This window comes from Rickettsia endosymbiont of Pantilius tunicatus (assembly GCF_964291875.1).
Classification (GTDB): domain Bacteria; phylum Pseudomonadota; class Alphaproteobacteria; order Rickettsiales; family Rickettsiaceae; genus Rickettsia.
In genome coordinates this window covers 1381370-1496712 of the sequence record NZ_OZ198175.1, presented here as the reverse complement: position 1 = coordinate 1496712, position 115343 = coordinate 1381370, and the positions used below count along the sequence as shown (strand labels likewise).

The following is a 115343-nucleotide window of genomic DNA, read 5'->3' as shown; positions in this document are numbered from 1 at the left end:
TAGGAATTAAACCATCAATATAATTTGTTTCATTTAAATCTAATTTTTTTATTACCCTACCAAGGGGGTCTATTATTGCAGAAATACCATTATTTGCTACTCTAATCATTGGCAAACCGTTTTCTACAGCTCGACTTTTGCTAATATAAAAATGTTGGTATGGTCCACTAGATTTACCATACCATGCATCATTTGTAACATTAATTATTACATCGGCTGCCTCATTATTTGTTCGAACGAAATCGGGAAAAATAGATTCGTAACAAATCAAAGGTTTTATTTTTAAATTGTATTTGTCAAGATAGACAAGCCCGCCATTTCCTTCAGTATAATCAATGAAGCCATGAGTTAGCTTTTTAAAAGGTAATATCTTTTTAAGTGGCATATACTCACCAAAAGGCACTAGATGAGATTTATGGTATTCAAATAACTTATTGCCGTTTTTTTCAAGAGCATACATAGCAGTATAAAGTTCAAACTCTTCTATTCGTTTTTTATTATCCGATATTCCGCCTGTAATTAAAGTAGCGTCTACTGAATTTAGCAGTCCTAACAATTCTGATTTAACTGCCGGTATGTCATAAGGCACTACTAAGGCTGCCTCCGACCAAATAACTAAGTCAATTGATTTAGGCTCGTCTACATCGTCACTCGTCGCTCTCCTATTATCTATAGGCTTTGTTCCTTGCTCATTGTATCCAAGCCCAACTGAATTGACTATAGATTCTGAATTTTTGGATAAATTAATATGCAGCATTAAATTATGCCAAAATTCTTCTTCATTCCATTTATCGGTTTGAGGGATTGATGGTTGTACTAAACGCACTTTTATATCGGTAAAATTTGTAGGATGATTATGTAGCCTTACACTGCCATAAGTAATTATCACGGCTAGGGTCATGCTTGAAGTCAGTAATAAGACTTTTAACTGATTAAATTGTTTGGTAAAAAATGGGTAAAAGGAAGTAAAAATATATATTACTATAAAACTAAGCCCATATATTCCAATTATATTTAAAGGTTGAATTAAAATATCTGAAAATGAAAAAGCATAACCTATTAAATTCCAAGGAAGACCGGTAAATATCCAGGATCTTACCCACTCAAATAACACCCAATATAAGCAAAATATAAAATGATAATAGTTGTTATTTCTAACAAAAAAACTAAACACGCAACTTGCAGATATGAAAAAAGCTAAAATTATAGGTAAGCCAAATAATGCGAAAGGAATTGCCCACCAGAAATCTGATATATAAACGCTAACGCCGAGGCTGATCCAATATATGCCGCTTAAGAAATGCCCAAAACCGAATATGTATCCTAGTATTGCTGCTTCTTGCCAGCTTTTAGATTTTTGTACTAAATAACACAGATAAGATAAGGTGAGTAAAGCAGGAACAAGGAAAGTTGGAGCAAAAACCAAGCCACTTAATAGACCTAATAATAAACAGCTAATCTTCGGTTTATACATTTTTTCATCAAAATTATTTTATTTACAAAATAATACATCATGCTATCATCCAGGCAAGTTATATTTAGGTATACTCGTTGAACTTGAAAACTCTTTTCCAAGTTGAACTTCGTCTACTTGATGTTTTATATTTATACAGGAGTATTATGACTACAGGATTATTACAGGGGAAAAGGGGTATAATTACCGGTATTGCAAATAATATGTCTATATCATGGGCGATAGCACAGCTTGCTCATAAACATGGTGCTGAACTTTGCTTTACTTATCAATCAGAAATCTTAGAAAAGAGAGTTAAACCTCTTGCTGAAGAAGTTGGTTGCAATTTTGTTAGCGAGCTTGATGTTACAAATCCAAAGTCAATTACTGATTTATTTGCTGAAGTAAAAGAAAAATGGGGAACTTTTGACTTCTTGCTTCACGGCATGGCTTTTTCAGATAGAAACGAACTTAAAGGACGTTATATAGATACTAGCCTTGGCAATTTCAATAATAGTTTGCATATATCATGTTACTCCTTGGTAGAACTTGCAAGAGAAGCTGAAAAGTTAATGAATGATGGCGGAAGTATAGTAACATTAAGTTATTATGGGGCTGAAAAAGTTATACCAAATTATAATGTTATGGGAGTAGCTAAAGCGGCATTAGAGGCGAGTGTTAGATATTTAGCAAATGATATGGGTGAAAATAATATCCGTGTAAATGCTATTTCAGCAGGTCCTATTAAGACTCTTTCAGGTAGCGTTATCGGTGACTTTAATACTATGCTTAAATCTCATGCGGCAACTGCTCCACTAAGACGCAATACTCTTCAGCAAGACGTAGCAGGAGCAGCTGTATATTTATTTAGCGAGCTTGCTTCTGGTGTGACCGGCGAAATTCATTATGTAGATTGCGGCTATAACGTTATGGGCAGTAATAAGATAGTGAGTTAAGTTGCCGCTCCATGGTGGTGGCATTGTTGCGTGGCTCCGATGTCATTCCTGCGAAAGCAGGAATCTAGTATAAAGCGAGATAACCTAAGCTTTTAATTTTAAAAATTTGCTGTATTTATGCTTTTTTTTCCTAGATTCCCGCCTATGCGGAAAAGCATTGCCCGCGTGGATTAGTTTTTCCGTCTGAGCTAAGGAAATTATGAAGTAATTGTACGTACGCAATCCAGTATAAAAATGCTAGCTTATAGCATTTTTATTATTTTTTCTGGATTGCCACGCTCATTTCATTCGCTCGTAATGACGACTTAGTATCCACGCAAGCAAGCCTCATACAGGAATGACATAAGCGATCTATGTAACAATGCTTGCAGCTCATTGCAATGAAGTTTTTTGACTCACATAGGATGACAAAGAAAAAACTACTCCATAGTTTTTTCGATATTGACTATTATTGCAGGGGATTTATTAATTTCTTGTTTAAGAGTTTTTCGTATTGTAGATTTTATTCTTTCTTCTATCTGTTCATTAGATAAAACTTTTTTAGTTTGGCTCTGCTGCGTCTTAATAAGCTCTGCGATGTCATTTTTAATTATATTAATCAATTGCATATCTTCATTTGCGTCAAGTAAACCTGGCATAGATAATATCGGCTTTGCAGCAAGCATATTTTTTTGATCAATTACAATCGAGGCTATTACTATACCAGACTCACGCATACGTCTTCTAGCTTTAAAAATAGGTGATTCTATAGGGAGTAAATAGTTACCATCGACAGCTAAATAACCGCTTTCAACTTTTGCAATCACTTTAGCATTATTAGGCTCAAGTAGCACCACGCTACCATTCTCAACTTCCACTGCTTGTTTTATGCCATTTTTCTTAGCAAGTTTAAAATGCTCATGAATATGTACTGGCTCACCATGTACAGGTATACCAATATTTGGTTTAATTAAAGAATACATTTTTTGCAGCTCGTCGATAGATGGATGCCCTGATACATGTACAAAATGATCTCTTTCAGTGATAACTTCCACGCCGGATTTGACAAATATATTAAACAGCCTGAATATTTTCTTTTCATTACCAGGGATAATTTTTGAAGAAAAAATCATAGTATCTTTAGGAGCAAGCTTTATTGATGGATGTGAGTTAGAGGCTAGTTTTGCAGTAGCAGCTAGCGGCTCACCTTGGCAGCCGGTAGCAATTATTAATAGCTCTTCTCTTCTGAATCTACTAACATCACGTTCACTAATTAAAGGTGCAATATCTTTGAAATAGCCGCTTTCTTCGGCTGCAAGCTTAATTCGGTGCAAGCTTCTACCGGTTAGGGCTACTTTTCTACCTGCAAGCTGAGCTGCGTGAATTATGGTATCAAGGCGTGCTAGATTAGAGGCAAAAGTTGAAACTACCACCATTTGTGGACAGCCAGCTATAATATCTATTAAACTTTTTCTAACATCACCCTCAGAGCCGGAACTTCCTTTATTAAAGACGTTGGTGGAATCGCAAACTAACGCAAGCACTCCCTCGTCCCCATAAGATTTTAAAAGCTCTTCATCGGCTTTTTTGCCTAGCACCGGATCGTTATCAAATTTCCAATCTCCTGTATGTAAAATATTACCAGCTTCCGTTCGGATCATAATTGCTTGCATCTCAGGTGCTGAGTGGGTTAATGGTACCATTTCCAGTGAAAAAGGAGCTAAATCTATTTTACCTCCTAGTTTTACTTCATGAATTTTAATATTTTTAGCAAAATCATATTCATTTAAACGAATTTTTAAGAAATTTGCCGTGAAAGTAGTAGTATAAATAGGACATTTGAGGCTATTCCATAGATATTGTACTCCGCCCAAATGATCTTCATGAGCGTGAGTTATGATCATTCCAACTATATCTTTTTTATGTTTTTCAATGAAGCTGCTATCCGCAATCATCATATCAACGCCTGGTAAATAATCATCAGCAAAACCGCTACCACAATCAATAATTAGCCATTTACCTTTATAGTGATACAGATTAAAATTCATACCTATTTCGTTAGAACCACCAAGAGGTATAAATAGTAAATCATTTTTATGATTTTTGATATTGAATGATGACATATTAATTTCTATAATTATTATACTTATGTATTTATTCTTATAACTTATTATTGCTTAAGCGTCTATCTTAAAAAAAGAAATTCACAATGAATATAAATAAAATAGCATTAGTTTATAACCAAAGTTCTAAATCTTCAGATAATATAGAGAAAATAAAAAAGCTTTATGCTTATTGTGACGTGGAAGATGCGGATGTAATCATGGTAGCCGGCGGGGATGGGGAGTTACTGCATAACATACATCGTTATATGCATTTAAACATACCTTTTTATGGTATTAATTTAGGTAGTCTCGGCTTTCTGATGAATCCTTTAGATATTAAAAATATATTGCAAAATATGCAAGAAAGTACAGCCTCTATTCTTAATCCACTTTTAATGCAAGCTGAAGCTGTGGATAGTCAAATATATGAAGCTCTTGCGATTAATGAAGTATCAATATTCCGCAAAACTAATCAAGCTGCTAAGTTTAGAATTGAAGTAAACGGCGTAGAGCGAATGAGTGAGCTAGTAGCAGATGGAGCTTTAGTTGCAACGCCAGCAGGTAGTAGTGCCTATAATTTATCTGCTGGTGGTCATATTCTACCCTTAGAGTCAAATATGTTATGCCTAACTCCTATATGTTCATTCAGACCACGTAGGTGGCACGGTGCATTATTACCGTCTTCGGCTTCCATTAAATTTGAAATACTTAATACAAATAAAAGACCAGTAAACGCCACTGCCGATTTTCAGGAATTTAGTAATATAAAATCAGTTACTATCAAATCAACTAACGATAAATCTATCAAACTGCTCTTTAATAAAAACCATACTTTAGAAGATCGTATTATTAAAGAGCAATTCGGCGGGTAGACTCGTTTAATTTGAAAAATTGGCTACGTTGTTTTTCATTTTTAATCCTTAAGTATTAAGTATACGCTGCGGTTAAAAATATCAAAACGTCTTGCTCTTTTCCAAATAAAACTTCGTCTATCTTAATCATACGCCTAATAATTCTAACTCATGCTGAGTTGCTTCAGTATAGCTTATAGGCGGTTCTTCATCCGGTAAACCAGTATTATAACGTGTATTAAATACTTGAACAGCTTGAGCAGTGAATTTATCGAATATGCCAGTAGATTGTACTCCGTAACCATATGCTTGTAAATTTTCTTGTAAAGCTTTAACCTCTGCTCCTGTATCGCCAGATGTTAATAATTTTTTGCTTTTTTGTTCATCTGTAGTTTCAAAATATCTACCAAAATCAGATTCAGCCAAATCTTTCCAAGGGAAAAGTTTGCCTGGAGCTATATGATTATTTACCTCTCTGTTTACAGTTATTTCACCCAGACCAACTAAATTTGTTTTTAGATCTATTTCTGGATATCTTTCTTGTATGTCAGTAAGAAGATTTTTTAATTGAGAAATTTGTATGGTAGAAAATTCACTTTTTGCATCGTTAATAAGCATTATACCGATACCAAAATCATTAACACTATCTGTTCCTTTCCAGCTACTTTTACCTGCAAAAAAAGTTTTGTCAGTTAAATCATTATGATATTGATACTGTTTTTCATCTTGATCAATAATATAATGTACGCTTGTGCCGCCCCCCTGTAGTGTGTTGATGGTTTGTTCTAAATTACCATTGCAAACAGAATATGTAATTACTACGGTGGTAGGTTTTACTCCTTCTGGTCGCGGAGCCATAAATTTACTTTTATTTGAATTGCTTATACCATTGTTGCTTAGCATAATATTACTCATATTTTATTTAATAAAAGTCCAAACTTGAACTATATAAATTATTAATATTTTTTAACCTTTCAGTCAAGTTACTTTAGATTTTATTAAAAAATATTAATAAAATCTTTACAAAAAAATAAATTAGTATATACTATACGTTCAAAAAATTTTAATGTCAAAAAATATGAAAGGAAAGATAAATTCTTTTAGACTTGCCCAAGAAAAAGACTTTTTACGCTTATTAATCAAACTAAAAAAACTCAAATATTTAAAAGCGATTTGCTAAATAAATTTATAGAATTATATAAATATATATTAAAAGAAATTGATGTTAGGGATTATTTGAGAATAATCCAAAACTTAAATACTCCAGAATTAGCTTTAGAATTTACTAATTTAGCTATTTCAAGAATAGCTAATCAGAAAAATAATTTTCTAAAATGTTTATTAGAAAATTACCCTTATGAAAAACTTAAAAACCATAAATTGTTTATAGATTATGAAATTAGTGAAGATGGCTCATATTTAGAACATAAATTTTCTAAATCAGTCATATTTTTTGAATGTAAATCTTTTTCTAATTCTTCTTGCTTAAAAGATAAAATTTTCAACAACTTTCTTGCTAAAAAAAGCCTTTTTTATTTGGCTGCTATAGAACAAAATATTTTATTAATGGAAGCAGTAGCTGTAGATATATTCAAGACGGGGCATATAGTTTTAAATTTATTAAATACTATAGATCAAGAGAAATATAAAACAGCGTTTCATTTTATTATAGAAATTGTACATTTTGTAAAGCCTGAATTTCAATTTGATATTATTAAACAATTAGCAGATACAATAACAGAAGATTTTAATGTTTTAGCCACTATTACTAATGTATTGCTTGAGCTTGAAAAAGACGAAGAAATAATAACATTACTTGAACCTAAATTATTAACTATAAAAAATAATGTGATACCGGAAGAGTCTGGCATTATTTTTTGTCGTTTCAATTTATCATTAGCATATTTTAATATAGGAAATTTGTCATTAGCTGAAAAACAACTTTTATATTTTTTAGAAACCGAGCCTGACGATAAAGACGCTCTCTATAACTTATTTAATATTTATTTAACACAACAAAAGTTAGACAAAGCTAAGGATTTAACAAAAAATTCCCCAAAAGATTTAAAAATTTTAATGGAAATAAGTTTAGATTTAGCTGAGATTAGCACTATAAAACTAAATTCAATTAATCAGGATGAATTACCTGCGACAAGCAAAAGTCAATTTCGTTGTTTTGAATATATTGCTAAATTTAACAGCTATAATGATTCTGAAAGAATCTCAAATTATGAAAACTTGAAAGAAGAATTAATTGAAATTAATAATATAATTGATTACGCAGTATTATCGTTTACAACTGCTATTTATACCAAACAATATGAATTAGCGGCACAATTTGCCAAAAAAATACCTAAAAATATAGTAACTCCATATATAGAAAAAATTAGGTTTTTATTAACTCCTGTCGAATATATAAGCGAAGTTCATATAGAAGAACTAAGAAGTAAGTTTGAGTTATCACAAGAAGATGCTATAGATTTAGTGATTCAAGTCAGTAGCTGTTTAGTCGCAGATGAACAATATAAATTAGCCCTAGAAAAAATTGAAGAAATATTACTGCTTGAACCTCAAAACTACAGTGCTATAGAGATTGGTCTTAGTGCTACTGAATTAATTAACAATCAAGAAAAAATCCAAGAATATAGTATATTATTACATGAAAAATATGAAAAAGACTTTATTAATGATATACAAAATACTCATAAGTATTATCAATCAATAAAAGAGATTAATTTACGTCATGCTATTAATAATACAAATAGTAATATTAGCAAATGGGTAATTAAAGAAAGAGAGATTAATAAAAACGATGCTATTTCTTTAGGTAAATATAAAGGACTTGATTGTTATGGAATAATTAGCACAGATATAAAATGCGATAGTACTCAATATAATGAATTTATCAATGCGTTAGAAAAAGGTATAATTTACAAACAGCATGGAAATAATGGAGTTAAATTTCTTAAGGAAAATGCTGTTGAAATCAAAATTAATGGCGATAATCGTCTATATACAAACAAATTATATACTAATCCCCAAGGTGAATTATTAATAAATTTTGATCATTTTGGTAATCATAAAGATGTAATGAAATTTGCTGGAGAGCATAATTTAGAATTTCATGAAGCTTTTTAACCTACTCAAAAGGTTGCCTTAGGTTAATAGCAGCAGACAGAGTTCCCTCGTCTAAATAGTCGAGTTCACCACCGATAGGTATGCCGCTAGCAAGGCGAGAGATTTTTGCAGGATGGTCTTTTAGATATTCCGTAATAAAATAAGCAGTAGTTTGTCCCTCTAAAGTAGAGTTAGTTGCGATAATCACTTCTTTAATATTTTCTTTAAAGCACCTGTCAAGTAGTTCTGGTAACCTCAAAATACTGGGGTTTTGTCTGCTAGCTGCTGATAAATTATGACCAAGCACATGGTATAGCCCTTTGAAATTACCACTACGCTCCATTGCCCATAATTCAGCAACAGTTTCAACGATTGCGATAACTGATTTATCTCGATACTCAGATGTACAAATGCCGCAAATATTTTCAGTATCCATATTACTGCAAACCTGACATTTTACTATTTTCTTATCTATTTCTATAAGATTATTGATAAGGGTTTTTAGTCTTACATCCTTGTCTTGCAATAAATATAATACTATACGTCTTGCTGATCTACTGCCAAGCCCAGGAAGCTTAGAAAATAGGTAAATTAACTGGTCTATCTCATTATTATCGTTCATATTAAGCCTTTATTACGATAGTTCCAGCTATTTTATCATGTAATGCTTGTTTCTGAGAAGAGAAAAGTATAAAGAAAATACCGACTGGAAATGTCATATATCCAAGGAATCGTTTAATTAACTGTTTAAGGGTCGGACGGTTAAAGTCGCTTGCGTCTACTATTCTCATACGCATAAATATTTTACCAATCGTCGCTCCTTTATAATACCAAAAACCTATAAAATATGAACCTATCACTGTTAAATTAATTAGTAAAATTGAAACATTAAATAAAATATATTTATTAAAATTTCCTGCTTTAAGATATTCATAAAATTCTTGGCTCATAACAGATTGAAGCACCTCGCTTTGATTATGTAAGTCAATATTATAGCTCTGGAAATAATCATTGTAGAAAAAAATCATTAGATAAAAGAAACAAAATTGTAGAATTGGGATTGCTATGAAAGCAAATAACGATAAATCAAGTGCCGTAGAAAAAATACGTGCTATAAAATCAGGATAGATAATTTGTTTTTTCATTGCTGATTGCTTTTATTTAGTGTTAAATATATTTATTTAGTTTTATACATTACAGTATTTATGGAACGATTTGAAGCATTTAGTTTATTATTTGTTGATAGTTTTGTCTCAAACTTAATCATCGGTTTTCAACGAGAATTAATTCTTCATTCTATGAAAATGTTTGGTAACTATAGTTACTCTATAATGTTTGTAGTAGCTACTTGTGCTTCTCTTGGTGGTAATATAGTTAATTATATTTTTGGTAAATGTGCTTTAAATATTTTCTACTCTTCTAAAAATGAACAGAATATTTTGAGACATAAAAATTTAACACAACTTTTTTGTAAATATGAGCTATTTATACTTCTTCTAATGGCGTTTCCTTTTTGGGGAAGTTTTATTTCCTTATTTGCTGGTTTTTTTAGAACAAAATTTTCAAAATTTTTGGGGCTTGGTTGTTTAGCAAAAGCCTGCTATTATATTGCAGAACTATATATTATAAAATAGCCATGAAAAAATTAACCTCAGAAAACTCTCATAGACAGCAAAAAGTAGCAAGTATAATAAATGAAGCATTAATTGAGATTTTACATCGTGGTAAAATGCTTGATCCTAGACTTTACGATTGTCCTCTTACAATAACAAAAATTATAGTTACCGCTGATTTAAAAATAGCCAACTGCTATTTTCTACCTTTTAACACTAAACTAACGCCTCAAGAGATTACCGAAAGCCTAAATAATTCCAAAAATGCTATCAGAAATTTCGTAACAAGCAAGATAAATATGAAATATTCACCTGATATAAGATTTCATTACGACCACGGATTTGACAATGCCTTAAAGGTAGAGCAGTTACTAAAGGATACTAATAATATATAATTATTAAAAGAGATATATTTTAGATAGGAACAGGTGCTAGGGGATAAACTCAATCATTGAAAACAATAATTATCCATTGTACTAAGTATTTAAAAATACTTAGTACAACAGTCCCCTAGCATAAAGTTTGCACTAAAGGCTTAATAAGCTGTTTTGCAATAATGGAGTTTAAACATCATTCACGTTTTACATACTATCAACAGTAATTAAAATAATCAAGTGCCTTTAGTTACTTTTTAGTATTTTTTTAAACTATAAGTATACTCATACTATTTCTTAATGTTTTTATATTTCCAGTATAAAAATTAAGCCTTATTTCCATAAATAACTTTCAAAGATTGTTTTTTTATACTAAAATAAAAAGATAATCTTTTAGAGTAAGTAGAATGTCTCCTCAAATAATCGAGTTACTAATTTTTGCTGGTATTGTTTTTTTTATTATTAATAAGCTAATTACAACGCTTGGTGCTACTTCGGATGATGATCCAGCTAAACAAAAATCTTATTTTGGTGAACCGGTTATTAAAGATGTAACTCATAGTTCTACTAAATCATATGATGAAGAAAAAGATCTGCCAACTGCACAAGATATTAAAGCTTTCAAAAATTTGATAGTAGAACAGAATATAACGGCAGTTGTAGATGGTATGGAAACAGTACATAAACGTCTTAATGCATTTCAACCTATTAAATTTATCAACAATGCTAAAATCGCTTTTCAAATGATTATAGAAGCTGCTTATAAAAACCAAACAGAAGAGCTTGCTGAATTAGTTGATAAAAGATTTTTAGAAGAATTTGAAAAAATATCTGACTCTTATGGTAATTTTTTCGACTCAACAGCTTTAAACGCTAAATATTCTGAAATTTATACATTTGGCAACAACATATTTATTAGGTTACTATTCCAAGGTAAAAATGTAGTTGACAAAATAGAGGAATTAAAAGAAGAATGGACATTTACCCGTAACGCTAATACCAAGGAAGTGGATTGGTTTTTGAGTAATATCGAGAAAGTATAGTTTCGCTGTTTTGTAGTGACTTTGTCACTTAGAACCTGTCATCCCGTGGCTTGACCACGGGATCCAGTAATAAAAAATACAAATATAAAAGCTCGATTTCTCTCGCTTTATGTTGGATCCCGTGGTCAAGCCACGGGATGACACCGAACAATAATCAAGCCACGTGACACATATAAATAACAATAATAAACTATTAGTAATGAACAAATTATTCTATATTATAGGCACTATATTAATAATAGGTGTCTTTTTTATGTTTCAAAATAAATCCACCATAACAGGTGATGATAACAAAATAATCCCTCGTAAAGTTTTGTTCGGTAATCCTGACAAAGCAAGAGTGTCATTAACTCATGATGGTAAATATATTTTATATATTGCACCGAAAGATGGAGTGCTCAATATTTGGTTAGCTCCAAGCGATGATATTACTAAGGCAGAGCCGATAACGCACGATAAAGGTCGTGGTATATGGTCTTATGCTAAAGCTTATAATAATAAAAATATTTTATACACTCAAGATTTTAATGGTGATGAAAATGACCGAATTTATAGTTATAATATAGAAACAAAAGAGACAAAGTTACTGACTCCGGAAAAGGGAGTAAAGGCTGGTCTAGTTGGGCTGAGCTACAAAAGACCAAATGAAATATTAATAGATTCCAATGAGCGTAATCCTGAATATTTTGACATTTATAAATTAAATCTAGATACTTTAGAAAAAGAACTGATTTATCAAAATGATAAATTTACTAATTTTGTAACAGATGAAAATTTAAATTTAAGATTTGGTAGTTTACTTGATAAAGATGGTGCCGTTGAATATTATGAATTAAAAGATGGAGAGCTTCAGTTATTTACCAAAATATCAATGGAAGATTCGTTTAATACCGCTATTCTTGGTTTTGATGCTAGTGGTGAAACTTTATATATGCTAGAGGGGCGTGATCGTAATACCTCAGCCCTTAAAGCTATAAATTTAGTTACTGATAGTGCTGAAATATTAGCAGAAGATTCAAAAGCCGATATTGGTTTATTTGCCGTACATCCTACCAAGCAGACCCCGCAAGCAGTATCAATAAATTACGATATGGTATCGTACAAAATATTAGATAAAGATATTGAAGATGATATCAAATATTTACAAAATCTTGATCGTGGTGATTTAATTATTAATAGTAGAACGCTTGATGATAAAACTTGGATTATAGCTTATAATAGCGATAATTCACCAGTGAAATATTATAAATATGATCGCACTAATAAAAAAGCTGAATTCCTATTTACTAATCGCAAAGAATTAGAGCAGTATAAACTTGCTAAAATGATACCGGCAATCATTAAGTCACGGGACGGTCTTGATTTAGTTAGCTATATAACTTTCCCAAATGATGTAAAACTTGATGAAAATAATATACCTGATAAGAAAGTACCGCTAATAATTAATGTTCATGGTGGTCCATGGGCACGTGATAGTTGGGGGTACGATCCGGAGCATCAATGGCTTGCTAACCGTGGTTATGCAGTTTTAAGTATTAATTATCGTGGTTCTACTGGCTTTGGTAAAGATTTCCTTAATGCTGGAAATTTAGAATATGCCGGTAAAATGCATACTGATCTAATTGATGGTGTAAATTGGGCAATTAAGAATAATATAGCAGAAACTGATAAAATAGGGATCATGGGTGGAAGTTATGGGGGATATGCAACGCTAGTTGGTCTTACTATGACACCTGATGTATTTGCTTGCGGTGTTGATGTTGTTGGTATGTCTAATTTACTAACTCATGTACAAACTAAAGCCCCATATTTAACTCCATTATTGAGTATATATAAAACACGTATAGGTCCTTGGGATACTGAAGAAGAAAAAGAGTTTTTAAGACAAAGATCGCCGATTAATTTCGTTGATAATATTAAGAAACCTTTATTTATAGCCCAAGGTGCTCATGATGTAAGAGTCGTGCAAGCAGAATCCGATCAGATTGTAAATGCAATGAAAGCAAAGCATATACCGGTAGTTTATGCACTTTATAAAGATGAAGGGCACGGCTTTGCAAAACCGCCTAATAGAATATCCTACTATGCTCTTGCTGAACAATTTTTAGCTAAAATCTTAAAAGGACGAGCTGAAGAAATTGGCGACGATCTAAAAATTGCTAATTTAATTTTGAATGATCAAGAAAATTTAAACGGAGTAGAAGCAGAGAAGATTATAGATAAGGCAGTTGGGAATTAGAGTCATTGCGAGGAAAAACTGTAAGTTTTGACGAAGCAATCTCAGGAATTTTATACTACTTCACGAGATTGCCGCGTCGCTACGCTCCTCGCAATGACCTTATAATATAAATAGAGTACAATTATGCTACTTACGAATACTAAAAATTCTTACGGGTTGATTGCTAAACTATTCCACTGGATTATAAGTATTATAGTTATAGCTATGCTCATTGCCGGCTTTTTAATGGATGATTACATAGAGCCGCCTTTAAAATGGCAAATATTTGGCTTGCATGAAGCAACCGGAGTGCTAATTTTAACTCTAGTTATATTAAGGCTTCTATGGAAATTCTATAACCCTAATGTCTTGCTACCTGCTGATTTACCAAACTGGCAAAAGAAAGCCGCCACTATTAACATAAATCTCTTATATCTTTTAATGATATTAATGCCGATAAGCGGCTTTTTTATGACTATCTTATCAAACCATCATATAGATTTTTACGGCTTGTTTACTATACAATCTTTTGCCCAAGATTTACAATTCGCCAAAATCTGCAAAAAAATCCACCAAAAAGCAGCTTTATTATTTACTGCTCTGATTATTCTTCATATACTAGCTGCGTTTTATCATCATTTTATTAGAAAAGATAATGTACTTAAGAGGATGTGGAATGAGTAAAAATATTTTAGATTTTTTTTGGGCAAGGCAAATATAATGCTGGAAATGGACCAATTGATGTAGATGAGGCAATTAGTATGGCAGTAATGGAAGAAAATAATTTTGATTTAGACGTCTCTTCTTTACAGTCTGAAGATTAATCACTATACTATGTTTTAATTATTTAAATAAATTATTTATGAATATTCACGAATATCAAGCAAAAGAGATTTTAAGAAAATACGGTGTGCCTACTTCAGTTGGGGTAGTGGTTACGAAAACTGAAAGCATTAATGCAGCGATTGATGAGCTAAATACAAAGGTTTATGTAGTTAAGGCACAAATACATGCTGGTGGTAGAGGTAAAGCCGGCGGTGTTAAGGTTGTTAAGAGTAAAGAGGAAGCAAAAAAAGTTGCTCATGATATGTTCGGTATTAATTTAGTCACACACCAAACAGGACCACAAGGGCAGAAAGTAAATCGTCTTTATATTGAATCAGGTTGTGATATTTTAAAGGAATATTATTTTAGTGTCGTATTTGATAGATCAGCTAGCTGTATCACCTTTATAGCTTCTACGGAGGGCGGTGTTGATATAGAAGAAGTTGCAGAAAAAACTCCTGAAAAAATTATAAAATTCTCAGTTGATCCAGCTACCGGCTTGCAAAACTTTCATGCTCAAGGAATAGCATATGAATTAGGGTTTAAAGACCAGCAAGTGAAACAAATGAAAGAAATAGTAAAAGCAACTTATAAGGCTTTTATTGAAACAGATGCAGCTCAAATTGAAATCAATCCGCTAATTGTAAATCGTGAGGGCAATTTATTAGCATTAGATGCAAAATTTACCTTTGATGATAATGGTCTATTTAAGCATCCTGAAATTATGGCTCTACGTGATCAGGATGAGGAAGATCCGTTAGAAACAAGAGCAGCTGATGCTGGTCTTAGCTATGTAAAAATGGATGGTAGTATTGGCTGTATGGTAAACGGGGCAGGACTCGCTATGGCAACAATGGATATTATTAAGCTTTATGGTGCAACACCAGCAAATTTCCTAGATGTTGGGGGCGGAGCTGATCGTGAGCGTGTGAAAGAGGCTTTAAAAATAATTTTATCTGATAAAGAAGTAAAAGGCATTTTAGTTAATATTTTCGGCGGTATCATGCGTTGTGATATCATAGCAGAAGGAATTATCGCAGCCGCAAAAGATATAGGTATAAAAGTGCCGTTAGTAGTTCGTTTAGCTGGTACAAATGTTGAGAAAGGTAAAGAGATTTTATCCAATTCAGGTTTAGAAATAATACCTGCTCATGATTTAGCTGATGCGGCTAGTAAGATAGTTGAGGCTATAAGGTAATACTACTTATATTTCATGAATTGCTCTTTCATTTTATCAAGGATTCGTGATGCTCACGTACTACGTGTACGCTCCGCTCACTCGCCTATCAAAATAAAATTCAATTCTTGGAGTATAAGTAGTATTAAAACTGAATACAATAAATTTAAAAGTTATTAAAGATGGCAATATTAGTTAACAAAAAAACCAAAGTAATCTGTCAAGGTTTTACAGGTTCACAAGGTACTTTTCACTCTGAGCAAGCAATAGCTTATGGTACTAAAATGGTAGGAGGGGTGACACCAGGTAAAGGTGGTAAGACCCACCTAGACTTACCAATATATAACACTGTGCATGAAGCAAAAGAAAAAACTGGTGCTAATGCTAGTGTTATTTATGTTCCACCTCCCTTTGCAGCTGATTCAATATTAGAGGCAATTGATGCGGGAATTGAAATAGTTGTATGTATCACTGAAGGAATTCCGGTGCTTGATATGGTCAGAGTAAAACGTGCTTTAAGCGGCTCTAGGACAAGATTAATCGGTCCTAATTGCCCAGGAATTATAACTCCTGATGAATGTAAGATTGGTATTATGCCAGGGCATATTCATAGAAAAGGTTCTATAGGTATTGTTTCAAGATCAGGTACTTTAACTTATGAAGCGGTAGCACAAACAACAGCTGTAGGGCTTGGACAATCCACATGCGTTGGTATTGGTGGAGACCCTGTTAATGGTACTAATTTTGTAGATTGCGTTGATATGTTTTTACAAGATGACGAAACAAAAGCAATTATTATGATTGGTGAAATTGGTGGTGATGCTGAAGAAAATGCGGCTGATTTTATCAAGCATTCAAAAATCAAGAAACCTATAGTAAGCTTTATAGCAGGTATTACAGCTCCTCCAGGTAAAAGAATGGGGCATGCTGGTGCTATTATTGCTGGCGGAAAAGGTAGTGCTGAAGATAAGCTCGAAGCTCTACAAAGTGCCGGCGTAACTATCACAAGATCACCTGCGGATATCGGCAAAACTATGATGAATTTATTAAATAAGTAAGCCGTGCTAAATCGTCATTGCAAGCGAACAAAGTGAGCGTGGCAATCTCAGGAGTATTAACTGTTTTATGAGATTGCCACGCCCTTAGTTTTGCCTATCCTCGCAATGACGAAAGAATTCCATCCACACAGCATAAAACATCCAGTATTTCCACCTCAGGCTAAAACGCCCAAAATAAATGAAATTAATAATTGATCATTAATTTCAATATATGTATGTTAATTCTACCAACTGATTAAAAATAGGTTAAGATATGAGTAGGTTAATAATAACTAGTTCTGATAATAAGTCTAACGATGGTTTAGGTCCTATAACCATTAATGATTTTCAATATACGTTTACATTTAAATCTGCTTTTATACCAGGTAATAATATTACAATTATTAACGATAATAGTAAAGGTAGTAGTTTGAGCCGTACTAAAATTTTTTATAATGATGGCAGTAATGATGTTAACATTGAAACTAATAATAAAGGAATTATTTGTAATAACTTTGCAGAAAAGTTTAAAGTTGAAACTAAAGAGGTTACTATACCTGCGGATGGTTTTAAAATTACCTATAATAATAATCAAGATTTAAATTATACTAGGATTTCTTATGATAATGGAATTATTATTCAAATTAAGGCTGGTATAGTTAGTATTTGGAATAAAGGTTGGAAAGATTGGGTTGAGTTTAGAGATTATTGTAGTGTTACTCAAATTACTTTGAAATCAGAAATTACTATAAGTAATCAGGAAAATCTACACGAACTTATTATTCAAAAAGAAACTTGGATTAAAAATAAACCTATAATATTGAATAATTACTGTTCACATTTAGAAGATATTTCTATTAATGCGGATACAATATTTAATAATTTCTGTACACATAGTAAAGCGAATTTTATTAATATTGCACATGGTACAGGCTTTGAGCAAACTGGGAATGACCTAGCTATAAATAAATTAAGGTTAGACTTAGCAGCAAAAATACAATTTACTCATGATGGAAGTAACTATAGATTTTGCAATCCCCCTATAACAAATACTAATTTAGTAATTAGGAATTTACATGGTTTTGTAGAGAAAGCTAAAAGCTTTACGGATGAATATTGTTGTGAAAATTGGTTGGGATACGATTATGATCTTATAAAGTCATTTATATTGCAAAATGAAGAATGTCTAGGTATACCTCCTTTAGGAAGTGTTGAACATATTGAATAGTAGTTTTTTATTATAAAATGACTCTGAATTTTTATCAGCTATTAATTCCCTTCAAGTAAAAGACGTAAAAACATGAACAAGTTTAAAAATATTGCGGTATATGGAGGGGGAGCTTTGGCACGAGCCTTGCAACCATAGCAGCAAGAGTTTGCAAGGATGTTACCTTATTTCTGCGTGATGAAGAAATAGCAAAGGAAATAATATATAAGAAAACCAACACGAAATATTTAGGCAATATCAAACTACCGTCTAATCTACAAGCTACCACTAATCTAGATAAAATTAAGGATTTTGAGCTAATTATTATTGCAGTACCGTCTTATGTTTTTGATGATGCAATAAAATTATTAAAAACTCATATCTCAAACGATAATATTCTTCTAATTACTACAAAAGGTTTTGCACGTAATCCTACGGAATTGTTTTTTGATAGGCTTAAAACTTTATTACCAAATAATCCTATAGCATTCTTATCTGGTCCGAATTTAGCAAAAGAGCTAGCAAAGGGCTTACTTGCTTCTGCAACTATTGCAAGCTTAGATATAGCTTTAGCAAATAAAATATCTTATAATCTATCTTCAGAAGCTTTCATTATTAGTACTACTAATGACGTTATAACATTACAAGTAGCAGGTGCTTTAAAAAATATTTTTGCCATTAAAAGCGGCACTGATATGGCAAAGGAGCAGGGTGAGAATGCAAAAGCAACCCTAATTGTATCTGCCTTAAAAGAAATAGCGATATTGTCTAAAGCTCTAGGTGGCATAAAAAATAATATGAATATTTTGCTAGAAGCTGGTGTGGTTGGTGATTTAGTGCTTACTTGCTACTCGATGGGCTCACGTAATACAAAGTTTGGTTACGAGTTTGGCGTAAGTAAAGACAAACAGAAATTTTTACAAGAATATAAAGAGCTAGTGGAAGGAAGAGAGGAGATAAAGCTTGTTTTGGAGTTGATAGAGAAATACGATTTGGATATGCCGATTGTCTCTTCGCTTACTGATGTCATTGGATAAGTGCATCGTCATTGCAAGGAAAGACCTAGCCTTGACGTGGCAATCTCATGAAATAATAATAAAATCCTGAGATTGCTTTGTCAAAACTTACAGCTTTTCCTCGCAATGACAATCTATAGCTTAATGCGATAAGATAGTGACTTAGAGTATGAGTTAGATTATACTAAATGAAAAACTTATGGCAAAGGCATATTCATACGATTTAAGAATACGAGTAATAAAAAGTTTAACAGATGGTAAAACAATAAAAGAGACTTCTGAGATATACTCTATTAGTAGGAAGACTATAATAGAATGGAAAAAATTAAAGAAACAAACCGGCGATATCAAAGCAAAAAGTGGTTATCATACAGGACATCGTAGAATAATAAGAGACATAGAAGGATTTAAAAAATTTATAGAATTAAATTTTGATAAAACCACCATGGAACTAGCTAACAACTGGAGTCAAAAAGTATCTGCAAGTACGATATCAAGATTGCTTAATAAATTAGGTTATAGTTATAAAAAAAACTTTTCTTCATCCCAAAAGAGATGTTGGTCTAAGGAATGAGTTTATATTGAAACTAAAAACTATAGACAAACAAGATTTAGTATTTATCGATGAATCTGGGATAGAAGATAATAGCTGTAGAGAACACGGGTGGAGCATTATCGGTCAAAGATGTTATGGTGAAAGGGTCTATCAACATAAATCACGGATTAGTATGATTGCTGGGGTGTCTGCCAAAGATATTATTGCCCCAATAATATTTGATGGGACATGTAATAAGGACATTTTTGAAACTTATGTACAAGAGATATTGATCAAAGAGTTAAAGCCTGGTCAGATAGTAGTAATGGATAATATTAATTTTCATAAAAGTACAAAAGTGAAAACGTTAATTGAATCTGTTGGTTGCAGTATTTTATTTTTACCAACTTACTCTCCTGATTTAAATCCTATTGAGCATTACTGGTTTAAAATCAAGAACGAAATAAGAAAAACTGTTTATAATTTTGAGCACTTTTTTGATGCGGTTTACTATGCTCTTGAAAAAGTCATTACCTTATCGCATTAAGCTATAGAAGCCACAAAATTAAATTTATTAATATGTTCAAAATAAAACAAGAAATATTAAACAACACTGTACAAATAGTATTAAAATTACTATTTGCGTTATTATGTTTTTTTATGATATTATTTCCTGAATTTGCTTATAAAATTGGCATTAAAAGCAGAATTTTTCCTGCAATAGAAATCATATTTATTTATTATTTTATGACTTTATATTCCTTAAATATGCTCGGAATATTTTTGATAGGATTACTACTCGATCAAATAAACTCTATGCCTATTGGGACAAATTCTTTAGTTTTTTTATCAGCTTATATAATTTTAAAATTATCTTCAAAATTTTTTGCGGTAAAAAATTATTTAATAAACTTCATCGTATTTTGTGTTTACTGTTTATTTATCTTGAACTTTAAATATTTCCTTGTAACAATGAAAAAGTTAGAAATAGATGGATATTTAACAATTTTGTTTCAATATTTAACAACTATATTTTCTTATAATTTAATTCGTCTTATATTTGACTCTCCTCTAAGTTATTTTAAAAAGCATGCTAAACAAAAAAATATTACATAATGAGCTAATCTCGCGTCGTGCTTTTATAATTGGAGCAAGTAAACTTGGGCTTTTATCTTTACTTGGAATGCGGATGTTTTATTTGCAGCTTATAAAAAGCGAAGAATACAAAACGCTATCAGATAAAAACCGTATTAATTTTGTTGTCCTACCTCCTAGCAGAGGTAGAATTTATGATTTGGAAAACAATATTCTAGCTACTAATAAGCCATGTTATCAGCTATTAATAGATCGAAGTGTTAATAATAATTACAAAAATGAGTTAGAAATAGTTAGTAATGTTTTAAACTTATCCGAAGAAAAATATAATTATATCCAGCAAAAAATTAAGAAATCTAGCCGTCACGTGCCTTTGATGATACTTGATCAACTTGATTGGCAACAAGTATCTTTAATTGAAGAGCAAAAACATAAATTAACTAATATATTTATCGATATAGGATATTTGAGATCCTATCCTTTTTCAAATGTGACTTCTCACCTAATCGGTTATCTCGGGCAGATAAATGAACAGGAAAAACAAGGATTGAACGTATATAATTTAAGTGATTTTAATATAGGTAAATCTGGGATCGAAAAATATTATGATGATAAATTGCGAGGGGAATTCGGTTATAAAAAAGTTGAAGTTAATGCTTATGGTAAACAAGTAAGAGAGATTTCAGGCGTTTCCAGTAAATCAGGCAATGATATTCATTTGAATATCGATGTAAACCTTCAACAAAAAATACAAGAATATCTAAATCCTCAAGGTTCTTCCGCAATAGTTATGGATACTGAAAACGGTAATGTGTTAATTTGTACTTCTTCACCTGCGTTTGAGTCAAATAATTTTAGTAAATTATCCGAGAGTTATTGGCAAAGTCTCACTAACGATCCTTATAAGCCTTTAATAAATAAAGTAGTGCAGAATTCTTATCCACCTGGATCTGTTTTTAAAATAATTACCATACTTGCAGCATTAGAAGCAGGCATTAAGCCAAACAAAACTTTTTTTTGCAGCGGTACTTCTGTACTTGGTACTAATAGTTTTAGATGCTGGAAGAATACTGGTCATGGTACTCTTGATATGTCATCTGCCCTTAAACATTCTTGTAATACTTACATGTATGAGATATCTAGGATAGTAGGACCTGATAAAATCCTTGAAGTTGCTAGAAAATTTGGACTAGGCTCAAAAACCGGTATTGATTTAGCCCCTGAAAGTTCAGGATTTGTACCCTCAAAGGAATGGAAAAAGAAAAAACTAAAGCTTCCTTGGTCAATAGGTGATACTTTTAATTTAGCAATCGGACAAGGTTATTTAGGTGTTACGCCCATCCAGCTTGCAAGGTTTATTACAGCTATTGCAAGCACAGGAAAATTATATACACCAAGAATAGTGAAAAACGATCTGGAATTCCAAAATATTGATATTAACCCTGAAAATATTAAAATAGTGCAGGAAAGCTTATATAACGCAGTTAATGTTGCAGGCGGAACTGCTTATTATAATAGGATACTTGGGGAAGATAGACAACTTGCTGGTAAAACAGGCACTTCTCAAGTGCAAGGCAAAGCAAATGCTAACGATGATCTTAGCCGTGATTCTATCGCTTGGGAGCGACGGAATCATGCTTTATTTGTAGGTTTTGCCCCTTATCATAATCCTCGCTACTCTATTACTGTTTTTGTCGATCATGGAGGCGGCGGAAGTAAAGCTGCTGCTCCCATCGCCCGCAAAATCATGTCTGACGTACTGGATAAGTATACTCGGTAAATTTCAAAAAAATTGTTGGTGTTGCATGGATCAAATAATGCGTGCAGTGTCATTCCCGCATGGCATTGTTGCGTGGGAATGACATATAAGGTCACCTACACCTGAATAAGGCTTTGAGGCTGTCCGGTACTATTAACAGTAACACCCTTAATACCAAAAGTTATATTAATTTCTACTAATAATTTTATATGTATAGGAATTGACTATACCATATATAATATGCTAGTATATCAGAGAAATTAATATTTGTTAGGTAATTTATGGCTTCATTTGATATATCAGATCTAGAATCAAGATTAAGAAAATTACAAGATAGGGATAACGTTCCATCATTAGATGAATTAGAAGCAAGACTTGCTAGGTTACAAGATAAGCCTTATGTGCAATCCAAAAAGCCTAGTAGTGAAGCAGATAAGTTAATAGAGCAAATAAAATCTGAAATTAAATTAGAAAATAAAAGTAAAGAGCTTAATGATAGACCTAATCAAGAATTACGTGATAGGCTGACAAGATTAAAAGAAGATAGACCTAAAAAGCCCGTAGTAAAGAACCCCAAAAATTTAACTTTTCAGCAGACTAAATCAATTATTGCTGATAGTTTAGATAGGCAAGCTAAAATAGCTAGTAGAGCAACTAAACAAGTAAATGAAGAGGAAACAAAAATACCTTTAATGGACTTTACTACTAAACTATATGATATGAGAGATATAATAGCAAATACTCCTGACATACCTAAAGAACAGGAGCCAAAGCTATTAGATATTGTAGCTAATACTTTAAGTAAAATTTATGATGGAATAAAGAAAATAACAACACCTGCTATTAATACTCTTAAAAAAATAGGTAGTATTTTCACTGATTCTATCAAATCTCTTTCTAAAAAATCTTCTGATAAACAAATGGCAGAATCTAAAGCACAATTAAAAGAATTATATAAATCATATGTTGATTTAAAGGGAGTTGATGCAAAGGTAAAAAAAGAATTTCTTAAAAATCATTATAGTCAAATTGATCAGTTACAAACTCCACAACAAATTTTCTTAGAAACTGCTAAAGTTACTAGATCAATAGCAACTGCCGGAGCAAAAAAAGTACAACAGCATAGCCAAGCTATCAATAGACTTGGCAATTTGCACCCGTCTAACACCCCTAATAATAGAACAAAAACATCAAAGAATATACAAAGATAATCAAGCAATTAATTTTATTGCAAAATTCTTGATTAATAATTAGTACCGGACAATTAAAAAAACACGTTATGGGCTATGCGGTTGAAGCGAGCGTGGCAATCCAGAAAAAATAATAAAAATGCTATAAATTAGCATTTTTTAGCTGGACCTAATTCCCAAGTCACGGGGGCATTGCCCGCATGGATCGGAAAATGTCTTAATATGTCATTCTTAGCTAAAAGCAGGAATCCAGTATAAAGCGAGATAAATAGAGCTTTTAATTTAAAAAATTTGCTGTATTTATGCTTTTTTTTCTGGATTCCTGTGATCAACGGAATTACATTGAAGCCACACAACAATACCGCCGCGTGGTAACAGGGGGGATGACGACAGAAAAAACTTAAGCCTTGGCTACTTTAGCTTTAGGTGTTTTAGCAATATGCATGTGTCTTTCTTTGATTCTCGCTGATTTACCACTTCTCTCTCTTAAATAGTAAAGTTTAGCACGACGAACAACGCCATATTTTACTACATCAATAGCATGTACTACTGGTGAATAAGTCATGAAGCGTCTCTCAACACCCTCACCATGGCTAATTTTACGCACTAAAAACGAAGAGGTAATGCCACGATTTCTTTTAGCAATAACCACACCCTCATAAGCTTGGAATCTTTCAGTTAGCTTTTCTTTACCATCTTTCTCAACTGATCTATCAACTATTTTTACGGTAACTTTAACTGTATCACCAGCTTTGAAATCAGGAATTTTTTTATTTTCAATAAGCTTTGAAATATTTTCCTGTTCAAAGCGGTCAATAATATTCATTTGTTAACTCCTTTCCTTGTCTCTTAAATCTTTTAATAATCCCGGACGACGTAATTTTGTAATCATAAGCGATTGTTCTTTTTTCCATTCATTAATCAATTTATGATTACCGGATAATAAAACACTCGGCACTTTTCGGTTACGCCAAACATCAGGTCTTGTATATAAGCCGCATTCAAGTCCTCCCTCAAACTCCCCGTCTTTCTCAAAAGACTCAGAAGAAAGGGTTTTTTGGTTCATTAAAACCCCAGGCAGCAGCCTAATTAAGCAATCAAGAATGGTGAGAGTGGGTATTTCCCCGCCGGATAAAATGTAGTCACCAACACTAATTTCGGTTATATTATACTCTTCAATTACACGTTCGTCAATCCCTTCGTAACGTCCACACAAGAATATAATGTTTACAGCGTCATTCAGCAAACTTGATACAAGCAAATTTTGCGGCATTCGCCTTTGCTCACGTATTATTATGCACTCCGCAGGCTCTTCCTTAAATTCACCTTGTCTAAAGCTTTCTGAATTTAGCTGTATATCTCTCAACATCTCTTTAGCAAAGCTTTGAGTAAAGACTTTACCACGAGGTGAGGGGTAGTAAATTTTAGCTTTTGGATTTAAGGATAAGGCGTAATCTATCGCATTACCAAGCACATCAGGACGCATTATCAGCCCATCACCACCGCCATAAGCTTCATCGTCAACATTTTTATGCTTAGTCAGACCAAAATCACGAATATTAACAACGTCATACGACCAGATATTTTTTTGCAGAGCTTGCCCAGCTAAAGAATGCCCTAAAGTTCCAGGAAACATTTCAGGAAAAACAGTTAAGATAGTAGCGTGTAATATAGACATTGGTAGTTAGTTTAGTCTATAGTGCTAACAAATGCAAATGAATTATATTTTATCTTCCATGATAATCGTCTCTTCTCTGCTTTCTAGCAGCAGCTGTTTTTCCGCTAACAAAATCCTTATGAGCTTGCTGATTTTTTGCATACGCTTGATCGCTTTGATATTTATTAAAATCATCTTTTTTGGTAGCTTTTGTATATCGATCTTTTATTTTATCTAAACGTCTCATCGTATCTTTGTCTAGTTTAACACCAGTTTCTTTTGCTTCTATTTTTAATGCTTGTTCATAACCCTTTTTTGCTTTGTTCTTAAGTGCATTTGGTATTGTAGATTTTTGTTCTGAAGATGTATAGTTTTACTACCTGTTGTTTTATTAAAAAATGGATTTACCTTTTCATTTTTAATATCTTGTATCGCCTTTCCTGCTTTTTTTGCATCGAATTTTTCTACCATAGCTTCCTCCAAAAATATAAGTTGAAATATACCTATAGTTGTATATTCTAGATTTTAAGAAAAGTTAATAGTTATGATATATTACAAAAAAGTTAAAAAATTCATATAATGTGCTATAAAAACCTCATTACCTCTTCTGCGATGATCAGTTCTTCATTTGTAGGTAAGGCGAAAACTTTAACCTTACTGTTTTCAGTACTTATTATATATTCGTTTTTTTGATTTTTTGTATCATCTATTTTAATACCGAGCCATAAAAGTTTTTCACTAATCATCTCACGTATTATAGCAGAATTTTCCCCAACACCGGCAGTAAATATTAAGCAATCAAGCCCTTCTAGTGCTGCCGCTAATTTACCTATTTCAAGCACAATACGATGTACAAATAAATCTACTGCAAACTTAGCATCAGGATTATTACTTGCAAGCAAAGTACGCATGTCGGAGCTTCGCCCGATATACCAAGCAATCCCGATTTCTTATATAACAAATCAGTTATCTCTGAAGTGGTCATTTTTTCGTGATCAATAAGATATAGCACTACTCCTGGGTCAAGGCTACCCGTTCTAGTTCCCATCATAACGCCATCAAGTACGCTAAACCCCATAGAACTAGCTAAACTTATACCATTTTTAATAGCACATAAACTACTACCGCTTCCTAAATGAGCTATGATAGTTTTTTCAGGTAAATCTTTTTTAGTCATTTCTTTTGACTAACGAATATTAGAAATACCCTCAACGAACATTAAAATTACCTATAAAAAAGAAGTAACTATGGACAGTAATATCGAATAAAAATTTCTTTTTAAGATTTATTTATTATTCGAGAATTACTGATGACATGTACAAATAAACAAGTAGGTATTTTAATGCAAAAGATCAAAAAATATAATCAGATAATTTCTGCTGCAAAAGCAGGTATGAGTGTAAAAACAGCACGTAAATATTTAGGTGTTAATAAGTATCCAAGCGAATTACGAACAGTACGTAAATATAGGACACGTAAGGATCCATTTGTTAAGCACTGGGATGAAATAGAATCAATGCTAGGATCAGCACCGGAGTTGCAAGCAACTACCATATTAGCATATTTGACAGAAAAGTATCATGGAAATTATAATGGAAAGCAATTACGCTGTTTGCAGAAAAGGTTGAAACAATGGAGAGCTGAACATGGTAAGGATAAGCCAGTCATCTTTTTACAAAATATTCTTCCTGGCAAACAAAGCCAGTCTGATTGGACCAATATGAATCAATTAGGTATTTGTATTGATGGGAAACCATATTCTCATTTACTATTTCATTTTATATTGCCTTATTCATGTTGGGAAACTTTCAGCATATGCCATAGTGAAAGTTTTGATACATTAGCATCAGGGTTTGAAAAAGCTGTATGGGAGTTAGGTGGAGTTTTACCAGAGCATCGTACAGATAATTTAAGTGCAGCTACCAAGCAATGTGGTAATAGTAGACAATTTACAGAAAAATGGCAAGAATTGCTTGGTTATTACGATGTTGCACCATCGCGAAATAATCCCGGTGTCAGTCATGAAAATGGTTCTGTTGAAAAAAGTCATGATACATTTAAGCAAGCAGTGAATCAACATTTGCTATTACGTGGATCACGTAATTTTGTTGATTTAAAAGCTTATGAATTATTCCTTACACAAATTAAAGAAAAGCGCAATAGCTGTAGAAAAGAAAAATTAGCTGAAGAATTAGTTTATTTAAAAGAGTTACCAATCAGGAAATGGAATGCACCTACAATATTATCAGTACGTGTTAACCCAAGCAGTACAGTTAGTATTTTATCTGTAGCTTATTCTGTGCCTAGTCGCTTAATAGGTTATACTTTAAAAGCTTATATTTATTCTGAAGAAATAGAGCTTTACTATGGTAACAAATGTTTACAAAAAATGTTTAGAATCAGCAATGGCTATGTTATTGATTATAGACATATCATTGATAGTTTAGTACGTAAACCTGGAGCATTTGCCCAATATCAATATTATGAAGCTTTATTTCCACGTGCTATATTTCGTCAGGTATATGACCAGCTGATATCTATATATCCATATAAGGGGCATAAAATATATCTTAAAATATTACAATTAGCAAAAATGTATGGAGAATTGAATGTAGTTGCTGCATTAGAAATGCTAGTAGAAGAGAAGATTGAACCAATAATTGATCATATTACAGATTTACTAAATAGTCAGACTAAAACTGTTTGTTCAGTAAAAATTAATCAACCAGTACTGTCCGAATATGATCAATTACATTGCTTTAAAACAATGGAGGTCGCATGAGTAAAAAGATAATAACTCCGCAACCGCTAAATAATTTACTCAAGAACCTTTGTTTACCTACTTTTGCATCATGCTATAAATCAGTTGCAGAAAGCTTTGAGCAAGAAAAGAAAACATATATAGATTATCTACAAGAGTTAGCCATACGTGAGTTAGAACATAGACATCAGCAACGTATCGCCAGATTGCTAAAGCAAGCAAAACTCTCTCGAGATAAGTTATTAAGCAACTTTGATATTAAGCGTATCCCAGGATTATCGTCAACTAAGATCCAATATCTTGCACAAGGAGAATTTATGGATCGCTATGAAAATATACTTATTTTTGGTAATCCTGGTACTGGCAAAAGTCATCTTAGTATAGGTTTAGCACGTGAGTGGTGTCTTGCCGGTAGGCGTGTATTATATACAACAGCAGCTAATTTGGTTCAACAATTACTAGAAGCAAAGCTTAGTTTAAAACTTAAGCAAATTATTAAAAAATTCGATTATTTTGAAATATTGATAATTGATGATATATCATATGTACCATATAATCGTGAGGAAACTGATGTTTTATTTACCTTATTAGCTGAACGTTATGAGATGCGTAGTGTATTAATTACTAGCAATTTAGTTTTTGCAAAATGGAATTCCATTTTTAAAGACGAAATGACTACATCAGCAGCCATTGACAGATTGGTTCACCATTCTTCAATTCTTGAACTGAATACTGAAAGTTATAGAATCGCTACAGCAAAAGAAAAAAAATTAACTATAAAATTGGAGGATAATAATATAATACACTAGACAATATTTTTTACTCAAAAATAGGTAATTTTAATATTCGTCATAGGGAATTCTAATATTCGTTAGTCATTCTTTAAAATGACTGCTAACATATTTATATGATAAGCCATGGAAGCCATAACGGATAATACCTTTATTATAATATTTTTTTGGCAAACCGAAAGCTTTTGCGATTGGTGGATTAGTAAAGTGAAACGATGTATCAAAACAAGCTATATGATGGACTGTTTTGTATTTTTGTAAGAATAAATCTAATACTTTTAGATTATGGTAAATTAAGTTGAAGTTTGCGTATTAAAGAATTGAATTAAAGCATTATATAATTGATCAAATTGAGTAATTGTAGCTTTAATCCATCGCTTCATATTGGCCCAAAATTTCTCTATTGGATTTAGATCAGGGGAGTAAGGTGGTAAGAATATTATCCTACAACCTACTGATTCTATTAGTTCTTTGGTCCTTTGAGACTTATGGAAAGCAGCGTTATCCATCACTACAACTTGTCCAGGTTTTAGCTCTTTTATTAAAAATTCTCCAACCCAACTTTCAAATAATTGTCTATTACATGTTCCATTAAATATCATCGGTGCTATACACTCTTTATTAACATAACCAGCTATGATATTTGTTCTGTTGTAATATTTACCGCTTTTTTTACCAATAAGTTTTTCGCTTTTTTTGCCCCATCCTCTATCTTTGCAGATATTTATCTCAATACCACTTTCATCAATATATACAAGATGTTCTATTGGTGTATCTTATTATGACCTCTTGGTACTTATCTCGCTTTTCTTGACTTGCTTCCAAGTAGGAAAAGTCTTTTTTTTATAGCTAAAACCTAGTTGCTTTAACCAATAATACGCACCCACAGAACTCATATTAAAATACGTACCCATTTCTAATAATGTGAAATTAGGATTAGAACTCACGTACAACTCAACATCTTGACTTGTTACCCGTCCTTTTTTGCCTCCTATTCTTCTTGCTAAATAATGTCCTTCGGACTTATATCTCTTATACCAATTCCTTACTGTGTTTGCTGCTATTTCAAATCTTATCGCAGTGCTATTGCAGCTATTACCTCTTTCTACATATCCTATAACTCTTTTTCTAAAATCTTGACTATATGATCTTGGCATTTTCCTTTATATATATCATCCCTATACTCAAACCTCAACTTAATTTACTATATAAGGTTGATGTAGTGGACTTAAAGGTATCAATTCTCTAAGGCTTTCACTAACTTTTTTATCAACAAGAACAGGTTTATTAAAATTTTTCCCGCCATGGACAATTCTATGACCAGTAGCAATCAAATGTAAATCTTTTTGATTCTTCCACCACTTCTCAAAAAGCTCAATCATCGCTGAAATAGCATCGCCAGTGATTTCGGTGATAGCTTCTTGCTTCTTATTTATATGAAATACTATTTTAGTATCGTTTTTTTCTAAAAAAATATTATAAATTTTATCTTTTATTTTTTTATCTTGAACTTCAAAAATAGAGATTTTTAAACTAGACGAGCCGGCATTAGCTATTAAAATAACATCTTTCATTATTTGCTACCTTTTTTTTGTACAGCATATTTCAGAAAGGTTTAGATAAGATGAATTTAAAGGCGAGCCTGCGGAGCGTATTTAAATACGTGAACAAAGGCAAGTCCTACAAAATTCACTTGTATCAACCTTTTTGAACATGCTGTACATGTAATTTTGCTTTGGAATGGTTATAAATAAACGAAGCAAGTACGCAAGAAATCACACGCATATCCATAGGATCAGATCTACTTGTTAAGATAATTGGGACTTTAGCTCCAAGTACGATACCTGCCATAACGGCTTGACCTAAATATTTAAGCTGCTTTGCAAGCATATTACCCGACTCAAGGTCTGGAACTACTAATATATCGGCATTCCCTGAAACAGATGAGCTAATGCCTTTTGCCTCTGCTGCAAATAAAGATATAGCATTGTCAAAAGCAAGAGGACCATCCACTATAGCATTGGTGATTTGTCCGCGATCTGCCATCTTAGATAGGCTAGCTGCATCAAGAGTAGTAGGGATTGCAGAAGTAACAGTCTCAACAGCTGATAATACTGCGACTCTAACCTGCTTATCTTCTTTTAAGATATGCATCAAATCTATAGCATTCTGCACTATATCACGCTTGTCTTCCAAAGTAGGGCGGATATTAATAGCAGCATCGGTAATGATAAAAGGTTTAGGGAAAGTAGCCACTGCCATTAAGAAAGCATGACTTATTCGGCGTTCAGTACGTAAGCCGTTTTCTTTATGAACTACCACTGACATAAGTTCGTCAGTATGCAGCGATCCTTTCATAATAGCAGCAACTTCTCTTTTCTTTGCAAGCTCTACAGCTTTTTTTGCCGCATCGTGACTATGCTCAACATTAATAACCTGATAATTAGCAAGATCGACATTATTAACTTTTGCTACTGCTTCGATTTTATGCTGCGGTCCAATCAAGACGGGGGTTATTACACCAAATTGTGCCGCTCTAACTGCACCAAGTAACGACTCTTTGTCAATAGGATGAACTACCGCTGTTTTGACAGGTTTGAAACCATCAGCTCTAACAAGCAGATTAATAAAATGTTTGGCTGCTTCATCAAAATCAGGGTCGTTAATTTCTTTTGGAGGAGTATAGGAAGTACCTAATTTTTTGGCTAAGATTGCGTCTAAGAGCCTGTCTTGAAAAGATATAAGAAATAATTTATATTGTCAAAAAATAATAAAGTAGGAATATGTATCCCAGTGATATAGTGGAAGAAGAAAGGATACATTTAGCTCCATTTGTTGGTCCTTGCAAGATAGGACGGTCACGTAAACATAATATAAGAGATATAATTAATGGCATTCGTTACGTAATGAGGAGTAGTTGTCAGTGGCGATTATTACCTAAAGATTTTCCCCCATGGCAAACAGTATATGACTATTATTTACGTTGGCGTAAGAATGGTAGATGGCAAGAAATACATGATAGATTAGTCCAAAAAGTAAGGGAGAAAGAAAGTAAGAAATCCACTCCTACTGTAGGGATTATAGATAGTCAGTCTGTTAAGACTACCCAAAAAGGGGAGCTAGAGGATATGATGCAGGCAAGAAGATTAAGGGTAGGAAACGCCATATAGTTACAGATACACTTGGTTTAGTATTATCATGTGAAGTACATTCAGCAGGTATACAAGACAGAGATGGTACTAAAAATGTAATAATCAAGGCAAAAGCAAAATATCCTAGTATTATCAAATTTTTTGCAGATAGTGGTTATGCTGGAGCATTACAAATTTGGTGTTTTTTAACTGTAAGAGCATTACTGACAATTTCTCGTAAAATTGTTGATCAAGTGGGGTTTAAAGTGATTCCCAAGCGTTGGATAGTTGAACGTACTTTTGGCTGACTCAATAATTTTCGTCGTATGAGTAAAGACTATGAGCATAACTATAAAACTTCTGAACATATTATTTATATCAATATGATTACACTTATGCTTAAAACATTGACTAAACCTTAATTTCAAGACAGGCTCTAAAAACATCTCGTTTATTATGTGCTGCTTCTTCATACAAAACCCTTAATAATTAGTAACTAATTTAATTAAATAATATATAGGCTAATTAATAAAGAGAAAATTGCAGAAGTTTTTTAATGGGGAGTTTGTAAGTAGTATTAGAGCAACAGTGGATATAGGTGATTGAGACGTGGCGGGGATGGAGCATGTGGCAACTTCCCGTTTGTGAGGATGAGCAAAGGCTACTGTGTCATCCTGTAATGGCATTGTTGCGTGGATCGAAAAACGCCCTAAGGTAGTCATACCGTGGCTTGGGAACTAGATCCAGAAAATAATTAAAAATACTAATTTTATTAGTATTTTTAACTGGATCCCGTGAATAAATCACGGGATGACAGGGGAGAATGATCCACGCAAGCAAGCCTCACGCAGGAATGACAGGGGTGGAAATGATTCATGCAATAATCCCAAAACGTCATTGCGAGGAAATTATGAAATAATTGTACGTACGCAATCTCAGAAATGTTGTATTACTTCCTGAGATTGCCACGCTGCACTCGCAATGACGTCTAAAAAGACACCGAGTATATAAAAAAAAGAGCCTTTAGAAAACTAAAGACTCTTTTCTTGGATTTAGGTAGTTTGAAGATGTAAAAAATTACATATCAAATCTTAGACCAGCCATTAAGTTACTACCTCTATAACGTGTTCCACCAAATCTTGCTGAATCACTACCTTTAGTAATAGTTTTAGTTTTTGTCTTACCGTAATCTCTCCAGCTATAAACTAGTTCAGCTTTTACACCTTGAGCAACTTCAAATGAAGTACCTAAAGATAATTGATAAGCAAAATTTGTTTTATTTTTAACATTTACCTTACCACTCCCAATAGTAGCATCAGCATATGTATATGAAATTTTTTCTTTCACCATTGCAGCACCGATACCAGCACCAGCAAAAACTTTAAACATATTTAAATCAACTACGTCAACATAACCATTTAATAAGAAGCTTACAATATTAGGTCTATGTTTTACTGAACCTCTATTATCAGCTTTATCATTTGCTGATTTTTTTAAATGATTACTTGTTACTAAACCAACTGTAAAATCAGTCCTTAGATTATCCATAATATAGTAACCTGCTCCGATTTCGCCAGTAAAGCCTGTGTTAGACTTCATTTTTATTCCTGTAAACTTATCTTTTTGGCTATCAAAAATCACAGCACCAGCATCTACTTTTAAGTACCATAGATTTTCCATAGCTGATGCTGGCATTGATGAATTCATAGCTGAATCAGTCATAGGAGCATTCATTACAACTCCTTCGCAAGGATCAGTAGCAGCAAATATTGCAGCTGAAGATAAAATAGCTGTACTTGCAGCTGTTATTAAAAGTAATTTTTTCATATTATTAATATTCCTTAAATTATTTACTAGTTATTAAAATTAAGATTTAGATAAGATTATTACCTAATCTAATGAAAAATAGTTTCAAGTAATAGAAAATATATTTTTACCACTTGAAACTATTAAATATTGCTTATTATTTAATTATATATTAAATCTTAAACCTGCGGTTATGTTATGGCTTTGATAACGTGTTCCTTTAGCTTGCACATTTTGACCTGCTAAGTTTTTTACAGTTCCGCCTTTTGTTTTACCATCACTTATCCAGCTATAAGCTAACTCTGCTTTAACTCCATCAGAAATTTGTGAAGAAGCACCTAAAGTTAGTTTGTAAGCAAGGTTAGTTGTGTTTTTGCTTGAATAAGAAGTAGAAACACTATTAATTCCAGAATATGAAACTTTTTCTTTCAGCATTGAAGCACCGATACCGGCACCAGCAAAAACATCAAACATTTCAAAGTTAGATAAATCTACGTAACCATTAATAAGTAAACGTGTGATATTAGGCTTATGGCTTGCTGAAATATTAGCTCCATTAACATTGCCAGACTTCTTTAATTTACCACTAAATGTAGTACCTAAAGTTAAGTCAGCTCTGAAGTTTTCTGCAACATAGTTACCAACACCAATATCACCAGTAAAAGCAGTATTAGATTTTAATTTAAGACCAGTTCGGCTGTCCTTTTCTTTATTGAACATTGCCGCACCAGCATCTACTCTTAAATACCAGCTATCATTCCCACAATCAGCGAATGAAAGGGCTGAAGATAAAACTGTTGCACTTGTAGCAGCTATTAAAAGTAATTTTTTCATTTTTAGTACCTCAATAATTTGAATTAATTAATAAAAAGCTATCTTTAGGGCTAGTATAACATACTATTATTAATAGTGCTAGATTAATATATAAAATTAATAGATTAAAACAATAAGTTTAGATAAGTTTGTGACAAAATAGACACAAATAGATAATTAGCTCTTTTATACAGCAATATATTTATTAAATTTATCTTTTTCATCTTTGAATTTATCGGCATCAGGCAAGGCGGGTTTTTTCTTAGTAATAACTGGCCATTTTTCATGTTCTATAAAATGTTTTGCTCGCTCTACCCACTCAATTAATTCTGGTGTTTCAGGCTTTATTGCATCTATTGGGCAGTCAGGCACGCATACCCCGCAATCTATACATTCATCTGGATTGATAACTAGCATGAACTCACCCTCATAAAAACAATCTACCGGACATACTTCAACACAATCAGTATATTTACATTTCACGCATTCATCAGTTACAACGTAGGTCATTTTTTTATTTACTTTTAATTTTGTTGATTAATATAGAGGTTCTTAAAAATAATATTAACAAAAAATATAATATAAAACTTACAAACATTATCATTAAAGGTTTTAGCATTGATGAGTGGATGGTTGGTGATCCTAATCTTAAAACGCTGGCTGGTTGGTGCAGGCTATACCAAAGATTTACCGAAAATTTTATTATTGGTATGTTAATAAGTCCAATAAGGGCAATAATAGAAGCAGGATTTTGAGCTTTTCTTATATCTTCTGCACTGTTAACTATTATAATGTAGCTTAAATATAGTAGAAATAATATTAACATTGAAGTAAGCCGAGCATCCCATACCCACCATACTCCCCATATAGGTTTGCCCCATATGCTGCCCGTTACTAAGCTAATTAAGGTGAAAGTAGCACCAATATAGCTAGCAGCTACCGCAAGCAAATATGACATAGTAGTTTTCCATACCAAATAGCTAAAGCTACACGCTGCCATAAAAACATAAATAGCGAGTGCCATCCAAGAAGCAGGTACATGAACATACATAATACGTACGAATTCGCCTTGTTGATAATCAGGTGGGGAGGTTAGTAGCCCTAAATAAAGCCCAATAGCCGACATTAGAAAAGTCAATATTGTCAATATAGGAATTGTTATTTTTGACAATTTATCAAAATAATGAGGATTTAATAATTTAAACATAATACATTTCTGCTAAAAAGTAATTATACAGAATATAGCAGAGATTAAAAAAAGGAGGAGTAAAATTCTTAAATTGAAATCAGCGTTTTAATTCATTATTATATTATCATTTATCTTTAATTCTCATACAAAATGACCAAGAAAAATACTTTACTGCTTATAGACGGATACGGATTTGTTTTTAGAGCTTATCATGCACAACAGCCTTTAACGTCTCCAAAAGGTGAGCCTGTAGGGGCTCTTTACGGCTTTACCTCAATGCTGCTAAAGCTGCTTAACGATTTTAAGCCGAAACATGCAGCAGTAGTATTTGACAGTGGTGGTAAAAATTTCCGTCATGAAATTTATCCTGAATATAAAGCTAATCGCCCACCACCGCCTGAGGATTTGATTGCACAATTACCATTAGTGCGTGATGTTGCAAGAAATTTAAACTTCCCAATTTTAGAAAAAAATGGCTTTGAAGCTGATGATATCATAGCAACTTTTGCAGCTAAAACAGCTTCACTTGGAGAAGAAGTAGTAGTTATATCTTCTGATAAAGACTTGTTGCAGCTAATGAATGACAGCGTAAAAATATATGACCCTTTAAAAGCTAAATATATTACTGAAGATAATGTTGTTGAAAAATTTGGTGTCACTTCTGATAAATTACGTGAGGTGATGGCTTTAATTGGTGATAAGTCCGATAACATTCCAGGTGTGCCGTCAATAGGACCGAAAACAGCGAGTAATCTTATCACGCAATTTGGTACAGTTGATAATATTTTTAATTCCCTAGAGCAAGTTTCAAGCATAAAACAACGTGACACACTACAAAACTCAAAGGAGGCTGCTCTGATTTCATGGCAACTAATCGGGCTTGATTATAATGTTGATCTAGATTTTAACTTAAATGCTCTAGAATGGTCGCCACCTGATCATCATAAATTAACAGAGTTTTTACACGAATATGGCTTTAAATCCTTATATAAAAGAGCAGAGAATTTATTTAATATTAAAATTAGTGAACATAAAGAAGTAATAGAAGAAAAAGATGTAGAGATAAAAGAGATTGGTAATAAAGCTGAGCTGGAAGCTTTCGCTGAAAAGGCTGAAAAAGCAGGAATATTCGGAATATATTTGTTGCAAAATAAAGGAGCTAATATTGCATTTATTTTATCCTTAAAAAATCAAGCTTATATTATTAAAGTCTCAAATGAAAGTAATGATCTTTTTTCTTATAATTCTAAGGCTGATAATGAATGGTTTATAGATATTATTTTTAGTTTGCTGACTGACCAGTCAATAAAAAAAATCACCTACTCACTAAAACCTCTGCTGAAATTTTATGCTAGTAGGGCACAGCAAATTACAGCAATCGAGGATTTAGAGCTAATGAATTATGCACTATCCGCAGGTCTTCCACAGAAAAATCTATTTGAAGCTGTAGAAAAAGAAGCCTCGATAGAAGAATCAGCAAAAATAGTAACGGATTTTGCTAATCTTTACGAGCAGAGTATCGTAGAACTTAAGAATAACAAGGCTTTTAGAATTTATAAAGAAATCGATTTACCTGTGTGCTTTGTAATAGATAAAATGGAAAAAGCCGGCATAAAAGTAGATGCAAATTATTTAAATCAGTTATCTAGCGAATTTGGAGCTGAAATCTTAAAGCTTGAAGAAGAAATTTTTGCTTTAAGTGGTACGAAGTTCAATATTGGTTCACCAAAACAACTAGGAGAAATTTTATTTGAGAAAATGCAATTACCATTCGGTAAAACTTCTGCTAAAGCAAATTCCTATTCAACCGGTGCTGAGATACTTGAAAAGCTTAGCGAGCAAGGTTATCCCATTGCTGATTTATTGCTAAGATGGCGTCAACTTACTAAGCTAAAAAATACTTATACCGATAGTTTGCCAAAGCAAATAGATAATATAACCCGCAGAATTCATACGACTTTTTTGCAAACTTCCACTACCACAGGCAGGCTTAGCTCACAAGAGCCTAATGTGCAAAACGTGCCTATTAGATCAGGGGAAGGGAATAAAATTAGACAAGCTTTTGTTGCAGAGCAAGGCTATAAATTAATATCAGCGGATTACTCGCAAATAGAGCTTAGAATATTAAGCCATATCGCAGATATAAAGGCTTTAAAACAAGCATTTATTAATAAAGACGATATACATACCCAAACTGCTTGTCAAATCTTCAATTTACAAAAGGACGAATTAGCTAGCGAACATAGACGTAAAGCAAAAGCTATAAATTTTGGTATTATTTACGGAATAAGTGCTTTTGGGCTTGCAAAGCAGCTAAATGTTAGTAATACCGAAGCTGCCGAATATATCAAAAAATATTTTGCTGAATATAAGGGCGTGCAGGAATATATGGAAGCGACTAAAAGCTTTGCTCAAGCAAATGGATATGTTACTGATTTTTTTGGACGTAAATGTTTTGTGCCACTAATTAATGATAAAAGACTTAAGCAATTTGCCGAGCGTGCCGCTATTAATGCCCCGATTCAAGGAACTAATGCCGATATAATCAAAATAGCGATGACCCTACTTGATAGAGAAATAGAGAGGCATAAACTTAAAACTAGATTGGTTCTGCAAATTCATGATGAGCTATTATTTGAAGCACCAATAGATGAAGTAGAAACAATAATGCCGATCATCAAGCAAATTATGGAAAATTCTACCAATATGGATGTACCAATTATTACCGAGATTAGAGCTGGTAATAATTGGATGGAAATACATTAGGTATAATTTTTTTCTTTGAAAAATTGTATAAATACGCCCTGTCTAAGTAATTGTGTAAATTTATTTGGAGTATTTTATGCTCTGTGTATAATTTTAAAATTATTCCTTTAAAATTGTAAGAGGAACGTTATGAAAAATTTAATATTTACTTCTGAATCAGTTTCTGAAGGACATCCTGATAAAATTGCCGATCAAATTTCAGATACCGTACTTGATGAAATTTTAAAGCAGGATCCAAACGGGCATGTAGCGTGTGAAACCTTTGTTGCAACCGGTTTAGTACTTATCGGCGGTGAAATTACAACTAGTGCTTGGGTAGATATTCCGCAAATAGTTCGAAATAAGATCAAAGAAATAGGCTATAACGACCCTTGCTACGGTTTTGACGGCAATACTTGTGCTGTAATTTCATCTATCACTACCCAGTCTCCTGATATCGCAATGGGGGTTGATAATAAAAATGATGATGAAATAGGAGCGGGTGATCAAGGCATGGTTTTTGGTTATGCCTGTGATGAAACAGAACCTTTAATGCCTGCACCTATTTACTACTCTCATCTTCTCATGGAAAGACAAGCATATTTGCGTAAACATAATATATTGTCTTGGCTTAGACCTGATGCGAAATCGCAAGTTACATTGAAATATGAAAACAATAAGCCTATATCGATTGATGCAATAGTGTTATCAACCCAGCATCATCCTGATATAGCACAAAATGATTTGATAGAAGCTATAATGGAAGAGATCATTAAACCAGTATTACCGCATAATTGGCTTAATAAAGATACAAAATATTTGATTAATCCTACTGGTAGATTTGTGATAGGTGGTCCTGCGGCAGATTGCGGCTTAACAGGTAGAAAAATTATCGTTGATACTTATGGTGGCTTGGCAAGGCATGGAGTGGGTTGTTTTTCTGGTAAAGATCCAACTAAAATAGACAGATCAGCAGCATATATGGCTCGTTATATTGCTAAAATATAGTAGGGGCAGGTTTGGCTAAACGCTGTGAAATACAAATATCTTATGCAATAGGTGTTGCAGCACCCGTTTCAGTTTACGTTGAAACTTTCGGTACTAGTAAATTAAGCAATGAGGATGTTACTAAATTAGTAATAAAACATTTTGATATGCGTCCTGGTAAAATTATTAAACATCTTAAATTACGCACTCCATGTTATCAAAAAACAGCTGCTTATGGTCATTTCGGTCGTAAAGATAAAGATTTTACTTGGGAAGAGTTAAATAAAGTAGAAATATTGCGTGATTGAAGAATGACCTAAGGATATTTATCCCGTGGATTTATCCGGTGTTGTCGCATTGCTCATAGGTCATTCCTGCGAAAGCATGGGTATCTTTGAAAAGTAGTATTACATATTCCTTTCCAAAGAAATTTTAAAATTAAGTTTTTAACACTAAAAGCTCGCTTTATGCTGGATCTATAGCCAAGTCAAGGCATGACACCGAACGCTTTTTTTGAGCTGTTCAATAATGCCAAAGGACACTACCCATGTTTAATTTTAGCTTGTGCGGCGGCGATTCGTGCGATTGGAATACGATAAGGGGAGCAGGAAACATAATCCAAATTCATTCTATGGAAAAATTCTATAGAGGTAGGATGTCCCGCATGCTCGCCGCAAGCACCTAACTTTAAGCTAGGGTTGCTGCTTTTTCCTCGCTTTATGGCAATCTCAATTAATTCTCCTACTCCCTCTTCGTCTAGTGTGGTAAACGGATCAGACTCAAAGATTCTTTCCTCTAAATAATAAGGTAAGAAAGAGGCTATATCATCCCTTGAAATTCCATATGTAGTTTGGGTTAAATCATTAGTACCGAAACTAAAATAATCAACTTCCTCAGCTATTTTTTTACTGTTAAGTGCCGCTCTTGGTAACTCAATCATGGTACCTAAACTAAAAGAGAATTTATGCTCATAACGCTCTTCTAATTCATGAATCATTTCATAAATATCACCTTTAAGCTTCTTGATTTCATTAACGTTACTAATTAAAGGAATCATTAATTCTAATTTACACTCAATATGTTCTTCTTTATGTAGCTCATAAATAGCTGTAAAGATTGCTTCAACTTGCATCTGATAAATTTCTGGTGAGCAAATACCAAGTCTACAACCGCGATGACCAAGCATAGGGTTTACTTCGTGCATAGCGTGCAAACGTTGATTAATCATCGATAGTGGCAGGTTTAAATTACTTGCTAGATTTTTCTTATCTTCCTCAGTTGTCGGCAAAAACTCATGCAATGGCGGATCAAGTAATCTAATATTTACCGGTTTATCGCCCATTACTCTAAATAAAGCCTTAAAATCTTGTGTTTGAAGAGGTAGTAATTTCTGCACTGCAAGCTTTCTTCTATCTATATCAGGGGCAATAATCATTTCCCGTACTTGAGGAATTTTGTTTTTATCAAAGAACATATGTTCACTACGACATAAACCTATGCCTGTAGCACCAAATTTTACTGATACTAAAGCATCACTTACGGTTTCGGCATTGGTACGAATTTTTAGTTTACTTGCCTCATCTGCCCATTCAAAAATTAATTTTGATTCTTCGCTAAAAGTAGGTTGAATTAATGGCATTGTTCCTAAGAAAACTTTCCCTGTACCGCCATCAATTGTGATAATGTCGCCTTGTTTAAGTACCAGTTCCCCAGCTGTTAATGTTTGTTTTTTCTCATCTATTACTAAATTATTAGTTCCACAAACGCAGGGCTTGCCCATACCTCTTGCTACGACCGCAGCATGTGAAGTCATACCACCTCGTATTGTTAAAATACCTGAGGAAACATGCATGCCGTTAATATCTTCAGGGCTAGTATCGTGCCTTACTAAAATCACCTTATGGTGATGTGATAATTTTTCAGCATCGTAAGGTGAAAATACGATAATACCAGTTGCCGCTCCTGGAGAGGCAGGTAATCCATCCGCAATAGATGTAAGACCTTTGCTATAATCTATACGAGTGTGCAATAATTGGTTTAACGACTCAGGATCGATTCGCATTAAAGCCTGTTCTTTAGAGATCAGCTTTTCTTCCACCATTTGTACAGCAATTTTTATAGCAGCAATAGCAGTTCTTTTAGCTGTACGAGTTTGTAAGATATAAAGTTTGCTATTTTCTATAGTAAACTCTATATCTTGCATATCTAGGTAATGCTTCTCTAACGTTTCAGAAATTTTTGACAATTCATCAAAGACTTTCGGCATTGTTGCTTTCATAGAATTTGAGTCATCAGAAATAATAGGCAAAGGTGTTCTAGTGCCTGATACTATATCTTCCCCTTGAGCATTTATCAAAAATTCACCAAAAAGCTTTTTTTCACCTGTAGAGGGTGATCTAGTAAAAAAAACTCCTGTTGCTGAAGTTTTGCTTAAATTACCAAAAACCATAGATTGTATATTGATAGCAGTGCCAAAGCTATCAGAAATATTATTGATTTTTCTATATATAACTGCTCTGTTACTCATCCAAGAATTAAGTACCGCTTTAATTGCCGATTCTAACTGTTCGTAAGGATCGGTTATTAACTTTTCTGCATATTTTACATGTAATTTCTTAAAGTCTTCAATAATCTTTTCTAATAATTCCAGTGTAATATCACTATCTCTATAAATATCAGCTTGAATTTTATGTCTTTCATAAATTTGTTCAAATAAATCACTTGGTATGGATAAAACAGTTGCTCCATACATTTCTAAAAATCTTTTATAGCTATCAAGAGCAAATCTTTTGTTCTTACAAACTTCACCAAGAGCCGTACAAACTTCATCATTCATCCCAAGATTAAGTATAGTATCCATCATACCAGGCATTGAAACAATAGAACCCGATCTTACTGATAATAATAAAGGATTTTTGGTGTTTCCAAAAATTTTGCCAGTGGTGACTTCAAGTTTTTCTACAGCTGTTCTTAACTCATTTCTAAAATTTTTAGGAAAGCTATTATCATGAGTATAAAAATAGTTACAAAGTTCAGTAGTGATAGTAAAGCCGTCAGGTATAGGTAATTTTAAGTTAGACATTTCAGCAAGCCCAGCCCCTTTATTACCAAGGATATCTTTCATACTAGCGTTTCCATCGCTACCGTTACTACCAAAATAGTAAATTAATTTTTTCATGTGTATATAAAATTTGCTAATAATTATTGATGGTATTTGGCACTTAAACCCTATTTATACATTATGCTAATAATAGTGGCAACGTTAAATTATTGTTAATAGTAAATTAAATTATTGTTAATAGTAAATATTGACTAATTTGTAAAAATTTAGCATAATCTAAATAGGTTGTGTAGTTGCGTGATTTTTAAAAAATTACGAGGAAAGTCCGGACTCTATAGAGGTATGGTGCCGGGTAACGCCCGGCGGAGTAATATTACTTTAGGGAAGGTGCCGCAGAAAATAAACCGCCGTAATATATTCTATATTGCGGTAAGGGTGAAAAGGTGTGGTAAGAGCACACCGGTAAATTGGTAACAAGTTACGCATGGTAAACCCCACCAAGAGCAAAATCAAATAGGCGTTACAGAGCTTTTATAAGCTCCCGGGTATCTCTAACCGGTTTGTAATGCGGGTAGATTGCTTGAGGTAAACGATAACGTTTATCCTAGATAAATAACTACAACGAGCTATTTATAGTTCGTACAGAATCCGGCTTATAGACCTTTATTATAATTTTCTTTCAAAAGTAGTATGAAGTACTGCTTTTGAAAGAAAAGAAGTATATGTGTTAAACTTTTAATGAAGAAATTATATCATTATCCTATTTGTCCTATCTCAAGGCAAGCTCGTGTCTTTTTAAAAGAATTAGATATACAATTTACCACAATTAAAGAAGATTATTGGCAGTTTAATAAAGAATTCCTAAAAATAAACCCTGCCGGAACATTACCTGTTTTAGAAGAGCAATATGGCTTATCTGTAGTTGGTATTTATCCTATTGTAGAATATCTTCATAGCAAATATCCAAATTTTAGTTTTTTAGATGAGGATGTAGATGTTTGTTGTGAAATTAGAAGATTATTCTTTTGGTTTAATGATAAATTTTATCGTGAAGTTACTAAAATTATTATCGATGAAAAAGTTATAAGATCAATCGCTAAAATGAGCAGTCCAAGAACTGAATTTTTACGTGCTGCAAAAAATAACCTAAATTATCACCTAGAATATATGACTAGTTTACTTGAGAAAAGAAGTTATATAGTTTCAGACTCCCTAACTATTGCCGATATTGCAGCAGCTTGTCATTTATCCGTACTTGATTATTTCAGTGAAATTTATTGGGATAAATGGACTGTTATTAAGCATTGGTACTCACTGATTAAATCAAGACCCGCTTTTAGATTATTATTGCAAGATAGAATCCCAGGCTTTACTCCACCAAGCTATTATACAGATTTAGATTTTTAAAAGCTCATACCAGCTATAAAAATACAGTAAAGATATCAAAAAACTAATTAAAGTTATTAGAACTTTATAAATATTATAATCTAATTTATCTTTGACGAATACCAGGATCTGTTTCTCTTTTAATTTTTAAACTCTCAACAAAAGAAGTAGGTTTTTTATCTACAGTATTCTCGTTATTTTGCGTATTTTTTACTTTTTCTCCTGTATTTTGTGCTTGTTGAGTTACTTCATTACTATGTGATTTAGGAAATTTTTGTGCATAAGTTGCAGGGTTCTCCAGTGCTTCGGTCCAAGCTCCTGATTCTTTCCATTTAGGATTTGGATGTTCAATAGAGGAAATTAAAGCTAATTTTTCTTTTCTGACATCTAAATACTTACTAAAATCACCTAATTCTTGATCTTCAAAATTTAAATTTGTAAATTTAGGATCAACATTTTGAATTTCTAAATTACTAATTGCTTCATTAATAGCTTGTTTTTGAACTGGTATAGTATCAAATATTTCTTTAGTTGCTTTTTGTGCCCTTGTTAAATCAAAAGGTAAATATTGGGCATAATCATATTTTTTATAAAACTTATTAAATGTAACTTCTATATTTTGTTCTTGCTCTGTTATCCCTGCTGCTCCATGATCAATTTTAGCAACAATATTTTTTGTTATACCATTTTCTTGCTTAGTTATTATTCCTAAATTACCTGGATTTAAATCACTATCCCCACAATATAAAGAAGTGACAACAGCCTTTTCTAGCCCTTCTATAATTATTTCACCATTATCTAATTTTTGTTGGTTGTCTTTGCAAAATACGTCAATTGGAACAAAATTATCTAAAAACTTTGAAGTCATAAATACTTCATCTTTTTCCTTATCTATTGCTAAACCTATTATAGGAGCTTGGTCTTTTAGTACTGCTTGAACACACCGCCAAAAGTATATTCAATTAAAGCACTACTGCGTTCTATTTTTTCATCATATTCGTCTTGGCGATATTTAGGTCCTTGTTCCTCGATAATTTCTTCGGATTTTATCATAGGTTTAAACATATAAGTACCTTTGCTTGGTCCATCATTTATATGTTTTATAAAACCAGAGTTTACTCCAGAAATTTTTGTATCCTTGCTTTTATTAAATTCTTCTATATCAATAATAGTATTATTTTTTTCTTTCATATTAACCCCTTAATTTATTATAAGCTATTGAATACTTCTCCTGGAACTTCCATATTTTCTTTTGAATTACCAATTATATGATATAAAAAGGCATCGCTTTCTTGATAAAAACTAACTTCGTAATTACCTTTAAATTCTTTACTTATAGGGTCAACTTCTTTTATTATTATCTTTGCTTCTTTACTATCAGGGCTAATAGATTTGTAAGTTATACTAAAACCTCCTTTTTGTTCTAGTAGGTTGCTTTTTAATAAATCATTATAAAATGTAACTAAGCTTTTGTTTATTTTACCATTTTGAATAAATTGTTTTTGTTTCATAAAAATCTCAATAAATATTTATTTCTTAATTTAAATTAACATGTGTTATTAATTTAATAAATATAATTATTACTTTTACTTTTCTTATTTAATACTATTTTTACTAGTATATATAAAAATGACACTATTATGAATTATTGAATAAAAAATTAGTTAAAAAATATATTAAATTAAAATTAATTATTTTCGTTTGTTGACAAGGAACTTAGATCGTTCTATTTAGTTATTTACTTAAAAATAAAATATGAGGTAGCTTATGCAGCTTAGTTCAATCTCTTTCCCAGTAATTAAAAGGCAAGTAATAGAAGTAGCTTTAGGAGTAGCGTTGCTTGCAATTTGTTCACAAATAATAATACCTATGAAACCTATATTTATTTCATTGCAAACCGTTGCGGTTATGTTTATCGGACTTACTTATAATAAAACTACAGCTCCTTTAACTATATTATCTTATATAACTCTTGGCGTAGTAGGAGTGCCGGTATTCGGAGAATTTTTCAGCGGAGCTTATATATTATTTGGTCCTACAGCCGGATATTTAGCAGGCTTTTTAATTGCTGTATATGTTATGGCAAGCTTAAAAGATAAAATTTTTACTTCTAATAAATTGTTAAATCAAATATCATTATGTTTAATCGGTAATATTATTATTATGAGCTTAGGTTGGATGTGGCTTACTAAATTAATAGGAGCAAGTGGTGCATTTTACGGCGGTGTGTTACCTTTTATAATACCAGGTATTATAAAATCAATATTACTAATTGGGCTTATTAATGTGGTAAAGCCAAAAATTAAATCTACTTAGTTAGAACTTGAAGAATTGGCTATATTTCAAAAAGCTCAATATAGAAATGTTAACAACATGTAATTCAAATACAGTGTAATTGATAATATAATATGTTATAATTATATTATCAATTATGTTGTGTAGGTATAAAATGACAAAAAATACTTTAACTAATCTGCAATTAGAGCCGCAATTAAGCAAAGAGCTTACATTAATAGCTAATTTATCACATCGTGATATACAAGAGTTGGTTAATGAAGCTATACGTTTATTTGTTGAATCAGAAAGTAAAAAATTAGCTAATGAAGCCAAACGACAATCTTTATTAGCTAGTAAACAAAAAAATCTAGAAGAAGAATGGGAAGCAAATCAAGATCACAAAGATTGGATTTAATTAATGGACAAAACAGAAATTAAGAAAGGTGATATTGTAGTCTGTGTGTTAAGTGGAAATTATGGCAAGCCTCGTCCTGCTGTTATTGTTCAATCTAATTCACTAAATAAAACTCTTTCAAGTATATTAGTTTGCCCTATAACAAGCTATCTAATAAATACCTCAAATTATCGTTTGCCATTAAATCCTACAAAGTTAAATGGTCTTAAGTCACAATCTTGTATTATGGTTGATAAAATTAATATGAAAATTGGTAAATTATCCTCTAAAGAAATAATAGAATTGAATAAAGCCCTAAAATATTGTCAAGATTTAGATTAGTTATTGATAAATATTTCTTTAAACCTATCTTAAGCCTTTTTAGTATTATATAACTCTATTGTTCCTAAAAAAACCAATAAAAATGTTTATGCCGCACTTTCCAGTACCAAAACCAAACTGGAAAAATCAAATTAAATACGATCTTGAAAATATAAATAGTCTTTTAAAAGCTTTAGGTGATCCTCACTTAAGGCTTCCTCCTGTAATACATATAGCAGGTACGAATGGCAAAGGCTCAAGCAGTGCTATGCTAAAAAGCATTTTTGCGACTGCCGGCTATAAAGTACATTGCTACACTTCCCCACATTTATTAGAATTTAACGAGCGAATTATAGTAGCAGGCGAGAAAATCTCAGATAATGAATTATGGCAAGTTTGTGAGCAGGTGAGGGTAGTATGCGAGAAGTTCAATATTGAACCTAGCTTTTTTGAAGGAACTACGGCGGCAGCTTTTCTAGCATTTGCAAGTAATAAAGCTGATATATTAATTTTAGAAACAGGGCTGGGTGGTAGGTTAGATGCAACAAATGTAATAGATCAGCCATTAATTACGTTAATTACTCCCATCTCATATGATCATATGCATATGCTAGGGTCAACATTGCCGTTGATAGCTTTTGAAAAAGCTGGCATCATGAAGCAGGGCGTGCCTTGTGTTATAAGCGTGCAAGTTCCCGAAGTTCATGAAATATTATTTGCAAAGGCAGAAAATTTAGCAGCTCCCACCTTTTGTTATGAGTATGATTTCGGCATACAGAAAACGGATAATGGATTTATTTACTCATCACGAAATTTTACACATGAATTTCCTGGTCCCTCTTTAGCCGGTGATCATCAATTAATCAATGCAGCAAGCGTTATTGCACTAATAAGTCTTATTAATAAGCAATTTAATATTAATAATGAGGCTATTTCTAAAGGTCTACAAAATACTATTTGGTCTGCTAGAATTGAGAAAATTAATCCGCAAAAATATTCTAGATTAATAGGTGATAACGTACAAATTTGGGTGGATGGAGCTCATAATAATAGTGGAGCACAAGCCTTAACAGCGTGGATTCATGATAATTTAAAATCACCGATATATTTAATACTCGGCATGACTAAAAACCGCAATATAGAAGAGTTTTGTGCTTACTTTAAAGATTTGGCAATTAAAGGTTATAGTGTTAAAGTTTTATCTGAAGTATTAAGCTATAATGCAGAAACAATAGCTTTAGAGGCAAATAAAACCGGTATCGATTTTACTGCTAGTGAAAGCCTTGAAGAAGCAATTATGGACATAAAAAAAATAAACGGCGATAATAAAGCAAATATCGTAATAACCGGATCGCTTTTCTTGGCTGCTGATTTTTACAAGCTACTGCAATCACTCATCTAATCCAACATATACTCATTTTATTTAAAAAATTGGCCATGTCGCCACATGGGTAATACTGCCACGGGATGACACTAAGGACGTTTTTCGACCTACGCAACTATCAATACATTAAACAAAACTTATAAAATCAGATTGACTTATTTAAAGTTTTGCTTAGAATCTTTTTGGGGCAGCTAAAGGCTGTTCTGGAGTGTAGAAACCTCTTAAGAACCGATTTATCATTTTATCGTAAAAATGTAATCCTCGATTTTTTTGATCGGGGGGATAGTAGGGTATGTTCAGGGCTTATAGCATTTGCTTTAAGCCTAAAGCCTATTATAGCTGTTGTTCTTACGGTGTTTCTAACTCCCCGGTCACCAAATAAGTTTTGCTTTTTGGTGATCAAAATTAAATTAATTTAAAGGAGATTAAACCGTTATGAACAATATTGTAGAAAAAAGAATAACCCTTATTGAACCATATTTAGATTTTATTATTAAAAACGAAGAATTATTACGGGAAATTTATCCCAATGGTTTAGATAGGGATTTAATGATAGAGTTTATTTTAGCTAAGAAACCCTATAAATCTTATGCTTATTATACTTTAATTCGTAGTTTATTTAAATCGCCATGCAATAAACTATACTTATAATTGATAAACAATTGCCAAAATCTTATTTTGGTTTATTTCGTTCTATTATTTTTGGTACTTTATCATATCTCAAATTAATTAAAATTTTTATCTATGATGAGAATGATTTTGCTCTAGATATAAAAGTCTTAAAAAGTAATGAAAATTATTTCTGGTCTTAATAAAATCAATTACTTTTAAAAGCTAATTAATGGGGAGTGATTAAGAAGTGGTGGTCATGGTCGGAATCGAACCAACGACACAAGGATTTTCAGTCCTTTGCTCTACCAACTGAGCTACATGACCGTACACTTGATGAACTTCGAAAATTGGCTACGTCGTCTTATAAGATCTGCGGTACTCACGTTACTTGCATGTACGCTGCACTCCGAGGGCTTTAGACTACTTGCTCTTTTTGAAGTTGATCGTCGTATACTTTTTTATTTATTTGCGATGTATATCTTCATTAATGATTATATACAACAATGTATATAAAGAAAAGTAATCTAATCCTTATAATAGATTAATTGGCTTTTGTCTATTCCTAAATTACTAGTATTAGACAAAAATAAGAAATTATAGTATAATATACCGCAAATACTTCAAAAGTTGGTAGGTCAAATAAGCGGTGACTCTGCGGAACGTAGATAAACTACGTGAGCACAGACGAATCCCGAAATTTGGCTTGCCAAATCTTGAAGTATTAAAGGTATACATAATTATTTATACAGCATTTTTTATGATTAAGATTGGTAATATTGAACTCACTTCAAACGTAATCCTTGCTCCGATGTCCGGTGTGACGGACTTGGAATTTAGAAGATTAGTGAAAAGATTTGGTGCGGGGCTTGTGGTGTCAGAAATGATTGCAAGTAGAGCGATGATTGTAGAATCTAGGCAGTCACTGCAAAAATGTTCTATTATGCAAGATGATGCAACAAGTGCCTGCGTACAGCTTGCCGGTTGTGAGCCAAACGTTATAGCTGAAGCTGCTAAGATGAACGAGGATATGGGAGCAAAAATTATTGATCTGAATTTTGGTTGTCCAGCGAAAAAGGTAGTAAATGGCTATTCAGGTTCGGCTTTGATGAGAGATGAAGGGCTTGCGGCTAAGATTTTTGAAGCAGCTGTTAAAGCAGTAAAAATTCCTGTAACTGTTAAAATGCGTATGGGCTGGGATGATCAGACAAAAAACGCTCCAACGCTAGCTAAGATTGCAGAAGATTCAGGGATTCAAATGGTGACAGTTCACGGCAGAACTAGATGTCAATTTTATTCAGGTAATGCCGACTGGGAGTTCATCAGAAACGTTAAAGAAGCAGTAAAAATTCCAGTTATTGCTAATGGCGATATCACTAATTTTACCAAAGCTAAAGAAGCATTAGAGAAATCCGGTGCAGATGGGGTTATGGTCGGTAGAGGGGCATATGGCAAACCTTGGCTTATTTCGCAAATTGACCACTATCTTAAAACAGGTGAGGAAAAACCGGCACCCTCTATAGAGAGTCAATTAGATGTAGTACTTGAGCATTATCAGGCTATCGTCGATTATTATGGCGAATCTGCGGGTGTGCCTATCGCTCGTAAACATATGGATTGGTATAGTAGTGGGCTGCCTAACTCGGCAGAATTTAGGGGAGCTGTTAATTTAATGAATGATCCAATAGCGGTAAAAGATAAGATCGTAGAGTTTTATACAAGCGTTATAAATAGGGAGCAATGAGAAAAATTTTAAGTTTTATTTCTATAATATTGTTTTTTAATTTGAGTTATGCAGCTGAAGAAATAGTTGACTATAAAACGATTTTTTTGCCAGTAGTTACTAGCGATAAGGAAGCAAAGATTGCTATACGTTCATACTTAAGTAATTCTAAAAAATATTAAGTATTGTAGAATGACGCGAGGTAGTAGAATCAAATTCCGCAAGCAATGTGCCTTTAAAGTATTACTATCTCTATATTATTTTCCTTATTATTTTTTTATTTATTAGTTTTAGTAAATACAGTATGCTTATATATGATATAAGTTTTTTGATTATTCGTACAAAAAACTATTCTCTATATATTTTTTCTAGAGACTAATAATAAACAGGAGAAAAATAACATGACATATTGTGATAAATCTAATCAAACTTCCTATCCCTTTGTGCTACCTAATTTACCTTATGACAAAGAAAGTTTTAAACCACATTTTACTGCTGAAACTTTTGAATATCATCATGGCAAACATCATAATTCTTACGTGCAGAATTTAAATAATTTGCTAAAAGATAAAGAAGAATTACAAAAAAAGAATTTAGAAGAAATTATAGAATGGTCATCACAAAATCAGAATATTACAATTTTTAATAATGCTGCACAAGTTTGGAATCATACATTTTTTTGGCATTCAATAAAACCAAATGGTGGAGGAAAGCCAAGTGGTAAGATATTAAACCAAATCAATGAGGATTTTGGTAGTTTTGAAGAGTTTTGTGAGCAGTTTAAAGCGGAAGCAATGGGGCAGTTCGGTAGTGGCTGGGCTTGGCTTGTATGTCATAACAATAGGTTACAAATTGTAAAAACTGCAAATGCTGGTACGCCTATATCTAATGGTATGCAACCGCTTCTTGCATGTGATGTTTGGGAGCATGCTTATTATATTGATTATCGTAATAAACGTCCTGATTACGTCGACATTTTCATTAAACATATGATCAATTGGGAATTCGTAGAAAATAATTTAACTAAATAAATATAAATTATGACAGAAATAGAAAACTTTAGAAAAAATCGAAATTTCATTAAACCTATTATTGATTTAAAGGAAGTTCAAGGAAATCAAGTCAAATATATAGACGATCTAAAAGAAGTTCAAGAAATTCCAGTTAAAAATATAGAAAATTCTAAAGAAGCTCTTATAGAATATGTAGCTTTTAGTGGCGGTGGAGCTAAAGGGGCTATATATTCAGGTGTTTATGCTGCACTAAAAAAAGCTGATCTTTTAGATAATGTAAAAGCTGTTGCAGGTTCATCAGCTGGTGCTATAACTGCAGCAATTGTAGCGTTCGGGACTAAGCCTGAACGATTTGAAGAAATATCTAAAACCACTAATTTACAAGATTTATTAGGGCAAAAAGGATTTTCTGCTGGCGTTTTGCAATTAAATAAAGATGGTAAACCTTTATATGATTTGCTTGATAAAACTATAAAAGATAATGTAGGTGATTTTTTACAAAGACCAGATATTAAAATTGTCAAAGATGATGAAGCTTTAGATAAGTTAAGAGAAAGGCATAAAAGAGGCGGTAAAATATATTTTAGAGACTTAGCATTACTTCGAAAATATGATCCTGCTAGCTATAAAGATTTAGTGGTTACAGCTGTTGAGAAAGATGCAGGCGTGCTAACTATTTTTAGCAGTCTTAATACGCCTGATGTTGAAGTTGCTTTAGCATGCCGTGCTTCTGCTTCTATCCCACTTGTTTTTGAACCTGTAGAAATTAATGGTAAAAAATATGTTGATGGTGGTTATTTAGATAATGTCCCGACAAAATATTTTAAAGATAATGAACCAGAATTTGATGTAAAAGAAATAACGAATGATACAGATGAAATTATATTAGCTAAAAAGCAAGGAAGAACTCTTTCTATGGCTTTTGGTGTTGGTATGGAAGCGGATGCAAATATTGCGATATATAGTGCTAAAGAATTTAAAAGTCCAGGTGAAATTGTAAAATTTTTAGCTGACGTATTATTTAAAATGCTTGTAAAAATAGGCGGAAAATTTAAATATACCGGTACTCTAAAAGAAACAAATGAACAGCTACGTGAAAATGCTTTAAATACTGTTGTTTTAGATACTCAAGGAATTGATACTCTTGATTTCAAAAATGCCCAAAAATATGCTAATTATCTACATATTAAAGGATATTGCCAAACTATGGAATATGCCAATAATCATGGGCTTGCTAAAGAAAAAGATAAAACGCTTGAATGCCAAAAATTCCTATTAAATGTTTATGAAGTTTATGACAACAAGAATTTAAATAAAACCTTTGGTGCTAAGTTGTTAGAGATGTTTATTCCATCAAAGGAAAATAATGATTCTAAATGGCAGCAAGGAATTGTTGAAAATCATAATGATAAAGCAAAAATACTATTATCATTTTGTAATGTTAATGCACTAACTGAAGAAAATTTACAACCGCTTCTTACAGAATATGTAATAGCGGCTGCAACTAGTCACAATGGTACATTAAAAGACAATACAAACTCAGTAAAAGCTTTATTACATGTATTGAATGATTTAAGCACTTCTAATAAAGTAAAAGAAAGTTTTATAGAGGTATTTGCTATAGATAAAAACAAAGATACAAGGTTTAATAAAACTAAAACTTATGATGAAAATATTGCTAAGTTCAAATTTACTAAAGAAGATTTAGAATCGTTTATAAATAAAAATAAAAGTGCTGCAATAAAAGTTCAAGATAAATATGCTCCACGTAAGCATAGAACGCATGGTTAAAAGTATTGCTATTTATCTTTCTCTAAGATATTAATAGGGTCATCAAACTCTTTTAAATTTAAAGCTTTACTATCAAAGCTTATAGTAAAATCACACCCAGATATTTTATTAATTTTACTCAATAAAATATCTGAAAAGTCAGCATTATATTTTTCATAATCATTGAGAGAGAGCCATAATATTTCGGCTTGCTCAAATGTAAATTCCGTAGTAGATAATATAACTCTTACTACTGAAATAATTTCTTTTTTAGAGTATTTATAGACTCTTTCTAAAACCCAAATAAGTTCACAGATTACTATATTATTAATAAATATTGATCCTGTTTGATGCTCATATTGGGCTATGTTAATTTACTATATTTGCCTGCTTTTCATCATCTTGCGTTAAATATCTGACTAAAATATTAGTATCCACTCCTATCATATCGACCTCTAATAATTTCATTCATTTCATCACAATTTATAGCTTTTTTAGGCTTAGGCAAAATACCTTTTAACTTGCTTACTGAATTATTAATCGGGACAAGAGTTATGTAATTATCTTGGATAATAAACTCAAGTTTAATACCTGAGGTTAAATTTAGCTGTTCTTTTATAAAACTTGGTATAGTTAACTGCCCCTTACTAGTAAGTGTAGAATAATAATTTTTCATAATTACCTTACTTCAAATATAAATTCTTACTTAATATAATAAAGTAAGGAAAAGTATTATTCAATTAAATTATTTCTATTCCATAGAATAATCACTACCAATTAATCAATTTTTTAAAGTAGTTGATTTTATAAGACCAGAAGTAATTTTCATTACTTTTTAAGGCTTTTATATCTAGAGCAAAATCATTCTCATCATAGATAAAAATTTTAATTAATTTGAGATATGATAAAGTACCAAAAATAATAGAACGAAATAAACCAAAATAAGATTTTGGCAATTGTTTATCAATTATAAGTATAGTTTATTGCATGGCGATTTAAATAAACTACGAATTAAAGTATAATAAGCATAAGATTTATAGGGTTTCTTAGCTAAAATAAACTCTATCATTAAATCCCTATCTAAACCATTGGGATAAATTTCCCGTAATAATTCTTCGTTTTTAATAATAAAATTTAAATATGGTTCAATGAGGGTTATTCTTTTTTCTACAATATTGTTCATAACGGTTTAATCTCCTTTAAATTAATTTAATTTTGATCACCAAAAAGCAAAACTTGGTTGGTGATCAGGGGATTGACAAACCGCTAACAAGAACAGCCATGATAACCTTTAAGCTTAAAATAATATTTTAATTCTAAGCTCTGAACATGCATTATCATCCCCCCGATCCTATGATTGAGGGTTACATCAATTAATGGTAGATGAAGCCACTTGTTAGTTAAGGGATGTCAAACCCCGAAACAGCCTTAGCTGCTCCAAAATGATTCTAAGCAAAACTTTAAATAAGTCAATCTGATTTTATAAGTCTTGTTTAATGGATTGATAGTTGCGTAGGTCGAAAAACATCTTCGGTGTTATCTAGTTGCTTGTCCACGGGATCCAGTAATAAAAAATACATATAGCTTAATGCGATAAGATAGTGACTTAGAGTATGAGTTAGATTATACTAAATGAAAAACTTATGGCAAAGGCATATTCATACGATTTAAGAATACGAGTAATAAAAAGTTTAACAGATGGTAAAACAATAAAAGAGACTTCTGAGATATACTCTATTAGTAGGAAGACTATAATAGAATGGAAAAAATTAAAGAAACAAACCGGCGATATCAAAGCAAAAAGTGGTTATCATACAGGACATCGTAGAATAATAAGAGACATAGAGGGATTTAAAAAATTTATAGAATTAAATTTTGATAAACCACCATGGAACTAGCTAACAACTGGAGTCAAAAAGTATCTGCAAGTACGATATCAAGATTGCTTAATAAATTAGGTTATAGTTATAAAAAAAACTTTTCTTCATCCCAAAAGAGATGTTGGTCTAAGGAATGAGTTTATATTGAAACTAAAAACTATAGACAAACAAGATTTAGTATTTATCGATGAATCTGGGATAGAAGATAATAGCTGTAGAGAACACGGGTGGAGCATTATCGGTCAAAGATGTTATGGTGAAAGGGTCTATCAATATAAATCACGGATTAGTATGATTGCTGGGGTGTCTGCCAAAGATATTATTGCCCCAATAATATTTGATGGGACATGTAATAAGGACATTTTTGAAACTTATGTACAAGAGATATTGATCAAAGAGTTAAAGCCTGGTCAGATAGTAGTAATGGATAATATTAATTTTCATAAAAGTACAAAAGTGAAAACGTTAATTGAATCTGTTGGTTGCAGTATTTTATTTTTACCAACTTACTCTCCTGATTTAAATCCTATTGAGCATTACTGGTTTAAAATCAAGAACGAAATAAGAAAAACTGTTTCTAATTTTGAGCACTTTTTTGATGCGGTTTACTATGCTCTTAAAAAAGTCACTACCTTATCGCATTAAGCTATATAATAAAGCTCGATTCATCTCGCTTTTTTCTAAATCCCGTGGTCAAGCCACGGGAGGCATTGCCCGCGTGGTTCTGATGTCATTCTTAGCTAAAAGCAGGAATCCAGGAAAAAAAAAGCATAAATACAGCAAATTTTTAAAATTAAAAGCTTAGGTTATCTCGCTTTATACTAGATTCCTGCTTTCGCAGGAATGACATTAAGGGTATTTTTCGATCCACACAAATAAGCTTTAAGCAGGAATGACACGTAACTCATGAATAACATAGGTACAAGCAACTAGATGACATCAAGCGTGTTTTTTAATCTACGCAGACAAAGCTTTATCTAATAAGTTATCCCTTAAATAATTATTCTTCTTGCAAATGTTGTTGCATAATAAAGCTATCACTTATATACTTTACGGGACAAATTAAATCCGCTAAAATTCTGCATGGTAAATAGTAATTTTTATAGGAATCTGGGACCAAGAAAGCTAACGGCAATTGCAGATTTCCTACAAGATTTTATAGAAGCTCCTAAAATTCATGAAGATGTAGCTATTCATGATATTAAAATTTTACAAGAAGCTTCTTCTAATGATATTAGCTTTTTGAGCAATATTAAATATTCTCGGTTTTTAAAAAATACTAAAGCTGTAGCTTGTATCGTGCCAAAAGACTTTACTGGAGAAGCAAATCCCAATACTGTCTTACTGCGTGCTAAGAATTCATATTTTGCTTACGGCAAGCTAATAGATTTTTTCTATGCTCCAGTAAAATCGTATTCTACTAAAATAATGAAATCAGCTTATGTTGCAGATTCAGCAACTATAGGTAAAAATTGTTATATAGGTCATAATGCAGTTATTGAGGATAATGTTGTTATAGGCGATAATAGCATAATAGAAGCAGGCAGTTTTATAGGCATTGGGGTGATTATCGGCAGAAATGCTAGAATTGAATCTAATGTATCAATAAATTATTCTGTTATAGGAGATGACGCTGTAATCCTTTCAGGAGCAAGAATCGGACAAGACGGATTCGGCTTTTCTACTGAAAAAGGTATGCATCATAAAATATTTCATACTGGAATTGTTAAAATCGGTAATAATGTTGAAATCGGTGCTAACACTACTATCGATAGGGGATCGCTGCAAGACACTATTATAGAAGATTTATGCCGTATAGATAATTTAGTGCAGATCGGGCATAGCGTTAAAATAGGTAAAGGCTCTATTATTGTAGCACAAGCGGGAATAGCTGGAAGTAGTGTAATTGGTAAATATTGTGCTCTTGGGGGACAAGTGGGAGTCGCCGGACATCTAAATATAGGTGATGGAGCTCAGGTAGCAGCACAAGGTGGTGTAGCACAAAATATAGAAGCGGGTAAGATTGTTGGCGGTAGTCCAGCTGTACCTGTTATGGATTGGCATAGGCAATCTATTATTATGAAACAATTAATAAATAAGAGATCTAAATAAATGACTATCGATATTACCGAAATTATGGATTTGATACCTCATCGTTATCCCTTTTTATTAGTGGATAAAGTAGTTGAAATTGACCCTAATAAATCAATAACTGGTATTAAAAATGTTACTGTTAATGAGCCGCAATTTACAGGGCATTTTCCGGCAAGACCTGTTATGCCTGGGGTTTTAATGGTTGAGGCTATGGCACAGCTTGCAGCTATATTAGTTGCTAAATCTCTCGGCTCTACTAAAAATAAAGAAGTATTTTTAATGGCTATCGAAAACTCAAAATTTCGTAAAGTTGTCCAGCCAGGGGATACAATGCACATTCATGCTACTATTGATCAGCAGAGGGCTAATGTTTGGAAGTTTTCAAGCACAGTTAAAGTTGATGGTGAAATGGCAGCGGAAAGTAAATTTACCGCAATGATCAAAGATAAATCTTAAGGGTATTAGTAGTGTCAAATTCTAATATACACCCAACTAGCATAATTGCCGAAAGTGCAAAGCTTGGTAAGAACGTAAAAGTTGGTCCATATTGTATTGTTGGTCCAGAAGTAGTACTGCATGATAATGTAGAGCTAAAGTCTCACGTAGTTATTGAGGGGATTACTGAAATTGGCGAAAGCACAGTAATTTATCCGTTTGCGTCTATTGGTCAACCTCCGCAAATCTTAAAATATAATAATGAGCGGTCAAATACGATAATCGGTTCTAACAATACTATTAGAGAATATGTTACAGTGCAGGCAGGAAGCCAAGGTGGCGGAATGATTACAAGCATAGGAAATAATAATTTATTTATGGTTGGTGTTCATATCGGTCATGATTGTAAAATCGGTAATAATGTAGTATTTGCTAATTATGTAAGCTTAGCGGGACATATAGAAGTAGAAGACTATGTTATAATTGGTGGCTTATCTGCGGTGCATCAATATGCAAGAATTGGAAAGCATTCAATGATTGGCGGTTTATCACCGGTTGGAGCGGATGTAATACCTTTTGGTCTTGCAAGCGGCAAACGTGCAGTACTTGAGGGGCTAAACTTAGTTGGAATGAATAGGAAAGGGTTTGATAAAGCAGAGTCTTTAAATGCTTTAAAAGTAGTTCAGGAAATCTTTTTAGGTGAGGGTAATTTCACTGATAGAATTAAGCAAGCTCAAGAAAAATATAAAAATAATTCTATAGTAATGCAAATTATTGATTTCCTTGAGCAGGGTAGTAATAGATCGTTTTGTTCTTTTGAGAAGTAATTTTACTATAGTGGTTATTTCTCACAAATGAAAAGATGACGTAAGCCAATTTTCAAATAAAACGAGTATACTTATATTCCTAAAGTATCTCTATATAGCTCAAGCATAGCATCCTGCTCAGCTAGCTTATCTTTATCAAGTTTTTTCAGCTTTAAAACAGTTTTCATTGCCTTAACATCAAATCCGTGCGAAGAAGCATCTTGAAAAATATCCTTAATTTCTTCAGATAGGTCAGCTTTTTCTTGCTCTAATCTTTCTATTTTGCTTAAATATTGCTCTAATTGTTCTTTTACTACTACTTCAGACATAAAAAATTATTTAACCTTTTTGAATTTACTATATAATACAAATACACTTTACATTCAATAAAATAATAATAATAATGCAAATTTATCCTTTGAGGCTTTTGCCTAATAAAATCGATTTTGATTTTATGAATTTTAAAAAAGTCAGTTACACTTTCTCAATTATTTTATCACTCATTAGCTTTATTTGGATTGGTATGTACAAATTTAATTTCGGTATTGATTTTGCCGGAGGTATAGTTATAGAAGTAAGGCTTGACCAAACGCCAGATTTACCAAAAATGCGTCAAGTTTTAGGCGAGCTTGGAATTGGTGAGGTAGTGCTACAAAATTTCGGTAGTGAGCGTGATTTATCGATCAGATTCGGTAGTAGTAGCGAAGATAATTTAATGAAAAATATTGAACTAATTAAATCAACTCTTAAAAATAATTTTCCTTATAATTTTGAATATCGAAAAGTGGATTTCGTTGGTCCGCAGGTCGGTAGGCAATTAATTGAGGCAGGGACTATGGCAATGCTATTTTCGTTTGCGGCAATTATGGTTTATATTTGGGTGCGTTTTGAATGGTATTTCGGGCTTGGTATACTTATAGCTTTAGTGCATGATGTTATATTAGCACTCGGATTTATGAGTATAACAAAGCTAGATTTTAACTTAAGTACTATTGCGGCAGTGTTAACTATCATAGGATATTCTGTTAATGATTCGGTAGTAATATATGATAGGATTAGGGAAAACTTACGTAAATATCATAAAAAAGGCATAACAGAAATTATAAATCTAAGTATCAATGAGACTTTATCGCGAACAATTTTAACAGTAGTAACTACTTTGCTTGCTAATTTGGCACTTGTTCTTTTTGGTGGTGAAGCGATTCGTAGTTTTAGCGTACTTGTATTTTTTGGAATAATAGCGGGTACTTATTCATCAATTTTTATTTCTGCTCCAATACTTACGATATTTGCTAATAGAAAATTTGAGAAGAAAATATAAAAAATATTGTCATTACGAGGATGTACCCCTTATTACTGGATCCCGTGGTCAAGCCACGGGATGACAATGAGGATGTTTTTCGATCCATGCCCACGATATGACATAATAAGGCTTTGCCACTCCTCGCAATGACAAAACAAGAGTAATTTATGCTGAAAAAAGAAGATAGAATTTTTACCAATTTACACGGCGAACAGAGCCATGATTTGAAATCTAGCAAGAAGCGTGGTGATTGGTATAATACTAAAGCTTTGCTTAATAAGGGCAAAGAATGGATTATTGAAGAGGTTAAGAAATCAGGGCTTAGAGGGCGAGGAGGTGCAGGATTTTCTACCGGTACTAAATGGTCTTTTATGCCCAAAGAATCAAAAAAGCCATCTTATTTAGTGGTTAACGCTGATGAATCTGAACCAGGTACTTGCAAAGATCGAGATATATTAAGATATGAACCGCATAAGTTAATAGAGGGGTGTTTGCTCGCCAGTTTTGCCATAGGAGCAAATAGCTGTTATATCTATATTAGAGGGGAGTTTTACAACGAAGCTTCCAATATTCAGCGTGCTTTAGATGAAGCATACAAAGATGGTTTGATAGGAAAAAATGCTTGCGGTTCAGGCTTTAATTATGATATTTATTTGCATCGTGGAGCTGGGGCTTATATTTGCGGCGAAGAAACCGCACTGCTTGAAAGTTTAGAAGGTAAAAAAGGCATGCCACGACTAAAACCGCCTTTTCCGGCAGGCTTCGGGTTATATGGTTGCCCAACCACTATAAATAATGTTGAATCTATCGCAGTAGTACCAACTATTTTAAGGCGTGGAGCTACTTGGTTTGCATCCATCGGTAAACCTAATAATACCGGCACTAAGATTTTTTGTATATCGGGTCATGTTAATAAGCCTTGTAATGTTGAAGAGGCAATGGGGATTCCTTTAAAAGAAATCATTGAAAAACATGCGGGTGGTGTTCGTGGCGGTTGGGATAACCTCAAAGCTATAATACCGGGTGGCTCTTCCGTTCCTTTGCTTCCTAAATCCTTATGCGAAACTGCTGATATGGACTTTGATAGCTTAAAAGCAGCAGGTTCTAGTTTAGGTACTGGCGGGATTATTGTTATGGATAAATCTACTGATATTATTTATGCAATAGCACGTCTTAGTAAGTTCTATATGCATGAGTCTTGCGGGCAGTGTACCCCGTGCCGTGAGGGTACAGGATGGATGTGGCGTGTTATGATGAGGCTCGTTAAAGGTGATGCCAAAAAATCCGAGATAGATCAGCTTCTTGAAGTTACAAAGGAGATAGAGGGGCATACTATTTGTGCACTCGGTGATGCTGCCGCTTGGCCAATTCAGGGGCTAATAAAGCATTTTAGAGATGAGATTGAAAGCAGAATACAATAGCTTCTATATCATTCCCGCTCCCGCCGGAATGACATAGAAGTCGCAGGATGACAACTTATAAATAACTAAAAAAACTTTATGCAAACAAATACTGAATCAAATAATACTAAAACAACTGACCAAGAATGGAAATCTTTTATTTTTGTAGTAGTTATTGCACTAATGATTAGAATATTAATAATAGAATCCTTTGTTGTTCCGACTGGGTCAATGAAAGCTACTATACTTGAAAATGATCGGATTTTTGGTACAAAATATAGTTATGGATATAGTAATTATTCTTTATCTTTTTTTGATTTTATTCATTTATTTAAGGGACGAATATTTGCTCGCACTCCAGAGCGTGGTGATATCATAATTTTTCGTCCTCCTCATGAGATGAGTACTAGATATATAAAGCGTTTGATAGGGCTACCTGGGGATAAAGTGCAATTAATTGACGATGTAATATATATTAACGATGAAAAAATAGAGCGTATAGAGTCAGGAATTTATGTTAGTGAAGAGGGAAGAAAATATTTAAAATTTAAGGAAACACTACCAAATGGCAAAACATATTTTTCTTATAAGCTTGCTCCTGTTTTAGGAATTATGTCTAATGATAAGTATGGTAACACAGACGCTTTTTATGTACCAGAGGGGGAATATTTCTTTTTAGGAGATAATAGAGATCAGTCAAATGATAGTAGGATAGATTTAGGTTTTGTGCCGTTTGAGAATTTTATTGCCAAAGCACAATTTATTTGGTTTTCAACAAAAATAACATGGTGGGATAGTGATATAGGGGTTATTAATCTAATATTAAAGTTAAAGCCCTGGGTAGAGTCTATTAGGTTTAATAGGATATTTAGAAATCTATACAGCATAGAGGATTGATGGAGTCATTTGAGGAGTTAGAAAAATTACTTGATTATAGTTTTAAGAATAAGGCACTTTTAACAGAAGCTTTAAGTCATCCATCTTTAAGACAGCATCATGAATATAAGGCTAATAAAGATTATGAGAGATTAGAATTTCTAGGTGATGCGGTATTAAATTTAGTCATCACAGAAATTTTATTTAATAATTTCAAAGAATATAACGAAGGAAATTTAGCTAAAATCAGATCATATCTAGTTTGTAAGGAAACAATTTGTGTTGTAGGGGCTAAGCTCGGTTTAAAAGATTATATTATTATGACTCATGGTGAAGAAATAGCCGGCGGACGTGATAATCCTAATAATATAGAAAATGTTACGGAAGCTTTAATTGCAGCTATATATCTCGATAGTGATATTACTACAATTCATAATATTATAGGGAAATTATGGGCAGAATTTATAAAAGTCAAAGATTTAACAGATTACGACCCTAAAACCGCCTTGCAAGAATGGGCACAAAGCAAAGATCATCATATCCCGATATATCGACTTATTAAAAGAGAGGGCGTAGCTCACTTATCAACCTTTACAGTATCAGTAAAAATAAACGGCTATGAGCAAACAGGTAAAGGACACTCTATAAAAGAAGCTGAAAAAAACGCCGCAAGAAGTTTATTGCATAGGCTTAAAAATGATTAAACAAAAAACAGTTTCCGTTTGTATTATCGGGCGACCTAATAGCGGCAAGTCTACTTTGCTAAATAGAATAATCGGTGAAAAGCTTTCGATAGTTACTCCCAAAGTTCAAACAACTAGGTCGATTATTACCGGTATCATTACCTTAAAAGATACGCAAATAATTTTGTATGATACTCCCGGGATATTTGAGCCGAAAGGAACTTTAGAAAAGGCAATGGTTAGATGTGCTTGGTCTAGCCTGCATAGTGCCGATATTGTCATGTTAATTATTGATAGTTTAAAGCCGCTAGATAACATAACGCATGATATCTTAAATAAGCTTCGCTCACTTAATGTTGTGCCGGTATTTTTGTTAAACAAAATAGATGTCGAATCGAAATATATAGACGACACTAAAGCTTTTTTAGCTGAAAATTATCCTGATAGTTTGCTTTTCCCTATTTCTGCTATTTCAGGTGAGAATGTTGATAAGCTACTTGAATATATAACAAGTAAAGCAAAAATAGCTCCTTGGCTTTATGAAGAGGATGACATAACCGATTTGCCGATGCGTTTTATTGCTGCGGAAATTACGAGAGAGCAATTATTTTTAGGTTTGCAGCAGGAACTACCTTATAAGCTAACTGTGCAAACCGAAAAATGGGAAGAGCTTAAAGATAAATCCGTAAAAATTAATCAGATTATAGTAGTTTCAAGAGAGAGCTATAAAACTATAATACTCGGTAAAAACGGCTCAAAAATTAAAGAGCTAGGGGCAAAATCTCGTATGCAAATGCAGCAATTTTTTGGCTTCCCCGTGCATTTGTTTCTATTCGTTAAAGTACGTGAGCTATGGGAAGATAATCGTGATTATTATCAGTATATGAAGATATGAGGAGTTTAAACGTCATGAGCTAAGAAAGAGGCAAAGCCTCGACGTGGCAATCTCATGAAATAATACTAAATTCCTGAGATTATTTCGTAATTTCCTCGCAATGACGGGTTTAGAAAAATAACATTATACAAAAAAACAATGATAGTACTTGGGATTGATCCGGCACTTGGGAGTCTTGGCTGGGCAGTAGTAGCAAAGGAATCTACAAAGCTGAAATATTTAGCTAGCGGCGTTATCAAAACAAGTAGTAAAGACGAAATGCATAACAGGCTTGCCTTTATCAATGACGTACTAGAAAAGGTGATATTAGAATATAAGCCGAATATGGCGGCGATTGAAGAAACGTTTGTTAATACTAATAGCGTAACTTCCTTAAAGCTTGGCTATGCAAGAGGTGCTATAATGTCGCTTATAGGTAGGCACAGCTTGGGTATGCGGGAGTTTAAACCCAATACAATAAAAAAAACTGTCACAGGTTATGGTCATGCTGAAAAGGATCAGATTTTGCATATGATTAAGTTATTGCTGCTTGGTACTTCGGCAATTACCAACTCTGATGAGGCTGATGCCGTGGCAATCGCTTATACTTGTCTAGTTACAAAGAATTACTGAAATGAAGCCTATAATAATATTAGTTGCACCGCAAATGGGTGAGAATATAGGTGCTACCGCAAGAGCCATGAAGAATTTTGGCTTAAATGAGCTTAGAATCATAGCCCCGAGAGATGGCTGGCCTAACGAGCAAGCACGTAGTAACGCAGTTGGAGCGGTCAATATAATAGATAATGCAAAAATTTATGATAGCCTTGAGGAGTGTATTAAAGACCTTGAATATCTGTATGCGACTACTTGTATCAAACGGGCGATGAATAAAGATTATGTATTCTCACAAAATCTAACTTCCGATTATCCGAGTCTTGCAAAAATCGGGATAATGTTTGGGCGAGAAAATAACGGGCTTAGCAATGAAGAAATTGCACTTGCCAATAAGATTATCACTATTAATACCACGGAATTTAGTTCACTAAATATTGCTCAGGCAGTTATTATTGTATGCTATGAATTGTTTCGTAATTCCGAGTCAAGAGAAGATATTTATAATGTCCAAAAACTCGCTACTAAAGAGGAAATAGATCATTTCTTGACAAATTTATTCGGTAAATTAGACAAAACCGGATTCTTTAAAATTCCGGAAAGAAAGCCTATTATGCAGCAAAACATCACCAATATATTTATGCGTATAAATAACCTCTCTACCCCCGAAATCCAAACCCTACAAGGTATCATAAAATCTTTGAATAATTTTTAATGATTTTCATGAATTCTATCAATGATGTCTAGAAGCTTTTTGAGCTCAGGAACATAAGTTCTTATTCGATTATAGATTTCATCGGCAAGTTTTTCATTATAAGTGTGTGAGGTCATATTGCGGTCAAGTAGCATATGAACCCATAAAGCTTCATCATTTATAATGCCCACTGCGTAAGCTTCTTTAATTACTTCTTTGGGATAATTGAGAACTATACCCATTTGAGCAAAATACTCTTTTAAAAATTTCCAAGCAAATTCAAAAGTAAATTCAAATCTTTGAATTGTTGCGTCTACATAAGCTTCATCCTCTTTTACTTCCTTTAGATAAATAGCTTCAAGTTTAATGAGAGCCTTACGAAATTTTTCAAGCTTAATGTTTACTTTTAACATATAAAATCTTTTTATACGCACATAAAAACCACGGGGCTTGCCCCGTGGATGTAGTGCTCCCCATATCTTTCTGCTATGGTGATGTATGCAGATTAGAAAACAAGGTCACTGTGCTTACCAATGTGAGTATCATTTGGTGTTAGTGAGTAAATATAGGCGGAAAATATTCAATGCTGGGAGTTTTGGGTATTTTGAAGCAATACTTAAGCAGGTGTGGGGAAATATACCTGAGATAAAACTATTGACGATAAATCATGATATAGATCATATTCACATGCATCTATCTATACCACCAAAGGTGAGAGTTAGTGATGTGGTGAGGACAATAAAATCTATAACTGGTAGATTATTAAAAAAGAAATTTGAATATATAAGGAAGGCTTATTGGGGTATTGATGGAGTCTGGTCAGATGGATATTTCGTGTCAACTGTTGGAATTAATGAGCATATAATAAAACGATATATAGAGCATCAGGGGCAGGAGGATATGGGGCAAGCACAGCTTGTACTCGACCTATAGGTCGACACAGATACCACGGGGCTTGCCCCGTGGAGTGTTCACTTCTTATTATATTTTCATAAAGCCCAAGGCTTATTTTCGTGTTATCGAACCTGACACAATCTATCTTTAAAAGCGTATCAGCATCATTTATAATATCTACAACTTTTAACCATTCTTGATCTGTAATATTAGGGCAAATGATAGCAAGATCAATATCGGAACGCTTGTTGTTATCGCCTCTAGCACGAGAACCAAAAAGCCATATTTCTTCGATAAATGGTAAAGATTTTAGCTTTTTGATAAATATGTAGGATTGTATATCTTTATTCATTTAATTACCAGCTTTTATATTAAAGGTTTAATAATCTCAGCTACTCTTCCTGCTTCATCTAAAGGTGGATAGCTATACTCTTCTAATTTCGTTACAGACTTATCAAACATTCTTGCTATTTTCAGTTCAACCAGTTTTTTTACAAAAATTTTGTGTTTTGAGGAGTTAAAATTTGATGGGCAGAATATATAAAGAGGTTTGCCGCTTGAAGCTGCCTCGCTGCACATTGATATAGAATCGGCTGTAGAGATTATATATTTTGCTTTAGCTAACATAGCTATGTAAGGATTATATCCATTAGACATACTCCCAAACTCTACTTCTAGAGGTAATTTGTGTGTCAATCCGGTACTCGTATCCTCACGTACTAAAGTGTACGCTGCGGTACTGTGTTCCGTGTTTCCTACAAATTTCTCTCTGTAAGCGAATTTGGAAATATGTCTAATATCAACAGTTGGATCATATATAATTGTTGAAGTTGGCATATTATCTTTGATAATTGATTTTACCGGATCAGGTGTGCGTCTGCTAAAACTAATGAAAAAAGGAATTTTTTGATTATCATATATTATTTTTAATAATGAAGAAAAATGAATAGCTTCTTTTTCAGTAAAATTAAATTTCTTATTATTTCCACCGATTATTACGGCAATAAATTCTTTAAGCTTAGGGTAATGTTTTTGTAGTTCTGCCTCTGCTATAGCAAATTTAGCAGTTACGTTATTAATAGCTCCGTTTATTGGGATGATCTTGTCATTGCGAGGAAATGCGTAGCATTGACGAAGCAATCTAGCGAAAAAGTTCTGAGATTGCCACAGCCACTTCATGGCTTCGCAATGACGTTGATCATGATAAGGTAAAATGACTGCCTCAAACACCTCATAAGATAAATTAGGTTGCATTATTTGAATCAGTTTAATTTCTTTTTTTAACTTGTTTTTTAAATAAAATGCCAAAGCTGCTGTTCTTCTTCCAGCAGTAATAATTATATCAGCTAGAGGCTTATCTAAAATATTCCGTAATATCTCTTTCTTTATATGTACAGGATAATATTTAAGTAAAAAGTTTGGCAGCTTAGCTAAGCAATTATATTCAAGTCCAATGATTGTATATTCTCTAGCTAGTTTTTCAGCAAGTGCAATTGTTTGATGGTTATTGCCTGTTCTACTATCTGTAAGCACCCAGATCATAAATATTCCTTTAAAGGTAGTGTTAATAAGTCGGTAAGCAGGAGTGATTTATCGCAAGCATTAGCTATTTTTGGCATAACAGGAATTTGGGCTATTAAAGGTATATTATATTTTTGTGATAAATGACTGCCGCTATTCCCTTCAAAGAAATTGCTCATATTCTCGATTATTCCGAGTATCGGTAAATTTAATTTTTGATATAAATCTATAGAGCGTACGACATCTATCTCTGACATTTTTTGCGGAGTAGTGACGATTACCACGCCGTCTAAATGATAATTCTCAAGCATACTTAAATGAATATCGCCTGTTCCTGGTGGTATATCAATAATTAAATAGTCAAGGTTATCCCATTTCGTCACTGATAATAATTGATAAATAGTTTTACTAGCCATAGGACCACGCCAAATAATTGCTGAATGATCTTTAACAAAGAAGCCTATAGATATTACATCAATATTTTTTGCTCTTACCGGTATTATTCGTCCATCAATTGTTTGCGGAACCTCGTTAATACCAAATATATGCGGAATTGAAGGTCCGTAAATATCAGCATCAACTATGCCAACTCGGTAATTCTCAAGACTTAATTGCTGAGCAATGAGAGCCGATATTGTAGATTTACCAACCCCTCCTTTACCTGAAGCAACTAAAATAATTTTTTTAACATTCTCCACCAAATGTTTTGGTTTTTGAGGTTTTTTCTCTACTGTTTTACTCTCAGTAAAAACGATAGTTATTTTACCTATGTCAACTATTTCGTTAAGCTTCTTAAAGGCTTCATTCTTTATTTCTTCGGCTTCTAATTTGTCGATACCTGATATATCTATTGAAAAACCAATATTATTGTGTTTAATTATAATATTTGATATAACTTGTTTTAAAAAAGTACCGTCTTTAAAAGCAATATTATGCAGTTTATTGATGATTTGGTTTTGGTGTAAATCAGCCATAATTAAAATTCCTTTTTAAGTCTGCTATAAGTTCGCAACTTGACGTTAAATACTATAATATATATAATCATTAAATCTTCAAATTTCAAAATTAATATAAAAAGCAAATGCTTAATAAAAAATATATCCCAATTTTCAAAAAATCTCCGTGGAAAGATTTTGATAACGATAAAGATGATAACATATTCACAAGACCAAGAAAAAATCAATTTAATTTTGATAAATTTCAGTTTCAATTTAATTTCAGTACAAAAACAATAATTTTAGTTGCTCTAGCATCTTTTGTTTTGTGGCTTGCTTCAGGTATTTATGAAGTAAAAGAAGGTGAAGAAGCGGCTGTAACAAGGTTTGGACGTTTTGTTCGTAAAGGTTACGCTGGTCTTAATTATCGTTTGCCTGCCCCATTCGAAAAAGAAATAGTCGAGAAAGTTAAACAATCAAGACGAATTGAGATCGGATATCGTACAAATAATTCTGTGCGTAGTGGTGGTGATACCAAAAATATTGCCGGTGAAAGTATTATGTTAACTGGTGATGAGAATATTGTTGCTTTAAATTGTGACGTAATGTGGCATATTAATAACCTTGAGGATTTTATGTTTAATGTACAAAAGCCTGAAGAAACAGTTAAGTCAACAGTAGAAAGTGCCGTTAGAGAAGTGATAGGGAACACGCCTATTTCTTGGGTATTATCTGATCAGAAACAAGAAATTACTCATAAAATAGAAACATTAGCACAAAAAATTCTAGATAGTTATAACGTTGGAGTAATGATTGAAAAGGTGCAATTATTAAAAGCTGAGCCACCTGCTGAGGTTATAGATGCTTATAGAGATGTGCAAACTTCAAAAGCAGATAAAGAAAAGGAAATAAATCAAGCTCAAGCCTATAATAATAAAGTATTGCCCGAAGCCAGAGGTGCAGCAGCTAGAATTACAGAAGAAGCAGAAGCCTATAGAGAGGAAATAATATCAAAGGCTGAGGGAGATAGCCAGAGATTTAATGCAATTTACAAGCAATATGCTGTAAACAAGCAAGTAACTAGAGACAGGCTATATTTAGAAGTAGCTGAAGAAGTATTAAGCGGGTCAAGTAAGACTATTATTAATAATGCGTTACTTCCGCATATGGCTATTAAGTAGATGAATTTCAAAAATTGGTTGCGTCGTCTCGTCATTGCGAGGAAATTACGAAGTAATTGACGAAGCAATCTCAGGATACTTGAGAAGATTGCCTCCGCCCTCTGCTATGCATCTCCTCGCAATGACGAAGCTAATCAAACAACAAAAAATGTTAAATTAAATGCAAAAGATTTACTATATAATTTTTACGGTTCTTTTTGGGCTGATATTAATTTCTAGCTCACTATTTTCAGTTGATCAACGTCAATCTGCTGTAGTATTCCAATTTGGTGAAGCAGTAAGAACCATAGAAAAACCTGGGCTACATATTAAAATTCCGTTAATTCAAAATGTTGAATTTTTTGATAAGCGTCTTTTAGATGTTGAAGTTGAAGCAAAAGAGTTAACAGCTGCTGATGGTAAAAGAGTTATCGTTGATGCTTATGCTAAGTTCCAAATTAATAATCCTGTAATGTTTTATAAAACTGTTCATGATTATCAAGGAGTCAAAATTAGGCTGACTCGTAACCTTGAATCCTCAATGCGAAAAGTAATAGGTAAGATTTCACTAAGTAGCTTATTATCCCAAGAGCGTAGTAATGTAATGCTTAATATTTTAAATCAAGTAGACGGTGAAGCTAAAAGCTTTGGTATTGATGTGGTTGATGTTAGAATTTTAAGAGCTGACTTACCAAAAGAAAATAGTGCGGCTATTTATCGTCGTATGCAAACTGCTCGTGAAAAAGAAGCAACACAAATTAGGGCAGAAGGTCAGGAAGAAAGTGTTCGTATTCGCTCAAAAGCAGATAAAGAAAGCAAGATAACACTTGCTAAAGCTTACAAAGATGCTCAAATTATCAAAGGTGATGGTGATGAGAAAGCGGCTAAAATATATAATTCTGCTTATTCTGCCGATCCGGAATTTTACAAATTTTATAAGTCGCTTTTAGTATATAAAAATTCTTTAAAGAAAGAAGATACTAATTTTATCATTTCGCCCGATGCTGAAGTTTTAAAATATCTTAATTTAGCTAAGTAGTATATGAATCTGAAAATATTTTTTGTTATAATAATTTTAATATTTAATAACAATGTTTTAGCGAAAGAAAATAATAAATCTTCAAAAGCAATAGATTCGGAAGAGGAAAGTGAATTTACTGAAATAAATTCCATACCTCTAAAAGTAAATAATGCATCACGTTATAGTTTTGCTGATATAGTTGAGCCTTTAATCCCTGCTGTTGTTAATATTTCTACTATAGAATATGTTAATAGTAAGTCAGAAGCTGCGGAAAAAGATCCTTTACAAGAAAAAAAACCTTTGGATTTCATTAATGATTTTCTAGAACGTCTTAACATACCTCTCAATCTCGAAGAAGTTGACCCTACTCCAAAAGCAATGCCGCTCGGTTCTGGGTTTATTATTGAGCCTAATGGTTTGATAGTTACAAATTATCACGTGATTGCTAATGTTAGTAAAATTAATGTAAAATTAGCCGATAACACTGAATTACCAGCTAAATTAATAGGTAGTGATACTAAAACTGATTTAGCTCTTTTAAAAATAGATGTTGAAGAACCGCTGCCTTTTGTTGAATTTGGTGACTCAAATGACGCAAGAGTAGGGGACTGGGTTATTGCAATCGGTAATCCTTTCGGTAATCTTGGTGGTACTGTTACTGCTGGTATTATTTCTTCAAAAGGACGGGATATTGATATTGACACTAATAATATAGTTGATAATTTTATCCAAACAGATGCGGCAATTAATAACGGCAATTCTGGTGGACCAATGTTTAATTTGGATCAAAAAGTAATTGGTGTAAATACTGCAATTTTCTCGCCACTTGGTACTAATATAGGTATTGGTTTTGCTATCCCTTCAAATACTGCAAAGCCTATAATTGAGCGTCTTAAAAAAGATGGTAAAATAAATAGAGGGCGTCTTGGTGTAACAATACAAGATTTGACCGAAGAAATATCAGAAGGATTAGGGTTAAAAGACACTAATGGTGTGTTAGTTGCTAAAATACAAAAAGATGATCCAGGTGATAAAGCAGGTATCAAAACAGGTGATATAATATTAGAGTTTGCAGGGCAAACAGTTAAAAATACTAAAAGATTACGTGTAATTGTAGCTGATATTCCTGTTGATCAAGAAGTGAAAGTAAAAGTATTACGAGATGGAGAAGCAATAGAACTACCAATAAAAATGACAGCAGATAATGAAGAAGTTAAACAAGAAGCTATAGAAGAAAATATAGAAAAAGTTACTAAGAAAGAAGATAATGGTACGTCTATTGTAAAAAGTAATATCACTTTTAGTAATTTGACTGAGGAATTAAAGCAAAAATTTGCTATATCTGCTGATAAAGTAGGATTAGTTATTACAAATGTTGAAGAAGAAGATAGTAGCTTTAGAGTTGGTGATTTAGTAAGTAATGTTAATCAAGAAAGCATAAGCGATATAAATAAAATAGAAGAATTATACGAAAATGCTAAAAAATCAGAAAAGCAAAATATTTTGCTTTTGATTGAGAGAGGTGATAGTAGTATGTTCGTGCCATTATCGGTTACTAATTAAGTATCATGTCGTGGCGGTGTTATCTGCGTGGATACCAAATACGTCATTGCGAGCGACTGTAAGGAGTGCGGCAATCTTAGGAGATTTTTATGAGATTGCCACGTCGCTTTGCTCCTCGCAATGACAATAAAAACAACCAATACCATAATTTATGAGTGAAAAAATTGCAATTTTAAGTGCATATAGTTTTGTAAATATAGAAGAGCCGGAAAGCTTAATACCGAAACTATTATTTGTCGGTAAAAGAAAATATGTTAAAGGTACTATCTTATTATCGAAAGAGGGTTTTAATGGTTCTTTTTCAGGTTCATGTAAAAGTGTAAATCTTGTACTTGAGGAATTAAAAAAGCTAACTAATGCGAAAGAGGTGAATGTTAAAATAAATTACAGTGCAATACATCCTTTTCAAAAATTAAAAGTCAGACTTAAAAAAGAAATAGTTGCTATGAATGTTGACAATTTAAATGTTAATCTATTTAAAGGCGAGTATATAGAGACAAAAGATTGGGATAAATTTATTACACAAAAAGATGTTATAGTAGTAGATACACGTAACGACTATGAAGTAGAAGTTGGTACATTTAAATCGTCAATTAATCCGTATACTGAAACATTTAAACAATTTCCGGCTTGGGCTGAACAAAATGCCGAATTACTTAAAGGTAAGAAAATTGCAATGTTCTGTACTGGCGGCATACGTTGTGAGAAATCTACTAGCTTACTGAAAAGTATGGGACATGAAGAAGTATATCACTTAAAAGGCGGTATATTGCAATATCTAGAAGATACGCAAAATAAGAATAATTTATGGCAAGGTGAGTGCTTTGTTTTTGATGACAGAAGAGCAGTAGCAGATGATTTAGTGCCTGCTGAGGGGTACTGGCTCAAGAGAAAGTAATGTCATACCGTAGCTGCATGGATCAGTTTTTCCATCATTGCGAGGAGCAAAGCGACGAAGCAATTTCATCAAATAATACTAATACTCCTGAGATTGCCACGCTCATTTCATTCGCGTAGCTCATGATAATCAAGTGACATAGAGTTATGCAGTGCTACACAAATTAATAATGTATTATTTTATGACTAAAACCAAACAAGAAATTTATAATAAGCGTCCGACTTCGCCGCATTTAACTATATATAAGCCGCAAATAAGTTCTACCTTGTCGATTTTGCATCGTATGACAGGCGTAGCTTTATTTTTTACAGTTTCAATTTTGGCATGGTGGTTTATTTTTAGTAAATTTGATAGTAATTATATACAGCTAGCTAATTGTTGTTGCATTATAAAAATATGTTTGATTCTAACTAGTTTTGCTTGGTTTTATCATTTATGTAATGGCATTCGGCATTTATTTTGGGATATCGGTTATGGCTTTTCTATAAAAGCAGTTAATTTATCAGGCTGGAGTGTGGTTATTTGTTCCATCTTATTTACGATATTGCTATGGATATGAAAACCTATTATGAAAACTACCTTACCTGAACGTTCTTTAAAAATTAGGGTTAGGCTTAATTTTATAGAATCGGTGTCATCCCGTGGCTTGTCCACGGGATGACACCGAGGGCGTTTTTTGGATCCCGCTACAAGCACGCGGGATGGCATACTTAATAACAAAAAAAATGTGTTTAGAGAAAATTAATGACATATGATTTTAGAGCAGAGATTGTAAAAGCAAAAAATACTGGTTCTGCTAAAAGCGGTTCGCATCATTGGTTGCTACAAAGAATTACGGCTATTATATTAGCTTTGTGTTCTGTGTGGCTAATATATTTTACGCTAGCCAATAAAAATAGTGATGTAAACATTATTATCTGGGAACTAAAAAGACCTATTAATTTGGTGCCTTTATTAATTGCAGTAATTACTTCTTTATATCATGCAATGCTCGGTATGCAGGTAGTAATTGAGGATTATATAGGCTGTAATAAACTGCGTAATACATTAATTATAGCAGTGAAGCTATTTAGTATTTTAACTATAGTAGCTTTGTTTTATAAGGGATTCCTGCTTTCGCAGGAATGACATAGAGAGTAAATATTTAAAAATAAAAAATTAATTCAATGACCAATTCGTATAATATAATTCATCATAAATTTGACGTAATAGTCGTAGGTGCTGGTGGTGCAGGTTTACGTGCTGCGTTCGGTATGGCTAAAGAGGGTCTTAATACGGCTTGTATATCTAAGCTATTCCCAACTCGTAGCCATACTGTTGCAGCACAAGGCGGTATTAGTGCGGCTCTTGGTAATATGGGGGCGGATGATTGGCGTTGGCATATGTATGATACGGTTAAAGGTTCTGATTGGTTAGGCGATCAGGATGCTATTGAATATATGTGCAAGAATGCTCCGGATGCGATTTTAGAGCTTGAGCATTATGGAGTACCTTTTTCAAGAACCGAAGAGGGAAAAATTTATCAGCGTCCTTTTGGCGGCATGACTACCGAGTACGGCAAAGGCAAGGCAGCACAACGTACATGTGCGGCAGCTGATCGTACTGGGCACGCTATACTTCATACTTTATATCAACAGTCATTAAAGCATAAAGTACAGTTTTTTATCGAATATTTTGCTATTGATTTATTGATGGAAGATGGTGAATGTAGAGGGGTGGTTGCATGGAATTTAGATGATGGTAGCCTGCATTGTTTCAGAGCTCATAACGTAGTGCTTGCAACGGGCGGATATGGGCGTGCTTATTTTTCGGCAACTTCGGCTCACACTTGTACAGGTGATGGGGGTGGTATGGCGATTAGAGCAGGCTTGCCGCTGCAAGATATGGAGTTTGTCCAGTTCCATCCAACCGGAATATATTCAGCTGGTTGTCTTATAACAGAGGGAGCAAGAGGTGAAGGTGGTTATCTTGTTAACGCTAATGGTGAGCGTTTCATGGAGCGTTATGCGCCGGCTGCAAAGGATTTAGCCTCAAGGGATGTAGTTTCAAGAGCAATGACTATTGAAATCCGTGAGGGGCGAGGAGTTGGAGAGCATAAAGATCATGTATTCTTACATTTAAATCATTTATCACCTGAAATTTTACATAGTCGTTTGCCTGGTATTTCTGAAACAGCTAAAATTTTTGCTGGTGTTGATGTAACCAAAGAGCCGATACCAGTGCTTCCTACAGTGCATTATAACATGGGCGGGATCCCTACTAATTATCATGGTCAGGTAATAATTAAAGATGGTAAAAATCATAATAGTATAGTAAAAGGTCTTATGTCAATCGGAGAAGCTGCTTGTGTATCGGTGCATGGTGCTAATCGTTTAGGTTCAAATTCTTTGCTTGATTTGGTGGTATTCGGCAGAAGTGCAGCACTAAAAGCAGCTGAGCTTATTAAGCCAGCAAGCCCGCATAAGCCTGTATCAGAAGAATCACTTGAAAAAATTGTTAGTAGATTTGATATAATTCGTCATAGTAGTGGTAATATTTCGGTTGCAGATTTAAGGCTTAAAATGCAAAGAACTATGCAAAGCCATGCTTCGGTATTTAGAACTCAAGAAGTTTTAAATGAAGGGGCAAAAATGATTAGCGAGATAAGAAGTAGCTATAAGGACATAAAAATTAATGATAGATCTTTAATTTGGAATAGTGATTTGGTTGAAGCCTTAGAGCTGGATAATTTACTCGATCAAGCTTTAGTAACTGTATATTCAGCAGCTGCAAGAAAAGAAAGCAGAGGAGCACACGCAAGAGAAGATTATCCTGATCGTAATGATAAAGAATGGATGCAGCACACTCTTAGCGGGGTTGATGAAGCCGGCAAGGTGGTGCTTGATTACAAACCTGTTACTTTAACTACTTTGAGTGATGAAGTAAAGGCAGTTCCACCGGCGAAAAGAGTATATTAATATATACTCTTTTTATTTAAAAAATTAGCTACGTTATTTTTCGCTTTTAATCCTCACGTACTAATATGTACGCTACGGTTAAAAGCTTCGAAATGCCTTGCTCTTTTTCAAATAAAACTTCGTCTACGGGTTTTTTGTTTATCATTAAGTATATAAAATATGTTTGAATATTTAATAAAATTCTCTCCAAAAATTCTTTTTATTGTAGAAGGAACTTTGATCACTTTAAAATATAGCGTTATTGCTGTTATATTTGGTCTAGTTATAGGAGTATTGCTAGCACTTTGTAAGGTAAATAAAAATCGTGCATTAAGACTTTTCGCAGATTTTTATACTTCCATTTTTAGAGGCACACCTTTATTAATTCAGTTAAGTATTATATATTTTGCATCGCCTTATTTAATAGGTATTAAATTTACTGTATTTATGGCAGGTGCTATTTCTTTTTCTCTTAATTCAGGTGCTTATGTTTCGGAAGTAATAAGAGCAGGAATTAATGCAGTTGATAAAGGGCAGTTTGAAGCAGCTGAAGCTCTTGCTATCCCCAAATTTTTGATTATGAAAGATATAATTTTGCCACAAGCAATTAAAAATATTTTTCCATCGTTAACCAATGAGCTTATCAATTTAATTAAAGAGTCAGCCATTATTTCAATGTTTGGAGAAATGGATCTAATGAAAAGGGCACAAATTGTATCGCTTGAGACATATAATTATTTTTTCCCAATGATTGTTGCCGCTTGTTGTTACTATATTTTAGTGATGCTAATAAGTTTTATAGCAAGAATAATAGAGAAAAAACTAATTGTTAGTTAAAACATACTTGCTTTTATGGAAAAAGTAATTATAATTTAAATTTAGTGTAATTTAATTTAACAGGGCAAATATATTATTTGCATTTGTAAAATCATTTAAAATTCAAAGGGCAAAAGTAGTTTTTGTCCTTTAATCATCGTATATATAAGTTTTTTTTGGAGTGTTTTTTTAATGCCAACATATAATCAATTAGTACGTTTTGGAAGAAAATCAAAAGTTCGTAAAACTAAATCTCCTGCGTTAGAGGCTAATCCTTTTAAAAGTGGAGTTTGTTTAGTAGTAAAAACTGTTACTCCTAAAAAGCCTAACTCAGCTCTTCGTAAAGTAGCAACTGTGCGTTTAAGTAATAAAAGAACTGTGAATGTTTATATTCCTGGTGAGAAGCATAGTGTGAAAGAGCATGATAGAGTGTTAGTAAGAGGCGGTCAGGTTCCTGATCTTCCAGGGGTAAAATATCACGTGGTACTCGGTGCTTATGATATTGCTGGAGTTAAAGGACGTAAACAAGGTCGTTCACGTTATGGTGCTCCTCGTAAACAAGTTGTAGCTACAAAAAAATAATTATTAGTTAGAGAGAAAAAGTCAAATGTCACGTCGTCATGCCGCAGAAAAGCGAGTAATTTTACCTGATATGAAGTATAACAGTGTTTTACTTTCTAGGTTTATCAATAATATTATGAAAGAGGGAAAAAAAGCTCTCGCAGAAAAAATAGTTTATTCTGCTTTCGATAAAATTGAAAAGAAACATAAAGCTGATCCGTATCAGACTTTCAATAATGCTATGAATAATGTAAAGCCATATTTGGAAGTAGCTTCTGTAAGAGTAGGAGGAGCTAATTATCAAGTTCCAACTCCGGTTGATGAAAGAAGAGGCTATGCTCTTGCATCTCGTTGGATTATTACAGCAGCAACAAAACGTTCTGAAAAAATGATGATTGATAAACTCGCTGAAGAATTATTTGAAGCTTCAAATAATAGAGGTGTTGCTATTAAGAAGAAAGAAGACACTCATAAAATGGCTGAAGCTAATAAAGCTTTCTCACACTTTAGCCCTAAAAAAACAAAGCAGGGTAACTAAATATGAGTAAAAAGCTTGAAAACATCCGTAATATCGGTATATGTGCTCATATTGATGCAGGTAAAACTACTACTACAGAACGTATTCTATATTATACAGGTAAATCTCATAAAATAGGTGAAGTTCATGAGGGTGGTGCTACCATGGACTGGATGGAGCAGGAGCAGGAGCGTGGTATAACAATTACCTCGGCTGCTACTACTTGTAGATGGCAAGATAAACAAATTAATATTATTGATACTCCTGGACACGTTGACTTTACTATTGAAGTAGAGCGTTCTTTACGTGTTCTTGATGGTGCTGTTGCAGTATTTGACGGCGTTGCAGGTGTGGAACCACAATCTGAAACGGTATGGAGACAAGCTGATAAATATAATGTTCCTAGAATGTGTTTTGTCAATAAAATGGACAGAATGGGAGCAGATTTTTATAGATGCGTTGAGATGATCAAGGATCGTTTAGGAGCAAAGCCTTTAGTTATTCAGCTTCCAATAGGCATTGAAGAAAATTTCAAAGGAGTTGTTGACCTTGTTAAAATGCAAGCAATAGTTTGGAAAGATGAGTCTTTAGGTGCTGAGTATTTTTATCAAGAAATTCCTGATGATATGAAAGCAAAGGCAGAAGAATATCGTGCTAATTTACTTGATATGGTTGTTGAGCTAGACGATAAAATCATGGAAAAATATTTGTCTGGTGAGGAAGTAACAGAAGAAGAAATTAAGAAATTAATAAGAAAAGGTACTATTTTAGCAGCTTTTTATCCAGTTTTATGTGGTAGTGCATTCAAAAATAAAGGCGTACAGCCCTTACTTGATGCTGTAGTAGATTATTTACCATCACCTATTGATATTGCTGCAGTAAAAGGCGTTGAAGTTAGCACAGGTGAGGAAAAAGATTTTCCTATTTCTGTGTCTGAGCCATTTTCTGCCTTAGCATTTAAAATTATGAATGATCCTTTTGTTGGTTCATTAACTTTTATTAGAGTGTACTCAGGTAAGATTACGTCAGGAACTAGCGTTATTAATACTGTAAAGAATAAAAGAGAGAAAATAGGTAGAATGTTATTAATGCATGCTAATAACCGTGAGGATGTAAAAGAAGCATCAGCCGGTGATATAGTAGCATTAGCAGGGCTTAAAGATACTACTACTGGTGATACATTATCGGATGAAGATAAAAAAGTAATACTTGAAAGAATGGAATTCCCTGAGCCAGTTATTGAACTTGCAGTAGAGCCTAAATCAAAGGTCGATCAAGAAAAAATGGGTCTAGCTCTTTCTCGTTTAGCAGCCGAGGATCCTTCATTTAGAACTTCAACTGATCAAGAAACAGGACAAACTGTTATCAAGGGAATGGGTGAGCTTCACTTGGAAATTATCATCGATCGTATGAGAAGAGAGTTTAAAGTTGAAGCGAATATAGGAGCTCCTCAAGTTGCATATCGTGAAACAATTACTAAATCTTGTGAAATTGATTATACCCATAAAAAGCAATCAGGTGGTGCAGGACAATTTGCACGTGTAAAAATTATTTTTGAACCTTTAAAAGACGTAAAAGATTTAAAAGAAGAAGATAAAAATAAGAGCTTTATTTTTGAAAGTAAAATTGTTGGTGGTGCTGTACCTAAAGAATATATTCCTGGTGTAGAAAAAGGATTAAATAACATTAGAGAAACAGGCGTAATTGCAGGTTATCCTATGATTGATTTTAAAGCTACATTAATTGATGGAGCTTTCCATGATGTGGATTCTAGCGTACTTGCATTTGAAATTGCCGCAAAAGCAGCATTTAGAGAGGGAATGCCTAAAGGTAATCCTAAATTACTTGAACCTATTATGAAAGTTGAAGTGATTACACCAGATGAGTATATGGGTGATGTTATTGGTGATCTAAATAGTCGTAGAGGACAAGTTCAAGGTATGGAGCCAAGAGGTAATGCTCAAGTGATTAAGGCACATGTTCCTTTAGCTGAAATGTTCGGTTATGTTAATACGCTTAGATCTTTATCGCAAGGTAGAGCTCAGTATAGCATGGTATTTGATCATTATGACCAAGTGCCAACTCAAGTTGCGGATACTATTAAAGCTAAAAAATAATATTTATTATTAGCTTAAAAGTAAAGTAAGATTAAAAATATTATATTTAAATAAAAAGGTTTTCAATAAATTTTGTTGATTTTTTATTTAAAATATGATAGGAGTGTAGCTCAATTGGTAGAGCGCCGGTCTCCAAAACCGGAGGTTGCGGGTTCGATACCTGTCGCTCCTGCCATTACAGGTAATAGGGCTTTTTACTAAAAATAACTTAATAAATATGTTTAAAGAGTATAAAATATATAAGTTTTTTGAACAAGTTAAACAAGAAGCTTATAAAGTAGTTTGGCCCACTAAAAAAGAGTTAACTGCTTCGACTTTAGTAGTCATAGTAGCAGTTTTTGTTTTTAGCCTAATTTGTTTAGTGCTCGATTATGGTATACATAATATAATACAAATTTTACTTAACATCGGTAAATAAGTTATCAAGGAATAAATTGTGGCAGAACAAAATATAGATGATATATTGTCAAATTCTGAAAAAGATACAAAAAAGTGGTATGTTATACATACTGCATCAGGAGCAGAAAATCGTATAAAACGAATGATGCTTGAGAGAATTAGCAAGCAGAAAATGTCAGATTTTTTTGATGATATATTAGTACCGGTTTTTGGTGTTTCCGAAGTTAAGCGTGGTAAAAACGTCAAGGTAGAAAAAAAATTAATGCCTAGTTATATTCTAATAAAAATGAATATGACAGATAAATCTTGGCATTTAGTAAAAAATATACCAGGAGTAACAGGCTTTTTAGGTAGTAAAACTACTCCAAAAGCTCTTACGGAAAGTGAAATACAGAATATTAGATTAGAAACCGAAGCTAAAGAAGCAAAAGATGCGAAATTATATGAAGTCGGCGAAATAGTAACTGTTACGGAAGGACCTTTTGAAACCTTTACAGGTACTGTAGAAGAAGTAGACCAAGAAAAAGCTAGATTAAAAGTTTCAGTATCAATATTTGGCAAAGCAACTCCGATAGAGTTAAGCTTTACCCAAGTAAAGAAAACCGACTAATGTAAATAGATTGTAAATAAATAGAATTATTATTTGATTATCTTTAAAGATAAAAAAGTTAAGGCTATAATTAAGAGAGAAAAGAAGGATATTCGTAAATGGCACAAAAAATAGAAAGTTATATTAATTTGATTGTACATGCTGGCGAAGCTACCCCTGCTCCTCCTATAGGACCAGCATTGGGGCAAAGAAAAGTTAATATTATGGAATTTTGTAAAGCTTTTAATGCTGCTACACAAGGTACAGAAAAAGGAACTCCTCTTCCAACTGTCATTACTGTATACGCAGATAAAAGTTTTACTTTTAGAGTTAAAACACCTCCAGCGTCGTATTATATAAAGAAATTTGCTAAAGTTAAAAAAGGTTCTAGTGCTACTAAAAAAGAAGCTGTTGTAGCCAAGATCACCATGGAAGATTGTCGTGAGATCGCAAAGTTAAAAATGCCTGATCTAAATACAAAAGATATTAATGCAGCAACAAAGATTATTTGTGGTAGTGCAGCATCTATGGGAATTGAAGTTGTAGGGAATTAATTATTATGTCAAATAACAAAGATGTTGCTATAAAATCTAGCGGCGGTAAGAAAATAAGAGAAGCACGCGTTAAAGTAAGATCGGATAGTTTATGTAATTTAACAACTGCGGTTGAGAAATTAAAATCCGCTTCTTATGTTAAGTTTGATCCAACTTTAGAAATAGTTATGAAGCTTGGAATTGATCCAAGACACTCTGATCAAATGGTACGTGGTGTAGTGAATTTGCCAGCAGGTACAGGTAAAACTGTAAGAGTTGCCGTTATTTGTAAAGAAGAAAGAGAAGAAGAAGCTAAAGCTGCGGGTGCGGATTTAGTAGGTTCAAGCAATATTATTGATGAAATTAAAGCTGGTAAGATCAATTTTGATGTATGTATAGCTACCCCTGATATGATGGCAGTTATAGGTTCAGTTGCAAGAATTTTAGGACCAAAAGGTTTAATGCCTAATCCTAAACTTGGAACAGTGACACTAGATATTAAGGGTGCTGTTAAGAATGCTAAAAGTGGTCAAGTAGAATATAGAGCGGAAAAAGCAGGTATAATTCACGCAGGTCTTGGAAAATTATCTTTTTCAGATCAAGATTTATTAAAAAATTTGAAAGCGTTTATTGATGCAGTAATTAAAGCAAAACCTACTGGAGTGAAAGGAAGTTATTTAAAAGCAATATATTTATCTTCTACTATGGGTGCATCAGTACAAATAGATTTAGCTAGCATAGCATAAACTAAATTTATTACATTTGAATCTATATTCTTTAGCTACCTAACCTATTAATTTATGTAAAGCTTAGTATATATTAAACTCATTTGTACCAAATTTTATAAATATATCTTAAAGTAAAACTTCAAATATTGATCTAGATTTTTGTAAGTAGACTAATAAAGTATGAAAGAATAGTAATCTTAATAAATAATAAGTTATTAAGAAAAGTATAGAAACATCTCAAGTGTTGTAACAAGGAGAATTAATAAAGTGTTAAGATCAGAAAAACCGGAAGCTGTAGAAGAAATAGTAAGTATTTATAAAGATTCACCATCTGTAATCGTTGCTCATTATCACGGATTAACTGTTAGTGAAGTCAATTCACTTAGAGAGTCTCTTAAGTCTAAAGATGCAGGTTTTAAAGTTGTTAAAAATACTTTAGCAAAAATAGCAGCAAATAAAGCAGGTCTTGATGATATCGTAAGCTTATTTTCAGGTCCTACCGCTATTGTTTATTCTAAAGAGCTGGTTGAAATGGCAAAGTTAGTAGTTAATTTTGCTAAAAGCAATGAAAATCTTAAGATTGTTGGCGGTATAGTCGATAAACAAGTATTAAATGAACATTCAATAAAAGAACTTTCTAAGTTACCTTCATTAAATGAGCTTAGAAGTAAAATTGTTGGGTTATTACAAGCTCCGGCTACTAAGATTGCAGGTGTTTTACAAGCACCGTCTTCAAGCTTAGCCAGGGTGGTACAAGCAAATGCTAGTAAAAATTAATTCAGATAATAATATATAATAAGTAAAAAGGAAAAAATTATGGCAGATTTAGCTAAAATTGAAGAACAATTATCATCTTTAACATTAATGCAAGCAGCTGAGCTTGTAAAAATGTTAGAAGAAAAATGGGGTGTATCTGCAGCAGCACCTGTAGCTGTAGCAGCAGCTGCCGCTCCTGCTGCTGAAGCAGCTGCTGAAAAAACTGATTTTGAAGTAGTTTTAGCTTCTAGTGGTGATAAAAAAGTGGAAGTAATTAAAGTTGTAAAAGAAATTACTGGTCTTGGTTTAATTGAAGCTAAAAAATTAGTTGATGAAGCTCCAAAACCAATTAAAAGCAATGTGAAAAAAGCAGAAGCAGAAGAAATTAAAAGCAAATTAGAAGCTGCTGGAGCAAAAGTAGAATTAAAGTAATTTTATTTTTATAATAAATTTTTTACGTTAATATAAAATTTAAAATTGCTTATTAGAATTTTTAAAAGCCTTATTTTAGTAGTTAAATTTAAATAAGGCTTTTAGCTATTTTGTTAATGGATTACTTTTTCATAAAGCAATTTGTTAGTAATTTCTAGTAGTTAACGCTAAGTTAAACATTACCATTAAAAATTTTTATCAAAATTATCTTCATTTAACAAAAATTTTAGTTAATGTATTTAAGTTATAAAAGTGTAGCACCATATTTACGTAACTTAAACCTTAAGCATTAAAATATATACACTTGCAAGTATTAATGATGCAGATTTTAAGATAAAAATTTAATCTTAAATTCGACTAAAAAGATTAAGGTTTTGGCAAGAATTGTCCTTAATTAAATGAAGATTTACAGTAAATTATATTAAAAAAATTTACAGTATAAAAATTATAGCAAAAGCTACCTTAAGCTATTATTTCCTTGTTTTTATCAGTATTAAGACAGATTTTTAAAATCTTATCTTAATGCTTGCGTTAATAAAGTTTAATAATAAGTCTATTAAGTTTCTTTAACTGTTAACTTCAATGTTGATAGTTAATTTTTTATCAGTCAGGAGATTATATGGTTTCATTAAGGGATAATATTGAAGTACAACCCTTGTCACATAATAAAAGAGTAAGAAAAAATTTTGGTCATATAAATTTAGTAGCAGATATACCGAATTTGATTGAAATTCAAAAAAATTCATATGAAAAAAATTTTCTACAGCTAGATACAAAAGATTCCGAAAGAAAAAATAAAGGCTTACAATCTATATTAAATTCAATTTTTCCTATCTCTGATCCTTCTAATATAGCTAATTTAGAATTCGTTAAATATGAATTTGATACTCCAAAATATGATGTGGAAGAATGCACTCAAAGAAGCTTAAGCTATGATTCTGCTCTTAAGGTAACCTTAAGGTTAAGTATCTGGGATATAGATGAAGATACTGGTAGCCGAGAAATTAAAAGTATAAAAGAGCAGCAAGTATATATGGGTAATATCCCATTAATGACTAAAAATGGTACTTTTATCATTAATGGTACAGAAAGAGTAGTTGTATCGCAAATGCATCGCTCACCTGGGGTGTTCTTCTATCATGATGAGGGCAAAGTTCATTCTTCTAGAAAACTTTTATATTCTGCACGTGTTATTCCATATAGAGGGTCATGGCTTGATTTAGAGTTTGATGCTAAAGATATTATTTATTTTAGAATAGATAGAAAAAGAAAACTTTATGCTACTACTTTGCTTAAAGCAATAGGCATGAGTACAGAAGAAATTATAAAATTTTATTATGATTCAGTAAATTATAAAGCTGTTAAAAATAAGGGGTGGGCAGTTAAATTTATGCCTAGCCATATTACTGCACATAGATTAACAAGTGATTTAATAGATGCTGATACAGGAAATGTTTTGCTTAAAGCAGGACAAAAAATTACTCCTCGCCTAGCTAAAAAATATGCTGGAGAAGGACTTAATAATATTTTAGTATCTCATGAGGCTTTAACTGGTAAATATTTATCTGTGGATTTAAAAGATCCTGAAAGTGATGAAATATTAGCAAAAATCGGTGAAATGGTTACTGTTGAGTTACTTAGTGTAATTAGTGATCTTAAAATTAAAAATATTAGTGTATTAGTAATTAATCCTCAATCCGGTCCATATATCAGAAATACTTTATTTTCTGATAAGAATCAAGATCGTGAATCAGCATTATTTGATATTTTTAGAGTATTAAGACCAGGAGAGCCTGCTAATATTGAAGCTGCTGAAAGTTTATTTTATAATTTATTCTTTGACCCTGAAAGATATGATCTTTCAGAAGTAGGTCGAATAAAAATGAATTCAAGGTTAGAATTGAATATTTCTGATGAAACTACAATTTTAACTACAGATGATATAAAAAATATACTAAGAGTATTAGTAGAGCTTAAAGATGGCAAAGGGATTATAGATGATATTGATCACTTAGGTAACAGAAGGGTTAGATCGGTTGGTGAATTGATAGAAAATCAATTCAGAATAGGTCTTGTCCGGATGGAAAAGTCAGTGGTTGAAAGAATGTCGGCAGGTGATATTGATACAGTAATGCCTCACGATTTAGTGAATTCTAAGATTTTAGTCTCAGTAGTAAAGGAATTTTTTAGTACTTCGCAATTATCCCAATTTATGGATCAAACAAATCCATTATCTGAAATAACTCATAAAAGAAGATTATCAGCATTAGGTCCTGGTGGTCTTAGTCGTGATAGAGCCGGCTTTGAAGTGCGTGACGTGCACCCAACTCACTACGGTCGTATTTGTCCTATTGAAACACCTGAAGGTCAAAATATCGGATTAATTAACTCTATGGCAACTTATGCTAGAATAAATAAGCATGGTTTTATAGAAAGCCCATATAGAAAAGTCAAAGATGGACATGTAACCGATGAAGTAGTATACCTTTCAGCTATTGAAGAAGGGAAGTATAAGATCGGTCAAGCAAATTCTAAGGTTGATAAAGACGGAGTATTGCAGGGCGAGTTTATTAATTGCCGAGTTGAAGGTGGCAATTTTGTAATGGTAGAGCCGCAAGAAGTGGACTTCATTGATGTAACGCCTATGCAGGTTGTATCTGTTGCAGCTTCCCTTATACCGTTCTTAGAAAATGATGATGCTAACCGTGCTTTGATGGGATCAAACATGCAAAGACAAGCGGTTCCTTTAATTAAAACTGATGCACCTTTTGTTGGTACAGGAGTTGAGGGTGTAGTAGCAAAAGATTCTGGAGCATCTGTACTTGCATTAAATGATGGTATAGTTGAGCAGGTAGATTCGAATAGAATTGTAATTAGAGCTATTGGTCAAAAAACCGAAAGTGCACCTTCAGTTGATATTTATAACTTATTAAAATTCCAAAAGTCTAACCATAATACTTGTATCAATCAAAAGCCTCTAGTTAAGGTAGGTCATTATGTTAAGAAGAATGATATTATAGCTGATGGACCTAGTACCGATAATGGTGAAATTGCTTTAGGTAGAAACGTTTTAGTCGCTTTCTTGCCTTGGAATGGATACAATTTTGAAGATTCAATTTTAATATCAGAGCGAATAGTAAAAGAAGACGTATTTACTTCTGTCCATATTGAAGAGTTTGAAGTAATAGCAAGAGATACTCGCCTTGGTCCTGAAGAAATTACGCGTGATATACCTAATGTAAGTGAAGAAGCACTTCGTCATCTTGATGAGGTCGGAATAATTTATGTAGGTGCAGAAGTAAAAGCAGGTGATATTTTAGTAGGGAAAGTAACGCCGAAAAGTGAATCACCTATTACTCCTGAGGAAAAATTACTGAGAGCTATTTTTGGAGAAAAAGCTTTTGATGTGAAAGATTCATCTCTGCATGTTCCTTCTGGAGTTAGTGGGACAGTAGTAGAGGTAAGAGTGTTTTCTCGTCGAGGTGTTGAAAAAGATCAGCGTGCTATTGCTATCGAAAAGCAGCAAATTGAAAAACTAGCAAAAGATCGTGATGATGAGTTAGAAATTATAGAGCATTTTGTATTCGGTTGGCTTGAAAAGCTTTTAGTAGGGCAGGTAAGCATTAATGGTCCTAAGACAGTGAAAGCTGGACAAACTATTATAAGCGAAACCTTAAAAGGTTTATCTAAAGGACAGCTTTGGCAGCTTACTGTTGAAGATGCAAATGTAATGAACGAAATAGAACAGCTCAAAAGTCATTATGATGGTAAGAAAGAAGCTCTTAATAAAAGGTTTGCTACTAAAGTAGAAAAATTACAAAGTGGAGATGATTTACCTCAAGGTGCTTTAAAAGTTGTAAAAGTATTTATTGCAACTAAGCATAAATTACAGCCTGGTGATAAGATGGCAGGAAGACACGGAAATAAAGGTGTTATTTCACGTATTGTGCCAGAAGAGGATATGCCATTCTTAGAAGATGGAACTGTAGTTGATATTGTTCTCAATCCTTTAGGTCTTCCTTCTCGTATGAATATAGGGCAGGTGCTTGAAACTCATCTTGGTTGGGCATCGGTGAATCTAGCAAAAAAAATAGCAGGTTTAGTAGAAGAACATAAAACTAAACATGCAAGTATTGAGAAGATTAAGAAGTTTTTAATCGAGCTATATGGTGAGAATATTAATCATATACTTGAAAAATCTGAAGAGGAAATTATTTCATTCTGTAATGAAGCTGCTAAGGGAGTATATTTTGCAACTCCAGTATTTGATGGTGCAAAGGTTGAAGACGTTAAGGATATGCTAAGGCTTGCAGGTCAAGATCTTTCAGGGCAAGTAAAGTTAATTGATGGTAGAACTGGTGAGTATTTTGATCGCTTAGTAACTGTAGGGCAAAAATATTTATTAAAGCTACATCACTTAGTAGATAATAAAATTCATTCTCGTTCTATAGGTCCTTATAGTTTAGTGACTCAACAACCTCTTGGAGGAAAATCGCATTTTGGTGGTCAGCGTTTTGGGGAAATGGAATGCTGGGCATTACAAGCATATGGAGCTGCTTATACGTTACAAGAAATGTTAACTGTTAAATCAGATGACGTAAATGGTAGAATTAAGATTTATGACTCTATAGTGCGTGGTGAAAATAATTTTGAATCTGGTATTCCTGAGTCATTTAACGTGATGATAAAAGAATTTAGATCTTTATGTCTTAATGTAAAACTTGAAGTGACTTCTTAAGGATTATTGAATAAAAATATTAAAATTTTCTTTTAGGAGGAGCAAGTAGTGCTGCTTTTAAAAGAAAAGAAGTATACTCACACAATGACTCTAATAAAGAAGTAAAATGCAGATACTTCAAAAGTTGGAAGTCAAATAAGCGGTAAAGCAAAGCGTAGAAAACTACGTGAGCAAAACTAAGTACCAAAATCTTGAAGCATCAAGGTATATAAGAGCAATTTTAAGGAAAAAGTATTTATGAGTGTAGTAAATTTTTACGGACAATTAAGTAATACTCAACAATTTGATCAGATAAGAATTAATATAGCAAGTCCAGAACAAGTGCGTTCATGGTCTTTCGGTGAAGTAATAAAACCTGAAACTATTAATTATCGTACTTTTAAACCTGAGAAAGATGGTTTATTTTGTGCAAGAATTTTTGGTCCAGTAAAAGATTATGAATGTCTTTGCGGCAAGTATAAGCGAATGAAAAATCGTGGTATTACTTGTGAAAAGTGCGGTGTTGAGGTTACTGTTTCTAGAGTAAGACGTGAAAGAATGGGGCATATAGAACTTGCGGCCCCCGTTGCTCATATTTGGTTTCTAAAGTCTCTTCCTTCAAGAATTAGTACGCTTCTTGATATGACGATGCGAGATATAGAAAAAATTCTTTATTTTGAAAATTATGTGGTAGTTGATCCTGGATTATCTATTCTACAAAAAGGTGAGCTTTTAACTGAAGAAGAGCTGCAAAAAGCAAAGGATAAATACGGGGAAGATGCATTTACTGCGTCTATTGGTGCAGAAGTAGTACAACAAATGCTAAAAGAGCTTGATTTCTCAACATTAAAGCAAGAGCTGTACGAAGAACTACAAAACACGACTTCAGAAGTAAAAAAGAAAAAGTTAGTAAAGCGTTTAAAATTAGTAGAAGACTTTTTAGAATCTGAAAACAAGCCAGAATGGATGATTATGAACGTATTGCCGGTCATGCCTCCTGAACTTAGACCGCTTGTTATGTTAGATGGTGGAAGATTCGCTACTTCAGATCTTAATGAACTTTATAGAAGAGTAATTAATAGAAATAATCGTCTAAAGAAGCTTATAGAGTCGAAAGCACCTGATATAATTGTTAGAAATGAAAAAAGAATGCTGCAAGAAGCAGTGGACGCGTTATTTGATAACGGACGCCGCGGTAGAGCAGCAAAAAATGCTAATAAGCGTCCATTTAAGTCATTAAGTGATATGCTGAAAGGTAAGCAAGGTCGTTTCCGTCAAAACTTACTTGGTAAAAGGGTGGACTACTCAGGACGTTCAGTTATCGTAGTAGGACCTGAGCTTAAACTTCATCAGTGTGGTTTACCTAAAAAAATGGCTTTAGAATTATTTAAGCCGTTCATTTATTCAAAGCTTGAGTTATATGGTATTGCTACAACTATTAAAGCAGCTAAAAGAATGGTTGAGGCTGAAAAGCCTGAAGTTTGGGATGCACTTGAAGAAGTTATAAGAGAACACCCTGTGTTACTTAACAGAGCTCCGACATTGCACCGCCTTGGCATTCAAGCATTTGAGCCGTTATTAATCGAAGGTAAGGCAATACAGCTTCATCCGCTCGTTTGTGCTGCTTTCAATGCGGACTTTGACGGGGATCAAATGGCTGTACATATTCCTTTATCGATTGAAGCCCAGCTTGAAGCTAGGGTATTTATGATGTCTACTAATAATATCTTAAGCCCTGCTAATGGACGTCCTATTATTGTACCAGATAAAGATATAGTACTCGGCTTATATTATTTAACGCTTGCTTTTGATCATGAGGTAGGCGAGGGTATGATGTTCTCAGACTTAACTGAAATGGAGCATGCTTTATATAACAAATTTATAACTATTCATACTAAGATAAAATATCGTCGTAATCAGTTAAATGCCGAGGGCAAAATAGTTCCTGTAATAGTTGATACTACTTATGGAAGATTAATGGTTGGTGAGTTATTGCCTTCTAATCCTAATATAGAATATAAGTTTATTAATAAGCCTTTAACTAAAAAAGATATCTCTTTAGTAATAGATTTAGTCTATCGTCACTGCGGTCAAAAAGCTACAGTAATTTTTGCTGATCAGCTGATGAAACTTGGCTTTAAATATGCTTGTTCTTCAGGTATTTCTTTTGGTATGGATGATATGGTTGTACCAAAATCTAAAATTGTTCATATTGATGAAACACAGCTTGAGATCAAGGAATTTGAGCAGCAATATTCAAATGGTTTAATTACTTACGGCGAAAAATATAACAAAGTAATTGATGCATGGTCAAGATGTACTGATAGAGTAGCTAATGACATGATGAAAGAAATTGCTAAACCACCTGTTAGTGATGATTCAAATCAACAAAAGATAAACTCCATCTATATGATGGCTATTTCAGGTGCTAGAGGGTCTTTCCAGCAAATCAAACAGCTTGGTGGTATGCGTGGGCTTATGACTAAATCAAATGGTCAAATTATACCAACGCCTATTATCGCTAACTTTAAGGAAGGGCTAACTGTATTTGAGTGCTTTAACTCCGCTAATGGAATGCGTAAAGGACAAATAGATACGGCTTTAAAAACCGCAAGCTCAGGTTACTTAACAAGAAAATTAGTAGATGTTGCACAAGATTGTATTATTACTGAAAAAGATTGTAACACCGATAAGGGTATTGAAGTAAAGAGTATTATAGAAGGTGGTGAAGTAATAGTGCCTTTAGCCGAAATGATTTTAGGTCGTACAGCAGCTATTAATATATATCATCCAGTAACTAATGATTTAATCCTCACCAAAGGTGAATTAATTAATGAATCTAAATTAGAGCAAATCGAATCTGCAGGTTTAGATAGAATTATGATTAAGTCGGTACTAACCTGTGAAAGTTCCACCGGTATATGTGCTATATGTTATGGTAGAGACCTTGCTACCGGTTCGTTAGTTTCCGAAGGGGAAGCTATAGGGGTGATCGCTGCTCAGTCTATTGGTGAGCCAGGTACACAGCTTACAATGAGAACTTTCCACATCGGAGGAGCGGCAACAAAAGGAGCTGAAGTATCTTCTGTAGAAGCCTCGTATGATGCAAAAGTAAAAATTCTTAGCCGTAACGTGGTTATTAATTCCGAAGAACGAAAAATTGTTATGAGCCGTAACTGTGAGTTATTATTACTTGATAATAACGGCAATGAAAAAGCTCGTAGTAAAATCCCATATGGTGCTAGATTACTTGTTGATGAGGGTGATATGGTTACTAAGACGCAGAAGCTTGCAGAATGGGATCCATATACCATACCTATTATTACTGAAAAATCTGGTAAAGTATTATTTAAAGATATGGTTGAGGGAATTTCGGTACGTGACGTAACTGATGAGGCAACTGGTATTCCAAGTAAAGTTATCATTGAATCAAAACAATATTCACGTGGAGCAGAACTAAGACCAAGAATCCAGCTTCTTGGCGCCAAAGGTGAAATTATCATGTTATCAAATGGTTTAGAAGCAAGATATTACTTACCAGTTGGAGCGGTTTTAAGTGTAGAAGAAGGGGTGCAAATATCAGTAGGTGATATAATTGCACGTATTCCGAAAGAGTCAACTACTACTAAGGATATTACCGGTGGTTTACCAAGAGTAGCCGAGCTTTTCGAAGCAAGACGTCCAAAAGATCACGCAGTGATTGCTGAGATAGATGGTCGAGTAGAGTTTGGTAAAGATTATAAATCTAAAAGACGTATTATTATACACCCAGTTGATGGTTCGATGGGTCTTGAGTATATGGTGCCAAAAGGTAAGCATGTTGTGATTAATGAGGGAGGCTTTGTTAAGAAAGGTGATTTATTAATTGATGGTAATCCAGTACTTCAGGATATTTTAAAAGTGATGGGGGTAGAGCTTCTTGCAAGCTATATTGTTAAAGAGGTTCAGGCTGTTTATCGTCTACAAGGTGTAAAAATTGATGATAAGCACATAGAAGTAATTATTCGTCAGATGTTACAGAAAGTAGAAATAACAGACTCAGGCGGCACTACATTATTAGTAGGTGAGAAGATAGATCGACGTGAATTTGACGAAATAAATGAAAAAGCAATTAAGAATGGTTTAAGAGCTGCTGATGCTCAGTTAATATTACAAGGTATTACTAAGTCTTCTCTGCAAACTAGATCATTTATATCTGCTGCATCGTTCCAAGAAACCACTAGGGTTTTAACTGAAGCTGCTATTGCTGGTAAAGTTGATAAGCTAAGAGGACTTAAGGAAAATGTTATAGTTGGGCGTTTAGTACCTGCAGGAACAGGCTTCTTTATGGACAAAATGCGTAAAGTAGCAGCAAAGCTTGATGAAGAAAATGCATAAGATTTGTGCGTAACTTACAGCAATCTCATAAGGAAGTATATCCCTGAGATTGCTTCGTCAAAACTTAGTAATGACGTTTAAAATCTTTAAATATATGCATCTTAGATTAATAGTTTTTATAATTTTTTGTGTATTTATTCTACCTAAGTTGTAGTAATAAAAAGATTTATAAGAATTCAAATTCATTTCAAGGGATAGTAATTAAAGGCAAGCAAGAAGCAAGGAAGCTAGATATTCCAACTGCTAATATTTCTATAGTTCCTTATAGTATTCAAGAGGGTGTATATAGTTGTAGGGTACTTGTTAAAGAAAAACAATATAAAGCTATGTGTTATTATGATCTAGAAAGATCTAACATTTTAGAAGCTTATATATTCAACTTTAATGAAGATTTATATAATCAAACAATAAATATATATTTGAAAAATTTTATACGTAAACCGGTTAAAAACATTTCTTTTGAAGAAATAAAACTATTAATTAAAAAAGATATAGAATCTTGTTACAATGACTAAAGACAGTATTACCCGCACTTTTCATGACGGGTAACACTTTAGTAATTATTTTCCTTTTTCTACACCTGGTTTACAGAGTAGTTTACCTAAGCATAAAAATGAATATATTCCACAAAAACCAATAATTATATAAAGTAACTTAACAACAATTGGAAAAGAACTGAATAAAAGTGTTACTAAGTTAAAATTGAATAATCCAATTAGTCCTCAATTTATAGCACCTATAGAGGCACCGTCAAGTTAAGAGAGATGTAAATTAAGTATTGAGCAAATGCATGGAATAATTTATAGAATAGCAGTAACCATTTATCTCTAAATTTCACCATTATGCGTATTACTCAAGCTCCGAAGAGACATCGTTTTCCAGCAAGCATCATTAGCCATGCAGTATGGTTATATCATCGTTTTAATAGTAGCTACCGAGATGTTCAAGAACAGATGGCATATCGAGGTATTATTTTGAGTCATGAGACAGTAAGATTTTGGTGCAACAAATTTGCAGTTTATTTTCAAGATGTTATCAGAAGGAGAGAGCGGAAGCCAACTGATAAATGGCATTTAGATAAAATGAACATTAAGATTAAAGGTGAAGTATTCATACTATGGAGGGCTGTTGACTCTGAGGGACATGAATTAGAAGTATTGCTACAGAAGCGACGCAACAAGAAATCAGCTATTCGCTTTTTATTAAGATTATTGGGCAATTACCCAGCTCCAAGAGTAATTGTTACTGATAAGCTCAAGAGTTACATTAAACTGATTAAGCTTATGTGTCCTAGGACTAAACATCGAACTAATAAGAGATTAAATAATCGCGTTGAGAATGCACATCAACCAACTAGGCGAAAAGAGAAGATATTGATTAAATTTAAGCATCCTAATGCAGCACAATGTATAGATGCGATAAGATAGTGACTTAGAGTATGAGTTAGATTATACTAAATGAAAAACTTATGGCAAAGGCATATTCATACGATTTAAGAATACGAGTAATAAAAAGTTTAACAGATGGTAAAACAATAAAAGAGACTTCTGAGATATACTCTATTAGTAGGAAGACTATAATAGAATGGAAAAAATTAAAGAAACAAACCGGCGATATCAAAGCAAAAAGTGGTTATCATACAGGACATCGTAGAATAATAAGAGACATAGAGGGATTTAAAAAATTTATAGAATTAAATTTTGATAAAACCACCATGGAACTAGCTAACAACTGGAGTCAAAAAGTATCTGCAAGTACGATATCAAGATTGCTTAATAAATTAGGTTATAGTTATAAAAAAAACTTTTCTTCATCCCAAAAGAGATGTTGGTCTAAGGAATGAGTTTATATTGAAACTAAAAACTATAGACAAACAAGATTTAGTATTTATCGATGAATCTGGGATAGAAGATAATAGCTGTAGAGAACACGGGTGGAGCATTATCGGTCAAAGATGTTATGGTGAAAGGGTCTATCAATATAAATCACGGATTAGTATGATTGCTGGGGTGTCTGCCAAAGATATTATTGCCCCAATAATATTTGATGGGACATGTAATAAGGACATTTTTGAAACTTATGTACAAGAGATATTGATTAAAGAGTTAAAGCCTGGTCAGATAGTAGTAATGGATAATATTAATTTTCATAAAAGTACAAAAGTGAAAACGTTAATTGAATCTGTTGGTTGCAGTATTTTATTTTTACCAACTTGACTAACGAATATTAGAATTCCCTATGACGAATATTAAAATTACCTATTTTTGAGTAAAAAATATTGTCTAGTGTATTATATTATTATCCTCCAATTTTATAGTTAATTTTTTTTCTTTTGCTGTAGCGATTCTATAACTTTCAGTATTCAGTTCAAGAATTGAAGAATGGTGAACCAATCTGTCAATGGCTGCTGATGTAGTCATTTCGTCTTTAAAAATGGAATTCCATTTTGCAAAAACTAAATTGCTAGTAATTAATACACTACGCATCTCATAACGTTCAGCTAATAAGGTAAATAAAACATCAGTTTCCTCACGATTATATGGTACATATGATATATCATCAATTATCAATATTTCAAAATAATCGAATTTTTTAATAATTTGCTTAAGTTTTAAACTAAGCTTTGCTTCTAGTAATTGTTGAACCAAATTAGCTGCTGTTGTATATAATACACGCCTACCGGCAAGACACCACTCACGTGCTAAACCTATACTAAGATGACTTTTGCCAGTACCAGGATTACCAAAAATAAGTATATTTTCATAGCGATCCATAAATTCTCCTTGTGCAAGATATTGGATCTTAGTTGACGATAATCCTGGGATACGCTTAATATCAAAGTTGCTTAATAACTTATCTCGAGAGAGTTTTGCTTGCTTTAGCAATCTGGCGATACGTTGCTGATGTCTATGTTCTAACTCACGTATGGCTAACTCTTGTAGATAATCTATATATGTTTTCTTTTCTTGCTCAAAGCTTTCTGCAACTGATTTATAGCATGATGCAAAAGTAGGTAAACAAAGGTTCTTGAGTAAATTATTTAGCGGTTGCGGAGTTATTATCTTTTTACTCATGCGACCTCCATTGTTTTAAAGCAATGTAATTGATCATATTCGGACAGTACTGGTTGATTAATTTTTACTGAACAAACAGTTTTAGTCTGACTATTTAGTAAATCTGTAATATGATCAATTATTGGTTCAATCTTCTCTTCTACTAGCATTTCTAATGCAGCAACTACATTCAATTCTCCATACATTTTTGCTAATTGTAATATTTTAAGATATATTTTATGCCCCTTATATGGATATATAGATATCAGCTGGTCATATACCTGACGAAATATAGCACGTGGAAATAAAGCTTCATAATATTGATATTGGGCAAATGCTCCAGGTTTACGTACTAAACTATCAATGATATGTCTATAATCAATAACATAGCCATTGCTGATTCTAAACATTTTTTGTAAACATTTGTTACCATAGTAAAGCTCTATTTCTTCAGAATAAATATAAGCTTTTAAAGTATAACCTATTAAGCGACTAGGCACAGAATAAGCTACAGATAAAATACTAACTGTACTGCTTGGGTTAACACGTACTGATAATATTGTAGGTGCATTCCATTTCCTGATTGGTAACTCTTTTAAATAAACTAATTCTTCAGCTAATTTTTCTTTTCTACAGCTATTGCGCTTTTCTTTAATTTGTGTAAGGAATAATTCATAAGCTTTTAAATCAACAAAATTACGTGATCCACGTAATAGCAAATGTTGATTCACTGCTTGCTTAAATGTATCATGACTTTTTTCAACAGAACCATTTTCATGACTGACACCGGGATTATTTCGCGATGGTGCAACATCGTAATAACCAAGCAATTCTTGCCATTTTTCTGTAAATTGTCTACTATTACCACATTGCTTGGTAGCTGCACTTAAATTATCTGTACGATGCTCTGGTAAAACTCCACCTAACTCCCATACAGCTTTTTCAAACCCTGATGCTAATGTATCAAAACTTTCACTATGGCATATGCTGAAAGTTTCCCAACATGAATAAGGCAATATAAAATGAAATAGTAAATGAGAATATGGTTTCCCATCAATACAAATACCTAATTGATTCATATTGGTCCAATCAGACTGGCTTTGTTTGCCAGGAAGAATATTTTGTAAAAAGATGACTGGCTTATCCTTACCATGTTCAGCTCTCCATTGTTTCAACCTTTTCTGCAAACAGCGTAATTGCTTTCCATTATAATTTCCATGATACTTTTCTGTCAAATATGCTAATATGGTAGTTGCTTGCAACTCCGGTGCTGATCCTAGCATTGATTCTATTTCATCCCAGTGCTTAACAAATGGATCCTTACGTGTCCTATATTTACGTACTGTTCGTAATTCGCTTGGATACTTATTAACACCTAAATATTTACGTGCTGTTTTTACACTCATACCTGCTTTTGCAGCAGAAATTATCTGATTATATTTTTTGATCTTTTGCATTAAAATACCTACTTGTTTATTTGTACATGTCATCAGTAATTCTCGAATAATAAATAAATCTTAAAAAGAAATTTTTATTCGATATTACTGTCCATAGTTACTTCTTTTTTATAGGTAATTTTAATGTTCGTTGAGGGTATTTCTAATATTCGTTAGTCACCAACTTACTCTCCTGATTTAAATCCTATTGAGCATTACTGGTTTAAAATCAAGAACGAAATAAGAAAAACTGTTTCTAATTTTGAGCACTTTTTTGATGCGGTTTACTATGCTCTTGAAAAAGTCACTACCTTATCGCATTAAGCTATACATTATCACTGATGGGAAAAGTTAGAAATATATTTGCCGTAAATGTTGGAAGATATACTAAAACAGCACCTTACCAAAGAATTGCATTTGCATCCGCTAAATCCATTTGGGATGAAGCTACTCAAAGACTTCTTGCTGCCTGAAATCTAAAAATATTACTCTTTTTGACACTATGGTAAATTAAGTTGAAGTTTGCGTATTAAAGAATTGAATTAAAGCATTATATAATTGATCAAATTGAGTAATTGTAGCTTTAATCCATCGCTTCATATTGGCCCAAAATTTCTCTATTGGATTTAGATCAGGGGAGTAAGGTGGTAAGAATATTATCCTACAACCTACTGATTCTATTAGTTCTTTGGTCCTTTGAGACTTATGGAAAGCAGCGTTATCCATCACTACAACTTGTCCAGGTTTTAGCTCTTTTATTAAAAATTCTCCAACCCAACTTTCAAATAATTGTCTATTACATGTTCCATTAAATATCATCGGTGCTATACACTCTTTATTAACATAACCAGCTATGATATTTGTTCTGTTGTAATATTTACCGCTTTTTTTACCAATAAGTTTTTCGCTTTTTTTGCCCCATCCTCTATCTTTGCAGATATTTATCTCAATACCACTTTCATCAATATATACAAGATGTTCTATTGGTGTATCTTTTATGACCTCTTGGTACTTATCTCGCTTTTCTTGACTTGCTTCCAAGTAGGAAAAGTCTTTTTTTTATAGCTAAAACCTAGTTGCTTTAACCAATAATACGCACCCACAGAACTCATATTAAAATACGTACCCATTTCTAATAATGTGAAATTAGGATTAGAACTCACGTACAACTCAACATCTTGACTTGTTACCCGTCCTTTTTTGCCTCCTATTCTTCTTGCTAAATAATGTCCTTCGGACTTATATCTCTTATACCAATTCCTTACTGTGTTTGCTGCTATTTCAAATCTTATCGCAGTGCTATTGCAGCTATTACCTCTTTCTACATATCCTATAACTCTTTTTCTAAAATCTTGACTATATGATCTTGGCATTTTCCTTTATATATATCATCCCTATACTCAAACCTCAACTTAATTTACTATATGTTACTTAACTTGACGATGCCCCTATAGAAGATAATAAATGTATAGTAGTAATAAGTGGATTACTAGAAGTGTTTATTAGCATATTTTGCTCTCCATATTTATTGATGTTTAAGTAAATCTAGAATTCAAAACAATTTACTATACAATTATAATTTCCTATTTTTAGATAGATGTCATTTAAATTTTTATATTTATAAAAATATTTTATAAATTATTAACTTTTCTTAAATGTTTGGTATATTACAGGTATAACAAAAATTGTAAATATAGTACCAATACTTAAGCCACCAACTATTACAAGACCAATAGAATTACGAGCAGCAGCACCCGCCCCTGTTGCAAAAATCAATGGCATACTACCGACGACTGCGGCAAGTGTAGTCATTAAGATTGGTCGCAAGCGAAGAGTACAAGCTTCTATTATAGCATTTCTAATATTTGCTCCTTTTTCTTTTAATTGGTTAGCAAATTCTACTATCATAATGGAGTTTTTAGTAATTAACCCAATTAAAGTAATAAGTCCAATATTACTATACATATTAAGGCTGTTACCTGAGATCCAAAGAGCAAGCACACCGCCGGTTATAGAAAAAGGTGCGGCAAGCAATATTAATAACGGATCAACAAAGCTTTCAAATTGTGCTGCAAGTACTAAATAAATGAATATGAGAGCAAAACCGAATGAAAGAAGCATATTACTATCTGCTTCTTTCATTTGCTTAATTTCTCCGATATATTCGAGTATAGTATTACTTGAATCAAGTAACTTAGCTGCTATTTTATTAATTTCATTAATCGCATCTTCGATTTTACTATCAGGGCTAAGGTCGGAAGAGATGGTAACGGATTTTGAGTTGTTATAATGGCTATATGATTTCACGGATATTTTTTCTGTGATATTAGCTATTGATTCAAGTGGTAACATATTATTGTTCTTTGTTGGTATCGAGATTTTACTGAAATCACTAATACTACTACGATCTTTTTGATTAAATTGCAACATTACTTCATATAGATCGTTACCCATTCTAAAATCACCTACTTGTTGACCTGCCAGCAAATACTGCACTGTTTTACCTATATTTGCCATATTCATTCCATATAAATAAGCTTTATCACGATTAATTTCGATAGCAATAGTTGGCATTGCCGATTGTAAATTCCTATTTACATTTAAAAATATTGGATTTGCTTTCATTATATCTATAAATTGCTGTGATATTTTATCTAAATCATCATATTCAAGATTCGTTTGAATAGTAAATTCGATAGGACTACCTCCCCCACTACTGACCATTGAGCGAGGATCCATAGCAAAAACTTTCATACCTGCTATCTCAGAAAACTGCTTATTTAGCATATTCTTAATTGTTTCTTGCGATCTAGAACGCTGCTTCCAATCTTTTAACGGGACAAAAGACAAGACATTATCACTACTGCCTGCTCCTATTACCATTAAGTAACCTGCTATGTCTTTGTAATTAGCAAGGATTTTCTCGGCTTCTATTACTATTTCAGTAGAATGCTCTAGGCTAGATCCTTCCGGTCCTTTAAAAGAAAGTTGCAAAAATCCATCATCTTCTTGAGGTATAAAAGTTTTTCGCACAAATTTAAAACTAATAATTAATACCACAAATGATGCAACAATAATTAGAACAAATTTCTTTTTATTATCAAAAGTTAAGTTTAGATAATAGATATATCTGTCCTGTATTAATTGTAAAAGCTCGTTAAATTTAACTAAAAATTTGAGAGTTGGAGCATTATGTTTAGTAATCATACGACTTGACATCATAGGTGTTAAGGTTAGAGCTACAAACCCTGAAAATAAAACACAGAATGCTAGAGTCCATGCGAATTCTATGAATAATTTTCCGACAAACCCATCTATGAATCCAACAGGTAAAAATACAGCAGCAAGTGTGATAGTCATCGCAATAATTGCGAACCCTATTTCTTTAGAGGCGAGCAATGCCGCTTCCATAGGTTTATGACCCATTTCATTATATCTAAATATATTTTCGAGCATAACTATTGCATCATCTACCACAAGTCCGATTGCAAGGATCATGGCAAGTAGCGTAAAGATATTGATAGAAAATCCCATAGCATACATTACGCTGAAAGTACCTATTAACGATACAGGAATAGTAACAAATGGAATTAAGGTAATTTTAGCAGAGGCAAGAAATAAATATGTTACTAAAATCACTAATATTAAAGCTTCAAAAATGGTTTGAAATACTGCATAAATGGAGGCTCTAACAGGTTTTGCTCCGTCATACGCAATATTTAAGCTTATTCCTTTAGGAAATGAATCTTTTAGTTTTTCAAGTTCTTTTGCAACATCATTTGATAAATCTATAACGTTAGCCTTAGACTCCTTTATAAGTCCAAGAGCAATAGAATTTTTCCCGTTATACTTAAATAGTACTTCATTATCTGGGGCAGTTAAATATACTTTAGCTATATCTTGTAGCTTGATTATACTATTATCTTGGACTTTTATTATAATATTGCCAAATTCTTCCGGTTTAGATAAAGAACCTTCAAGAGTTACTATAAAATTATTTATTCCTGTTTTAATATTGCCGGCAGGATAATCTTTATTTTGCTCTTTTATGGCAACCTCAATATCTAATAAAGAAATTTTATGTTGGTATAATTTTTTAGGATCAGGCTCTATTCGCATTATATATTCATTGCCGCCATAAATTTGTGACTGTCCTACGCTCTCAAGCTTATCTAAAGGAGTTTGCAAGTAATCTTCAACTATTTTTGTTAACTCTAAATCGTTATATTGTTCACTTTCAACGCTTATAAAGAGACTTGGAAAGCTATCAGCATCAAGTTTTGCAACTGAAGGTGCTTTCATATCCTGCGGAAACATATAAGTTATATCTGATATTTTAGAGCGTACATCATTTAATGCCACTTCAATATCTGTAGATAATAAGAAAGATAAAGTAATACTACTTTGTCCAGTGCTACTTTGTGAAGTTATATAATCTAGGTTTTTAACTGTTTTTAAAGCCTTTTCTATTCGAGTTGTTATTTCTTTTTCCATATATAAAGCATCAGCACCAGCATAAAAAGCATTGACGTTTATAATAGGAATTGAAATATCTGGCGTACCTCTAATTTGTAGCTTAGTAAAAAAAATTGTTCCAAGAACTAAAATAACTAAACTTAAAACGGTTGCAAATACCGGATGTTTTATGCAAATTTCAGATAATAACATTTGATTTGATGCTCTCTTTGATATATTTATTGTAAATTTTTACTTGAATTATTTAATTATATCCAGCTTTAAAAGCATAACTGATGTAAAATGGCTACATTTTTTTATCAATTATACAATTATATATATATCTTTAAAACTTTATAAATAACGGATATTTGCAGTAAACTAAGAGTTTGTTATAATTAAATAACCTAGTTAAAAAATAAAAAAATATATTGATGTGCATTATTGCTAGTTGTATATATCGTACTACGACAGTAATGTATTAACCCATTAAAAGAGAGTTGATTTTTTATGAGCACACAACCTAAAAAAATGAATAAGACAGAATTTATTGCTTTTATGACTGAGCATGGTCACCACCATAAACATCAGGGGCATAAATCATTTACAAAAGCTGATGCAGAAAAGGCACTTAATTGGGTGCTTGAATCTATAATTTCTGCTACTAAACATCAACATAGTGTTAATATCACAGGTTTTGGTTCGTTTGGAATACAAAGCAGAAAATCAAGAGAAGGTCGTAATCCAAAAACAGGAGAAAAAATGACCATACCTGCTTATAAGCAACCTGTATTTAAAGCTGGAAGTAAAATTAAAGAAGCTTGTAATAATAAGTAATTTATATTCTTTTCCTATAGTACCGCAGTTAAGCCTGAGGTACAGTCGTGGGACTGTTAGCAGTCCTATAGCTTTAGTAATATAATTATGTTTCAAGGATCATGGCATTACAGGAAGCCTTAACTATTAGTTTATATGATAATTGAGCATCTAGAGTTTAGTTTAAAACATAAAAAGCTACATAATAGCTGGCTTATTGAAGCAGAAAATATAGAACAAGCTTTAAAAGATATAGAGAAATTCGTATGTTTAAAGCTTTTAAAGAATAATATCCCTCTTGAAAATAATCCAGATTATCATCTTATTGTTAGGGAAGTTTCTGCTACGTCTAATGCTAAGAATATCTCTATTGAGCAAATAAGAAAATTACAGGAGTTCTTAAGTAAAACTTCTGCAATTTCAGGTTGTAAGGTTGCTGTAATTTATTCAGCAGATCTTATGAATCTGAATGCTGCAAATTCATGTTTAAAGATTTTAGAAGACACACCTAAAAATAGTTATATATTTTTAATTACTTCAAGAGCTTCAAGTATAATTTCTACAATCAGATCTAGATGTTTTAAAATTAGTACTAAATCATCTGAAAGACATTCTGAAGAAGAATTATATTCTAAATTTATTCAGCCCATAGCAAATAATGAAAACTTAAATTCTAAATTAGAGTTTATTAAGCAATTTAACGCTAAAGATAGAGAGTTATGGTTAGATTTTACTGATAATATACTCCTATTAATGAATAGAATTCTAAAAAAAACTTCAAATATTGATATTGAGTTTTCTGATTTAGAAAATAAAATATTTCATGCATTACCGAATCGTAACCTTTCTTATCTAATTCAAAAATTTGCCGATATAAAAAAGCTGATATATAACACAATCGATTATGATCTTGATTTAAAAACAAGCTGTATATTAGTGATGGAAGAGTTTTCTTAAGGTATAGCTTAATGCGATAAGGTAGTGACTTTTTTAAGAGCATAGTAAACCGCATCAAAAAAGTGCTCAAAATTATAAACAGTTTTTCTTATTTCGTTCTTGATTTTAAACCAGTAATGCTCAATAGGATTTAAATCAGGAGAGTAAGTTGGTAAAAATAAAATACTACAACCAACAGATTTAATTAACGTTTTCACTTTTGTACTTTTATGAAAATTAATATTATCCATTACTACTATCTGACCAGGCTTTAACTCTTTGATCAATATCTCTTGTACATAAGTTTCAAAAATGTCCTTATTACATGTCCCATCAAATATTATTGGGGCAATAATATCTTTGGCAGACACCCCAGCAATCATACTAATCCGTGATTTATGTTGATAGACCCTTTCACCATAACATCTTTGACCGATAATGCTCCACCCGTGTTCTCTACAGCTATTATCTTCTATCCCAGATTCATCGATAAATACTAAATCTTGTTTGTCTATAGTTTTTAGTTTCAATATAAACTCATTCCTTAGACCAACATCTCTTTTGGGATGAAGAAAAGTTTTTTTTATAACTATAACCTAATTTATTAAGCAATCTTGATATCGTACTTGCAGATACTTTTTGACTCCAGTTGTTAGCTAGTTCCATGGTGGTTTTATCAAAATTTAATTCTATAAATTTTTTAAATCCCTCTATGTCTCTTATTATTCTACGATGTCCTGTATGATAACCACTTTTTGCTTTGATATCGCCGGTTTGTTTCTTTAATTTTTTCCATTCTATTATAGTCTTCCTACTAATAGAGTATATCTCAGAAGTCTCTTTTATTGTTTTACCATCTGTTAAACTTTTTATTACTCGTATTCTTAAATCGTATGAATATGCCTTTGCCATAAGTTTTTCATTTAGTATAATCTAACTCATACTCTAAGTCATTATCTTATCGCATTAAGCTATATTACAACAGAACAAATATCATAGCTGGTTATGTTAATAAAGAGTGTATAGCACCGATGATATTTAATGGAACATGTAATAGACAATTATTTGAAAGTTGGGTTGGAGAATTTTTAATAAAAGAGCTAAAACCTGGACAAGTTGTAGTGATGGATAACGCTGCTTTCCATAAGTCTCAAAGGACCAAAGAACTAATAGAATCAGTAGGTTGTAGGATAATATTCTTACCACCTTACTCCCCTGATCTAAATCCAATAGAGAAATTTTGGGCCAATATGAAGCGATGGATTAAAGCTACAATTACTCAATTTGATCAATTATATAATGCTTTAATTCAATTCTTTAATACGCAAACTTCAACTTAATTTACCATAGTCAAAACCCACGATACAGCTTCTTTCCTTTCCACAGCTACTTTACCTTTCGTTGTAGCCTCATTTGTTGAAACTATTTTTTTATTCGATAAATCATCTGTATTTAAAAACTGTAATATCTCAGCTGAATTCATATTTTTAATTTTATTCTCTACATCTATCGCCGTATCTTGCTTATCCTGCTTATCCTGAATCTTACTACTTTTTAAGCTATCGTTGTTAGACCCCTCTCTCGATTTAAAAACTCTAATATCTGTTTTGAATCCATATTCTTTATCTGATCTTCAATATTAACACTATTAACCTTAACATTACCCTGATCACTGACCTCTGATGGTTGTATTTCATCTGTATTAAGAAATGCTAACGCCTCTTTTGAACTCATCTGTTTAATCTTTGCTATAGCATCATAAACCTCTAGATTATTATTTTGATCTAGCTTACTACTACTATCTGCAACTACTTTTTTATTGCTCTTATGCGACACTCTAAATAATTTAGTGATAAAATGTCTGATTTTATTTTCTTTCTTTGCCTTAATATCATTCTGATGTCCTTGATCCTTACCATCCTGTGTTATAATAGGCTCTACTTTGCTAAAAGCTTCCCGGTGATTTGCTAATTGTTCCTTGTAAAAACCATCTAGTGGTTTTGTCTTACTGTCTTTTCTACTCATTGTCTTATATCCCTATATTACTAAATTGTTCTATTATTCGTTAATTGATTTCACTTTTCTTTAAACTGCTTAAATATTCTAAAATATCTAAATAACCGCTGCCTGCTGCAAGTGATAAGGCAGTATCTCCTTGATGATCCCTAAAATATATATCAGCACCATCTAATACATACTCTCTCACTTTTTCTATATCTTCCTCTGCCGCAGCTCTCATTAATTCTTGATTAAGATTCTGTATTTCTGCTTTTTTCATAACCGCCACCTTAAATCAAAATTAGATATTTATTTTTAGCTTCATACTCCCCGCATGCGATATATATCTTCTCGCTTTACTACCATTATAAAATATATCCATTTCTATATTCTTCGATTTCACACTAAATCCCGTACCATAGCTAAAGTTCACTCTAGACCTGCTAATACTGACATCAGGTAATACTTCATATTAGTAGCTTGCTGTATCCAAAATCTAATCACAGGCATTTTTGCAGCTACGTTCTTATGTACAAAACCATAAATAACAGGGGTTATACTGACACTGTTACTCAATGAATAATCATAATTCATCTTGATACCTGCCATTGTCTCTATAATTCTTTCTTTCGTTCTTGCAACAGATAAATTGTACTCTTCCTTTGCTCCCCCTTCTGATACTTCATCATATGCCGCATCTCGTATCTTGCTGTATTTTATGCCTAATTGCGGCACAATCTTTAGTCGCTCAGATAATTTATATTGAGTGCCAACCATGCCCTGAATGATATTGCTATATGCCTTATGACTACTTATAGCACTACTGTCTAAACCTCTTTGTGCACTGCTTTTTATATTACTTATGCCGTATATCCCTATACCACTTATGAATATGTTTTTATTGTATGGCTCTATCTGTCCATATAATGTATAAAAATCACTCGTTACTTTCGATCTATCACCTAACTTGTTATTACTGAATTTCAGATGGTTATCTGCTTTCGTATAACTCATACCAAGCAGCATGTTATCTTGAGCATAAGTATCAAGGTCTATTGTTATTCCCCGACTATGAGAATGATAACCGCTGATGCTCCCAGTTTCTTTTTGAGATGCCCTACCAATAATAAGATTTATGTAGCATCCGCTATCCATGCCTGTCCCTGATGCTTCCGTATCATCATCGCCCGCTGCTACTGCCGCCATCCCCATAACCTCAAATCTCTTCGATATATTAGATGACAAGGCATCTGTATTATGATTAATCGCATGCGAGGCTATTTCTACTCTAGCAGTATCAGTATGAGCGGGATCTGTATGATCTGCTTGCTGAATAATGGCATTATTACCTATAGCATCACTTGCAGCCTCTAGTGCTACATTTGTTACCTCATCTAAATCATAAGAATCTGAAACTATAGACATTGAACCTTGCTCATTTTCATCTGCACTAGTCACAAATAGGTCATTGCCTACCTCTAAATCAGATAGTTGTGCTACTTCCTGCCCGATACTAGGAGCTGTATCTTGAATATCAGCATGCTCTGCCCGATCTTCTAAATCCTGCATAGCTTCAAACTCACGGTAATTTAACTCTAAGTCCTCGTCACTAATACTTTTAACTACACTCTTGGGTATTGCATTGGCTAATACAGAATCTGCCTCCTCGCAAGTATCTGCAATCATCTCTGATAAATGACTAGTAGTTCCTAGCTGTTCAGGATAATATGATAAAGCTTCTACAACGAGATCATCGTCATCATAAGACCAGTCTTCTATAGATTTAATGCGTTTGCTTTCTTCTGATGCCATACCTGAGTGATCCCGCCCATATAACGCAGTACTAATCTCATTATCATCCCATGTTAAATCTACTGCATCATCAGCATAATTAAATTCATGCTTAACCTGCTCTTTGTTCTGTATTCTCTCATGATTTACTACATATTTGCTTGGTAACTTACCAGAACTCTTTGGCTTTTTAATACCTCTGAGTAACGTTCTTCTATCTAATTCAGGTAAGCTATCGACAAGGCTACTACTCGCCTGCACCTCACTTGTTGCTGTTAATACTGATATTGCCGCTATCCATACTCTAAGTACTTTATCTATCTTGTTTCTGTGCTTTTTCATAATATCCTCTCTGTCTAATTATTCGTATGCATACTTATCTCATAAATCCAAAGCTATAATTATCCCCTACTTTTACTCCCGTATATTGCTGATGATAACTACATTCCTCTATTGCTTTGTGAGCAGCAACATTCAATTGCATCCCTTGATTGCCGCTTTCTACCTTCTTAAAGCCTGCAAGCATATTATGTTTACAGTACAAATCTTCTTGCCTCCCTTGAGCAGATACCGCTTTCTGCAACGCATCAATCCCTGTAGTCCCATTACCAACAGCGTAATAACTACTGGCTAAACCATAGTAGTATGCTCCCTCCCTCGGCTTTAACTTTATGGCTAATTTAAAACTTTCTATTGCCTCATCATATCTGAAGGTTTACACCTCAATATCAAATCTATTATTTCTCACATTGCTGCTACTATAGTTACTACCATTACGAACTTTTACTCTTTCCATCCCTAATACTGGATCTATATCAATAAAGAACGTAATGTCCGGCATTATAGAGGGCATGAGCTTTTTATGCAAGCTGTATACGAGTTCCATACCACCATCAATCTCTAATCCTTAATACACGACCGTTGAGTCAATGAATCTATCGCATATCACCGTATAGCCCGCTTCTATTGCAGGAAGAATCTTTTTTACAATATGATCATAGCGTGCTGCTATAACTTGTAATAACTCCGACATCGGCAGTAAATCTCTATGTACCAAGATACTACGCATCTCTTCAGCAATTTCTGTTCCTCCAGGCTCCCTAGTTGACATAACAGGAATGTTCTGAGTACTTAAATATTCCTTTAACATGCGACATTGTGTGGATTTACCACTGCCATCTACACCTTCTAATGTTATAAATCTGCCACGTTTAACTCTATTAGTCTTGTTCATGGTTATTACCAAGAATACTTAATTATTTATCTTTCCCTGTCTTGATTACTCTTGCTTTGCGTGATAGTCGAAACCCAAGATACAGCGGATTTATTTTCTACAGCTACTTTGCCTTTCGTTGTGACCTCACTTGCCCCAACTATTTTTTTATTCGATAAATCATCTGTATTTAAAAACTGTAGAACCTCTTTTGAATTCATTTGTTGGATCTTTTCTTCTATAGCATCGTAAGCCTCTAGATTATTATTGCGATCTAGCTTACTACGCTCATCTGCAACTACTTTTTTATTGCTCTTATGCATGTCATTGCTAAAATAAAAGGGACCAGTAAATTGCACGAAAAAGGGACCAGAGAAGTTGGTGTGACCTAATAAGGTTAATGTGCAATATTCACTAGATAATTAAGCAAGTAAATATCTAGTGATACAATGATAAGAATAAATATGTATACAACAATTATCACCCTTTATAAACAAGGCAATAGTCAAAGGAATATTGCCAAACTAACAAGAACAGACCGCAAAACAGTACGAAAAATAATAAACCGCTATGTAGAGGCTGGTACAGAATCCCCAGCAATCTATGAACGATCTTCAGTTTTGGATTTTTGGCACGAAAAAATAATTGAGTTATTAGAAAAAAATCTAAGTTACATAAGAATTTTTGAGGAGTTAAAAAATCAAGGTTATACAAGCAGTTATACTTCTTTGACCCGTTATATCAAAAAATATAAAATTAAGGATAACAGTTGCATTCGTTTTCATACTTTAGCAGGAGAGGAAGCACAAGTAGATTTTGGTGACATAGGCTTACAGTATAATTCTAAGGGGCGTAGAGTTAAAGCATATGTATTTAATATGCGTTTAAGCTATAGTCGCCTTGATTATTATGAAGTAGTGTTTGATCAAAGTTGTCAAACATGGATTCAATGTCATATCAATGCATTTAATTATTTTGCTGGTAGTCCAAAAGTAATAAAACTTGATAATCTTAAAGCTGGAGTGGTAGATGCCAATTTTTATGAGCCAGTATATCAGAAGGAATATAAGTGCTTAGCCGATCATTATGGAATTTTACTTTCTCCTTGTCGAGTTTATCAACCGCAAGAAAAAGGCAAAGTTGAGTCGGGAATAAAATACGTTAAAAATAATTTTTTTGCTGGTCGTAAATTTGATAGATATGAAGAATTAACACATGGTCTTGCAAATTGGTTAAATAAGGTCAATAGCCGAATACATGGTACTACTAAGAGAATACCTAGAGAACTGTTTGAGCAAGAGGAAAGAAGTAGTTTAATTCCTTTACCATTAGAAACTTTTGATTTGTCATCTTGGCATAATCGAAAAGTAGCAAAAGATTGTCATATTACCATAGATAATAATTATTACTCTGTACCAGCAAAATATATATACAGTGATGTAATGGTACAATTGTCCCCAAAACTTGTTCAAATATTTTCTATACAAAATGATTTAATAGCAAGACATGTTAGAACAGAGGGCAAGGGGATATTTACCACTAATCCGTCTCATTATGCCAAACACAAACGTCTATGCCCAGGTTTTATAGAATATAGTGAACATTATCAACAACAAATGCAGCAGATAGGGAATAATTGCAGTTTATTATTAGAATCATTACAACAAACAAGAGTGAATGATTGGCAACGTTGTGCCAGAGGCATCATTTCTTTACGTAAGGTTTACAATGATGACTTAATAGATAAAGCCTGTCATAGAGCACTACATTATGGTATAAGTTCTTACTCTAAAATTAAGAATATTTTAAATAGTAATGCAGTAAACTTACCATTACCAGAGTTTGGAGGTAATAATGCAGAACTTATTTAATGACCTACGAAGCTTTAGATTATCAGGTATAGTCAATAGTTTAAATGAAAGGATTATTTATGCTCAAAATAATAAACTAGGATTTAAAGAATTTCTATCACTATTATGTGAAGATGAAAAATCTAACCGTAAGGATAATAATTACCGTCGCCGTAAAAGTGCTGCTAAATTACCGGTAACTAAAAATTTAGAAGACTTTGATTTTAATTTCCAACCAAGTGTTGATGCCAAAGTAATAAGTGATTTATCAACTTGTGATTATATTAATACTAAGGGAAATGTAATATTCATAGGTGATTCAGGAACTGGGAAAACTCATCTTGCCATCGGGCTAGCATTAAAAGCTTTAACACGAGAATACTCTGTATATTTTACTACGGTATCGGATATGCTTTATAATTTACATATTGCAAGAGCAGATAATAGTTATCACAAAAAGGTTAAATTACTCCTATCGTTTGATTTATTAATTCTTGATGAGCTCGGGTTTAAGCAATTGCCAAAACATTCAGTAGAAGACTTTTTTAATATTATTGCTAAACGATATGAAAATAAATCTACCATTATTACCACAAACAAGGATTTTGAAAAATGGAATGAAATATTTGCTGATGAAGTATTAACTCATGCAATTATTGATCGAGTGGTACATCATGCTCATATACTAAACATAAAAGGTAAAAGTTATCGTATTAATAACTATAAATCTGGAGGTAATATGGCATAAAAATTTTTAAATATAGTGGTCCCTTTTTGACGTAATTTACTGGTCCCTTTCTAATTGACAATGACATGCAAAACTCTAAATAATTTAGAAAGAGCTCTCATAATCTTACTTTCTTTCTTTGCCTTAATGTTATTTTGTTCTCCTTGGTCCTTACCATCCTGCGTTATAATAGGCTCAACGCTCGCAAATATCTCTTTATGGTTCTCTAGTTGTGCTTTATGAAAATCATTTAATTTATTCTTCTTGCTTTCTTTTTTACCCATTGTCTTATATTCCTATGTTATTAAATTGTTCTATTTATTCGTTAATTGATCACTCTTGTCTTCAGACTGCTTAAATATTCTAAAATATCTAAATAACCGCTGCCTGCCGCAAGTGATAATGCAGTATCTACTTGATGATCCCTAAAATATATATCAGCACCACGAAGCACAAGCTTTTTTACTATCTCTAAATTACCTTGTGATGCAGCTCTCATTAATTCTTGATTAAGATTCTGTTCTACTTGTTTCATACTCACCACCTGTGGTAAAAAACTTAAATATTTGCGTTTTAGCCTATGAAGATAGTATGGTAGCTACGCACTACCACGCAGGCATTGATTCCTAATACTCACCTAATAAATCTGTTTTAGTTAGATCATCAGTCACAGCTTTATCGTTTTCTGAATCAACAAGCAATACTGCATTATCAACACTCACAAATCCCGCCCTATCCTGTACTTTTTGCATAAACTCTTTAATCACTTGAGTTTTTTTGCTCATGATTAAATCTATATCCTGCCTTAAGTAAGGCTCTCCTGAGTAACTTGACATATACCCTGATTTAATCTGTAAACCTTCAGATTTGATCTGACATATTAAGATTGAAATTAGATGAGTTTGTGGGTATGTAGATAACTGAGAAGTTATCTATCATATCCATAAACTAAATATAAAAATCAATTAATAGGAAAAATATGTCAAACTATGATCAAAAAATAATCAAACCTAAATTAGGATTATTAGAACTTGCAAAACAACTAGGCAGTGTTAGACTGCGTGTAAAGTAATGGGCTATTCAAGAGATAGCTTTTACCGATTTAAAGAACTGTATGAGACAGGAGGAGAAGCTGCACTTACAGATATAAGTCGTAAGAAACCTATACTTAAGAATCGTGTATCAGAACATATAGAACAAGCAGTAATAAATCTTGCTATAGAAAACCCTGCTCTTGGTCAGCTTCGTGCTAGCCAAGAGTTATTGAAACAGGGTATTATAGTATCATCTAGTGGGGTGCGTTCTATTTGGCTACGCAATGATCTTGAGACCTTAAAGAAAAGACTAAAGCGTTAGAAGCTAAATCCGCACAGGATGGTATCTTGCTTACAGAAGAACAACTAGCTGCTCTAGAAAAAGCAAAACAAATTAAAGAAGCACATGGTGAAATAGATACGCAGCATCCAGGGTATCTTGGTTCACAAGATACATATTATGTAGGTAATATGAAAGGTGTAGGTAGAATCTATCAACAAACATTTATTGATACTTATTCTAGAGTTGCTATCTGTAAACTTTATACTGATAAGACCGCAATAACATCTGCTGATATTTTAAACGATAAAGTGATACCGTTCTTTAATAATCATGAAGTGCCGCTACTGAGAATCCTATCAGATAGAGGAACAGAATATTGTGTCAAGGTAGAAAGTCATGCTTTTGAGTTATATTTGGCTATTGAAAATATTGATCACACTAAAACTAAAGCTAGATCTCCTCAAACTAATGGAATATGCGAAAGATTACATAGAACTTTAAAAGATGAGTTTTATGATATTGCATTCCGTAAGAAGATTTATAACTCATTAGAGGATTTACAGATTGACTTAGATCAATATTTAAACAAGTATAACAACGCAAGACCTCATTCTGGAAAGTTTTGTTATGGAAAAACCCCTATGCAAACTTTCAAGGATAGCATCAATATCGCTAAAGATAAGTCTATTAATTCTTACTTATCTGACAGCTCTCTTGCTGCTTAATCAATCATTGTCTGTCAGGTCAAGTGTAGTGTTTTACATATGCAATAGTTGAGATTTTATCTTACATTTAGTAAAATAAATTAATTATTAAATGGAGATAAGAAATGAACTTAAATCAAAAAATAATAAAGCCAAAATTAGGATTACTAGAACTCGCTAAGAGTCTTGGTAGCATATCATCAGCATGTAAAGCGATGGGCTATAGCAGAGATAGTTATTACAGATTTAAAGAACTGTATGAAACTGGTGGTGAAGAAGCGTTGTATGAAATTAGTCGAAGAAAGCCAATAATAGCCAATAGAGTTGATCCAGCGATAGAGAAGGCAGTAATGGATATGGCAATAGAATATCCAGCATATGGTCAGCTAAGAGTATCAAATGAGCTTAAGAAGAGCGGTATACTTGTATCACCTGGAGGAGTGAGATCAATTTGGTTACGTAATGATTTAAACAATATCAATAAAAGGCTTAAAGCATTAGAAGCAAGGATGGCTCAGGATGGTATTGTACTTACTGAATCTCAGTTACAAGTACTAGAGAAACGACGTAGCGAAAAAGAAGCCCATGGCGAGATTGAGACACAGCATCCAGGTTATCTAGGATGCCAAGATACATATTATGTAGGAAATTTTAAGGGTATAGGTAAGGTTTATTCTCAGGTATTTATTGATAGCTATAGCAGAGTAGCTGATGCTAAACTATATACTGATAAAACAGCTTTAACTGCTGCTGATATGCTTAATGACCGCGTGTTACCATGGTATGAAACTCAAGGCATACCAATACTTCGTATTCTGACAGATCGCGGGTCAGAATATAAGGGAAATATAGAGCATCATGCTTTTGAATTATTTCTAAGTATCGAAGGTATAGAACATACTATTACTAAAGCATATTCTCCTCAAACAAATGGTATGTGTGAACGTTTTAATAAAACTATGACACAAGAATTCTTTGATACAGCTATGCGGAAAAGGATCTACACTGATCTTGATGATTTACAATTAGATCTTGATATTTGGTTAGAGCATTTCAATAATGAGCGACCACATTCAGGAAAATATTGTTATGGTAAAACGCCTATGCAAACTTTTAAGGATAGTAAGAAATTAGCTATTGAAAAGAACAATGAAATCTTATATCTTGAATACTCATCTGACAGTCATAATTTATCAGATATTCAGATATAATTTTTATAGTGTCTGTAAGATCAAATCTTGACTTCTACATTTTTAAAAGCTTATATTTAGCAATTGATTACATGACCAAAAAATGGTCAATGCCTATGCCAAATTGGAATGCGGCTATGGCTCATTTTTTAATAAAATTTGAAGATAGAATCTAGTCCTTTGAAAAAGTTTACACACTTAATTGGGAAGACTCCTTTTTGCTACGTCGTTTCTCTAGTACTTGTAACTGAGATTCAGTAAGTACAATACCATCCTGAGCCATCCTTGCTTCTAATGCTTTAAGCCTTTTATTGATATTGTTTAAATCATTACGTAACCAAATTGATCTCACTCCTCCAGGTGATACAAGTATACCGCTCTTCTTAAGCTCATTTGATACTCTTAGCTGACCATATGCTGGATATTCTATTGCCATATCCATTACTGCCTTCTCTATCGCTGGATCAACTCTATTGGCTATTATTGGCTTTCTTCGACTAATTTCATACAACGCTTCTTCACCACCAGTTTCATACAGTTCTTTAAATCTGTAATAACTATCTCTGCTATAGCCCATCGCTTTACATGCTGATGATATGCTACCAAGACTCTTAGCGAGTTCTAGTAATCCTAATTTTGGCTTTATTATTTTTTGATTTAAGTTCATTTCTTATCTCCATTTAATAATTAATTTATTTTACTAAATGTAAGATAAAATCTCAACTATTACACATCAACCAACTAGGCGAAAAGAGAAGATATTGATTAAATTTAAGCATCCTAATGCAGCACAATGTACATTATCACTGATGGGAAAAGTTAGAAATATATTTGCCATAAATGTTGGAAGATATACTAAAACAGCACCTGACCAAAGAATTGCATTTGCATCCGCTAAATCCATTTGGGATGAAGCTACTCAAAGACTTCTTGCTGTCTGAAATCTAAAAATATTACTCTTTTTGACACTATGTTACTTAACTTGACGATGCCATCCAAAACTATAATTATCCCCTACTTTTAGCCCTGAATATTGTCGCTGGTAATTATATTGTCCTTGCTCCTTACAAGCACTAATGTTTAATTGAATCACTTGATCCTGATTGCTCTCTTTTTTAATACCTGAAAGAATATTGGTTTTGCAGTAAATATCTTCTTGCTGTCCTTGAGCAGATACCGCTTTCTGCAACGCATCAATCCCTGCAGTCCCATTACCAACAGCGTAATAACTACTAGCTAAGCCGTAGTAATATGCTCCCTCCCTCGGCTTTAACTTTATTGCTGCCTTAAAGCTTTCTATTGCCTCATCATATCTCTTAAGCTTATGAAGCGTATTACCTCTGTAATAATGAAGACTGG

General features: G+C 32.8%; 112 protein-coding genes, 2 tRNA genes, 1 other RNA gene and 14 pseudogenes (2 of these 129 running past the window's edge). 79 read left to right on the top strand and 50 right to left on the bottom strand.

The features are described 5' to 3' along the window. Positions 1-1474: the 5' portion of an apolipoprotein N-acyltransferase gene (lnt, locus tag ACICQC_RS08790; protein ID WP_395476728.1), read on the bottom strand. The gene continues 122 nt to the left of window position 1, outside the view; only the first 1474 of its 1596 coding nucleotides appear in the window; the start codon lies at positions 1472-1474; the stop codon falls past the left edge of the window. Between the two features lie 146 nt (positions 1475-1620). On the opposite strand from lnt, the gene fabI reads away from it, so the two are divergent. Beyond that, positions 1621-2409 (top strand): enoyl-ACP reductase FabI, encoded by a 789-nt coding sequence (gene fabI, locus ACICQC_RS08785; protein WP_395476726.1) that lies wholly within the window; start codon positions 1621-1623, stop codon positions 2407-2409. 419 nt (positions 2410-2828) lie between these two features. On the opposite strand, the gene ACICQC_RS08780 is transcribed toward fabI, so the two are convergent. Further along, positions 2829-4511, bottom strand: a complete 1683-nt coding sequence (locus ACICQC_RS08780) for a ribonuclease J (protein WP_395476725.1) — start codon at positions 4509-4511, stop codon at positions 2829-2831. Between the two features lie 86 nt (positions 4512-4597). Here ACICQC_RS08780 and ACICQC_RS08775 point away from each other — a divergent pair, with 86 nt between their 5' ends. Next, positions 4598-5365, top strand: coding sequence for an NAD kinase (locus ACICQC_RS08775; RefSeq protein ID WP_395476724.1), 768 nt, complete (start codon positions 4598-4600; stop codon positions 5363-5365). A 126-nt stretch (positions 5366-5491) separates the two neighbouring features. On the opposite strand, the gene ACICQC_RS08770 is transcribed toward ACICQC_RS08775, so the two are convergent. Continuing rightward, positions 5492-6259, bottom strand: a complete 768-nt coding sequence (locus tag ACICQC_RS08770) for an N-acetylmuramoyl-L-alanine amidase (protein ID WP_395476723.1) — start codon at positions 6257-6259, stop codon at positions 5492-5494. A gap of 258 nt (positions 6260-6517) precedes the next feature. On the opposite strand from ACICQC_RS08770, the gene ACICQC_RS08765 reads away from it, so the two are divergent. Next, on the top strand, positions 6518-8482 hold the full coding sequence (locus ACICQC_RS08765) for a tetratricopeptide repeat protein (RefSeq protein WP_395476722.1): 1965 nt from the start codon (positions 6518-6520) through the stop codon (positions 8480-8482). A gap of 1 nt (position 8483) precedes the next feature. Here the strand turns inward: ACICQC_RS08765 and recR are convergent, their stop codons facing one another. Continuing rightward, positions 8484-9083, bottom strand: coding sequence for a recombination mediator RecR (gene recR / locus ACICQC_RS08760; RefSeq protein WP_395476721.1), 600 nt, complete (start codon positions 9081-9083; stop codon positions 8484-8486). 1 nt (position 9084) lies between these two features. Continuing rightward, positions 9085-9606 (bottom strand): RDD family protein, encoded by a 522-nt coding sequence (locus ACICQC_RS08755; RefSeq protein ID WP_395476720.1) that lies wholly within the window; start codon positions 9604-9606, stop codon positions 9085-9087. Between the two features lie 60 nt (positions 9607-9666). Here ACICQC_RS08755 and ACICQC_RS08750 point away from each other — a divergent pair, with 60 nt between their 5' ends. The 14 genes and pseudogenes from ACICQC_RS08750 to ACICQC_RS08690 all read left to right on the top strand — a co-directional run bounded on the left by ACICQC_RS08750 (position 9667) and on the right by ACICQC_RS08690 (position 23571). Then, positions 9667-10095 (top strand): DedA family protein, encoded by a 429-nt coding sequence (locus ACICQC_RS08750; protein WP_395476719.1) that lies wholly within the window; start codon positions 9667-9669, stop codon positions 10093-10095. A gap of 2 nt (positions 10096-10097) precedes the next feature. Continuing rightward, positions 10098-10469 (top strand): 30S ribosome-binding factor RbfA, encoded by a 372-nt coding sequence (gene rbfA, locus ACICQC_RS08745; protein WP_395476718.1) that lies wholly within the window; start codon positions 10098-10100, stop codon positions 10467-10469. 386 nt (positions 10470-10855) lie between these two features. Beyond that, on the top strand, positions 10856-11491 hold the full coding sequence (locus tag ACICQC_RS08740) for a hypothetical protein (protein ID WP_395476717.1): 636 nt from the start codon (positions 10856-10858) through the stop codon (positions 11489-11491). Positions 11492-11523: 32 nt separating this feature from the next. Then, positions 11524-11646, top strand: a pseudogene (locus tag ACICQC_RS10270) (palindromic element RPE4 domain-containing protein); the annotation flags it as partial. A 44-nt stretch (positions 11647-11690) separates the two neighbouring features. After that, positions 11691-13730, top strand: coding sequence for a S9 family peptidase (locus ACICQC_RS08735; protein ID WP_395477702.1), 2040 nt, complete (start codon positions 11691-11693; stop codon positions 13728-13730). 123 nt (positions 13731-13853) lie between these two features. Beyond that, positions 13854-14393 carry a cytochrome b gene (locus tag ACICQC_RS08730; RefSeq protein ID WP_395476716.1) on the top strand — a complete coding sequence of 180 codons (540 nt, stop codon included), beginning with the start codon at positions 13854-13856 and terminating at the stop codon, positions 14391-14393. Positions 14394-14571: 178 nt separating this feature from the next. After that, positions 14572-15732, top strand: a complete 1161-nt coding sequence (sucC, locus tag ACICQC_RS08725) for an ADP-forming succinate--CoA ligase subunit beta (protein WP_395476715.1) — start codon at positions 14572-14574, stop codon at positions 15730-15732. Positions 15733-15893: 161 nt separating this feature from the next. After that, positions 15894-16769, top strand: coding sequence for a succinate--CoA ligase subunit alpha (gene sucD / locus ACICQC_RS08720; RefSeq protein ID WP_395476714.1), 876 nt, complete (start codon positions 15894-15896; stop codon positions 16767-16769). 253 nt (positions 16770-17022) lie between these two features. Continuing rightward, on the top strand, positions 17023-17976 hold the full coding sequence (locus ACICQC_RS08715; RefSeq protein ID WP_395476713.1) for a hypothetical protein: 954 nt from the start codon (positions 17023-17025) through the stop codon (positions 17974-17976). Between the two features lie 72 nt (positions 17977-18048). Next, positions 18049-18992 (top strand): annotated as a pseudogene (locus tag ACICQC_RS08710) (NAD(P)H-dependent glycerol-3-phosphate dehydrogenase). A 178-nt stretch (positions 18993-19170) separates the two neighbouring features. Beyond that, a protein-coding gene (locus ACICQC_RS08705; protein WP_395476712.1) for an IS630 family transposase occupies positions 19171-20053 on the top strand; the annotation gives its coding sequence in 2 pieces (ribosomal slippage) (positions 19171-19497 and positions 19499-20053; 882 coding nt in all). Between the two features lie 32 nt (positions 20054-20085). Further along, positions 20086-20622 (top strand): hypothetical protein, encoded by a 537-nt coding sequence (locus ACICQC_RS08700; protein WP_395476711.1) that lies wholly within the window; start codon positions 20086-20088, stop codon positions 20620-20622. Beyond that, positions 20597-22381, top strand: coding sequence for a penicillin-binding protein 2 (gene mrdA, locus ACICQC_RS08695; RefSeq protein ID WP_395476710.1), 1785 nt, complete (start codon positions 20597-20599; stop codon positions 22379-22381). The genes ACICQC_RS08700 and mrdA overlap by 26 nt, the downstream gene beginning before the upstream one ends. Before the next feature lie 260 nt (positions 22382-22641). Next, entirely contained in the window at positions 22642-23571 is a 930-nt protein-coding gene (locus ACICQC_RS08690; protein WP_395476709.1) for a hypothetical protein, read from the top strand. 379 nt (positions 23572-23950) lie between these two features. Here ACICQC_RS08690 and rplS read toward each other — a convergent pair whose 3' ends face one another. From rplS to ACICQC_RS08670, 4 genes and pseudogenes are all read right to left on the bottom strand, one after another. Next, positions 23951-24376 (bottom strand): 50S ribosomal protein L19, encoded by a 426-nt coding sequence (gene rplS / locus ACICQC_RS08685; protein ID WP_395476708.1) that lies wholly within the window; start codon positions 24374-24376, stop codon positions 23951-23953. 3 nt (positions 24377-24379) lie between these two features. Further along, positions 24380-25186 (bottom strand): tRNA (guanine(37)-N(1))-methyltransferase, encoded by an 807-nt coding sequence (locus ACICQC_RS08680; RefSeq protein ID WP_395477700.1) that lies wholly within the window; start codon positions 25184-25186, stop codon positions 24380-24382. Positions 25187-25277: 91 nt separating this feature from the next. Continuing rightward, on the bottom strand, positions 25278-25454 hold the full coding sequence (locus ACICQC_RS08675; RefSeq protein WP_395476707.1) for a hypothetical protein: 177 nt from the start codon (positions 25452-25454) through the stop codon (positions 25278-25280). Between the two features lie 337 nt (positions 25455-25791). Beyond that, positions 25792-26390, bottom strand: a pseudogene (locus ACICQC_RS08670) (acetate kinase); the annotation flags it as partial. 126 nt (positions 26391-26516) lie between these two features. Here ACICQC_RS08670 and istA (ACICQC_RS08665) point away from each other — a divergent pair. Further along, a complete protein-coding gene (istA, locus tag ACICQC_RS08665; protein WP_395476339.1) occupies positions 26517-27989 on the top strand; it encodes an IS21 family transposase in 1473 nt (490 codons plus the stop codon). Further along, entirely contained in the window at positions 27986-28777 is a 792-nt protein-coding gene (istB, locus tag ACICQC_RS08660) for an IS21-like element helper ATPase IstB (protein WP_395476338.1), read from the top strand. The genes istA (ACICQC_RS08665) and istB (ACICQC_RS08660) overlap by 4 nt, the downstream gene beginning before the upstream one ends. A 69-nt stretch (positions 28778-28846) precedes the next feature. Here the strand turns inward: istB (ACICQC_RS08660) and ACICQC_RS08655 are convergent. The 5 genes and pseudogenes from ACICQC_RS08655 to ACICQC_RS08630 all read right to left on the bottom strand — a co-directional run. Further along, positions 28847-29047: pseudogene (locus ACICQC_RS08655) on the bottom strand (acetate kinase); the annotation flags it as partial. Between the two features lie 5 nt (positions 29048-29052). Beyond that, the gene (locus tag ACICQC_RS08650; protein ID WP_395477699.1) at positions 29053-29481 is read right to left on the bottom strand and encodes an IS630 family transposase; all 429 of its coding nucleotides are present in this window, start codon (positions 29479-29481) and stop codon (positions 29053-29055) included. Between the two features lie 57 nt (positions 29482-29538). Further along, the gene (locus ACICQC_RS08645; protein WP_395476240.1) at positions 29539-29916 is read right to left on the bottom strand and encodes an IS630 transposase-related protein; all 378 of its coding nucleotides are present in this window, start codon (positions 29914-29916) and stop codon (positions 29539-29541) included. Positions 29917-29967: 51 nt separating this feature from the next. Continuing rightward, a pseudogene (locus ACICQC_RS08640) lies at positions 29968-30333 on the bottom strand (acetate kinase); the annotation flags it as partial. A gap of 124 nt (positions 30334-30457) precedes the next feature. Then, positions 30458-31501 (bottom strand): phosphate acetyltransferase, encoded by a 1044-nt coding sequence (locus tag ACICQC_RS08630; RefSeq protein WP_395477696.1) that lies wholly within the window; start codon positions 31499-31501, stop codon positions 30458-30460. A 41-nt stretch (positions 31502-31542) separates the two neighbouring features. Between ACICQC_RS08630 and ACICQC_RS08625 the strand changes: the two genes are divergently transcribed. Further along, on the top strand, positions 31543-31929 hold the full coding sequence (locus ACICQC_RS08625; protein WP_395476706.1) for a transposase: 387 nt from the start codon (positions 31543-31545) through the stop codon (positions 31927-31929). Further along, entirely contained in the window at positions 31905-32198 is a 294-nt protein-coding gene (locus ACICQC_RS08620) for a transposase (RefSeq protein WP_395477695.1), read from the top strand. Before ACICQC_RS08625 ends, ACICQC_RS08620 begins: the two co-directional genes overlap by 25 nt. Positions 32199-32967: 769 nt before the next feature. On the opposite strand, the gene ACICQC_RS08610 is transcribed toward ACICQC_RS08620, so the two are convergent. The 4 genes from ACICQC_RS08610 to ACICQC_RS08595 form a co-directional block, all read right to left on the bottom strand. After that, positions 32968-33717: an outer membrane protein gene (locus tag ACICQC_RS08610; RefSeq protein WP_395476705.1), complete on the bottom strand. Its 750-nt coding sequence runs from the start codon at positions 33715-33717 to the stop codon at positions 32968-32970. 144 nt (positions 33718-33861) lie between these two features. After that, entirely contained in the window at positions 33862-34530 is a 669-nt protein-coding gene (locus ACICQC_RS08605; RefSeq protein WP_395476704.1) for an outer membrane protein, read from the bottom strand. Positions 34531-34695: 165 nt separating this feature from the next. Next, the gene (gene fdxA / locus ACICQC_RS08600) at positions 34696-35019 is read right to left on the bottom strand and encodes a ferredoxin FdxA (RefSeq protein WP_395476703.1); all 324 of its coding nucleotides are present in this window, start codon (positions 35017-35019) and stop codon (positions 34696-34698) included. A 4-nt stretch (positions 35020-35023) separates the two neighbouring features. Next, positions 35024-35716 carry a heme ABC transporter permease gene (locus tag ACICQC_RS08595; RefSeq protein WP_395476702.1) on the bottom strand — a complete coding sequence of 231 codons (693 nt, stop codon included), beginning with the start codon at positions 35714-35716 and terminating at the stop codon, positions 35024-35026. 132 nt (positions 35717-35848) lie between these two features. Between ACICQC_RS08595 and polA the strand changes: the two genes are divergently transcribed. Both polA and metK read left to right on the top strand, forming a co-directional pair. After that, entirely contained in the window at positions 35849-38464 is a 2616-nt protein-coding gene (gene polA, locus ACICQC_RS08590; protein ID WP_395476701.1) for a DNA polymerase I, read from the top strand. Positions 38465-38593: 129 nt separating this feature from the next. Then, positions 38594-39738, top strand: a pseudogene (metK, locus tag ACICQC_RS08585) (methionine adenosyltransferase). Between the two features lie 233 nt (positions 39739-39971). On the opposite strand, the gene ppdK reads toward metK, so the two are convergent. After that, the gene (ppdK, locus tag ACICQC_RS08580; RefSeq protein WP_395476700.1) at positions 39972-42608 is read right to left on the bottom strand and encodes a pyruvate, phosphate dikinase; all 2637 of its coding nucleotides are present in this window, start codon (positions 42606-42608) and stop codon (positions 39972-39974) included. A 160-nt stretch (positions 42609-42768) separates the two neighbouring features. Here ppdK and rnpB point away from each other — a divergent pair. Both rnpB and ACICQC_RS08570 read left to right on the top strand, forming a co-directional pair. Then, positions 42769-43161: RNase P RNA component class A (gene rnpB, locus ACICQC_RS08575), an RNA gene on the top strand. 68 nt (positions 43162-43229) lie between these two features. Next, on the top strand, positions 43230-43898 hold the full coding sequence (locus ACICQC_RS08570; RefSeq protein ID WP_395476699.1) for a glutathione S-transferase family protein: 669 nt from the start codon (positions 43230-43232) through the stop codon (positions 43896-43898). A gap of 85 nt (positions 43899-43983) precedes the next feature. Here the strand turns inward: ACICQC_RS08570 and ACICQC_RS08565 are convergent, their stop codons facing one another. The 3 genes from ACICQC_RS08565 to ACICQC_RS08555 are packed head-to-tail and all read right to left on the bottom strand — an operon-like array spanning position 43984 to position 45388. After that, on the bottom strand, positions 43984-44745 hold the full coding sequence (locus ACICQC_RS08565; protein ID WP_395476698.1) for a hypothetical protein: 762 nt from the start codon (positions 44743-44745) through the stop codon (positions 43984-43986). 56 nt (positions 44746-44801) lie between these two features. Next, positions 44802-45068 carry a hypothetical protein gene (locus ACICQC_RS08560; RefSeq protein ID WP_395476697.1) on the bottom strand — a complete coding sequence of 89 codons (267 nt, stop codon included), beginning with the start codon at positions 45066-45068 and terminating at the stop codon, positions 44802-44804. A gap of 17 nt (positions 45069-45085) precedes the next feature. Continuing rightward, entirely contained in the window at positions 45086-45388 is a 303-nt protein-coding gene (locus tag ACICQC_RS08555; protein ID WP_395476696.1) for a hypothetical protein, read from the bottom strand. Between the two features lie 256 nt (positions 45389-45644). Here ACICQC_RS08555 and ACICQC_RS08550 point away from each other — a divergent pair, with 256 nt between their 5' ends. From ACICQC_RS08550 to ACICQC_RS08530, 5 genes are all read left to right on the top strand, one after another. Next, the gene (locus tag ACICQC_RS08550; protein ID WP_395476695.1) at positions 45645-46193 is read left to right on the top strand and encodes a biotin transporter BioY; all 549 of its coding nucleotides are present in this window, start codon (positions 45645-45647) and stop codon (positions 46191-46193) included. A gap of 133 nt (positions 46194-46326) precedes the next feature. Continuing rightward, on the top strand, positions 46327-46569 hold the full coding sequence (locus ACICQC_RS08545; protein ID WP_395476694.1) for a hypothetical protein: 243 nt from the start codon (positions 46327-46329) through the stop codon (positions 46567-46569). Between the two features lie 3 nt (positions 46570-46572). Beyond that, positions 46573-46890 carry a type II toxin-antitoxin system PemK/MazF family toxin gene (locus ACICQC_RS08540; RefSeq protein ID WP_395476693.1) on the top strand — a complete coding sequence of 106 codons (318 nt, stop codon included), beginning with the start codon at positions 46573-46575 and terminating at the stop codon, positions 46888-46890. Positions 46891-46972: 82 nt separating this feature from the next. Continuing rightward, positions 46973-48271, top strand: a complete 1299-nt coding sequence (locus tag ACICQC_RS08535; RefSeq protein WP_395477693.1) for a bifunctional folylpolyglutamate synthase/dihydrofolate synthase — start codon at positions 46973-46975, stop codon at positions 48269-48271. A gap of 417 nt (positions 48272-48688) precedes the next feature. After that, positions 48689-48904 carry a hypothetical protein gene (locus tag ACICQC_RS08530; protein WP_395476692.1) on the top strand — a complete coding sequence of 72 codons (216 nt, stop codon included), beginning with the start codon at positions 48689-48691 and terminating at the stop codon, positions 48902-48904. A gap of 209 nt (positions 48905-49113) precedes the next feature. Here ACICQC_RS08530 and ACICQC_RS08525 read toward each other — a convergent pair. Then, positions 49114-49189, bottom strand: a tRNA-Phe gene (locus ACICQC_RS08525). A gap of 433 nt (positions 49190-49622) precedes the next feature. Between ACICQC_RS08525 and dusB the strand changes: the two genes are divergently transcribed. The 3 genes from dusB (at position 49623) to ACICQC_RS08510 (ending at position 53389) form a co-directional block, all read left to right on the top strand. After that, positions 49623-50606 carry a tRNA dihydrouridine synthase DusB gene (gene dusB / locus ACICQC_RS08520; RefSeq protein WP_395476691.1) on the top strand — a complete coding sequence of 328 codons (984 nt, stop codon included), beginning with the start codon at positions 49623-49625 and terminating at the stop codon, positions 50604-50606. A 380-nt stretch (positions 50607-50986) separates the two neighbouring features. Beyond that, a complete protein-coding gene (locus ACICQC_RS08515; RefSeq protein WP_395476690.1) occupies positions 50987-51616 on the top strand; it encodes a superoxide dismutase in 630 nt (209 codons plus the stop codon). A 9-nt stretch (positions 51617-51625) separates the two neighbouring features. Beyond that, complete coding sequence (locus ACICQC_RS08510) at positions 51626-53389, top strand: patatin-like phospholipase family protein (protein ID WP_395476689.1); 1764 nt, start codon at positions 51626-51628, stop codon at positions 53387-53389. Between the two features lie 406 nt (positions 53390-53795). Here ACICQC_RS08510 and ACICQC_RS08505 read toward each other — a convergent pair whose 3' ends face one another. After that, positions 53796-54044: an AbrB/MazE/SpoVT family DNA-binding domain-containing protein gene (locus ACICQC_RS08505; RefSeq protein ID WP_395476688.1), complete on the bottom strand. Its 249-nt coding sequence runs from the start codon at positions 54042-54044 to the stop codon at positions 53796-53798. A gap of 291 nt (positions 54045-54335) precedes the next feature. Further along, positions 54336-54551 carry a hypothetical protein gene (locus ACICQC_RS08500; protein WP_395476687.1) on the bottom strand — a complete coding sequence of 72 codons (216 nt, stop codon included), beginning with the start codon at positions 54549-54551 and terminating at the stop codon, positions 54336-54338. Between the two features lie 460 nt (positions 54552-55011). Between ACICQC_RS08500 and ACICQC_RS08495 the strand changes: the two are divergent. The 4 genes and pseudogenes from ACICQC_RS08495 (at position 55012) to lpxA (ending at position 58604) form a co-directional block, all read left to right on the top strand. Beyond that, a pseudogene (locus ACICQC_RS08495) lies at positions 55012-55893 on the top strand (IS630 family transposase). Between the two features lie 438 nt (positions 55894-56331). Continuing rightward, positions 56332-57360 carry a UDP-3-O-(3-hydroxymyristoyl)glucosamine N-acyltransferase gene (gene lpxD / locus ACICQC_RS08485; protein ID WP_395476686.1) on the top strand — a complete coding sequence of 343 codons (1029 nt, stop codon included), beginning with the start codon at positions 56332-56334 and terminating at the stop codon, positions 57358-57360. Then, positions 57361-57798, top strand: coding sequence for a 3-hydroxyacyl-ACP dehydratase FabZ (gene fabZ / locus ACICQC_RS08480; protein ID WP_011477847.1), 438 nt, complete (start codon positions 57361-57363; stop codon positions 57796-57798). Between the two features lie 11 nt (positions 57799-57809). Further along, on the top strand, positions 57810-58604 hold the full coding sequence (lpxA, locus tag ACICQC_RS08475) for an acyl-ACP--UDP-N-acetylglucosamine O-acyltransferase (protein WP_395476685.1): 795 nt from the start codon (positions 57810-57812) through the stop codon (positions 58602-58604). Between the two features lie 71 nt (positions 58605-58675). On the opposite strand, the gene ACICQC_RS08470 is transcribed toward lpxA, so the two are convergent. Further along, a complete protein-coding gene (locus tag ACICQC_RS08470; RefSeq protein WP_011477844.1) occupies positions 58676-58912 on the bottom strand; it encodes a DUF2312 domain-containing protein in 237 nt (78 codons plus the stop codon). Positions 58913-58986: 74 nt separating this feature from the next. Between ACICQC_RS08470 and secF the strand changes: the two genes are divergently transcribed. The 7 genes from secF to ACICQC_RS08430 all read left to right on the top strand — a co-directional run bounded on the left by secF (position 58987) and on the right by ACICQC_RS08430 (position 65049). Continuing rightward, on the top strand, positions 58987-59904 hold the full coding sequence (gene secF, locus ACICQC_RS08465; RefSeq protein ID WP_395476684.1) for a protein translocase subunit SecF: 918 nt from the start codon (positions 58987-58989) through the stop codon (positions 59902-59904). Between the two features lie 149 nt (positions 59905-60053). After that, on the top strand, positions 60054-61307 hold the full coding sequence (nuoF, locus tag ACICQC_RS08455) for an NADH-quinone oxidoreductase subunit NuoF (RefSeq protein ID WP_395476683.1): 1254 nt from the start codon (positions 60054-60056) through the stop codon (positions 61305-61307). A gap of 78 nt (positions 61308-61385) precedes the next feature. After that, positions 61386-62183: a signal peptidase I gene (lepB, locus tag ACICQC_RS08450; RefSeq protein ID WP_395476682.1), complete on the top strand. Its 798-nt coding sequence runs from the start codon at positions 61386-61388 to the stop codon at positions 62181-62183. After that, positions 62183-62866 (top strand): ribonuclease III, encoded by a 684-nt coding sequence (gene rnc, locus ACICQC_RS08445; protein ID WP_395476681.1) that lies wholly within the window; start codon positions 62183-62185, stop codon positions 62864-62866. The genes lepB and rnc overlap by 1 nt, the downstream gene beginning before the upstream one ends. Continuing rightward, positions 62859-63740, top strand: a complete 882-nt coding sequence (era, locus tag ACICQC_RS08440; RefSeq protein ID WP_395476680.1) for a GTPase Era — start codon at positions 62859-62861, stop codon at positions 63738-63740. Before rnc ends, era begins: the two co-directional genes overlap by 8 nt. A 138-nt stretch (positions 63741-63878) precedes the next feature. Beyond that, on the top strand, positions 63879-64352 hold the full coding sequence (gene ruvC / locus ACICQC_RS08435) for a crossover junction endodeoxyribonuclease RuvC (protein ID WP_395476679.1): 474 nt from the start codon (positions 63879-63881) through the stop codon (positions 64350-64352). Position 64353: 1 nt separating this feature from the next. Then, positions 64354-65049, top strand: a complete 696-nt coding sequence (locus tag ACICQC_RS08430; protein WP_395476678.1) for an RNA methyltransferase — start codon at positions 64354-64356, stop codon at positions 65047-65049. Here the strand turns inward: ACICQC_RS08430 and ACICQC_RS08425 are convergent. Continuing rightward, positions 65046-65441: an HI0074 family nucleotidyltransferase substrate-binding subunit gene (locus ACICQC_RS08425; RefSeq protein WP_395476677.1), complete on the bottom strand. Its 396-nt coding sequence runs from the start codon at positions 65439-65441 to the stop codon at positions 65046-65048. The two genes, ACICQC_RS08430 and ACICQC_RS08425, sit on opposite strands and share 4 nt — an antisense overlap. An 85-nt stretch (positions 65442-65526) precedes the next feature. Here ACICQC_RS08425 and tnpA point away from each other — a divergent pair, with 85 nt between their 5' ends. Beyond that, entirely contained in the window at positions 65527-65961 is a 435-nt protein-coding gene (gene tnpA, locus ACICQC_RS08420) for an IS200/IS605 family transposase (RefSeq protein WP_395476676.1), read from the top strand. Here tnpA and ACICQC_RS08415 read toward each other — a convergent pair. From ACICQC_RS08415 to ACICQC_RS08405, 3 genes and pseudogenes are all read right to left on the bottom strand, one after another. Beyond that, positions 65879-66274 carry a nucleotidyltransferase domain-containing protein gene (locus tag ACICQC_RS08415; RefSeq protein ID WP_395476675.1) on the bottom strand — a complete coding sequence of 132 codons (396 nt, stop codon included), beginning with the start codon at positions 66272-66274 and terminating at the stop codon, positions 65879-65881. The genes tnpA and ACICQC_RS08415 overlap by 83 nt on opposite strands. 4 nt (positions 66275-66278) lie before the next feature. Beyond that, a pseudogene (locus tag ACICQC_RS08410) lies at positions 66279-67464 on the bottom strand (ELM1/GtrOC1 family putative glycosyltransferase). Further along, positions 67461-68417, bottom strand: coding sequence for a P-loop NTPase (locus ACICQC_RS08405; RefSeq protein WP_395476674.1), 957 nt, complete (start codon positions 68415-68417; stop codon positions 67461-67463). The pseudogene ACICQC_RS08410 and the gene ACICQC_RS08405 overlap by 4 nt, the downstream one beginning before the upstream one ends. 107 nt (positions 68418-68524) lie before the next feature. Between ACICQC_RS08405 and hflK the strand changes: the two genes are divergently transcribed. From hflK to ACICQC_RS08300, 21 genes are all read left to right on the top strand, one after another. Next, positions 68525-69559: an FtsH protease activity modulator HflK gene (gene hflK / locus ACICQC_RS08400; RefSeq protein WP_395476673.1), complete on the top strand. Its 1035-nt coding sequence runs from the start codon at positions 68525-68527 to the stop codon at positions 69557-69559. A gap of 160 nt (positions 69560-69719) precedes the next feature. Further along, on the top strand, positions 69720-70577 hold the full coding sequence (gene hflC, locus ACICQC_RS08395) for a protease modulator HflC (RefSeq protein WP_395476672.1): 858 nt from the start codon (positions 69720-69722) through the stop codon (positions 70575-70577). 3 nt (positions 70578-70580) lie between these two features. Then, positions 70581-72122 (top strand): Do family serine endopeptidase, encoded by a 1542-nt coding sequence (locus tag ACICQC_RS08390; protein ID WP_395476671.1) that lies wholly within the window; start codon positions 70581-70583, stop codon positions 72120-72122. A 151-nt stretch (positions 72123-72273) separates the two neighbouring features. After that, positions 72274-73020 (top strand): rhodanese-like domain-containing protein, encoded by a 747-nt coding sequence (locus ACICQC_RS08385; protein WP_395476670.1) that lies wholly within the window; start codon positions 72274-72276, stop codon positions 73018-73020. Between the two features lie 181 nt (positions 73021-73201). After that, entirely contained in the window at positions 73202-73579 is a 378-nt protein-coding gene (gene sdhC / locus ACICQC_RS08380; protein ID WP_395476669.1) for a succinate dehydrogenase, cytochrome b556 subunit, read from the top strand. Between the two features lie 185 nt (positions 73580-73764). Next, complete coding sequence (sdhD, locus tag ACICQC_RS08375; protein ID WP_395476668.1) at positions 73765-74148, top strand: succinate dehydrogenase, hydrophobic membrane anchor protein; 384 nt, start codon at positions 73765-73767, stop codon at positions 74146-74148. 38 nt (positions 74149-74186) lie between these two features. Continuing rightward, positions 74187-75977 carry a succinate dehydrogenase flavoprotein subunit gene (gene sdhA / locus ACICQC_RS08370; protein ID WP_395476667.1) on the top strand — a complete coding sequence of 597 codons (1791 nt, stop codon included), beginning with the start codon at positions 74187-74189 and terminating at the stop codon, positions 75975-75977. A gap of 159 nt (positions 75978-76136) precedes the next feature. Beyond that, positions 76137-76793, top strand: a complete 657-nt coding sequence (locus ACICQC_RS08365) for an amino acid ABC transporter permease (protein WP_011477822.1) — start codon at positions 76137-76139, stop codon at positions 76791-76793. 171 nt (positions 76794-76964) lie between these two features. Beyond that, a complete protein-coding gene (gene rpsL / locus ACICQC_RS08360) occupies positions 76965-77354 on the top strand; it encodes a 30S ribosomal protein S12 (RefSeq protein ID WP_341788384.1) in 390 nt (129 codons plus the stop codon). 25 nt (positions 77355-77379) lie between these two features. Then, entirely contained in the window at positions 77380-77871 is a 492-nt protein-coding gene (gene rpsG / locus ACICQC_RS08355; protein WP_395476666.1) for a 30S ribosomal protein S7, read from the top strand. Between the two features lie 2 nt (positions 77872-77873). After that, positions 77874-79967, top strand: coding sequence for an elongation factor G (gene fusA, locus ACICQC_RS08350; RefSeq protein WP_395476665.1), 2094 nt, complete (start codon positions 77874-77876; stop codon positions 79965-79967). Between the two features lie 99 nt (positions 79968-80066). After that, positions 80067-80142 (top strand) — tRNA-Trp (locus ACICQC_RS08345). A gap of 42 nt (positions 80143-80184) precedes the next feature. Further along, positions 80185-80385 carry a preprotein translocase subunit SecE gene (gene secE, locus ACICQC_RS08340; protein WP_011477818.1) on the top strand — a complete coding sequence of 67 codons (201 nt, stop codon included), beginning with the start codon at positions 80185-80187 and terminating at the stop codon, positions 80383-80385. Positions 80386-80403: 18 nt separating this feature from the next. Further along, on the top strand, positions 80404-80976 hold the full coding sequence (gene nusG / locus ACICQC_RS08335) for a transcription termination/antitermination protein NusG (RefSeq protein ID WP_395476664.1): 573 nt from the start codon (positions 80404-80406) through the stop codon (positions 80974-80976). A 98-nt stretch (positions 80977-81074) separates the two neighbouring features. Continuing rightward, positions 81075-81509 carry a 50S ribosomal protein L11 gene (gene rplK, locus ACICQC_RS08330; protein ID WP_395476663.1) on the top strand — a complete coding sequence of 145 codons (435 nt, stop codon included), beginning with the start codon at positions 81075-81077 and terminating at the stop codon, positions 81507-81509. 5 nt (positions 81510-81514) lie between these two features. After that, a complete protein-coding gene (gene rplA / locus ACICQC_RS08325; protein ID WP_395476662.1) occupies positions 81515-82234 on the top strand; it encodes a 50S ribosomal protein L1 in 720 nt (239 codons plus the stop codon). Positions 82235-82483: 249 nt separating this feature from the next. Then, positions 82484-82993, top strand: a complete 510-nt coding sequence (gene rplJ, locus ACICQC_RS08320; RefSeq protein WP_395476661.1) for a 50S ribosomal protein L10 — start codon at positions 82484-82486, stop codon at positions 82991-82993. Between the two features lie 39 nt (positions 82994-83032). Continuing rightward, the gene (gene rplL, locus ACICQC_RS08315; RefSeq protein ID WP_011477813.1) at positions 83033-83404 is read left to right on the top strand and encodes a 50S ribosomal protein L7/L12; all 372 of its coding nucleotides are present in this window, start codon (positions 83033-83035) and stop codon (positions 83402-83404) included. A 619-nt stretch (positions 83405-84023) separates the two neighbouring features. Next, a complete protein-coding gene (gene rpoB, locus ACICQC_RS08310) occupies positions 84024-88142 on the top strand; it encodes a DNA-directed RNA polymerase subunit beta (protein ID WP_395476660.1) in 4119 nt (1372 codons plus the stop codon). Positions 88143-88379: 237 nt separating this feature from the next. Further along, positions 88380-92498: a DNA-directed RNA polymerase subunit beta' gene (rpoC, locus tag ACICQC_RS08305; RefSeq protein WP_395476659.1), complete on the top strand. Its 4119-nt coding sequence runs from the start codon at positions 88380-88382 to the stop codon at positions 92496-92498. A gap of 128 nt (positions 92499-92626) precedes the next feature. Continuing rightward, positions 92627-93013, top strand: a complete 387-nt coding sequence (locus ACICQC_RS08300) for a riboflavin kinase (RefSeq protein WP_395476658.1) — start codon at positions 92627-92629, stop codon at positions 93011-93013. Between the two features lie 45 nt (positions 93014-93058). Here the strand turns inward: ACICQC_RS08300 and ACICQC_RS08295 are convergent. Continuing rightward, positions 93059-93238, bottom strand: a pseudogene (locus tag ACICQC_RS08295) (DUF378 domain-containing protein). 102 nt (positions 93239-93340) lie between these two features. Between ACICQC_RS08295 and ACICQC_RS08290 the strand changes: the two are divergent. From ACICQC_RS08290 to ACICQC_RS08280, 3 genes are read left to right on the top strand one after another with little or no spacing between them, the layout of a single operon-like run. Continuing rightward, positions 93341-93925: an IS6 family transposase gene (locus ACICQC_RS08290; RefSeq protein WP_395476657.1), complete on the top strand. Its 585-nt coding sequence runs from the start codon at positions 93341-93343 to the stop codon at positions 93923-93925. A 41-nt stretch (positions 93926-93966) separates the two neighbouring features. After that, positions 93967-94341 (top strand): transposase, encoded by a 375-nt coding sequence (locus tag ACICQC_RS08285; protein WP_395476636.1) that lies wholly within the window; start codon positions 93967-93969, stop codon positions 94339-94341. Between the two features lie 7 nt (positions 94342-94348). Beyond that, on the top strand, positions 94349-94714 hold the full coding sequence (locus ACICQC_RS08280; RefSeq protein ID WP_395476656.1) for a transposase: 366 nt from the start codon (positions 94349-94351) through the stop codon (positions 94712-94714). Between the two features lie 66 nt (positions 94715-94780). On the opposite strand, the gene istB (ACICQC_RS08275) is transcribed toward ACICQC_RS08280, so the two are convergent. Together istB (ACICQC_RS08275) and istA (ACICQC_RS08270) are read right to left on the bottom strand one after the other, a co-directional pair. After that, positions 94781-95572 carry an IS21-like element helper ATPase IstB gene (gene istB, locus ACICQC_RS08275; protein WP_395476338.1) on the bottom strand — a complete coding sequence of 264 codons (792 nt, stop codon included), beginning with the start codon at positions 95570-95572 and terminating at the stop codon, positions 94781-94783. Continuing rightward, entirely contained in the window at positions 95569-97041 is a 1473-nt protein-coding gene (gene istA, locus ACICQC_RS08270; protein ID WP_395476339.1) for an IS21 family transposase, read from the bottom strand. Before istA (ACICQC_RS08270) ends, istB (ACICQC_RS08275) begins: the two co-directional genes overlap by 4 nt. A 126-nt stretch (positions 97042-97167) precedes the next feature. Here istA (ACICQC_RS08270) and ACICQC_RS08265 point away from each other — a divergent pair. After that, positions 97168-97311: pseudogene (locus tag ACICQC_RS08265) on the top strand (transposase); the annotation flags it as partial. Positions 97312-97328: 17 nt separating this feature from the next. After that, complete coding sequence (locus tag ACICQC_RS08260) at positions 97329-97460, top strand: hypothetical protein (protein WP_395476655.1); 132 nt, start codon at positions 97329-97331, stop codon at positions 97458-97460. Positions 97461-97497: 37 nt separating this feature from the next. Here the strand turns inward: ACICQC_RS08260 and ACICQC_RS08255 are convergent, their stop codons facing one another. From ACICQC_RS08255 to ACICQC_RS08240, 4 genes and pseudogenes are all read right to left on the bottom strand, one after another. Next, positions 97498-98028, bottom strand: a complete 531-nt coding sequence (locus ACICQC_RS08255; RefSeq protein WP_395476342.1) for an IS630 family transposase — start codon at positions 98026-98028, stop codon at positions 97498-97500. Then, the gene (locus ACICQC_RS08250) at positions 97983-98360 is read right to left on the bottom strand and encodes an IS630 transposase-related protein (protein WP_395476240.1); all 378 of its coding nucleotides are present in this window, start codon (positions 98358-98360) and stop codon (positions 97983-97985) included. The genes ACICQC_RS08255 and ACICQC_RS08250 overlap by 46 nt, the downstream gene beginning before the upstream one ends. Before the next feature lie 70 nt (positions 98361-98430). Then, positions 98431-98496, bottom strand: a pseudogene (locus tag ACICQC_RS08245) (DUF378 domain-containing protein); the annotation flags it as partial. Positions 98497-98628: 132 nt separating this feature from the next. Then, the gene (locus tag ACICQC_RS08240; protein ID WP_395476653.1) at positions 98629-101655 is read right to left on the bottom strand and encodes an efflux RND transporter permease subunit; all 3027 of its coding nucleotides are present in this window, start codon (positions 101653-101655) and stop codon (positions 98629-98631) included. 318 nt (positions 101656-101973) lie between these two features. Here ACICQC_RS08240 and ACICQC_RS08235 point away from each other — a divergent pair, with 318 nt between their 5' ends. Continuing rightward, positions 101974-102279, top strand: coding sequence for an HU family DNA-binding protein (locus ACICQC_RS08235; protein WP_395476652.1), 306 nt, complete (start codon positions 101974-101976; stop codon positions 102277-102279). A gap of 135 nt (positions 102280-102414) precedes the next feature. Further along, complete coding sequence (locus ACICQC_RS08230) at positions 102415-103215, top strand: DNA polymerase III subunit delta' (protein ID WP_395476651.1); 801 nt, start codon at positions 102415-102417, stop codon at positions 103213-103215. A gap of 8 nt (positions 103216-103223) precedes the next feature. On the opposite strand, the gene ACICQC_RS08225 is transcribed toward ACICQC_RS08230, so the two are convergent. Further along, a protein-coding gene (locus tag ACICQC_RS08225) for an IS630 family transposase (protein WP_395476650.1) occupies positions 103224-104106 on the bottom strand; the annotation gives its coding sequence in 2 pieces (ribosomal slippage) (positions 103224-103778 and positions 103780-104106; 882 coding nt in all). Positions 104107-104225: 119 nt separating this feature from the next. On the opposite strand from ACICQC_RS08225, the gene ACICQC_RS08220 reads away from it, so the two are divergent. Beyond that, positions 104226-104534, top strand: a complete 309-nt coding sequence (locus ACICQC_RS08220) for a transposase (protein ID WP_395476649.1) — start codon at positions 104226-104228, stop codon at positions 104532-104534. Here the strand turns inward: ACICQC_RS08220 and ACICQC_RS08215 are convergent. The 7 genes and pseudogenes from ACICQC_RS08215 to ACICQC_RS08185 form a co-directional block, all read right to left on the bottom strand. Beyond that, positions 104531-104677 carry a hypothetical protein gene (locus ACICQC_RS08215; protein ID WP_395476648.1) on the bottom strand — a complete coding sequence of 49 codons (147 nt, stop codon included), beginning with the start codon at positions 104675-104677 and terminating at the stop codon, positions 104531-104533. The genes ACICQC_RS08220 and ACICQC_RS08215 overlap by 4 nt on opposite strands. 71 nt (positions 104678-104748) lie before the next feature. Continuing rightward, positions 104749-105219, bottom strand: coding sequence for a hypothetical protein (locus ACICQC_RS08210; RefSeq protein ID WP_395476647.1), 471 nt, complete (start codon positions 105217-105219; stop codon positions 104749-104751). A gap of 40 nt (positions 105220-105259) precedes the next feature. After that, the gene (locus ACICQC_RS08205; protein WP_395476646.1) at positions 105260-105472 is read right to left on the bottom strand and encodes an ankyrin repeat domain-containing protein; all 213 of its coding nucleotides are present in this window, start codon (positions 105470-105472) and stop codon (positions 105260-105262) included. 149 nt (positions 105473-105621) lie between these two features. Further along, positions 105622-107325 carry an autotransporter outer membrane beta-barrel domain-containing protein gene (locus tag ACICQC_RS08200; RefSeq protein ID WP_395476645.1) on the bottom strand — a complete coding sequence of 568 codons (1704 nt, stop codon included), beginning with the start codon at positions 107323-107325 and terminating at the stop codon, positions 105622-105624. A gap of 34 nt (positions 107326-107359) precedes the next feature. After that, complete coding sequence (locus ACICQC_RS08195) at positions 107360-107566, bottom strand: hypothetical protein (RefSeq protein ID WP_395476644.1); 207 nt, start codon at positions 107564-107566, stop codon at positions 107360-107362. A 180-nt stretch (positions 107567-107746) separates the two neighbouring features. Further along, positions 107747-108217, bottom strand: a pseudogene (tmk, locus tag ACICQC_RS08190) (dTMP kinase); the annotation flags it as partial. Between the two features lie 26 nt (positions 108218-108243). Further along, the gene (locus ACICQC_RS08185; protein WP_395476643.1) at positions 108244-108519 is read right to left on the bottom strand and encodes a hypothetical protein; all 276 of its coding nucleotides are present in this window, start codon (positions 108517-108519) and stop codon (positions 108244-108246) included. 141 nt (positions 108520-108660) lie between these two features. On the opposite strand from ACICQC_RS08185, the gene istA (ACICQC_RS08180) reads away from it, so the two are divergent. Both istA (ACICQC_RS08180) and istB (ACICQC_RS08175) read left to right on the top strand, forming a co-directional pair. Next, entirely contained in the window at positions 108661-110067 is a 1407-nt protein-coding gene (istA, locus tag ACICQC_RS08180; protein WP_395476243.1) for an IS21 family transposase, read from the top strand. Next, positions 110051-110794, top strand: a complete 744-nt coding sequence (istB, locus tag ACICQC_RS08175; protein WP_341790851.1) for an IS21-like element helper ATPase IstB — start codon at positions 110051-110053, stop codon at positions 110792-110794. The genes istA (ACICQC_RS08180) and istB (ACICQC_RS08175) overlap by 17 nt, the downstream gene beginning before the upstream one ends. 50 nt (positions 110795-110844) lie before the next feature. Here istB (ACICQC_RS08175) and ACICQC_RS08170 read toward each other — a convergent pair whose 3' ends face one another. The 3 genes from ACICQC_RS08170 to ACICQC_RS08160 all read right to left on the bottom strand — a co-directional run bounded on the left by ACICQC_RS08170 (position 110845) and on the right by ACICQC_RS08160 (position 111609). Next, positions 110845-111057 carry a hypothetical protein gene (locus tag ACICQC_RS08170; RefSeq protein WP_395476642.1) on the bottom strand — a complete coding sequence of 71 codons (213 nt, stop codon included), beginning with the start codon at positions 111055-111057 and terminating at the stop codon, positions 110845-110847. A 41-nt stretch (positions 111058-111098) separates the two neighbouring features. Beyond that, positions 111099-111308 (bottom strand): ankyrin repeat domain-containing protein, encoded by a 210-nt coding sequence (locus tag ACICQC_RS08165; protein WP_395476641.1) that lies wholly within the window; start codon positions 111306-111308, stop codon positions 111099-111101. 91 nt (positions 111309-111399) lie between these two features. Then, positions 111400-111609, bottom strand: coding sequence for a hypothetical protein (locus ACICQC_RS08160; protein WP_395476640.1), 210 nt, complete (start codon positions 111607-111609; stop codon positions 111400-111402). A 143-nt stretch (positions 111610-111752) separates the two neighbouring features. Between ACICQC_RS08160 and ACICQC_RS08155 the strand changes: the two are divergent. Further along, positions 111753-112815, top strand: a pseudogene (locus tag ACICQC_RS08155) (IS481 family transposase). 104 nt (positions 112816-112919) lie between these two features. Next, positions 112920-114005, top strand: a complete 1086-nt coding sequence (locus tag ACICQC_RS08150; protein WP_395476639.1) for an IS481 family transposase — start codon at positions 112920-112922, stop codon at positions 114003-114005. A gap of 187 nt (positions 114006-114192) precedes the next feature. Here ACICQC_RS08150 and ACICQC_RS08145 read toward each other — a convergent pair. Further along, positions 114193-114651: pseudogene (locus ACICQC_RS08145) on the bottom strand (helix-turn-helix domain-containing protein); the annotation flags it as partial. 94 nt (positions 114652-114745) lie between these two features. Here ACICQC_RS08145 and ACICQC_RS08140 point away from each other — a divergent pair. Beyond that, on the top strand, positions 114746-114925 hold the full coding sequence (locus ACICQC_RS08140) for a transposase (RefSeq protein WP_395476638.1): 180 nt from the start codon (positions 114746-114748) through the stop codon (positions 114923-114925). Between the two features lie 32 nt (positions 114926-114957). On the opposite strand, the gene ACICQC_RS08135 is transcribed toward ACICQC_RS08140, so the two are convergent. Next, on the bottom strand, positions 114958-115343 hold the 3' portion of the coding sequence (locus ACICQC_RS08135; protein ID WP_395476637.1) for a tetratricopeptide repeat protein. It continues 124 nt past the right edge of the window; only the last 386 of its 510 coding nucleotides appear in the window; its start codon lies beyond the right edge, outside the window — the gene reads right to left on this strand; the stop codon is at positions 114958-114960.

Coding starts and splice junctions, on each gene's coding strand:
- fabI (WP_395476726.1), top strand. CDS start 1,621: ATGACTACAGGATTATTACAGGGGAAAAGGGGTATAATTACCGGTATT.
- rplL (WP_011477813.1), top strand. CDS start 83,033: ATGGCAGATTTAGCTAAAATTGAAGAACAATTATCATCTTTAACATTA.
- ACICQC_RS08700 (WP_395476711.1), top strand. CDS start 20,086: ATGTTCAAAATAAAACAAGAAATATTAAACAACACTGTACAAATAGTA.
- rpoB (WP_395476660.1), top strand. CDS start 84,024: ATGGTTTCATTAAGGGATAATATTGAAGTACAACCCTTGTCACATAAT.
- ACICQC_RS08740 (WP_395476717.1), top strand. CDS start 10,856: ATGTCTCCTCAAATAATCGAGTTACTAATTTTTGCTGGTATTGTTTTT.
- rpoC (WP_395476659.1), top strand. CDS start 88,380: ATGAGTGTAGTAAATTTTTACGGACAATTAAGTAATACTCAACAATTT.
- mrdA (WP_395476710.1), top strand. CDS start 20,597: ATGCTAAACAAAAAAATATTACATAATGAGCTAATCTCGCGTCGTGCT.
- ACICQC_RS08535 (WP_395477693.1), top strand. CDS start 46,973: ATGTTTATGCCGCACTTTCCAGTACCAAAACCAAACTGGAAAAATCAA.
- ACICQC_RS08165 (WP_395476641.1), bottom strand. CDS start 111,308: ATGAAACAAGTAGAACAGAATCTTAATCAAGAATTAATGAGAGCTGCA.
- ACICQC_RS08415 (WP_395476675.1), bottom strand. CDS start 66,274: ATGAATAAAGATATACAATCCTACATATTTATCAAAAAGCTAAAATCT.
- sdhC (WP_395476669.1), top strand. CDS start 73,202: ATGACTAAAACCAAACAAGAAATTTATAATAAGCGTCCGACTTCGCCG.
- ACICQC_RS08715 (WP_395476713.1), top strand. CDS start 17,023: ATGAGTAGGTTAATAATAACTAGTTCTGATAATAAGTCTAACGATGGT.
- ACICQC_RS08645 (WP_395476240.1), bottom strand. CDS start 29,916: ATGCCAAGATCATATAGTCAAGATTTTAGAAAAAGAGTTATAGGATAT.
- lepB (WP_395476682.1), top strand. CDS start 61,386: ATGCAAACAAATACTGAATCAAATAATACTAAAACAACTGACCAAGAA.
- ACICQC_RS08775 (WP_395476724.1), top strand. CDS start 4,598: ATGAATATAAATAAAATAGCATTAGTTTATAACCAAAGTTCTAAATCT.
- ruvC (WP_395476679.1), top strand. CDS start 63,879: ATGATAGTACTTGGGATTGATCCGGCACTTGGGAGTCTTGGCTGGGCA.
- ACICQC_RS08365 (WP_011477822.1), top strand. CDS start 76,137: ATGTTTGAATATTTAATAAAATTCTCTCCAAAAATTCTTTTTATTGTA.
- ACICQC_RS08610 (WP_395476705.1), bottom strand. CDS start 33,717: ATGAAAAAATTACTTTTAATAACAGCTGCAAGTACAGCTATTTTATCT.
- ACICQC_RS08550 (WP_395476695.1), top strand. CDS start 45,645: ATGCAGCTTAGTTCAATCTCTTTCCCAGTAATTAAAAGGCAAGTAATA.
- ACICQC_RS08565 (WP_395476698.1), bottom strand. CDS start 44,745: ATGACTTCAAAGTTTTTAGATAATTTTGTTCCAATTGACGTATTTTGC.
- istB (WP_395476338.1), bottom strand. CDS start 95,572: ATGAGTAAAAAGATAATAACTCCGCAACCGCTAAATAATTTACTCAAG.
- istB (WP_395476338.1), top strand. CDS start 27,986: ATGAGTAAAAAGATAATAACTCCGCAACCGCTAAATAATTTACTCAAG.
- lpxD (WP_395476686.1), top strand. CDS start 56,332: ATGGTAAATAGTAATTTTTATAGGAATCTGGGACCAAGAAAGCTAACG.
- sdhA (WP_395476667.1), top strand. CDS start 74,187: ATGACCAATTCGTATAATATAATTCATCATAAATTTGACGTAATAGTC.
- ACICQC_RS08235 (WP_395476652.1), top strand. CDS start 101,974: ATGAATAAGACAGAATTTATTGCTTTTATGACTGAGCATGGTCACCAC.
- ACICQC_RS08605 (WP_395476704.1), bottom strand. CDS start 34,530: ATGAAAAAATTACTTTTAATAGCTGCTACAAGTGCAACAGTTTTATCT.
- ACICQC_RS08735 (WP_395477702.1), top strand. CDS start 11,691: ATGAACAAATTATTCTATATTATAGGCACTATATTAATAATAGGTGTC.
- ACICQC_RS08250 (WP_395476240.1), bottom strand. CDS start 98,360: ATGCCAAGATCATATAGTCAAGATTTTAGAAAAAGAGTTATAGGATAT.
- dusB (WP_395476691.1), top strand. CDS start 49,623: ATGATTAAGATTGGTAATATTGAACTCACTTCAAACGTAATCCTTGCT.
- ppdK (WP_395476700.1), bottom strand. CDS start 42,608: ATGAAAAAATTAATTTACTATTTTGGTAGTAACGGTAGCGATGGAAAC.
- ACICQC_RS08150 (WP_395476639.1), top strand. CDS start 112,920: ATGAACTTAAATCAAAAAATAATAAAGCCAAAATTAGGATTACTAGAA.
- sucD (WP_395476714.1), top strand. CDS start 15,894: ATGGCAATATTAGTTAACAAAAAAACCAAAGTAATCTGTCAAGGTTTT.
- rpsL (WP_341788384.1), top strand. CDS start 76,965: ATGCCAACATATAATCAATTAGTACGTTTTGGAAGAAAATCAAAAGTT.
- tnpA (WP_395476676.1), top strand. CDS start 65,527: ATGCAGATTAGAAAACAAGGTCACTGTGCTTACCAATGTGAGTATCAT.
- ACICQC_RS08680 (WP_395477700.1), bottom strand. CDS start 25,186: ATGTTTCCTGGAACTTTAGGGCATTCTTTAGCTGGGCAAGCTCTGCAA.
- fusA (WP_395476665.1), top strand. CDS start 77,874: ATGAGTAAAAAGCTTGAAAACATCCGTAATATCGGTATATGTGCTCAT.
- ACICQC_RS08750 (WP_395476719.1), top strand. CDS start 9,667: ATGGAACGATTTGAAGCATTTAGTTTATTATTTGTTGATAGTTTTGTC.
- ACICQC_RS08510 (WP_395476689.1), top strand. CDS start 51,626: ATGACAGAAATAGAAAACTTTAGAAAAAATCGAAATTTCATTAAACCT.
- ACICQC_RS08160 (WP_395476640.1), bottom strand. CDS start 111,609: ATGTCAAGTTACTCAGGAGAGCCTTACTTAAGGCAGGATATAGATTTA.
- rnc (WP_395476681.1), top strand. CDS start 62,183: ATGGAGTCATTTGAGGAGTTAGAAAAATTACTTGATTATAGTTTTAAG.
- ACICQC_RS08730 (WP_395476716.1), top strand. CDS start 13,854: ATGCTACTTACGAATACTAAAAATTCTTACGGGTTGATTGCTAAACTA.
- ACICQC_RS08515 (WP_395476690.1), top strand. CDS start 50,987: ATGACATATTGTGATAAATCTAATCAAACTTCCTATCCCTTTGTGCTA.
- ACICQC_RS08625 (WP_395476706.1), top strand. CDS start 31,543: ATGTATCCCAGTGATATAGTGGAAGAAGAAAGGATACATTTAGCTCCA.
- ACICQC_RS08470 (WP_011477844.1), bottom strand. CDS start 58,912: ATGTCTGAAGTAGTAGTAAAAGAACAATTAGAGCAATATTTAAGCAAA.
- ACICQC_RS08230 (WP_395476651.1), top strand. CDS start 102,415: ATGATAATTGAGCATCTAGAGTTTAGTTTAAAACATAAAAAGCTACAT.
- sdhD (WP_395476668.1), top strand. CDS start 73,765: ATGACATATGATTTTAGAGCAGAGATTGTAAAAGCAAAAAATACTGGT.
- ACICQC_RS08215 (WP_395476648.1), bottom strand. CDS start 104,677: ATGAATTCAGCTGAGATATTACAGTTTTTAAATACAGATGATTTATCG.
- hflK (WP_395476673.1), top strand. CDS start 68,525: ATGCTTAATAAAAAATATATCCCAATTTTCAAAAAATCTCCGTGGAAA.
- ACICQC_RS08770 (WP_395476723.1), bottom strand. CDS start 6,259: ATGAGTAATATTATGCTAAGCAACAATGGTATAAGCAATTCAAATAAA.
- ACICQC_RS08185 (WP_395476643.1), bottom strand. CDS start 108,519: ATGCATAAGAGCAATAAAAAAGTAGTTGCAGATGAGCGTAGTAAGCTA.
- fabZ (WP_011477847.1), top strand. CDS start 57,361: ATGACTATCGATATTACCGAAATTATGGATTTGATACCTCATCGTTAT.
- era (WP_395476680.1), top strand. CDS start 62,859: ATGATTAAACAAAAAACAGTTTCCGTTTGTATTATCGGGCGACCTAAT.
- istB (WP_341790851.1), top strand. CDS start 110,051: ATGCAGAACTTATTTAATGACCTACGAAGCTTTAGATTATCAGGTATA.
- polA (WP_395476701.1), top strand. CDS start 35,849: ATGACCAAGAAAAATACTTTACTGCTTATAGACGGATACGGATTTGTT.
- ACICQC_RS08595 (WP_395476702.1), bottom strand. CDS start 35,716: ATGTTTAAATTATTAAATCCTCATTATTTTGATAAATTGTCAAAAATA.
- hflC (WP_395476672.1), top strand. CDS start 69,720: ATGCAAAAGATTTACTATATAATTTTTACGGTTCTTTTTGGGCTGATA.
- ACICQC_RS08675 (WP_395476707.1), bottom strand. CDS start 25,454: ATGAGACGTTTAGATAAAATAAAAGATCGATATACAAAAGCTACCAAA.
- ACICQC_RS08170 (WP_395476642.1), bottom strand. CDS start 111,057: ATGGGTAAAAAAGAAAGCAAGAAGAATAAATTAAATGATTTTCATAAA.
- ACICQC_RS08570 (WP_395476699.1), top strand. CDS start 43,230: ATGAAGAAATTATATCATTATCCTATTTGTCCTATCTCAAGGCAAGCT.
- ACICQC_RS08290 (WP_395476657.1), top strand. CDS start 93,341: ATGCGTATTACTCAAGCTCCGAAGAGACATCGTTTTCCAGCAAGCATC.
- ACICQC_RS08500 (WP_395476687.1), bottom strand. CDS start 54,551: ATGAACAATATTGTAGAAAAAAGAATAACCCTCATTGAACCATATTTA.
- ACICQC_RS08285 (WP_395476636.1), top strand. CDS start 93,967: ATGGCAAAGGCATATTCATACGATTTAAGAATACGAGTAATAAAAAGT.
- ACICQC_RS08390 (WP_395476671.1), top strand. CDS start 70,581: ATGAATCTGAAAATATTTTTTGTTATAATAATTTTAATATTTAATAAC.
- rbfA (WP_395476718.1), top strand. CDS start 10,098: ATGAAAAAATTAACCTCAGAAAACTCTCATAGACAGCAAAAAGTAGCA.
- rpsG (WP_395476666.1), top strand. CDS start 77,380: ATGTCACGTCGTCATGCCGCAGAAAAGCGAGTAATTTTACCTGATATG.
- ACICQC_RS08220 (WP_395476649.1), top strand. CDS start 104,226: ATGATATTTAATGGAACATGTAATAGACAATTATTTGAAAGTTGGGTT.
- recR (WP_395476721.1), bottom strand. CDS start 9,083: ATGAACGATAATAATGAGATAGACCAGTTAATTTACCTATTTTCTAAG.
- ACICQC_RS08200 (WP_395476645.1), bottom strand. CDS start 107,325: ATGAAAAAGCACAGAAACAAGATAGATAAAGTACTTAGAGTATGGATA.
- sucC (WP_395476715.1), top strand. CDS start 14,572: ATGAATATTCACGAATATCAAGCAAAAGAGATTTTAAGAAAATACGGT.
- ACICQC_RS08555 (WP_395476696.1), bottom strand. CDS start 45,388: ATGAAACAAAAACAATTTATTCAAAATGGTAAAATAAACAAAAGCTTA.
- ACICQC_RS08210 (WP_395476647.1), bottom strand. CDS start 105,219: ATGAGTAGAAAAGACAGTAAGACAAAACCACTAGATGGTTTTTACAAG.
- ACICQC_RS08560 (WP_395476697.1), bottom strand. CDS start 45,068: ATGAAAGAAAAAAATAATACTATTATTGATATAGAAGAATTTAATAAA.
- ACICQC_RS08405 (WP_395476674.1), bottom strand. CDS start 68,417: ATGGCTGATTTACACCAAAACCAAATCATCAATAAACTGCATAATATT.
- rplS (WP_395476708.1), bottom strand. CDS start 24,376: ATGAATATTATTGACCGCTTTGAACAGGAAAATATTTCAAAGCTTATT.
- istA (WP_395476339.1), bottom strand. CDS start 97,041: ATGACATGTACAAATAAACAAGTAGGTATTTTAATGCAAAAGATCAAA.
- ACICQC_RS08780 (WP_395476725.1), bottom strand. CDS start 4,511: ATGTCATCATTCAATATCAAAAATCATAAAAATGATTTACTATTTATA.
- ACICQC_RS08505 (WP_395476688.1), bottom strand. CDS start 54,044: ATGAAAAATTATTATTCTACACTTACTAGTAAGGGGCAGTTAACTATA.
- rplK (WP_395476663.1), top strand. CDS start 81,075: ATGGCACAAAAAATAGAAAGTTATATTAATTTGATTGTACATGCTGGC.
- rplA (WP_395476662.1), top strand. CDS start 81,515: ATGTCAAATAACAAAGATGTTGCTATAAAATCTAGCGGCGGTAAGAAA.
- ACICQC_RS08205 (WP_395476646.1), bottom strand. CDS start 105,472: ATGAAAAAAGCAGAAATACAGAATCTTAATCAAGAATTAATGAGAGCT.
- secF (WP_395476684.1), top strand. CDS start 58,987: ATGCAAATTTATCCTTTGAGGCTTTTGCCTAATAAAATCGATTTTGAT.
- istA (WP_395476243.1), top strand. CDS start 108,661: ATGTATACAACAATTATCACCCTTTATAAACAAGGCAATAGTCAAAGG.
- ACICQC_RS08530 (WP_395476692.1), top strand. CDS start 48,689: ATGAACAATATTGTAGAAAAAAGAATAACCCTTATTGAACCATATTTA.
- ACICQC_RS08430 (WP_395476678.1), top strand. CDS start 64,354: ATGAAGCCTATAATAATATTAGTTGCACCGCAAATGGGTGAGAATATA.
- ACICQC_RS08540 (WP_395476693.1), top strand. CDS start 46,573: ATGGACAAAACAGAAATTAAGAAAGGTGATATTGTAGTCTGTGTGTTA.
- ACICQC_RS08260 (WP_395476655.1), top strand. CDS start 97,329: ATGGGAAAAGTTAGAAATATATTTGCCGTAAATGTTGGAAGATATACT.
- ACICQC_RS08425 (WP_395476677.1), bottom strand. CDS start 65,441: ATGTTAAAAGTAAACATTAAGCTTGAAAAATTTCGTAAGGCTCTCATT.
- ACICQC_RS08545 (WP_395476694.1), top strand. CDS start 46,327: ATGACAAAAAATACTTTAACTAATCTGCAATTAGAGCCGCAATTAAGC.
- ACICQC_RS08755 (WP_395476720.1), bottom strand. CDS start 9,606: ATGAAAAAACAAATTATCTATCCTGATTTTATAGCACGTATTTTTTCT.
- ACICQC_RS08240 (WP_395476653.1), bottom strand. CDS start 101,655: ATGTTATTATCTGAAATTTGCATAAAACATCCGGTATTTGCAACCGTT.
- nuoF (WP_395476683.1), top strand. CDS start 60,054: ATGCTGAAAAAAGAAGATAGAATTTTTACCAATTTACACGGCGAACAG.
- fdxA (WP_395476703.1), bottom strand. CDS start 35,019: ATGACCTACGTTGTAACTGATGAATGCGTGAAATGTAAATATACTGAT.
- ACICQC_RS08385 (WP_395476670.1), top strand. CDS start 72,274: ATGAGTGAAAAAATTGCAATTTTAAGTGCATATAGTTTTGTAAATATA.
- ACICQC_RS08690 (WP_395476709.1), top strand. CDS start 22,642: ATGGCTTCATTTGATATATCAGATCTAGAATCAAGATTAAGAAAATTA.
- secE (WP_011477818.1), top strand. CDS start 80,185: ATGTTTAAAGAGTATAAAATATATAAGTTTTTTGAACAAGTTAAACAA.
- istA (WP_395476339.1), top strand. CDS start 26,517: ATGACATGTACAAATAAACAAGTAGGTATTTTAATGCAAAAGATCAAA.